This window comes from uncultured Brachyspira sp., from assembly GCF_944388875.1.
Lineage (GTDB): Bacteria > Spirochaetota > Brachyspiria > Brachyspirales > Brachyspiraceae > Brachyspira.
In genome coordinates, this window is the sequence record NZ_CALXKQ010000001.1 from 1 (window position 1) to 115,343 (window position 115,343).

General features: G+C 27.2%; 109 protein-coding genes and 3 pseudogenes (1 of these 112 running past the window's edge). 44 read left to right on the forward strand and 68 right to left on the reverse strand.

Translation table 11 applies throughout. The features are described from left to right. Positions 1-224: 224 nt before the first annotated feature. Positions 225-608, reverse strand: a complete 384-nt coding sequence (locus tag Q0J69_RS00005) for a PepSY-like domain-containing protein (RefSeq protein ID WP_297203067.1) — start codon at positions 606-608, stop codon at positions 225-227. Positions 609-970: 362 nt separating this feature from the next. On the opposite strand from Q0J69_RS00005, the gene Q0J69_RS00010 reads away from it, so the two are divergent. Next, positions 971-2,284 (forward strand): Mur ligase family protein, encoded by a 1,314-nt coding sequence (locus tag Q0J69_RS00010; RefSeq protein ID WP_297203904.1) that lies wholly within the window; start codon positions 971-973, stop codon positions 2,282-2,284. A gap of 59 nt (positions 2,285-2,343) precedes the next feature. Here the strand turns inward: Q0J69_RS00010 and Q0J69_RS00015 are convergent, their stop codons facing one another. From Q0J69_RS00015 to Q0J69_RS00040, 6 genes are all read right to left on the reverse strand, one after another. Further along, positions 2,344-3,039, reverse strand: a complete 696-nt coding sequence (locus Q0J69_RS00015; protein WP_297203069.1) for a hypothetical protein — start codon at positions 3,037-3,039, stop codon at positions 2,344-2,346. Positions 3,040-3,236: 197 nt separating this feature from the next. Further along, a complete protein-coding gene (locus Q0J69_RS00020; protein ID WP_297203071.1) occupies positions 3,237-4,511 on the reverse strand; it encodes a glycosyltransferase N-terminal domain-containing protein in 1,275 nt (424 codons plus the stop codon). Between the two features lie 19 nt (positions 4,512-4,530). Beyond that, entirely contained in the window at positions 4,531-4,818 is a 288-nt protein-coding gene (locus Q0J69_RS00025; RefSeq protein ID WP_297203073.1) for a hypothetical protein, read from the reverse strand. Positions 4,819-4,945: 127 nt separating this feature from the next. Next, positions 4,946-5,791: a PhnD/SsuA/transferrin family substrate-binding protein gene (locus Q0J69_RS00030; RefSeq protein ID WP_297203075.1), complete on the reverse strand. Its 846-nt coding sequence runs from the start codon at positions 5,789-5,791 to the stop codon at positions 4,946-4,948. Positions 5,792-5,820: 29 nt separating this feature from the next. Continuing rightward, the gene (locus Q0J69_RS00035; RefSeq protein WP_297203077.1) at positions 5,821-6,936 is read right to left on the reverse strand and encodes an acyl-CoA dehydrogenase family protein; all 1,116 of its coding nucleotides are present in this window, start codon (positions 6,934-6,936) and stop codon (positions 5,821-5,823) included. Between the two features lie 51 nt (positions 6,937-6,987). Beyond that, positions 6,988-8,178, reverse strand: a complete 1,191-nt coding sequence (locus Q0J69_RS00040; RefSeq protein WP_297203079.1) for a DUF455 domain-containing protein — start codon at positions 8,176-8,178, stop codon at positions 6,988-6,990. Between the two features lie 404 nt (positions 8,179-8,582). Between Q0J69_RS00040 and Q0J69_RS00045 the strand changes: the two genes are divergently transcribed. Next, positions 8,583-10,406: a methyl-accepting chemotaxis protein gene (locus Q0J69_RS00045; protein WP_297203082.1), complete on the forward strand. Its 1,824-nt coding sequence runs from the start codon at positions 8,583-8,585 to the stop codon at positions 10,404-10,406. A 39-nt stretch (positions 10,407-10,445) separates the two neighbouring features. Here Q0J69_RS00045 and Q0J69_RS00050 read toward each other — a convergent pair whose 3' ends face one another. Then, complete coding sequence (locus Q0J69_RS00050; protein ID WP_297203084.1) at positions 10,446-11,483, reverse strand: glycosyltransferase family 9 protein; 1,038 nt, start codon at positions 11,481-11,483, stop codon at positions 10,446-10,448. Between the two features lie 177 nt (positions 11,484-11,660). Here Q0J69_RS00050 and Q0J69_RS00055 point away from each other — a divergent pair, with 177 nt between their 5' ends. Beyond that, positions 11,661-12,632 carry an ABC transporter substrate-binding protein gene (locus tag Q0J69_RS00055; protein WP_297203086.1) on the forward strand — a complete coding sequence of 324 codons (972 nt, stop codon included), beginning with the start codon at positions 11,661-11,663 and terminating at the stop codon, positions 12,630-12,632. A gap of 85 nt (positions 12,633-12,717) precedes the next feature. On the opposite strand, the gene Q0J69_RS00060 is transcribed toward Q0J69_RS00055, so the two are convergent. The 5 genes from Q0J69_RS00060 to Q0J69_RS00080 form a co-directional block, all read right to left on the reverse strand. Continuing rightward, on the reverse strand, positions 12,718-13,344 hold the full coding sequence (locus tag Q0J69_RS00060; protein ID WP_297203088.1) for an SIS domain-containing protein: 627 nt from the start codon (positions 13,342-13,344) through the stop codon (positions 12,718-12,720). Between the two features lie 60 nt (positions 13,345-13,404). After that, complete coding sequence (locus Q0J69_RS00065) at positions 13,405-13,839, reverse strand: hypothetical protein (RefSeq protein ID WP_297203090.1); 435 nt, start codon at positions 13,837-13,839, stop codon at positions 13,405-13,407. Further along, positions 13,839-14,507, reverse strand: coding sequence for an ankyrin repeat domain-containing protein (locus Q0J69_RS00070; RefSeq protein ID WP_297203092.1), 669 nt, complete (start codon positions 14,505-14,507; stop codon positions 13,839-13,841). Before Q0J69_RS00070 ends, Q0J69_RS00065 begins: the two co-directional genes overlap by 1 nt. Positions 14,508-14,725: 218 nt before the next feature. Continuing rightward, positions 14,726-15,391 carry a DUF6198 family protein gene (locus Q0J69_RS00075; RefSeq protein WP_297203094.1) on the reverse strand — a complete coding sequence of 222 codons (666 nt, stop codon included), beginning with the start codon at positions 15,389-15,391 and terminating at the stop codon, positions 14,726-14,728. After that, positions 15,384-15,797 (reverse strand): MarR family transcriptional regulator, encoded by a 414-nt coding sequence (locus Q0J69_RS00080; protein ID WP_297203906.1) that lies wholly within the window; start codon positions 15,795-15,797, stop codon positions 15,384-15,386. Before Q0J69_RS00080 ends, Q0J69_RS00075 begins: the two co-directional genes overlap by 8 nt. Before the next feature lie 207 nt (positions 15,798-16,004). On the opposite strand from Q0J69_RS00080, the gene trxA reads away from it, so the two are divergent. The 4 genes from trxA (at position 16,005) to Q0J69_RS00100 (ending at position 20,364) form a co-directional block, all read left to right on the forward strand. Further along, positions 16,005-16,322, forward strand: coding sequence for a thioredoxin (gene trxA, locus Q0J69_RS00085; protein ID WP_297203096.1), 318 nt, complete (start codon positions 16,005-16,007; stop codon positions 16,320-16,322). 117 nt (positions 16,323-16,439) lie between these two features. Beyond that, complete coding sequence (locus Q0J69_RS00090) at positions 16,440-18,263, forward strand: hypothetical protein (protein ID WP_297203099.1); 1,824 nt, start codon at positions 16,440-16,442, stop codon at positions 18,261-18,263. Next, positions 18,260-19,801: an NAD(P)H-hydrate dehydratase gene (locus tag Q0J69_RS00095; RefSeq protein WP_297203101.1), complete on the forward strand. Its 1,542-nt coding sequence runs from the start codon at positions 18,260-18,262 to the stop codon at positions 19,799-19,801. Before Q0J69_RS00090 ends, Q0J69_RS00095 begins: the two co-directional genes overlap by 4 nt. Before the next feature lie 5 nt (positions 19,802-19,806). Beyond that, the gene (locus tag Q0J69_RS00100) at positions 19,807-20,364 is read left to right on the forward strand and encodes a hypothetical protein (protein ID WP_297203103.1); all 558 of its coding nucleotides are present in this window, start codon (positions 19,807-19,809) and stop codon (positions 20,362-20,364) included. A 658-nt stretch (positions 20,365-21,022) separates the two neighbouring features. Here Q0J69_RS00100 and Q0J69_RS00105 read toward each other — a convergent pair. Then, positions 21,023-21,865: a class I SAM-dependent methyltransferase gene (locus tag Q0J69_RS00105; RefSeq protein WP_297203106.1), complete on the reverse strand. Its 843-nt coding sequence runs from the start codon at positions 21,863-21,865 to the stop codon at positions 21,023-21,025. A gap of 589 nt (positions 21,866-22,454) precedes the next feature. Between Q0J69_RS00105 and Q0J69_RS14200 the strand changes: the two genes are divergently transcribed. Both Q0J69_RS14200 and Q0J69_RS00110 read left to right on the forward strand, forming a co-directional pair. Beyond that, complete coding sequence (locus tag Q0J69_RS14200; RefSeq protein ID WP_366029916.1) at positions 22,455-22,577, forward strand: hypothetical protein; 123 nt, start codon at positions 22,455-22,457, stop codon at positions 22,575-22,577. 477 nt (positions 22,578-23,054) lie between these two features. Next, on the forward strand, positions 23,055-23,495 hold the full coding sequence (locus Q0J69_RS00110; protein ID WP_297203108.1) for an Rrf2 family transcriptional regulator: 441 nt from the start codon (positions 23,055-23,057) through the stop codon (positions 23,493-23,495). 2 nt (positions 23,496-23,497) lie between these two features. Here Q0J69_RS00110 and Q0J69_RS00115 read toward each other — a convergent pair whose 3' ends face one another. Continuing rightward, entirely contained in the window at positions 23,498-24,145 is a 648-nt protein-coding gene (locus tag Q0J69_RS00115) for a Crp/Fnr family transcriptional regulator (RefSeq protein ID WP_297203110.1), read from the reverse strand. 175 nt (positions 24,146-24,320) lie between these two features. On the opposite strand from Q0J69_RS00115, the gene Q0J69_RS00120 reads away from it, so the two are divergent. Next, entirely contained in the window at positions 24,321-25,856 is a 1,536-nt protein-coding gene (locus Q0J69_RS00120; protein ID WP_297203112.1) for a sodium:solute symporter, read from the forward strand. Positions 25,857-25,879: 23 nt separating this feature from the next. Continuing rightward, positions 25,880-27,031 carry a cyclically-permuted mutarotase family protein gene (locus tag Q0J69_RS00125; protein ID WP_297203114.1) on the forward strand — a complete coding sequence of 384 codons (1,152 nt, stop codon included), beginning with the start codon at positions 25,880-25,882 and terminating at the stop codon, positions 27,029-27,031. An 87-nt stretch (positions 27,032-27,118) separates the two neighbouring features. Here the strand turns inward: Q0J69_RS00125 and Q0J69_RS00130 are convergent, their stop codons facing one another. The 12 genes and pseudogenes from Q0J69_RS00130 to Q0J69_RS00185 form a co-directional block, all read right to left on the reverse strand. After that, positions 27,119-27,340 (reverse strand): putative Se/S carrier-like protein, encoded by a 222-nt coding sequence (locus Q0J69_RS00130; protein ID WP_297203119.1) that lies wholly within the window; start codon positions 27,338-27,340, stop codon positions 27,119-27,121. After that, entirely contained in the window at positions 27,334-28,464 is a 1,131-nt protein-coding gene (locus Q0J69_RS00135; RefSeq protein WP_297203121.1) for an aminotransferase class V-fold PLP-dependent enzyme, read from the reverse strand. The genes Q0J69_RS00130 and Q0J69_RS00135 overlap by 7 nt, the downstream gene beginning before the upstream one ends. Before the next feature lie 43 nt (positions 28,465-28,507). Beyond that, the gene (gene yedF / locus Q0J69_RS00140; protein ID WP_297203124.1) at positions 28,508-29,077 is read right to left on the reverse strand and encodes a sulfurtransferase-like selenium metabolism protein YedF; all 570 of its coding nucleotides are present in this window, start codon (positions 29,075-29,077) and stop codon (positions 28,508-28,510) included. 60 nt (positions 29,078-29,137) lie between these two features. Beyond that, positions 29,138-29,599, reverse strand: a complete 462-nt coding sequence (locus Q0J69_RS00145) for a CvpA family protein (RefSeq protein ID WP_297203126.1) — start codon at positions 29,597-29,599, stop codon at positions 29,138-29,140. Next, a complete protein-coding gene (locus tag Q0J69_RS00150) occupies positions 29,599-31,551 on the reverse strand; it encodes a methyl-accepting chemotaxis protein (protein ID WP_297203128.1) in 1,953 nt (650 codons plus the stop codon). Before Q0J69_RS00150 ends, Q0J69_RS00145 begins: the two co-directional genes overlap by 1 nt. An 11-nt stretch (positions 31,552-31,562) precedes the next feature. Next, on the reverse strand, positions 31,563-33,497 hold the full coding sequence (locus Q0J69_RS00155) for a methyl-accepting chemotaxis protein (RefSeq protein ID WP_297203131.1): 1,935 nt from the start codon (positions 33,495-33,497) through the stop codon (positions 31,563-31,565). A gap of 161 nt (positions 33,498-33,658) precedes the next feature. Further along, positions 33,659-35,056: an MATE family efflux transporter gene (locus Q0J69_RS00160; protein WP_297203133.1), complete on the reverse strand. Its 1,398-nt coding sequence runs from the start codon at positions 35,054-35,056 to the stop codon at positions 33,659-33,661. A 414-nt stretch (positions 35,057-35,470) separates the two neighbouring features. Continuing rightward, on the reverse strand, positions 35,471-36,280 hold the full coding sequence (locus Q0J69_RS00165; RefSeq protein ID WP_297203135.1) for a hypothetical protein: 810 nt from the start codon (positions 36,278-36,280) through the stop codon (positions 35,471-35,473). 12 nt (positions 36,281-36,292) lie between these two features. Then, positions 36,293-37,137: pseudogene (locus tag Q0J69_RS00170) on the reverse strand (hypothetical protein). A 16-nt stretch (positions 37,138-37,153) separates the two neighbouring features. Beyond that, positions 37,154-37,828, reverse strand: a complete 675-nt coding sequence (locus Q0J69_RS00175; RefSeq protein WP_297203137.1) for a hypothetical protein — start codon at positions 37,826-37,828, stop codon at positions 37,154-37,156. Between the two features lie 125 nt (positions 37,829-37,953). Further along, entirely contained in the window at positions 37,954-38,205 is a 252-nt protein-coding gene (locus Q0J69_RS00180; protein ID WP_297203139.1) for a hypothetical protein, read from the reverse strand. 24 nt (positions 38,206-38,229) lie between these two features. Then, a complete protein-coding gene (locus Q0J69_RS00185; protein WP_297203141.1) occupies positions 38,230-38,733 on the reverse strand; it encodes a hypothetical protein in 504 nt (167 codons plus the stop codon). A 179-nt stretch (positions 38,734-38,912) separates the two neighbouring features. On the opposite strand from Q0J69_RS00185, the gene Q0J69_RS00190 reads away from it, so the two are divergent. Beyond that, a complete protein-coding gene (locus Q0J69_RS00190) occupies positions 38,913-40,661 on the forward strand; it encodes a sulfatase (RefSeq protein ID WP_297203143.1) in 1,749 nt (582 codons plus the stop codon). Positions 40,662-40,671: 10 nt separating this feature from the next. Here Q0J69_RS00190 and Q0J69_RS00195 read toward each other — a convergent pair whose 3' ends face one another. Genes Q0J69_RS00195 through Q0J69_RS00215 form a run of 5 tightly spaced genes read right to left on the reverse strand, consistent with a single transcriptional unit; the run spans position 40,672 to position 45,128 of the window. Further along, positions 40,672-41,190 carry a Gx transporter family protein gene (locus Q0J69_RS00195; protein ID WP_297203145.1) on the reverse strand — a complete coding sequence of 173 codons (519 nt, stop codon included), beginning with the start codon at positions 41,188-41,190 and terminating at the stop codon, positions 40,672-40,674. 9 nt (positions 41,191-41,199) lie between these two features. Next, positions 41,200-41,562 carry a NusG domain II-containing protein gene (locus Q0J69_RS00200; RefSeq protein WP_297203147.1) on the reverse strand — a complete coding sequence of 121 codons (363 nt, stop codon included), beginning with the start codon at positions 41,560-41,562 and terminating at the stop codon, positions 41,200-41,202. A gap of 3 nt (positions 41,563-41,565) precedes the next feature. Continuing rightward, a complete protein-coding gene (locus Q0J69_RS00205) occupies positions 41,566-42,573 on the reverse strand; it encodes a CdaR family protein (protein ID WP_297203149.1) in 1,008 nt (335 codons plus the stop codon). Further along, entirely contained in the window at positions 42,570-43,349 is a 780-nt protein-coding gene (cdaA, locus tag Q0J69_RS00210) for a diadenylate cyclase CdaA (protein ID WP_297203151.1), read from the reverse strand. The genes Q0J69_RS00205 and cdaA overlap by 4 nt, the downstream gene beginning before the upstream one ends. A 45-nt stretch (positions 43,350-43,394) precedes the next feature. Continuing rightward, entirely contained in the window at positions 43,395-45,128 is a 1,734-nt protein-coding gene (locus Q0J69_RS00215; RefSeq protein ID WP_297203153.1) for an amidohydrolase, read from the reverse strand. A gap of 316 nt (positions 45,129-45,444) precedes the next feature. Here Q0J69_RS00215 and Q0J69_RS00220 point away from each other — a divergent pair, with 316 nt between their 5' ends. Genes Q0J69_RS00220 through Q0J69_RS00235 form a run of 4 tightly spaced genes read left to right on the forward strand, consistent with a single transcriptional unit; the run spans position 45,445 to position 50,172 of the window. Beyond that, on the forward strand, positions 45,445-47,361 hold the full coding sequence (locus Q0J69_RS00220; protein WP_297203155.1) for a ribonuclease J: 1,917 nt from the start codon (positions 45,445-45,447) through the stop codon (positions 47,359-47,361). Beyond that, complete coding sequence (sppA, locus tag Q0J69_RS00225; RefSeq protein ID WP_297203157.1) at positions 47,256-48,347, forward strand: signal peptide peptidase SppA; 1,092 nt, start codon at positions 47,256-47,258, stop codon at positions 48,345-48,347. The genes Q0J69_RS00220 and sppA overlap by 106 nt, the downstream gene beginning before the upstream one ends. Continuing rightward, positions 48,347-48,913: a hypothetical protein gene (locus Q0J69_RS00230; protein WP_297203159.1), complete on the forward strand. Its 567-nt coding sequence runs from the start codon at positions 48,347-48,349 to the stop codon at positions 48,911-48,913. The genes sppA and Q0J69_RS00230 overlap by 1 nt, the downstream gene beginning before the upstream one ends. 2 nt (positions 48,914-48,915) lie before the next feature. Beyond that, positions 48,916-50,172 (forward strand): LptF/LptG family permease, encoded by a 1,257-nt coding sequence (locus Q0J69_RS00235; protein WP_297203161.1) that lies wholly within the window; start codon positions 48,916-48,918, stop codon positions 50,170-50,172. 1 nt (position 50,173) lies between these two features. Here Q0J69_RS00235 and Q0J69_RS00240 read toward each other — a convergent pair whose 3' ends face one another. Genes Q0J69_RS00240 through Q0J69_RS00250 form a run of 3 tightly spaced genes read right to left on the reverse strand, consistent with a single transcriptional unit; the run spans position 50,174 to position 53,020 of the window. After that, positions 50,174-50,605 carry a flavodoxin domain-containing protein gene (locus Q0J69_RS00240; protein WP_297203164.1) on the reverse strand — a complete coding sequence of 144 codons (432 nt, stop codon included), beginning with the start codon at positions 50,603-50,605 and terminating at the stop codon, positions 50,174-50,176. Positions 50,606-50,633: 28 nt separating this feature from the next. Next, positions 50,634-50,906 (reverse strand): hypothetical protein, encoded by a 273-nt coding sequence (locus Q0J69_RS00245; protein WP_297203166.1) that lies wholly within the window; start codon positions 50,904-50,906, stop codon positions 50,634-50,636. 50 nt (positions 50,907-50,956) lie between these two features. Continuing rightward, positions 50,957-53,020, reverse strand: a complete 2,064-nt coding sequence (locus Q0J69_RS00250) for a tetratricopeptide repeat protein (RefSeq protein ID WP_297203168.1) — start codon at positions 53,018-53,020, stop codon at positions 50,957-50,959. A 157-nt stretch (positions 53,021-53,177) separates the two neighbouring features. Here Q0J69_RS00250 and trpB point away from each other — a divergent pair, with 157 nt between their 5' ends. The 3 genes from trpB (at position 53,178) to hflX (ending at position 56,345) form a co-directional block, all read left to right on the forward strand. Beyond that, complete coding sequence (gene trpB / locus Q0J69_RS00255; protein ID WP_297203170.1) at positions 53,178-54,431, forward strand: tryptophan synthase subunit beta; 1,254 nt, start codon at positions 53,178-53,180, stop codon at positions 54,429-54,431. 222 nt (positions 54,432-54,653) lie between these two features. After that, positions 54,654-55,223, forward strand: coding sequence for a bis(5'-nucleosyl)-tetraphosphatase (symmetrical) YqeK (yqeK, locus tag Q0J69_RS00260; protein ID WP_297203172.1), 570 nt, complete (start codon positions 54,654-54,656; stop codon positions 55,221-55,223). A gap of 9 nt (positions 55,224-55,232) precedes the next feature. After that, positions 55,233-56,345, forward strand: a complete 1,113-nt coding sequence (gene hflX, locus Q0J69_RS00265) for a GTPase HflX (RefSeq protein ID WP_297203174.1) — start codon at positions 55,233-55,235, stop codon at positions 56,343-56,345. Between the two features lies 1 nt (position 56,346). On the opposite strand, the gene Q0J69_RS00270 is transcribed toward hflX, so the two are convergent. The 3 genes from Q0J69_RS00270 to Q0J69_RS00280 all read right to left on the reverse strand — a co-directional run bounded on the left by Q0J69_RS00270 (position 56,347) and on the right by Q0J69_RS00280 (position 59,046). After that, positions 56,347-56,820 carry a CAP domain-containing protein gene (locus Q0J69_RS00270; protein ID WP_297203177.1) on the reverse strand — a complete coding sequence of 158 codons (474 nt, stop codon included), beginning with the start codon at positions 56,818-56,820 and terminating at the stop codon, positions 56,347-56,349. Positions 56,821-56,843: 23 nt separating this feature from the next. Next, the gene (locus Q0J69_RS00275; protein WP_297203179.1) at positions 56,844-58,550 is read right to left on the reverse strand and encodes a DNA adenine methylase; all 1,707 of its coding nucleotides are present in this window, start codon (positions 58,548-58,550) and stop codon (positions 56,844-56,846) included. Between the two features lie 79 nt (positions 58,551-58,629). Further along, the gene (locus tag Q0J69_RS00280; protein WP_297203181.1) at positions 58,630-59,046 is read right to left on the reverse strand and encodes an Rrf2 family transcriptional regulator; all 417 of its coding nucleotides are present in this window, start codon (positions 59,044-59,046) and stop codon (positions 58,630-58,632) included. Between the two features lie 142 nt (positions 59,047-59,188). On the opposite strand from Q0J69_RS00280, the gene Q0J69_RS00285 reads away from it, so the two are divergent. The 3 genes from Q0J69_RS00285 (at position 59,189) to Q0J69_RS00295 (ending at position 61,562) form a co-directional block, all read left to right on the forward strand. Then, positions 59,189-59,962, forward strand: a complete 774-nt coding sequence (locus Q0J69_RS00285) for a protein-ADP-ribose hydrolase (RefSeq protein WP_297203183.1) — start codon at positions 59,189-59,191, stop codon at positions 59,960-59,962. 15 nt (positions 59,963-59,977) lie between these two features. Then, positions 59,978-60,820 (forward strand): Sir2 silent information regulator family NAD-dependent deacetylase, encoded by an 843-nt coding sequence (locus Q0J69_RS00290; protein ID WP_297203185.1) that lies wholly within the window; start codon positions 59,978-59,980, stop codon positions 60,818-60,820. Positions 60,821-60,932: 112 nt separating this feature from the next. Continuing rightward, a complete protein-coding gene (locus Q0J69_RS00295; protein ID WP_297203187.1) occupies positions 60,933-61,562 on the forward strand; it encodes an NAD(P)-dependent oxidoreductase in 630 nt (209 codons plus the stop codon). 77 nt (positions 61,563-61,639) lie between these two features. Here Q0J69_RS00295 and Q0J69_RS00300 read toward each other — a convergent pair whose 3' ends face one another. The 4 genes from Q0J69_RS00300 to Q0J69_RS00315 form a co-directional block, all read right to left on the reverse strand. Next, positions 61,640-63,004, reverse strand: a complete 1,365-nt coding sequence (locus tag Q0J69_RS00300) for an NAD(P)H-dependent oxidoreductase (protein WP_297203189.1) — start codon at positions 63,002-63,004, stop codon at positions 61,640-61,642. Positions 63,005-63,113: 109 nt separating this feature from the next. Further along, positions 63,114-63,491 carry a helix-turn-helix transcriptional regulator gene (locus Q0J69_RS00305; RefSeq protein WP_297203190.1) on the reverse strand — a complete coding sequence of 126 codons (378 nt, stop codon included), beginning with the start codon at positions 63,489-63,491 and terminating at the stop codon, positions 63,114-63,116. Positions 63,492-63,664: 173 nt separating this feature from the next. Continuing rightward, entirely contained in the window at positions 63,665-63,853 is a 189-nt protein-coding gene (locus Q0J69_RS00310) for a putative motility protein (RefSeq protein ID WP_297203191.1), read from the reverse strand. A gap of 203 nt (positions 63,854-64,056) precedes the next feature. Then, complete coding sequence (locus tag Q0J69_RS00315) at positions 64,057-64,254, reverse strand: hypothetical protein (RefSeq protein WP_297203193.1); 198 nt, start codon at positions 64,252-64,254, stop codon at positions 64,057-64,059. A 242-nt stretch (positions 64,255-64,496) separates the two neighbouring features. On the opposite strand from Q0J69_RS00315, the gene Q0J69_RS00320 reads away from it, so the two are divergent. Together Q0J69_RS00320 and Q0J69_RS00325 are read left to right on the forward strand one after the other, a co-directional pair. Continuing rightward, positions 64,497-66,185 (forward strand): FAD-dependent oxidoreductase, encoded by a 1,689-nt coding sequence (locus Q0J69_RS00320; RefSeq protein WP_297203194.1) that lies wholly within the window; start codon positions 64,497-64,499, stop codon positions 66,183-66,185. 82 nt (positions 66,186-66,267) lie between these two features. Next, positions 66,268-66,873, forward strand: a complete 606-nt coding sequence (locus Q0J69_RS00325) for a metal-sensing transcriptional repressor (RefSeq protein ID WP_297203197.1) — start codon at positions 66,268-66,270, stop codon at positions 66,871-66,873. Positions 66,874-66,972: 99 nt separating this feature from the next. Here Q0J69_RS00325 and pyrF read toward each other — a convergent pair whose 3' ends face one another. The 12 genes and pseudogenes from pyrF to Q0J69_RS00385 all read right to left on the reverse strand — a co-directional run bounded on the left by pyrF (position 66,973) and on the right by Q0J69_RS00385 (position 78,935). Next, positions 66,973-68,328, reverse strand: coding sequence for an orotidine-5'-phosphate decarboxylase (gene pyrF, locus Q0J69_RS00330; RefSeq protein ID WP_297203199.1), 1,356 nt, complete (start codon positions 68,326-68,328; stop codon positions 66,973-66,975). Between the two features lie 22 nt (positions 68,329-68,350). Further along, positions 68,351-69,256 (reverse strand): dihydroorotate dehydrogenase, encoded by a 906-nt coding sequence (locus tag Q0J69_RS00335; RefSeq protein ID WP_297203202.1) that lies wholly within the window; start codon positions 69,254-69,256, stop codon positions 68,351-68,353. Between the two features lie 17 nt (positions 69,257-69,273). Then, the gene (locus Q0J69_RS00340) at positions 69,274-70,050 is read right to left on the reverse strand and encodes a dihydroorotate dehydrogenase electron transfer subunit (protein ID WP_297203204.1); all 777 of its coding nucleotides are present in this window, start codon (positions 70,048-70,050) and stop codon (positions 69,274-69,276) included. Between the two features lie 184 nt (positions 70,051-70,234). Continuing rightward, complete coding sequence (locus Q0J69_RS00345) at positions 70,235-71,368, reverse strand: DUF362 domain-containing protein (RefSeq protein ID WP_297203206.1); 1,134 nt, start codon at positions 71,366-71,368, stop codon at positions 70,235-70,237. Between the two features lie 76 nt (positions 71,369-71,444). Further along, entirely contained in the window at positions 71,445-71,795 is a 351-nt protein-coding gene (gene secG / locus Q0J69_RS00350) for a preprotein translocase subunit SecG (protein ID WP_297203208.1), read from the reverse strand. Positions 71,796-71,875: 80 nt separating this feature from the next. Then, positions 71,876-73,006, reverse strand: a complete 1,131-nt coding sequence (gene hydE / locus Q0J69_RS00355; RefSeq protein WP_297203210.1) for a [FeFe] hydrogenase H-cluster radical SAM maturase HydE — start codon at positions 73,004-73,006, stop codon at positions 71,876-71,878. 33 nt (positions 73,007-73,039) lie between these two features. Further along, a pseudogene (locus Q0J69_RS00360) lies at positions 73,040-73,354 on the reverse strand (hypothetical protein); the annotation flags it as partial. 147 nt (positions 73,355-73,501) lie between these two features. Next, a pseudogene (locus Q0J69_RS00365) lies at positions 73,502-73,735 on the reverse strand (hypothetical protein); the annotation flags it as partial. Between the two features lie 123 nt (positions 73,736-73,858). Further along, on the reverse strand, positions 73,859-75,043 hold the full coding sequence (gene hydF / locus Q0J69_RS00370; protein WP_297203212.1) for a [FeFe] hydrogenase H-cluster maturation GTPase HydF: 1,185 nt from the start codon (positions 75,041-75,043) through the stop codon (positions 73,859-73,861). Between the two features lie 177 nt (positions 75,044-75,220). Beyond that, positions 75,221-76,645 carry a [FeFe] hydrogenase H-cluster radical SAM maturase HydG gene (gene hydG / locus Q0J69_RS00375; RefSeq protein ID WP_297203214.1) on the reverse strand — a complete coding sequence of 475 codons (1,425 nt, stop codon included), beginning with the start codon at positions 76,643-76,645 and terminating at the stop codon, positions 75,221-75,223. Between the two features lie 38 nt (positions 76,646-76,683). Next, positions 76,684-76,935, reverse strand: coding sequence for a TM1266 family iron-only hydrogenase system putative regulator (locus Q0J69_RS00380; protein WP_297203216.1), 252 nt, complete (start codon positions 76,933-76,935; stop codon positions 76,684-76,686). A 164-nt stretch (positions 76,936-77,099) separates the two neighbouring features. Further along, the gene (locus Q0J69_RS00385) at positions 77,100-78,935 is read right to left on the reverse strand and encodes a methyl-accepting chemotaxis protein (RefSeq protein ID WP_297203218.1); all 1,836 of its coding nucleotides are present in this window, start codon (positions 78,933-78,935) and stop codon (positions 77,100-77,102) included. A 519-nt stretch (positions 78,936-79,454) separates the two neighbouring features. Between Q0J69_RS00385 and pbpC the strand changes: the two genes are divergently transcribed. The 4 genes from pbpC to Q0J69_RS00405 all read left to right on the forward strand — a co-directional run bounded on the left by pbpC (position 79,455) and on the right by Q0J69_RS00405 (position 85,094). Further along, the gene (gene pbpC / locus Q0J69_RS00390; protein ID WP_297203220.1) at positions 79,455-81,995 is read left to right on the forward strand and encodes a penicillin-binding protein 1C; all 2,541 of its coding nucleotides are present in this window, start codon (positions 79,455-79,457) and stop codon (positions 81,993-81,995) included. A gap of 71 nt (positions 81,996-82,066) precedes the next feature. Continuing rightward, positions 82,067-82,840 carry a FecR domain-containing protein gene (locus tag Q0J69_RS00395; RefSeq protein ID WP_297203221.1) on the forward strand — a complete coding sequence of 258 codons (774 nt, stop codon included), beginning with the start codon at positions 82,067-82,069 and terminating at the stop codon, positions 82,838-82,840. 89 nt (positions 82,841-82,929) lie between these two features. Continuing rightward, complete coding sequence (locus tag Q0J69_RS00400; RefSeq protein WP_297203222.1) at positions 82,930-83,499, forward strand: TetR/AcrR family transcriptional regulator; 570 nt, start codon at positions 82,930-82,932, stop codon at positions 83,497-83,499. 11 nt (positions 83,500-83,510) lie between these two features. Further along, complete coding sequence (locus Q0J69_RS00405) at positions 83,511-85,094, forward strand: ComEC/Rec2 family competence protein (RefSeq protein ID WP_297203223.1); 1,584 nt, start codon at positions 83,511-83,513, stop codon at positions 85,092-85,094. Positions 85,095-85,145: 51 nt separating this feature from the next. Here the strand turns inward: Q0J69_RS00405 and Q0J69_RS00410 are convergent, their stop codons facing one another. Together Q0J69_RS00410 and Q0J69_RS00415 are read right to left on the reverse strand one after the other, a co-directional pair. Continuing rightward, positions 85,146-85,502: an FMN-binding protein gene (locus tag Q0J69_RS00410; RefSeq protein ID WP_297203226.1), complete on the reverse strand. Its 357-nt coding sequence runs from the start codon at positions 85,500-85,502 to the stop codon at positions 85,146-85,148. Positions 85,503-85,577: 75 nt separating this feature from the next. Beyond that, the gene (locus Q0J69_RS00415; RefSeq protein ID WP_297203228.1) at positions 85,578-85,997 is read right to left on the reverse strand and encodes a hypothetical protein; all 420 of its coding nucleotides are present in this window, start codon (positions 85,995-85,997) and stop codon (positions 85,578-85,580) included. Between the two features lie 157 nt (positions 85,998-86,154). Here Q0J69_RS00415 and Q0J69_RS00420 point away from each other — a divergent pair, with 157 nt between their 5' ends. Beyond that, a complete protein-coding gene (locus Q0J69_RS00420; protein ID WP_297203230.1) occupies positions 86,155-87,768 on the forward strand; it encodes a hypothetical protein in 1,614 nt (537 codons plus the stop codon). Positions 87,769-87,959: 191 nt separating this feature from the next. Here Q0J69_RS00420 and Q0J69_RS00425 read toward each other — a convergent pair whose 3' ends face one another. The 6 genes from Q0J69_RS00425 to Q0J69_RS00450 form a co-directional block, all read right to left on the reverse strand. After that, positions 87,960-88,391, reverse strand: coding sequence for a PepSY-like domain-containing protein (locus tag Q0J69_RS00425; protein ID WP_297203232.1), 432 nt, complete (start codon positions 88,389-88,391; stop codon positions 87,960-87,962). 139 nt (positions 88,392-88,530) lie between these two features. Further along, entirely contained in the window at positions 88,531-89,562 is a 1,032-nt protein-coding gene (locus Q0J69_RS00430; RefSeq protein WP_297203234.1) for an RluA family pseudouridine synthase, read from the reverse strand. 103 nt (positions 89,563-89,665) lie between these two features. Further along, complete coding sequence (locus Q0J69_RS00435; protein WP_297203236.1) at positions 89,666-90,952, reverse strand: glucose-1-phosphate adenylyltransferase; 1,287 nt, start codon at positions 90,950-90,952, stop codon at positions 89,666-89,668. Between the two features lie 101 nt (positions 90,953-91,053). Further along, positions 91,054-91,839: a Cof-type HAD-IIB family hydrolase gene (locus Q0J69_RS00440; protein WP_297203238.1), complete on the reverse strand. Its 786-nt coding sequence runs from the start codon at positions 91,837-91,839 to the stop codon at positions 91,054-91,056. A 17-nt stretch (positions 91,840-91,856) separates the two neighbouring features. Then, on the reverse strand, positions 91,857-92,660 hold the full coding sequence (locus tag Q0J69_RS00445; protein WP_297203240.1) for a Cof-type HAD-IIB family hydrolase: 804 nt from the start codon (positions 92,658-92,660) through the stop codon (positions 91,857-91,859). 141 nt (positions 92,661-92,801) lie between these two features. Continuing rightward, a complete protein-coding gene (locus tag Q0J69_RS00450) occupies positions 92,802-93,557 on the reverse strand; it encodes a hypothetical protein (RefSeq protein ID WP_297203242.1) in 756 nt (251 codons plus the stop codon). 451 nt (positions 93,558-94,008) lie between these two features. Between Q0J69_RS00450 and Q0J69_RS00455 the strand changes: the two genes are divergently transcribed. Further along, entirely contained in the window at positions 94,009-94,842 is an 834-nt protein-coding gene (locus Q0J69_RS00455; RefSeq protein WP_297203245.1) for a class I SAM-dependent methyltransferase, read from the forward strand. Between the two features lie 26 nt (positions 94,843-94,868). Here Q0J69_RS00455 and Q0J69_RS00460 read toward each other — a convergent pair whose 3' ends face one another. Genes Q0J69_RS00460 through Q0J69_RS00470 form a run of 3 tightly spaced genes read right to left on the reverse strand, consistent with a single transcriptional unit; the run spans position 94,869 to position 97,328 of the window. Continuing rightward, the gene (locus tag Q0J69_RS00460) at positions 94,869-95,678 is read right to left on the reverse strand and encodes a metal ABC transporter permease (protein ID WP_297203246.1); all 810 of its coding nucleotides are present in this window, start codon (positions 95,676-95,678) and stop codon (positions 94,869-94,871) included. Further along, the gene (locus tag Q0J69_RS00465) at positions 95,678-96,454 is read right to left on the reverse strand and encodes a metal ABC transporter ATP-binding protein (protein ID WP_297203248.1); all 777 of its coding nucleotides are present in this window, start codon (positions 96,452-96,454) and stop codon (positions 95,678-95,680) included. Before Q0J69_RS00465 ends, Q0J69_RS00460 begins: the two co-directional genes overlap by 1 nt. 4 nt (positions 96,455-96,458) lie before the next feature. After that, positions 96,459-97,328 carry a zinc ABC transporter substrate-binding protein gene (locus Q0J69_RS00470; protein ID WP_297203250.1) on the reverse strand — a complete coding sequence of 290 codons (870 nt, stop codon included), beginning with the start codon at positions 97,326-97,328 and terminating at the stop codon, positions 96,459-96,461. A 171-nt stretch (positions 97,329-97,499) separates the two neighbouring features. On the opposite strand from Q0J69_RS00470, the gene Q0J69_RS00475 reads away from it, so the two are divergent. The 4 genes from Q0J69_RS00475 to Q0J69_RS00490 are packed head-to-tail and all read left to right on the forward strand — an operon-like array spanning position 97,500 to position 99,713. Beyond that, a complete protein-coding gene (locus Q0J69_RS00475) occupies positions 97,500-97,904 on the forward strand; it encodes an META domain-containing protein (protein ID WP_297203252.1) in 405 nt (134 codons plus the stop codon). Between the two features lie 9 nt (positions 97,905-97,913). Then, positions 97,914-98,321: an META domain-containing protein gene (locus Q0J69_RS00480; protein WP_297203254.1), complete on the forward strand. Its 408-nt coding sequence runs from the start codon at positions 97,914-97,916 to the stop codon at positions 98,319-98,321. Continuing rightward, entirely contained in the window at positions 98,321-99,049 is a 729-nt protein-coding gene (locus tag Q0J69_RS00485) for an ABC transporter permease subunit (RefSeq protein ID WP_297203256.1), read from the forward strand. Before Q0J69_RS00480 ends, Q0J69_RS00485 begins: the two co-directional genes overlap by 1 nt. Continuing rightward, positions 99,039-99,713: an ATP-binding cassette domain-containing protein gene (locus tag Q0J69_RS00490; protein ID WP_297203258.1), complete on the forward strand. Its 675-nt coding sequence runs from the start codon at positions 99,039-99,041 to the stop codon at positions 99,711-99,713. The genes Q0J69_RS00485 and Q0J69_RS00490 overlap by 11 nt, the downstream gene beginning before the upstream one ends. Positions 99,714-100,059: 346 nt before the next feature. Here Q0J69_RS00490 and Q0J69_RS00495 read toward each other — a convergent pair whose 3' ends face one another. Then, complete coding sequence (locus tag Q0J69_RS00495) at positions 100,060-101,448, reverse strand: sodium-dependent transporter (RefSeq protein WP_297203260.1); 1,389 nt, start codon at positions 101,446-101,448, stop codon at positions 100,060-100,062. Between the two features lie 50 nt (positions 101,449-101,498). Next, positions 101,499-102,092, reverse strand: coding sequence for a hypothetical protein (locus Q0J69_RS00500; protein ID WP_297203262.1), 594 nt, complete (start codon positions 102,090-102,092; stop codon positions 101,499-101,501). 237 nt (positions 102,093-102,329) lie between these two features. Here Q0J69_RS00500 and ppdK point away from each other — a divergent pair, with 237 nt between their 5' ends. Next, positions 102,330-105,314 (forward strand): pyruvate, phosphate dikinase, encoded by a 2,985-nt coding sequence (ppdK, locus tag Q0J69_RS00505; RefSeq protein WP_297203264.1) that lies wholly within the window; start codon positions 102,330-102,332, stop codon positions 105,312-105,314. Positions 105,315-105,419: 105 nt separating this feature from the next. Further along, positions 105,420-106,250 carry a histidinol-phosphatase gene (locus Q0J69_RS00510; RefSeq protein WP_297203266.1) on the forward strand — a complete coding sequence of 277 codons (831 nt, stop codon included), beginning with the start codon at positions 105,420-105,422 and terminating at the stop codon, positions 106,248-106,250. Between the two features lie 59 nt (positions 106,251-106,309). Here the strand turns inward: Q0J69_RS00510 and Q0J69_RS00515 are convergent, their stop codons facing one another. After that, positions 106,310-107,059, reverse strand: coding sequence for a hypothetical protein (locus tag Q0J69_RS00515; RefSeq protein WP_297203268.1), 750 nt, complete (start codon positions 107,057-107,059; stop codon positions 106,310-106,312). Positions 107,060-107,239: 180 nt separating this feature from the next. On the opposite strand from Q0J69_RS00515, the gene Q0J69_RS00520 reads away from it, so the two are divergent. The 8 genes from Q0J69_RS00520 to Q0J69_RS00555 all read left to right on the forward strand — a co-directional run. Next, entirely contained in the window at positions 107,240-108,283 is a 1,044-nt protein-coding gene (locus Q0J69_RS00520; RefSeq protein ID WP_297203270.1) for a mechanosensitive ion channel family protein, read from the forward strand. A gap of 19 nt (positions 108,284-108,302) precedes the next feature. Beyond that, complete coding sequence (locus Q0J69_RS00525; RefSeq protein ID WP_297203272.1) at positions 108,303-109,163, forward strand: aldo/keto reductase; 861 nt, start codon at positions 108,303-108,305, stop codon at positions 109,161-109,163. 78 nt (positions 109,164-109,241) lie between these two features. Beyond that, positions 109,242-110,270 (forward strand): glyocosyltransferase, encoded by a 1,029-nt coding sequence (locus Q0J69_RS00530; RefSeq protein ID WP_297203273.1) that lies wholly within the window; start codon positions 109,242-109,244, stop codon positions 110,268-110,270. 141 nt (positions 110,271-110,411) lie between these two features. Further along, positions 110,412-111,386: a galactose-1-phosphate uridylyltransferase gene (gene galT, locus Q0J69_RS00535; protein WP_297203275.1), complete on the forward strand. Its 975-nt coding sequence runs from the start codon at positions 110,412-110,414 to the stop codon at positions 111,384-111,386. Further along, positions 111,387-112,382, forward strand: coding sequence for a glycosyltransferase (locus Q0J69_RS00540; RefSeq protein WP_297203277.1), 996 nt, complete (start codon positions 111,387-111,389; stop codon positions 112,380-112,382). It begins immediately after the preceding gene. A gap of 164 nt (positions 112,383-112,546) precedes the next feature. Continuing rightward, a complete protein-coding gene (locus Q0J69_RS00545; RefSeq protein WP_297203279.1) occupies positions 112,547-112,972 on the forward strand; it encodes a hypothetical protein in 426 nt (141 codons plus the stop codon). Between the two features lie 131 nt (positions 112,973-113,103). Then, positions 113,104-113,784, forward strand: a complete 681-nt coding sequence (gene cmk, locus Q0J69_RS00550) for a (d)CMP kinase (protein WP_297203282.1) — start codon at positions 113,104-113,106, stop codon at positions 113,782-113,784. A gap of 44 nt (positions 113,785-113,828) precedes the next feature. Then, a protein-coding gene (locus Q0J69_RS00555; RefSeq protein WP_297203284.1) for a S1 RNA-binding domain-containing protein crosses the window boundary here: on the forward strand, positions 113,829-115,343 show its 5' portion. 144 nt of this gene lie beyond the right edge of the window; 1,515 of the gene's 1,659 nt are visible here — the first part of the coding sequence; its start codon is at positions 113,829-113,831; the stop codon falls past the right edge of the window.

Genomic DNA, 115,343 nt, shown 5'->3' on the forward strand with positions numbered 1-115,343 from the left:
GCTGTGTGCTGTGTGCTGTGTGCTGTGTGCTGTGTGCTGTGTGCTGTGTGCTGTGTGCTGTGTGCTGTGTGCTGTGTGCTGTGTTAATATATTATTCATAATGTAAATATTATACAATATATCAATTTTTATGTCAATATTATGTATAATAAAATCGGTTTAAACCTATTTGCAGATCTAAACCGAAATACTATATTAATTAAAGAGATACAAATGAAAAAAACTTATGCTAATAATTCTCCGTTATAGCCTATACATAAATCTAATGAATTGCTTAATCTTACTCTATAGAAATTTATTCTTTTATTAACTTCAAATACAAATACTTTTTTATCTTTATATTTTTTCATTACAGATTTAACTCTGTCAGCTATATTTTTAGGCAAAGCATTTTCTGATATTGCATCATCGCTGCTTATATAATTCCAATCTCCTCTTTTATCAAAATTAATATAAGTTCCATTGCTTAGTTTTATTTCGTATTCATCTTTAATTTTATCAATATAAACTATTTTTGTTTTGCTGTAATTAGCAGCTATAAATCTTCTAGTATTTTCTGGTAATTGGCTAGGTGTTATTTTTATAAAAAGGTTTAAAGTGTTTGTCATAATGTATCTCCTTATGCGGTGTATTGTAAAATCTCTTTACAATTATTATTATAGCAGATTAGCGATTTTATGCAATATTTTTTTACAATTATTTTACATTATTTTTACAATTATTATAAAAAACTAGATATTTACAATACATATAATACAAAAATTACTTATATTGTAAATTTTATGTAAAGAAAATATTAAAATTCAATTATAACAATATGTAAATTCAAAAAATAAAATATAATTTCATAATAAAAATGGAAAAATTAACTCTATTGCAGTCTTTTACAAAATATGTTATCTTAATTAGAAATTTTTTTAAGAAAACTTTTGATAATAAATAATTAAAAACATGGATATAACGTATGGAAATATTAAATATAAGAGATTCTCTTAACTATATATATTCTTTTATGGGAAAAAAAAACTTGCATAAAGAAGGTTTTGACCATATAAATAACGTAAAAAACATATTAAATATATTAGGCTATAAACAGACATTTAAAGTAATACATATAACAGGAACTAAGGGAAAAGGATCAACTACTTTAGCATTATCTCACATGCTAAAATATTCTGGGTTTAAAACTGGGGCATTCATATCACCCCATATAATAGATGAAAGAGAGCGAATATCAATAAATGATGAATGGATAAGCGAAAAAGACTTCACTTATATAACAAAAAGAATAAAGGATATAGTAGATAATGATAATTATATATACGAAAATATAACCGTATTTGAAATATTTACTATAATAGGATTATATTATTTTTATATGCAGGAAGTAGATTATGCCTGTATAGAAGTAGGAATAGGAGGTAAATTAGACTGCACTAATGTTGTTGCCTCATCTATAAGTATATTAACTTCTATATCCTATGATCATACTCAAATACTTGGCAATACAATAGAAAAAATAACAGAGCAGAAGGCTGGAATAATTAAGCCTAACTCAGCAGTAATATCGGCATATCAGGAAGAGAGTTCTATAAATATAATAAAAAATATATCAGAAAAACAAAACTCTAAATTATATATTTTTAAAAAAGATTTTGATGCTGAAATAATAAAAAATACTAGTGAAAATTTAGAGTTTATATACAAAGAAAAAGGCAAAGAATACATTTTTAATACGTCATTGCTTGGAGAACATCAGGCAGAAAATATTTCATTATCATTCAAAGCATTTAGAATATTAATAGAAAATGTAAAAAATATTAAAAATACTGAAAAAATATATTCAAATGCCATAGAATCATTAAAAACATTTGATATAAAAGCACGCCTTACATTTATGCAGAGAAATCCAGACATAATAGTAGATGGTGCCCATAATGCAAAATCATTAGATAGGGTATTAAAAACTATATATAAATGGTATAAAGATATTATAATATTATTTGCACCTCTGAACGAAAAAGATATTTCAGGAATGTGCGATGTATTAAAACAATATAATTCTATAATAATATTAAGTTCTTCAAATAACATAACTTATAAAGAAACTGATAGTTATAAAGTTTATGAATATTTAAAAGACGGAAGCAATGTAATACATATACCAGACTTTAATGAAGCTGCAGAATGCATGAAAAAACTATCAAAAGAAAAAAATATTCCTGCATTAGTTATAGGTTCATTATATGCAGCAAGCGACTTTATTAATAATTATAAAAAATAGAGGGATACATTATTATATATCCCCCATTTTATAATAAAACTTTCTTCGATATAAGATAATTAAATTTCTATAACTTCTTTTCTTTCAGTATCTCCAAATTTAAACAAGTCTAAATGTATGCCTAATTGAGCTCCTATATCTACAGAGCCTAATTTTCCAGGATACATATATCCATAACCTAAAGAACCCACATTATTTTTTACGCCTATATAAGGTATATCAAAATTAACATATAATGATAAACTAACAAATACTATATTTATTCCTGTATAAAGTCTAACATAAGGTATTAAAACATCATTGAATCTTCCAGAAAGAGCTGATATTTTTCTATCACTATCTCCTTCAGTATATTTACCAGAGAAAGGAATTTTTACACCTCCTCCAATACCCAATTGAAATAATAAAGGACGCCATTCTAAATTAAGTCCTGTCATAACACTGTCAAATTCATGAGTATAATTTCTAGAATCAGCTGTTATAAATTTAAATGTATCCCTATACCATCCTACATCCAAACCTAAAGATATTGTATGAGTTCCATCTCCTATATTAAAATTAACTCTAGGCTGAAATATAACGCCAACTTCAAATGCCGTTTTAGGACTAAATGATACACTTGGATCAACGCTGCTTTCAGGATAAAAACTAGGAATACTTCCGCCTAATGGAATGTACATTCCAAGACCTAGGGAATGAGAATATGCTAATGACGATATCATTAGAAATAAACTAATTAATACAAACTTTTTCATATATTTCTCCTTAATTTTTTAGAAAAAAGATTTATAAAAGAAAATAAAATTATCAGAAAATACTAATCAATAATATTATTATAACATTCATAAACCTCATTAACTAGTATAAGATATTTTCACATAAAAGTCAATAAAAAATATATTTTATAATACTATACCATAGTATGATATTTATATTTTGTACTTAATTAGTTTTAAATGGACATTGATACTATACCTTGATATTTATCTATAATACCTATTGTTCTTTTTGAAGCTCCATTGTTTTGTATTAAAAGATTATATGCTTTTTCAGACAATTCATCTCTAAGTTCTTTATTTTTATATGCTATTTCCAATGTTTCATGCAATTTATTTTTATCTTCGCAAGTAAATACAGCATCTTTCATATACTCATAAATCTCTATAAAATTATACATGTATTTGCCGACTATAACAGGCTTCTTAAAATATATAGCTTCAAGTATATTATGCCCCCCTACATTGCCTATAAAAGTACCGCCCATAATAACCAAATCTGAAAGTTTATACCAATTAAGCAATTCCCCTATAGTATCGATTATTATTCCATCCTCAGAACTATTTTCATAATCAGTATAAAGAGGCAAATCATAACCTAATTTAGAAGCAGTATTTTTTATATCATCTCCTCTGTTAATATCCCTTGGAACTATTACAATATACACTTTATCTTTTATACCAAGCAAATCTATAGCCTTTAATATAATATCCTCTTCATTTGAATGAGTGCTTCCTGCAGTTATAACGAATTTGTTTACAGGTATTCTATTTTCCAAATCATCTATTTTTTTTTCATCGGCATAATAATTAATATCATATTTTAAATTACCCGTAACTGTTATAAGACCTTCAGGCATTCCTATACCAATCATGTTTTCTTTATCTATATTACTTTGAGCTAGGATTTTTGTGTACATGTTAAAATAGGGCTTAAAGAAAAACTTGAAATTTTTATATCCTTTTATTTCCTTCTTTCCAATTCTTCCATTTATAAGATAAAGAGGAATCAATTTCTTATGAAGCAAATATATAAATGTAGGCCATATTTCAATTTCAGCTATCATTACATATTCAGGTGATATTAAATTGATGAGTTTGTTTATCATGTGAGGATAATCTAATGTTAAATAAAATAATTCAACCTTTTCTCCATAATTTTTTTTAGCTATATCATATCCGCCTACTGTAGTAGTAGACAAATAAACACTATATCCCCTATCTATTAAAGTAAGTACTATTTCTTTTACAGCAACTATCTCACCTACACTCACTGCATGTATCCAAACAGCATTTTTACTATTTTCTTTAGGGTATATAAATCCTAATCTTGATAAAGCCCCCTTTCTTATGGGTTTATTAAATATCATCATTATAGAAAAGCATATAAATATTATAGGATAAATCAAATAACCAAATACAGTGTATATAAACATTAAAATTTTCTGCATTTATAAAACCAAACCTAATTTATATTATTATAGATATAATAGTTAATATAATCATAACAGCATATATAAAAAATGAAATAACAGCCTTTACAATGGCATGCTGTTTTCTGGTACCCCATTCACATTTTGAAGCTGCTGCTACAAAAGAAATAAATAAAGCTATTTCTATTATATTTATAATTATAAATACAATACCGTATACTCCGTTTCTAATATTATTATGTTCTATAATATAGTATGCCGCTATTGGAAAAAGCATAATAATTGAAGCGTTAATCAATTTATGTATTAAAAGATACTTATTCATAGAATTAATTATACTTAAATAAATGTATTATGTCAATTGATTAATATAAAATAATAGACTTTCTATTAATTAAAAAATTAATAGAAAGTCCAAGTCCCTACAATTTATATAAAAAATAAAAAGATAGTTACAGCAATTTTTGATCTTTCATAGCAGTATATAAAGAATCATATCCTCTAAGTTCTTTTTCACCTACTACAACCCATTCATTCAATCCTTCCATAGCCATCATTTTTTTAATTATAGGATCATATTTGCTTTGAGAAGTAAGCATTTTCACAAAAGAATCGCCTAGTTCTTTATCAAAATCAGGCATAACTGTGAAATTACAATGACAAAATTCAGGGCTAGTATAGAATGATACCAACTCTCCATCAGGATATAACCCTTCTTCAAGTATGCGTATCCAAGTAGTAGAACCTATACTTCCAGCATCTAATGCACCGCTTTTAATATCATCTAATACATGCCATTCACTTTTTCCAGTATCACCATGTTTTCCCAAATCTGTATTATAGCGAACTATATTAACACAATTAGGATCGCATTCTGCATTAAGTTCTATCTCTTTTATTGATAAACCAGATTCTTTAATGTAATGTATAGGAAGTATAGCAGCTTGTGATGAATCGAAGCTTCCAACTCCAAATTTTTTACCTTTTAAATCAGATAATTCTTTTATTTTACTGTCTTTTCTAACAATAAATTTACTTGTAAAATCTGTGTCAGTATCTCTCATAGCCAAAGCTCTAGCTTTATCATTAGTAGCATGCAAAACTTTAATCCAAGCTACATTTGTATTCCAAGCTATATCTATATGACCTTTTAATAAAGAATCAACTTGTCGCTCATAATTTGAAAATAAAACATAATCAAGTTTCAAACCATGTTCATTACTATAATCTCTTATTATATCCCATACACCAACAACTTTAGGATCATAAGCAACCGCACCAAGTAATAATGTTTTCATTTTATCTCCTTAAAATAACTTTATATATATTATAAAACAATAGCATCACCTAGCCAAGTTTTTAATACATCAATTCCAGGTGCCATAACAGGAGCAGCTAAAGAGTCTCTCATATATCTTTCTAAAGGAAGTCTCTTAGCATAAGCATTACCGCCGCCCAATTTCATAGCTTTTTCACAGCAGTATATAGCAGCTTCAATAGAGTTAATTCTGCATCCGAACACTTTTAAAGTAGCATCAGCTTGTTTGTTTTCAACAGCAGAAGCAGCAGCAAAAGTGAAATCAACAGCTGACTGCATTCTAGTATATATTTCAGCTAAATTTACTCTAACCATTTCTATATCAGACAAAGATCTTCCATCTGTATATTTTCTGTTTTTTGTATAATCCAATATGCAGTTATAAGCCTCTTTCGCAAGTCCGCTGTAAACAGCTCCTAAACCGAATACAAAATATGCAGTAATACTCATAGCCTGATTTCCGCCATCGCCTTCTTTTCCTATTCTATAAAGAGTATCAAGTTCAACATCATTATAGCAAACAGGCATAGAAGCATTACCTCTCATACCTAAACCGTCCCATTTATTTTCTTCATGAACCATGCCTTTTAATTTATGGCTTACTAACCAGTTATTTAGAGTTCCTTTATTTTCACATGAATTAGTAAGAGTTAAATAATAATCAGCGAATAAAGCACTTGTTACAAAACTTTTTCTTCCTTTGAGTATTACTTTATCTCCTGATTTAGTTTCTGTCATATCTGGGCTTCCAAAATGTGTACCGCTTCCGCTTTCACTATATGCTAAAGCTAAAGCTATTTCTCCTTTTGCAATTTTAGGCAAAAACTCTTTTTTCTGCTCATCAGTACCAAAAAATACAATACATAAAGTTGCTACATTATGCATCATATAGCATAAAGCTGTAGTAGCACAATAATTAGCCAAAGCATGAACAACTTCAGCATGTTCTTTAGCTCCGCCGCCCATACCGCCGTACTCTTTAGGAACCATTAGTCCCATATAACCTTGTTTTCTTAATTCTCCATAAGCTTCTTTTGGAAATCTTGCATTTTTGTCCACATCTTCTGTGTAAGGTGCAACATGTTTTTTAGCAAATTCAATTGCATCGTCAAAAACTTTACTCATTTTTTATTCTCCTTTTTTAAATATTTGTAATTGAAATAAAGTATATAAATATCACATAAAATTAGGCGTATGTCTTTTAGATATATCAACAGCCAGCTCTTCATCTATACCGATATCAACAAGCCTTTGAACCCTATTATTATGCATTTTTTCTTTAAGCTCTCCGATAAGCTCCATGCCTTTTCTATATTGATTATAAGATGTTCCTCCGCCTGCAAGAAAAGCCATTGATTCTATTAAAAGTGTGGATTCTCCGTTTAACTCGTCTAAATATTCTTTTCTTTTAAAAACAGCTTCTTTTAAAATATTTACTTTCTTTGGATTATACTTTAATACCTGTTTAACATGATTCATTCCATAAGCAACATGTCTTGATTCGTCTATCCTAACTAATCTTAAAAGTTTTTTAGTAGCTTCATCCTGAGTATATTTTTCTAAAAAACTTAATAAATCCAAAAAAGTTCCTTCACCCATTATATGAAGTAAAAAACTAGATTTTAAGTAATTATTTTCAACATATAAAGTATATAAAGAATTTTGGGTTATTATGGATGAATACTGAACCCCCATACCATTTATATTAGCTCTTCTAATAAAAGCATCTATATGTCTTGCTTCATCATTCATTAATGAAGATAAAAATAAAGGAATTTCATAAAAATAAGGACTTACCTTAGATACAAATTTACTAGGTACATATAAAGCCGAAAATTCATTTTCAGTTAAATAAGTCATAATTTGTGCTATTGCAAATTCCATGTCTTTATCATAATCAGGTATTTCATTCCAATCTATATCAACAGAACTATTCCACTGACTTCTTTTAGTATCTTCATAAAGTTTTGTTATATTATTATTCCATATATCTTCTTTATAATTTAAATCAAATCCATAATCAGGAGAACCATTTTCAGGAACACTGTTTCTTGGAGCAAGACCTATATTTGATGTAGGATAACTGGATAATTCAATCTTATTAGAATCAAATTTAGGAAAACTATTGCCAGACTTTTTCTTGATATAGTAACTGTAAAGTTCTTTATTTTTTTTCTTATCAAAAAAAGTTTCTCCTTTAAACTTACAATAAGATTTTAAATCATACTCTAAATTATCATAAAATGATACTATTTCTATGATATCATCCTTACTTGAAATTAAAAGAGAATTCTCTAATCTAAAGAAAAAAGATTTTCCTATAGGAATATCTCCTAGAAATAAACTTCTACTAACATTAAAATCCATAAAACATCCTTAAAAATTAAGTGTAATATAATAAATATTTTTATTTAAAAAAAGACTTTTGGAATAAACTCACGGTTTATTATAATGACAATATCTCGGGAAAATCAAAATTATTATAGAAATACAATGATATCAAAACATTTGCTGATAAATACATTTTAATCTACCCTAAATAAAATAATTGAAATTATATATTATAATAACATAAAAATATATTAAAGTCAATATGTAATTCATTTTTATAAGTAAATCTATTTATACTTAGATAAATATCAAGTAAAATACATATTTTATCCAAACGTAATTTTTATATATGCTATTTACTATTTTCCTATAATAATATATTATTTATCTACTTGTTATTTTAGTTTTTATTGGTTTTTAATCAAAAGGGGTTTATCTTTATGTTAAAAAATTTGACGAATAAGAAAAATAGTCTAGTATTAAAATTCTTAATACCATATATGACAGCACTATTTATAATATGCACTATCATATATATAATATACCTGCCTCAATACAAAACAAGATTCATAAACTCAAATATATACAATATAAGCGATATATCATCAGCATTAGAAAATAATATTGCCTCAATATACGGAAGAATTAATATATTTTGTTCTTATGTTGAAAAAGAAACAGATAGAAACAAATTATTAGAAGTATTTGCTAATGTATTAAAAAATGAAAAAGATTTGATGAATATATTTTATGCTGATACTATACCATATAAAGACGGAGGAACCGTACTAAATACGCTTGGAGAACTTCCAAGCAATTATGACCAAACTACTAAAGAATGGTATAATAAAGCTTTGAATTCAAGAGAAATAGTAATATCTGAACCTTATATAGATGCTGTAAATGGAAATATAGTAATAACATTTTCAAAAGCTATATATATTGACGGAAAATTATATGGAATAGTTGGAATTGACGTAGATTTTATAAAAACAATTGAAGGTATATTAGAACAAATAAAGAATTATAATTATGATGTAAGCATTATAAATGAATCAGGATTATATTTATTTAATAAGAATGAGAGTTATGTATTAAAACAAAATATATTTAATGATAATAATATATCCTCCCATAAAAATGATATATTAAATAATAATAATTACAGTTGGATAGAAAAAGATTATTCTTACATAACATATAAAATAAAAAATACGGCATGGAACTTAGTTGTAAATATAAACAATAAAGAGTTAAAATCATCATTATTAAAACTTCTTATACTTATTATATCCGTATTTATAGTGTTGTCTGCAATAGAAGCAACATTAGTTCTTTTAATAGCAATTCCTATATCAAGCACATTAGATAATACTATATCTATAATAAATAATATGACTATGGGAAATTTCAATACATCATTCAATGATAAAGAGTTACATAAAAGAGATCAAACAGGAGATGTTATAAGAGCATTAAACAGCATGCAGAAAAAACTTGGTGATATTATATATGAAATGAAAAATGAAATAAACGGCATTAATTCTGCAGTTAACATAATTACAAATGGAAATATAAATTTATCCGACAGAGCAACATCTCAGGCTAGTTCATTAGAAGAATTAACTAGGTCTATAGAATTTGTATTTTCATCCTTAAAAGACACAGCTGAAAATGCAGGAAATGCTAGAAAGATGAGTGAAAATGTTTCTAAATCTACACAAAATGGTGTTAATGCTATAAACTCAACATCATCAAGTATGGCAGAAATATCAGAATCTAGTAAGAAAATATCTGACATAACTAAAATAATAGAATCCATTGCTTTACAAACTAATATACTTGCATTAAATGCATCTGTTGAAGCGGCACGTGCGGGAGAACAGGGGAAAGGTTTTGCTGTTGTAGCTTCTGAGGTTAGAAACCTAGCATTAAATGTAGGAAATGCTGCAAAAGATATAACGAGTATAGCTAATGAAACTATAGAAAAAATACAAAATGGAAGTGCCGCTGTTCAGGCATCATCATATATATTAAATCAAATAGAATCATCTGTTAATGATGTTCTCACTTTATTAACAGAGATATCCGATGCAATTATAGAAGAAGAAAACAGCATATCACAGATAAATACTGCCGTTATAGAAATAAACAGAATAACTCAGGATACATCAAAAATAGCAAATGACGGAGCTAATGCAAGCAAGGATGTATTAGATAAATCTAATAATATAGTTTCTCAGGTTTCTTATTTCAATTTTTAATAAAGAAAATAAAAAGAGGCTTTATTTGTAGCCTCTTTTTTATATCTTTTTTATTAATCTTTCTGCTATTATATCAGAATCCAAATTTTCTATGCATATATGATTATTAGGACAATTTTTTCTCTTATAGCATACTGCACATTCCAAATTTTCAACTCTTATAGTTTCAGAATTTTTAGCTATAGGTCCTACTCTAATTTCACTAGTAGGTCCGAATATAGCTACAAGAGGTTTCTGAAATGCACATCCCGTATGCATTGGAAAAGAATCAACAGTAACCATTCCTTTTGACTTTTTTATTAAATATCCAAGTTCTGATAAATTAAAAAGCCCAGAACTATTTAATACATTATCAAATCCTTTAACTATTTCAGCACATTCTTTGTCATAATCAGATGCAGCAGAAACTATTATTTGTATGTCCATTAATTTATGCAGGCTTTCTATTATCTCTCTGCTTTTATTTACAGACAAATCTTTAGTGTTCCATCTTGAAAATGGAGATAAAACTATATATTCATCTTTTATATTAAAATTACTATCTATATTGTTTTTTATATACTCCAGTTTTTTATTAAAATCTTCTTCTATTGTATTAGGTAAAAAATAATCCAAATCCGTACCATCATCAGGACAGCCGATAAACTTTAAAAATGATATTAATCCCACAATTGCATTTATATCCTTATAATAATTACTTTTAATACCAAACCATTTTCCTTTAGCATATTTTTCTTTTGCATGACATAAATATAAAAAAATTATACTTCTTTCAAGTCCCTGCAAGTCCATGGCTATATCATAATTCTCTTTTCTAACTTCTTTTATATGAGATAAAAACTCTCCTATTGTAGAAAAAAATTTAAATGGTGACTTGAATATATCTCTCTCATATCTATATATATCTAAAACATATAATTTATTAATATAAGGATTATTCTCAAGTATTCCCAAAGCACGTTTATCTGTTACTATATCTATAGTACAATTAGGCTTCCATTTTTTTAATGCTCTTATAACTGGAGTTGCATGAAGTACATCACCTAGAGAAGTTTGTTTTATTAAAAGTATTTTCATTATAAATATAACCTATATCATTATTAATAATGAATAATAATATATATTTTTTAACAATATATCAACAATATATAAAAAATAAAAAATTACTACAAAGGTATTGACAACAATTACTTTATATAGTAATATTACTACATAAAGTAATTAAATATAAACTTTTATTAAAAGGACAAAACAATGAAAAGAAATATTATTATAATATTTGTTATAGTATTGATTACAACTTTCAGTATCATAGGAAAAGCAAGCAATAAAAAAAATAATGATATAATAAAGATAGGAATAAGCCAAATGATAGAACATGAGGCATTAGATCTAATATATAAAGGAATAGAAGATGAGCTTAATGAATATTATAAAAACAGCAATAAAAAAATAGATATAGACTATCAAAATGCACAGGGAGAACAGGCAAACTGCAATACAATAGCTCAAAAGTTTGTTAATGATAAAAAAAATATTATAATAGCTATAGGCACTCCTTCTGCACAATCTGCTGTAAATTTAACTAAAGATATACCAATAATAGTTTCAGGCATAGGAGATCCTATAGGAGCAAAATTGGTTACAAATTTAAATAAGCCTAATGTCAATGTAACAGGCACCATAAATCTTCCTCCTATAGAAAAACAAATTGAACTTATGCATACATTAATGCCTAATGCTAAAAAAATAGGACTATTATACTGTTCAAGCGAAATCAATTCTTCATACCAAATAAAATTAGCAAAAGAAAAATTAGATTCTTTAGGATTGGAATATACTGATTTAACCGTAGCTAATGCAAATGAAATACAGCAAATGATGATAAATGCTGCTAATAAAGTTGATGCGATATTTTCACCTACTGACAATATAATAGCAAACAGTATGGCTAATGTAGCTATGATAGAAGAAAGTGAAAAAATTCCTGTTGTATGTGCCGATGCTTCAATGACAAAAATAGGAGGTACTGTAACTTATTCTGTAGATTATTATGAAATGGGAAAACTCACTGCCAAAAAAACAATAGAAGTGCTAGAAGGTATTAAAGATATAAAAAATATACCGCTTGAAACAGTTGATAAATTCAATTTTATAGTTAATACCAATATGATAACTAAATTAGGATTAAGTATACCTAGCAGTATTTATGAATTAAACCAATAAATAATAATTCCATAATTTAATAATAAAGGGCTTGCAAGTATTATTGCAAACCCTTTTTAAAATTTGTAAATTGCATAAAAAATTATTATCTATTTTCTTTAAAGAAATGCTCCTCCACTCTTATACAAATTTCATGGTATATAGCTTCATGGTATTCCTGTGTTATATGAGTTTCTTTTGCTGGTGCTTTAATTGCAATATCCGCCATCTCTGCAAGTTTTCCTCCATTTTCATTTGTAAGCGATACAACTTTTATACCCATAGCCTTGGCAAGTTTAGCAGCATAAATAATATTCTTTGCATTTCCTGATGTGCTTATAGCAATAAAAATATCTCCCTTATCTCCAAAACCCAATAATTGCTGAGCAAAAACTAAATAAGGTTCTTTATCATTAAGATATGCACTTGAAAGTCCAAGATGAGATGTCAAAGCAACAGCTCTTAAAGGAGATTCTAAATTATCTGCTATATATTCTCCGTCTTCTATTTTCAAAAGCTCTTTTTTTATATCTTCTTTTATAGGACGCTTCTTCAAAAAACTTTTTAAAAGCTCTCCTGCTATATGCTCGCTGTCGCATGCACTTCCGCCGTTTCCAGCTATTAAAACTTTACCGCCATTTTCATAACTTTTTATTATCTCATTTATAGAATCTTCTATTGCTTTTTTCATAGGTTCCAATTTAGGAATTCTTTCAATTAATTGTTCTATCATTTTAATTTCCTTAAATAATATGCATATAAATTATATACAAGTTTTGCATTTTAACAAGTTCTATTTTTTAAAATTATATTTGATATCATCATATATATCATCTCTGCTTAAATTTTTTACATCTTCGTAAAACACAGCCTGCTTCTCTAATGGATTATTTATATATCCGTATCTAATGCTGTAAATAATATATAAAAATAAAAACTTTAAAAATCCTAAATATTCTATTTGATATATATGTACAAGCTCATGCCTGAATAAATTGCTGTTCTCATCAATATTTTCAAAAATATGCTTAGTTTTAACATGTATTCTTTTAGTAAAAGGATTTGTTACAGCTATAAAATTTATATTAGAAATCTTACCAGCAATGATTAGACAAAAACTAAGTAAAGAGCCAAAAACATAAACAACATTATTAACTTTTTTTATTTGTTTTATCCTAGTATAATATACAATAACAATTAAAATAAATACTATGATAATATAAATCACTATTCTAAAGCACCGTAACTATTTAAAAACTCCACCAAACTTTCAGGCTTTTTATAATGTTCTTTAACATAGGCAAGAGCAGTTCTTCCGCTCTTATCTTTAGCATTAACATCAATACCATTATCGCATAATATCTTAGCAACAGGAAGCATATTCTCACTTTTATCAGCAGACATGAAAACCATCATTAAAGCATTGTCCCCGTCATTATTTACAGCATTAACATTAATTTTATAATCTATCAAAGTCTGAACTATATCTCCATACAAATTATATGAGGCAACATGCAAAGATGTTTCTCCGTACATATTATATGAATTCACATCCGCACCATTTTTAAGAAGCATCTTTACAATATCATTGAAGCCGCCTGTAGCAGCCATTATCAAAGCATTATATCCAACCTTATCAGCAATATTAACATTTGCTTTTGAATTCAGTAAAAGTCTAGCCACAGCAGAATGCCCCCTATGAGAAGCAAGCATTAAGCCAGTAACTCCATCTTCTGTTACAGTATCAACATTAACTTTTTTATTGATGAGAGAAACTACTGTATCATACTTTCCTTCTTCACATGCTTTTAAGAATTGCGTTTCATTATCTGTTAAAGGATAAACTATACAAGAAATTAATATTGTAAAAATTAAAACAAAAATTATATTTTTCATAAACAACCCAAATATTATAATATATTATATAAATATGATTAAAAACACTTTTGTAAAAAAAATTCTAAAAATTAATACGATTATATTAATTTTTTTACAAATTATAACATATAAAATAATATAGTAAACATTTTTACATATAGTACTGCTGATTAGATAAAAATAATTTATATATGCTATATCTATAATATATAAAAAAATTTTTTTTTGGCAAATATTTAGGATAGATATTTTTCTTCTAATACTTGAAGATGTTTACTAAGATGTCTGGCTATAAATCCTACACAAACAGCTGCAACTAAAGTACCTTCTCTAACTCCTTCCAAATGTCCTAAACAAACTAAAACAGTAACTATAGATATTAATACTAAAGTAACATCAAAAGCTATTTTTATATTACCAAATTTTACTGGAAATACTTTGCATATAGCAAGTACTAGTCCTTCGCCTGGCGTAGTAACCAATTTAGCCATTACTTCTATACTGATTCCCACTCCAACCAGAATTATTCCTAAAAAACAAATTATCCATTGCTGAAAATAATTTGTATATGAAATATCTCTTATTAAATACTGAGAAAAATCTATCATTACTCCAAAAATAAAGAGTGCTGGAACTTGTAATAATTGAAACCAATCATAATTTTTTCTTAGTATTACAATTTGCATAATTATAAATAATATATTAATAATTATAGTAGTTTCTCCAACCGATAATCCAGAAATGCTGCTTGTAACATAAGGTACGCTGGATATAGGAGAAGTACCTAAAGATGCTTTAATAGATAAAGCTATTCCTAAAGCCATTATATAAAGCCCAACCAATAATAAAATAGATCTCTCTAATAAATGTTTGTTTTTTTTGTTTCTTAGTTCTTTACTCATTTTCTGCTCCGTTTTTATTATTTGACAAAGAATCATATACTTTTAATAATAAATTTTTTAATAAAATAATTTCATCATTTGATAATTTTTGCATAACCTTATTTTCTACATTATCAAAAATTATCTGCATATTATCTGCGGCCTCTATACCTTTATCAGTAAGAGAAACATAAAGAGAACGTCTGTTTCCTTCATGCTGCTTTCTAACTATCAATCCTGCATTTTCCATGCCAAGTAAAATACTTCCTACTGTAGCTTGTTCTATTTCACAGTAATTTGCTATTGTCTTTTGATCTGCCTCTTTAAATTTTGACAGACAGTATAAAATTTTAGGCTGTCCTGATGTAAGTCCTATTTTATTTGCATTAAACATTATATTTTTAGCAAGTATAGAATTGGACTTCATCAATAAATAATGCAAGCTTTCCAAATAATAAGCTCCCTAATAATAAGTATTATTATAATAAGATATCTTATTATAATATAACCTAAAAATATGTCAATAAGTATATACCCTATACCAGTATATAAAAAAAGATAAAAAAGATATTGACTTTTAATAAAGTTAGAGTATACTAATCAAAATATAAATAATAAATGAGGATGAACAAATATGTCAGTATTAGAATTAAAAACAGATAATTTTGATCAGGCTATATCTAATGATAAAGCCATACTAGTGGACTTTTTTGCAGAATGGTGCGGTCCTTGCAAAATGCAAACTCCAGTATTGCATAAAGTAGCAGAAGAATATTCTGATAAAATGGAGTTTGGTGCGGTTAATGTTGATGAATGTGAGGATATAGCAGCAAAATATGGGGTTCAATCTATACCTACTCTACTAATATTCAAAAGCGGAGAACTTCTTAAAAGAGCTGAGGGTATGAAAAATGAAGCTCAATTAAAAGAATGGTTAAAAGAATATTTATAATTTTTTTTAATTTAAAAATAATTTTTTAAGCCTAATTTTATATAAATTAGGCTTTTTTTTATTCTAAATTAATATATAATTGAAATATGTTTTTGAAAATAAATTACAGGTATAAATATGTTTATAACTAATAATAAATTAATAGAAAATATTTCAAATGAATTTAATATAGAAAAAGAAGAAGCTAATAATATAATAAATAATCTATTTGGAAATATAACATTATCCATACTTAATAAAAGAAAATTTTATATGGATAAATTAGGTACTATAAGTATAGATGATAATTTCAATGTAGTACTATCACATGATGATGAGAATTTCGATGACTCATTAGAATCTATAGAGTCAAAAAATAATGATATTAAAAACATATTTTTAGAAAAGTCCATTTACAAAAGCATATTTAAAAACATAAAAGATATTTCAAAAGATGAAGAAGTACATATAGAAAATTTTGGTTACTTTCATAATTCTAATATGGCATTTAAAACAGACCCAGTACTTCAAAATATAATATCAATAAAATTTAATAAAGATAATAATGATAATTCTAATATAAATAATGATGATTTAATAAAAAAATTAGATAATACCTTAGAAGGCATTTACAGCAAAGAAAAAGGTGAAAAAGCATATAATAATAGAATTGAAATAGTTGAAGATATATTAGATGAACTGGATAATAAATCAAATAATATTAAAGATGATAAAGATAATAATGAAGACAATATAATAGAAATAATTGATGATAATAACGATAACTCTAATGAAGAAAATGATGATTCAGATGATTCAATAGATAATAATGTTATAGGAGATATATGGAAAAATAAATCAGATATTAAAAGCGTAGTAAATAATTTAAATGATAGTAATGATGATAATAATGATTACACTATAGACGATATAGTAAACAATCAAAACAATAAGGATGAAAAAAATAATATGATAAACAATAGTAATGATAAAGAACAAAAAAATGATGATGATTATCCTCCTATGAAAGAATATACAAAAGAAGAATTATTAGATATTAATCATTTTGATAGAGCCGATTTAGAAAATAATGATAATGAAGAAAAAAGGACTGAAGAAAATATGAAAGAAAATGATGAAATAAAAATAAATGATAAAACATATTCAAAAGAAGAACTATTAGATATTAATGAAAATGATGATTCATTAGAAAATTCTAAAAAAGAACATTTAGATGTATTAAATAAATACGAAAGTAAAATAAAAAATGTTCAGCAGTCCAATGTCAAAAAAAATGATATTCAAAAAAATTCTTCAAGCCTGTTTGGGGGAATACTAAAAGTTATTTGTATAATAATATTCATATTGGTAATCGGAGTAATTATATCCAGATATTATAATGATATGAGCAGCACTCCAATAAATAACAGCATAGAAAATCAAAAATTATATGATATAGTTAATGCTTATTTTAATGCATCAGATTCTGCAAGTTTATCATATATAACTTCTAAAGATATGTATTACTGGGATGTAGCTAAATCTTTATATGGAGATGCAACTTATTGGCCTCTAATATATCCTTATAATAGCGATAAATACAGAATAAGCAATATTATAAGAAAAGGAAGCAGTATTTCATATAGGAGCATGGCTAATTACTCTTCTCAAAAGGATACAAAACTTTTAAATAACACATTATCAAAATCTTATATATCAATTTATCCAATATTAGTAAATGATAAAAAACTCAATCATGCATTATGGGCTTTAAAATTATCTGCTTATTATGATTTAAATGTATTTAAAAATAATGCTTCTATTATGCCTGAGCAGACATACAATGATATTTTAAAAGAAAACAGCGGTGTAAAAAACATATATAATAATATGTCAAATAATGAAAATATATTTATATCATTTATTGAAAACATCAAACAAAAAATAGGAATAAAAAAATGAAAGTAGTAACAACAGATGATTTAATAAATATAGATAAAAAAACTATTGAAAAGATACCTTCTATACTTCTTATGGAGCATGTTGCAAGCGAAATATTTTATCTTTTATTAAGAAGACATAGACAATTATTGTATTATAAAACTGTATATATATTTTCATCTGTAGGCGGAAACGGAGGGGATGGGCTTGCTATAGCTAGGTATTTAATAAAAAATGGATATAATGTAAGTATTTATATTACTGGAAATCTCGACAGAGTAAATAAAGACACTTATGCTAATTTTAATATATTAAAATCAATTGATACTGACATTACATATTTAGACAGTGAAGAAGCCGTAAGGGAAGCAGTTGAATCTATAGAAAAAAAGTCTATAGTTATTGATTCTTTATTTGGAACAGGAGGAAACAGACCTCTTGAAGGTATACAGAAATTATTAATAGATAAGCTCAATGATCTTGATGTTGTTAGAATAGCTATAGACATGCCTTCAGGTTTAGCATCAAAAATAAATGATAGAGAAAATATCCATACATGTTTTAAAGCAGATGAAACTTATACTGTATGCTTTGCTAAAGATATATTTTTCTTATATATAACTAGAGAATATATAGGAAAATTATTTGTAATAAAATCTGTATTTCCAAATTCTATATTGGACAGTTGGGGTTATAAGGCTAAATTAATAGATTATAATGAAAAAATAAATATAAATAGAAATGCTTTTTTTAGCAAAAGAGAACAGGGAATGCTTGCTATTATAGCAGGAAGCAGTAATTATATAGGGGCTGCAATTTTATCAGCACATGCTGCCTACAGAATGGGGGCTGGATATATAAGATTGTATGTACCTAATGGAATAGTAAAAAGTATAAGAAATGCTGTAATGTCCAAAATGCCTGAAATAGTTATTATAGGCGTAGGAAAAGAAGATCAATTATATTTTACAGAAAATGATATTAATATAGTTAGTGATATAAATAAAAGCGATGCATGTATAATAGGCTCTGGAATAGGAAGAGAAATGCCTACAGAAGTTTTTGTAAATAGTGTTATTAAACAAATAAATATACCTACAGTTATAGATGCTGATGCTCTGTATTTGATGTTTGAAAGCACACTTAATGAACTTAACCATAATTTTATACTTACTCCTCATATATATGAATTTGAAAAATTAACTCATATTAATCATATAGAGGCATTGGAAAATCCTTATGAAGCATTATCAAAATACAGACAAAAAACAAAAGCTGCTGTAATATTAAAAGATGCTGTAAGTTTTTTAATGCATTATGATGATATATATATAAATTATAATCCGAATGTTTCTATGGGAAAAGCAGGTATGGGGGATGTACTTTCAGGATTTATAGGTGCTTTGCTTGCTAGAAGATTAAATGAATTAGATGCATCAAAATTAGCCTTAATTATACAGGCAAAATCTTTTAAAATATTATCTAAAAAAGTTGGAAGCGACTATATTCAGCCTAGTGATTTAGCTGATATATCATATAAAATACTTAAAAGGATATAATAAAATTGCCTAGAGAAGTTTATGACCCTAAAAAGCCAGAATTAGAATTTCATGCTAATAGAAGGACAAAGCCTCCTGCACCTAAAAGAGAGGTAAGTCTATTTGCAAGAAAATGGTTTATGTTTTTATACGGTACTTTTTTAACTGTTGCTGTAGTTGGTATTTTATTATATAAAAGAGGTTTTTTTAATGATTTGCCTATATTTGCTTCATTAAGAGCCAATTCAATAATAGAAGTAAAAATAAACAAAGTAGAATTTTATGATGACGGAGCTATAATAACAACAATAGAAGTAAAAAACAATAATTACACAAACAGCAATAGAATAGGAAATCTGAAAGCGGCTCTTTCACTATATAAAAATAAAAGATTAATATTTTCAGGTAATGATTCATTTTATAATGTTAACTTTCCATTAGGTCAGAGAATAGGGTTTAAAATGCCTTTTGATAAAAGATATTGGCTTGAAGCAAATAATTTAGAAATTGTATTATATATAGATACCAATTTAACGACTACAAACTATATTAATATAAGCAAAATGAAAAAACCTACTTCATAATAATTATGGTTATAATATATCAATGGTAAATATAGAGGCTAACTGAGATAAGTAAAAAAGCTTCTTCTTTGCAAAATTATAGACTCGTTTCAAAACTAATTTTATTTATAAATGCCGCAAAGTTTATTTTGAAACCTACTATATGTACGCTATCTAAGTAATTACCGATTTATAACGAAGTACAGATGCATATTAATAAGTTATACAACATATAAGATATTAGGTTTTAAAATTAAATAATTATACTTATTAAAAATACTTGACAAACAATTTTACGAGTTTGTTATTTTCTTATAAATTAAATAATATTAACTATTATATATGTTGTATAAATTATATATTCAAGCTGCAAAATGCAGTTCTTTCATCAAATGTGTACTGCGTATGGTTCTTTTATAACACACATAGCAAAGGCGAGGACAGCATCTAAAAGAACTTGGGGTTGCAGCAAAACCCTATATGTAAAATTATAAATATTATTTTAAATTATTATATAATAATACAAATATACAAAATTATAATAGGTATATTTTATATGCTGTATAATTTATTTTTTTCTATATAAATATCTAGAGTTGCACTTCAAAAAATACTAAATTAAGACTTATAAGTATCAATGAATTTATTTTTTAAACAAGTGAAACATTTATATATTATTCTAGTTTTCAAATTTAGATCTAAAATTATCACGCCATTTTTTTATAGGTATCCACCAGGCTAATGTGTTAATGATAATATTAGTTTTTCTGTTTAATTTTGCTATTTCATTATTATTTATAATCATTGGTTTAATTTTTGTATACTCTAATATTTTAACATATATGCTTACTAGTTGTTTGTCATAATATTTATTCAAATGATCTAAAATTAAGTTCTGATCATCTTGACTTGGTATATATGACCATGGTAATGTTAAAAGAAAAAATATATCTTCAATATATTCTAAAAAGTTAGAATCTAATTTTACAGCTCCTATATTTGGAAACCCAAATATATAATTATATTCACCATCATTTAAAGGATAGAATTTTTTACCTTTTAGGCATGAAAATAAAGTACCACAAGTTGGACCATATTTAGAACTAATATTATGAAGTTCTATATCATGTATTATAACTACAGCATTTTTTGCTAAAAATGGGGCTATCATAATAAAATCTAAAAACTCACCAGGATTTGAATGGGCTGTATCTAATATACATAATTCTATATCATTTCCTATTTCTTCAATAAATTTGGCAATAACATTTCCTCTATATATTTTCCATTTATTTTTTAAATTATGACATTTTTCATCAACAATAAATCCTGTCAACTTGTCATTATCTCTATCGCAATATTCTGCAAGATCCACAGAATATAGCATAGAATTATCAATATCTTTTATAGCGTTCAATATAATAGCACTATTTACACCGGCAAATACACCTACTTCTAATATCTTTTTCGGCTTTAATTTTCTTACAATGCCATTAATAAATTGTCTTTGATTTTGTGACATTAAGCTAAATTGTAAATGACTTGACAAATTATCCAATATATCTTCTAAATAATTTGATTCAAAATTATCAAAATTTTTAAATTTTCATCCATTTTATAATCCTCATAAATTATTTAAAACACAAAAAAACCAATGCATCAATTTAATTCTAAATTGAAACATTGGTTATAATTTTTAATATATGATGTTTTATTAGATAATGTGTCTTGTCTTGTCTTGTCTTGTCTTGTCTTGTCAGCATTTTATTATCCATTAGTAATATTGTGTTAATATAACATATATTTTAATTAATGCAAGCACAAATATTATTCATTGAACAAAATATATAATTTTTCTACTATTTGCATTAATTACAGTTTCGCATGCCATTGATTATGATATTTTGTAGATAATAGACCTGTTTCAAAATTACTTGACAAACACTTTTATCCTTTCGCTAAAATAATAATTATGTTAATATATTGTTAAAAAAGGATTTTGTAAAATTATTGATTGTCAAAGTATTATTGGCTTAAAAAACATATTTCTTTCTTTTAGAAGAATTAAAAAGTATATAAAGATTGTAATAATTGCATACTAAAAAATATCTTTGGAAACTATGGTTTTTATTACTTTTATACACTTAAAACAATATATCACATTTATACAATTGCCTTTCTATTTTAACGTATCTGCTTCACTATTTCTCTATGTTACGGAAATAAGGATATAAATACATAAACATGTATGAAATATATATTATTCATATAAAAATAAGTGTTATACTATAAAAATTCATATAGCTATTAATTATGACATCAAAAAATTATTAATTTTGTTTTAGGTAAAGGAAATGAACATGACTTTAGCATATATAAAAATACATCTGAAGTTTTGATGAGAAAAGTAAAATATTAGTTGATAAAGGCTATTATAGTATCCATAAAGTTTTAATATCAAAGAAAAATAAAATGCCGTTGAATAGTGATTAATTAAAACAAAATCAGTAAATTAATAAAATTATAATAGAAAATGTTTTCTAGATATTAAAGAGATATAAAATACTTTATACTCGCTACAAAAATCATTTACAAAAATTGGATACTAAATTTTTAATATTAGCTTCAATATATAATTATCAGTTAAAAATGATTTTTAAAACAAGTTTAAAATTATTGACATAATTATTTTTTATTTTATTATATAGGGTATGAAAATTAACACAAAATTATCAGTTGCTACTCATATAGTATTATGTATAGCATTCTTTGAAAATGAAGGTACTACATCCCATTTGCTTGCTAAAAGTGTAAAGACAAACCCCTCTGTAATAAGAAGAATTTTACTCAAATTACAGGATGCTGGAATTGTAGAAACGGATAAAAAGGGAAGCAGATTAATTAAGGATGAAAAGGATATAACTCTTCTTTCTATATATGAGGCAGTATTTACAGAAGAAGAAAGAGGGCTTTTTAATTTCCATGAGCCTAATCATATTTGCCCTGTAGGCTGTGCTATGTTTGATGTTTTGGGAGAAGAGTTCAATAATGTAAGACTTGATTTTGAAAAGTCTATGTCTAAAATAACATTAAAAAAAATAGCTGATGAAGTTAGAAAAAGAAAAAAGCATTTAAATTTTATGAACAAATGATTTTATAATTTCATAATACTTATTCTATTTCCGTCTAATTTTATTATATTTTCCTTAGATAATCTGTTTAATTCCCTTGATAATGCACTTCTGTCTGCCGCTATAAACTCTGCTAATTTATCTCTGTTATATGGTATAACTACATTTGATGATTTTTGTATATTTGATATATATTTTAGATATATAATTATCTTACTTCTTAAACTCTTTTGGCTTAATATATCATTTTTAAATGCTAAAAATTTATTCTTATCTGAAATAACTCTTAATAAATTTTCTATAAATTTATTTTTTGTATCATCATTTTTTGCATTAAATATATTTGATGATTCTATTTCTATTATATCTGATGAATCTAATGAAATAGCCTGTATAGATGATATTTGATTACTTGAAAATGCAAACGCTTCAGCAAATATATCTCCATCCGTTAAAATATTCACTATATTTTTTCTAGCATCTTCGTATTCTTTTGAAATTTCTATTTTTCCTTTAGCTATGATATATATACTATTAACTTTATCTCCAATATCTATTATAGTATTCCCCTTAGAAAAATGTATATTTTTTGCTTTAAAGTCATTTAATATATTTATTATTTCTTTCTTATCTATATTTTTGAATATATTTGATTTTATTACAGCATCCATATATTCTATATTCTAACTATTTTCATTAAAAAATCAATGTATTTTTATAAAATATAAAAATTTTAAATAAAGTTACTTTATTATTATAATATTTTCTATTTTTTGTTGACAATGCAATGTTATTTTACTATACTATAATTGTTCACGTGAACAATATTATTTATAGGAGAACTATATGGCTTGGCATTGGTTTGACTGGGTAGTCATTGGACTATACTTCGTTGTAATGTTTTTAATCGGTATGTTCTTTGCTAGAAGAACAAAATCTACAGATGATTATTTCAAAGCTGGAGGAAGGGTTCCTGCTTTGGTAACAGCTATGAGTATTTACGCTACAGCTTTATCATCTATTTCTTTTATTGCTATACCTGCTTCTGTTTATAATAACAGCTGGCTTCTTGGTATGGCTCCTCTAGGAATTATTTTAATGGTATTATGGGCTGCTTATACTTTTGTACCATTCTTTAGAAGAGTTAATGTTACTACTGCTTATGAATATTTAGGAAGAAGATTTGATAATTCTTTCAGACTTGTTGGTAGTTTAACTTTCATACTTTTCCACATTGTAAGAATGGCTATAGTTATTTTTCTTCCTACATTGGCTATACAGCAGGTTTTGCCTTCACTTAATCCCGTATTAATAACAATTATTGTATCAATATTCTGTGTTGCTTATACATCTATGGGTGGTATAGAGGCAGTATTATGGTCTGATGCTGTACAAACAGTTGTACTTCTTTTAGGTGCTTTCTTAGTAATCATAGTAGGTTTCTCATCTGCTCCTGAAGGAATAGGTCAAGGATTCAAGCTTTTAGCTGATGATGGAAAAATCATAAGCCCTGATTTCTTCTCATTAGATTTAGCTAAATCAAGTATTTGGGTTATGATAATTGGAGGATTTGTTAACTCTATTTATTCTTATGTTGGTAGCCAAGATATAGTTCAAAGATATGCTACAAATAAAGATGAAAACGAATCCAAAAAAAGTTTGTTTATGAACGTTCCTTTACTTTGTACAAGTGTAATAATATTTATAGGTATGGGTTCTGCTTTATATATTTATTTCCATTTCAAAGCTACATTACCAGAAAATGTTAATGGTAATGCTATACTTCCTTATTTCGTTGTAAACGCTTTACCAGTTGGTATATCTGGACTTGTAATTGCTGCTATATTCGCTGCTGCTCAATCTACAGTATCATCTAGTTTGAACTCTGTTTCTACTTGTATGACTGCTGATATATTGGAATATCTTAAACCTGGAATGGAAGATGCTTCTAAATTAAAATTTGCTAGATTATCAAGCTGGATAGTAGGTATATTCAGTACATCATTAGCCATTTATTTTGTATGTAAAGGTGAGCAGGGAGATATGTTTTTATACTTCCAAGCTGTAACAGGTCTTTTAGGAGGTCCTATAGCTGCTGTATTCTTGGTAGGTATATTCTTTGATAAAGTTGAAAGTAAAGCTGTATGGGTTGGATTTATAGTATCTGTAATAGTAGCATTCTATATAAGCGATCCTGCTGGTATGCTTACTAAATTTATACCTGGTTATGCTAAACCAAAAATCTTTGAGTTTATGATTTCATTTATAATTATAGGTGTAGGTGTTTTAGGTTCTTTCTTAGCTTCTTTTGCTTTTGGAAAACCTAGCGAAGAAAAAATAAAAGGTTTGACTTATTCTACTACTATAAAGAATAAAAAATAATAATTAATTTATAGGAAACATATATGAATAAAGTTTTTATAATATTATTATCTGCTATATTTATTATTAGTTGTTCAGATGATACATTATCAAATAGTCCTAATGTGCTTGATTCTAAAGTTGATAAAAAGATACTTTGGGAGGTAGGAGGACGTTTGCCTGCACAAACTGGAATGGATAAAAATATAGGTACGGCTGGACTTCTATACGGTTCTTTGGCAAATAAATATATAGTTGTAGGCGGAGGAGCTAATTTCCCTGAAGAATCTGTACTTAATGGCGGTGCTAAAAAAACATATTCAGATGTTTATATGTTAGAAGACAAAAATGGTGTATTAGAAGTTATAGAGCATATTAACTTAGAAAATGAAATAGGCTATGGAGCTTCTGTTACTACCGAAGATGGTATATATTATATAGGAGGCTCTTCAAACCCTGAAGCTGATGATGATATATTATTTATTACATTAAAAGACAATAAATTAAATGTTGAAAAAATAGGTGATTTGTCTTTTACACTACAAAATGGTGTTGCTGTTTATAAAGATAATAAGCTATACATAATTACTGGTAAACAAGGCGGTAAAGGCAGCAATAAAGTTTATGAATATGATTTAGCTTCTAAAGAATCTAAAGAATTAGCACCTGTACCTAATGAGGAAAGTAGAACACAGGCAGTTGCCCAGCTTTTAAATGGAAATATATATGTATTCAGCGGCGGTGATTCAATAGCATATACTGACGGATATAAATATAATTTTGATAATAATACTTGGGAGCAGGTTTCTGATGTTGAGCTTAATAATGAAGGTATATCTTTGCTTGGAGCTGTATCGGTTAAGCTTAATGAAACTGAAATGCTTGTTATAGGCGGTTTTAATAAAGCCATTTATGATAATGCTGTTTATAATTTGGGTACTCTTCAAGGAACTGCTTTAGCTGGTTTTAGACAAGGATACTTTGGAGCTGATCCTTATGAATTTAATTGGAACAGCAATATATTAATTTATAACTCAGAATCAGATACTTGGAAAACAATAGGTGAAGTTCCTTTTGATGCTCCTTGCGGTGAAGGTTTAATATTAATAGGAAATAAAATATATTCTATTAACGGCGAGATTAAACCTGGCATTAGAACTGATAAGATGTATATTGGTACTATTATTGCTAAATAATAAAGACATATCCAACTAAAAAGTTTTCCATAAATAAGGGCCTATCTTTTTTGAAGATAAGCCTTTATTATTTTTTATTAATGTTTTTTAATTATTCATATCTTTTATAACAACAATTAAACCAGCAGCTTCCAACAATGAAACTATATTTTCTCTATTGTTATCCTCTATATCTATAGCCATATTACATACTCCAAATACAGGTTCAGGAGCAGGACGCACAACAACTTCTATTCCTGCATCTAATAATATTTTTTCTGCTTTAATTAAATCTCTAGGTGTTTGCAAATAACAAAAAGTCTTTACCATAATTTATTTCCTAATGTATTTTTTAAATATTCTAAATCTTTTTTTGTAGTATACGGCGAGAATGAAAACCTTATAGCACCATTTTCATTTTTATAAAAGTTATGAGCTAAAAAAGCACAATGAAAACCATATCTGCATTCTATATTGTAATCCTCATATAGTTTATGAGCTAAATCTGACATACTTATAGAATTTCCTTCTGTCGTTATAGAAAATACAAATCCTTGAGTATCCTTATTTTTAGACCATATAACTTTATATTTATTCATATTTTCTATATATTTTATGGTATCAATTATATCATTTATAGCTATATTCCAAACAGGTCTATTTTTTAATGCTGCCAAAAGCCCTATAATACCAACAGTATTTGGTGTTCCAGCTTCATATATTTCGGGTACACTGAAAGGGGTTTCATATCCATCTCCAAATCCTCCTCCGAAATATCCTGGATTTAGATTTTCTGGTTTCTTCACATAAAAACCTCCTGTACCAGTTGGTCCAAGAAGTCCTTTATGACCAGTAAAAGCTATAAAATCTACATTCCACTCATCAGCTTTTATTCCATGTACTCCTACTGCCTGTGTTGCATCTATCAGCAAAGGTATATCTCCTATAGTTTCTTTTATCTTTTTTATAGGCTGTATAACACCGCTTATATTACTTTCCATATTTATAATAATCAATGATATTTTATCTTTTTTTATAATATTAGAAAGTGCATCGGTATCTACTATTCCTCCATCTAAAGAAGGTATAATCTCATATTCTACATTTCTATTTTTACTTAGTTTATAAACAGGTCTTAATACAGCATTATGCTCTAATGTTGATATAAGAATTTTGCAGTCATGTAAATTAAGCCCATTAAGTATATCATTTACAGATCTAGTCGCACCGGGTGTGAATATAACATTAGCATCGTTTTTTGTACCAATAAATTTATTAGCCAATATTTCTCTGCATTCTTCTATTTTTTGTGTTGTTTCTTTTCCTCTTTTAGTATTAACTCTGCCGTATGTTCCTCCAATATTAATTAGAAAATCATGCATGGCATCTGCTACCTCTTTAGGTTTAGGAAAGCTAGTTGTAGAATTGTCAAAATAATAATCTTTATGTTCCATAATTATAATAATAAAGCATTACCATAATAAAATAAACTAAGTATTATGCTCTTATAACAGCAGAAGCATTTGACATAGCCTCTATAATACCAAGCATATTTGTTTGCTCTTCTACTTTTATTCCTTGTAATTCATAGAATTTAACACAAGTTCCGCAGAAAAATATTTTTATTCCAGCATCTCTTAATTCTTGTAATAATTTTTTATAAGGCTCTTCTATTCCTAAATAAACACCGCCGTTATAACAATATAATGCCTCAGGTTTTGGAGTAGAATCTTTCAATGCTCCCAAAAATGATTTTAACAATAATTCTCCAAGTTCATCATTGCCTTGTCCCATTACTTTTTTGTCAACAACTGCTATTACAGGTCCTGATGATTTGCTTTTTTCTTCATGCAAAGATAATTCTTTATTTTTTGTAATCTTAAAGTTTTTACCTTCGTTAGTATAAGTTATACCATTATTTTTTAAGAAATCAGTTATATTATGGAATGCTACATCATCATCCAATAATACTTCTATTTCTTCATTTAATGCTGCATTTGTTATTGCAGTTTTAGTTAGAATTAATGGTTTTGGGCAAGGTATACCTCTTGCATCTACTGTTTTCATAGTTACTTCCTTAAATTAAATTTGCTATAATATAATATAATAAAATTACTTTATTGTCAATTAAAAATATGCTATTAAACTATAATTACTTTTGCTAAAAATATTATATATATACGTTGCTATTTTGGATTGATTTATTATATCATTATACTGAGTATCTAATGACTTCATTAAAGAAACTATTATTGCTATAATGAGGCATGATATAAATAATACTACTAAAGCACCTAATAGTCTGTCTACCCAATCTAAGAATATTGCTTTTAGTACTTTTTTAAAATTTATTTCTATTTTAGATAGAATTATCCTTATAATGGAATAGCTGGCTATAAGTGATATTATTTTTAGTATAAAAGAATGATCAAAATATTTAGACATATAATTATATATTAATGGTGCTGCTATAAGAGTTATAATTATTGCTATTATTGGTATAGTCATAGATATAAACCCTTTAAAGAAACCATATATAAAGAGTACGGATAATATTATAATCAATACAGTATCTACTGTTGTAAACATCATGACTTCTTTAATAGAGCAATTATAGGGGCAAAAGTAAAACTGCTTTTCTTTCTATGCGTATTAATAATATTTGATAATGCCTCTATATCAGTATGAGAGAATGATGAATAATTTCCTATTCTCTTAGTTATTTCATTTAACTCATTTTTAGCTTTTATCATATTATTAAAGTTGTTAAATATCTTAGATATATCCTGATTTTGGTATTCTATTTTAGAGTTCAAATTATTCTGTACTTCAAGCATACCAGCTATATTCTCTTTTATTGATAATACTATCAAATTTTGATTTACCAATATATTTGACATAGTTTCATTGTATTGATCCAATGATTTAAAATGACTTATTTTTTTGGAGTCAGTATTTATATTGTTATCTATTTCATTTATATATTTATCAATATCTTTTATCATTTTATTGACTTCTCTTTCTATTATTTTGCATCTGTCTTTTATATAGAAAGAAGAGTTTTCTATAACTACTAATCCAGCAAATATATCTGTAAGCATTTTTTCTATTGATTCCGTACCTTTAGAAATTTCAAATGATAAAGTACCTATTTCTTTAGCTACAACTGAAAAACTTTTACCGTAAAATCCAGCCTTAGATGCCTGAATTCCTGCATTTATTGATAAAAGATTTGTTTTATTAGTTATTGCTTTAATATATTCTATAGTATCATATATAGAATCTGTTATATTATTTACATCTTTAAATTGATTAGCCGATTCTATTATATTACTTAAAAACTTATCAGAAGTTTCTTTTAATCCCATTTTAATATTTTTTAGATCATTATTTAGTGATATAATCTGTTCATTAGAGAAATCAGATTCTTTCATATTTGAAATAGTTTGATTCAATATTCTAAAATGATCCTGCATTTGGTTTTTATATTTATCAAAAAACGTGAATATTGTATTTGTATATTTTAATCCGTCTTTTATTATATTTTTTTTAGTATTTTTAGCTTCTATTAAATTATCATTTGCTTCTAAAATAGCATCTATTTTCTGATTAATTATATTATAAGCATCTTTACTTTCTTTATCTATTTCAAATACAAACATAGAAGTATCCATAAGATTTTTATCTATATTATTTAATGCTTCAGATATTCTGTCTATATTATTTAATGTTTTTAAATTTAAATGCAATCTGTTATTTAATAGACTTTCTTTCTTTATAGAATCAAGTGCATTTTTAGTAAATGAAGCAAATATGGCTATAGATCTGAAAGAAGAAGATATTATTATTGCAAGACCAATTCTATCAAAATCTAATCCATCCAATGTTTGATCTACATATAGATATCTTATTATTAATACCAATGCTAATACATTTGAAATAACCATAAGAATATTATTTTTATAGTTATAATTTACAATCATATCTGATATTATAGATATAAATGTTAGAAAAAATACAAATAATATTATGTATGTTTTATACAGATAAAAATTACCAGTTGGTCTTAAAAAATACGAAATACTAGTTGAATCATAGTAATTTACTGTACTTGCAAAAAAACGGTTAGAATATACTATACTTAAAACAATTAATACAACTGATGAAATTACGCTTATTATAAAGATCGCTGTATTAATATTTTTTAATGCTTTTATATTACCTATAAAACTTATAGAATTAATAGGCATTAATATTACAGCAATGAGTATTATAATATTATTGGCTATAAACAATATAGAACAAAGCTCTTTATTCATACCATATAATTCTAAAAATATTATAATGAGCGATATAATATTATATATTAAAATTAATATGAGTGTAATAGAAATCGTTATATATATTGCTTTTCTAGTTTTTATTGCTAATAATAAATATAACATGATAAATATTGCCATCACAGAAATACCAATTACAGGAACCAGCAATTTTGATATTGTTATATTATATCCAGATATTAAATTTGATAATATACTCATATTATTCCTCTTTATATAACTTTAGAATATTCATCAACTTTAGATTCTAAATCATCAGTATATTCTAAGAATTTCATAATCTCTTCATTAAGTTTATTTGTTACAGATTCTAAATCATCAGAAGTTGCTAATAATTTATTCATATCTCTCATTAAATTTTTTACTTCTGAATTTTGCATATAAGCCTTTTCTGATATGTTTTGTATATAATTATTAATTTCTTCTATCTTGTTCTTTATATTAACAAAATCATTTTCTTCATTAATGATTATATTAGTCATATTGGATATGGAGCTGTACATTTTATCTGTACTTTTTATAATGTTCATATTATAATCATTTTGTTTTTCCATACCTTTGTTAAATTTATTCAATTTATCATAATATCCTGATATTTCTTCTATTAAACCATACACATTATTATTTATACTGTTTCTTGAATAGTTAAATTTTTTGAATATATCTTCTATCTTAAATAATAAATTCTGCATTCTGTTTGTAGCCTGAGCTGTTTCTGTTACCAATTCAGATACCTCTTTTGATACAACAGAAAAGTTATTGTACCATTCCCCAGATTTTGATGCTTGTATACTTGAATTTATAGCTAGAGTTTTTGTTTTATCGGACATATTAGTCATAAATGATATAATTCTATTAATTTGGAAACTTAGCTGATTAAAAGATTCTGATTTTCCAAGCTCTTTGGAGAAATTTAATTTTTCGGCATCTAATTTACTTTGAAAATCTTCAAATAAGTCAATTATTATCTTACTTTGCGACTGCAGAGAATATATTTTTTCTATGGATTCCTGAAGTTTTGCATTTGATTCTTCTAATGTCTTTTTTTGCAATTCTACTGACATTTGCAAATTAGGATATGTATTTATAAGCTCATCTATTTTTTCCAAATTTGTATTGCCATCATTTATTTGGAAACTTTCTATAGTTATAAACTCATTTGTATAATCTATAATTTTATTTATATCATTTTTAAAGTTATTTATAGTTGAATATGTATTTTCTACTTTAGATACTAAACTATTTACAGATTCTCTAAAACTTGATTTTAATTCTGATAATTTTTCAGAAGTATTTATGGCAGTATTTATTATAATAGAATCCTGTGCTTTTATACTTTCTAAATCATAGTATTGTGTGCTTTTTTTATGTATTGCTGATATAAATCTGCTTACAGATGAATATATCATAACTATATTAAATACAGCATAAACTAATGTTATTCTTGAAAAAGTCCAATTAGGAAAAGTCAAAAAATTGCTTGAATATTGAGAATATACTGATATTCCATTAAAATCATCAACAAATGCTATAAATATTAATGATATAAGTACTAAACCAGATATATTTCCTTTGATTAATTTATTCACGCTCATCTCATATATGAAAGAACATATTATAATAAAGCAGTATACTGTAAATACAAAATCCCTAAATATATATGCTGCTCCCAATTCTCCTCGGCTTTTTATACTTTGACGCATTGTTTCATTTAGAGTGGTCATTGGATCTTTTGTAGATATGAATAATTGAGGATATAATAAGGCAACTGCTGATATTAAAATCAATAAAAATACAGCTGCTATGTATAATTTTTCAAGTACAGAATGATAATATTCTGTTAGTTTTAATTTATTTTTTATATATATTAACCATGGTATTATTGTAATTGACAGAGCTATTTGTTCAAATTTGTATAAATTAAGAGAAATTTCCGAATTGGGATTAGACAATGATATAATTATATTTGCTGCTTCCAATGCAGAAAATATAAAAGATAGAAAACCTATAGATAATATTATAGCCTGAGTTTCTTCATATAGCTGAAAATATATATATGCATATAATATTATACCAACTAATGCTATAATAGTTGCTATAACAGGAATTCCTAATTCTAATGTTATTATAGTAAAGTTATAATTCATAAGTCCTCTAAAATATAAATATATTTAGGATATTATAAGCTAATTTTAATAATTATAAAGTATAAAAAAAATAAAATTAACCAAAAAATAAAATATCGTTTATATATTCGGAATTACTTTATTAACTATTTACTTATAACATAATTTTTTATATAGTATTTTTATTCAGTGAGTTTTTTTACCCATCTTTCTTTTCTAAGCATTATAATACCAATAGTAATTTTCACAAAATCTGTTAATTTTGCTATACCAAACATAGCAACAGGACCTACAGATGTAAATTTAGCCAGTATTAATGCTATAGGAGCAAATAATAATAAAGATACTGGAACATCAACAGCTACACCGAATATAGTATCTCCTCCTGCTCTGGAAACAGCAAATTGCGAATTAATATAAGTCCATACAGGCATATAGCATGATACCAATATAACTAAATTTCTAGTAATAGCCTGAGCATCTAATGTTAATTTTGAAAATATAATAGGTATTAAAAATATTGATGACATTTCTATTAAGCCTATTATAATACCAGCCGCTATAGCACCGCTTCGTATCCATTTTGCTTTTTTTCTGGCATCATCAAGCTCTCCTCGTCCTAATGTTCCGCCTACTACAACCATGGTAGAAACGAATATTCCTTGAAATACCAAAAAGAAAATATTTGCTATTGTGAAGCCTGATGCCATTCCTGCAACAGTTTCAGCACCTCCTCTGCTGTTATAAAGTGCCGTCATAAACATTTCACTAATACCCCAGCTTATTTCACTTAAAAATATTAAACTTGATTTGCTCAGCATAGAATAAAATATATTTAATTTTACTTTTAATATTTCTCTTGTTCTAACATAAAACTTTTCTTTATGAAGTTTTATATATACTATAAATAAAATCATTTCTATTATTCTAGCTATTAATGTTGCAATTGCAGCTCCTTTTTCTTCAAGTCTTGGAGCACCAAAATTGCCGTATATTAATATATAGTTTCCGAATGTATTGCAGAAAATTGCTATAACAGATATTACAAGAGGTATATGAGGTTTTCCTATTTCTCTGTATGAAGTTCCTATAGCACCAGAAATTGATATTGGTATAAAAGTAAATGCTATTATACTCATATATTTTGTACTGGATGCAAGTATTGCCTCCTGAGAAGCATTACCTTTTATCATCAACCTCATAAATATTTCTGGATTTACAAGCATTAGTATCATGTAGGCAGATGAAATAACGAGAGGCAGTATAACTTTGAATCTGAATGCCTGCTGCATGCCTTCTTTATTATCAGCCCCATTATTCTGAGCCATATATATTCCGCCTGCACCATAACATGTATTTAGTATAACAAGATATATAAAGTTTAATTGATTAGACACATTTACAGCAGCCATTTTTATATCACCAAGTTCAGCAACCATAAAATTATCTATTAATGACACCATTCCCATAATAAGCTGCTGAAGCATTACAGGCACAGCAATAGAAATGCATAGTTTATAAAAATCAAAATTACCAAACATAGTTATTTTATTATTGGTTTTTATAGAATTGCTATTCATGATATATCTCTTAAAAGTATATTTTCAGTCTAATAAATAAAAACGAGATGTAATATATAGCTATTTTTATATTTGTCAATATATATTTTGTGATTTTTTGTTTATAAGTGTAGTTTTTTGGAGTTTTTTTTAAATAAAAAATCAGTACCCTTTTTATAATATTTTTTTACTAGAAAACAAATAAAATGATATTACTATATATAAAAATTATACTTCCAAATTTATTTATAGTTCAAAAATTATTCTATATATGATATTACATAAAATAAAGCAGAACATCTATAGTTACATGACATTACAATTATATTAATTGATATAACTAAAATAACACCTAACATAATAAAATATAATATCATATATATTTCATAATATTTATAAATTTATAGAGATATTATGAAATATGAAATAATTATTTTATTTTAAACTAGGATCAAAAACGCTGTCTTCTGTTAATAAATATTTGTATTGAGTTAGATAATATGCCGTAAGCTCATCTAATTCTCTTGCATATTTATCTTTCAAATCTCCGTATAATATTCTTTCTATAAGTTTTTGAACAACATCCTGAAGCCCATAAGGTACATTATTATTTTTATTAATATCTGTATGAGTAAATCCAATATTATGCATGTGTTCATGGAACATCAAACCAGAAAAACTAGCATATCCGTATAAACTATTTCCAGACCATTTTATCCAGTTATCATTTTCAAAACCAACCCAATCTGCTGTAGGTATTTTATCAGGATTTTGTCCTCCGCAGTATCTTGCATATCTTGAAGCACCAACAGTACCTAAACCTGCTCCGCCTGTTTTTAGCTTTTCATAGGTAAAATTATGTTTTACTGTTCGTACTACATCTGTTAATTTATCAGGGTCATAATTTTCACCAGCTTTAATACTAAAATTTCCATAAGAATAATCCTGAGCAGCCGCCAAATTTCCTTTAGCTTTTACTTGAGAAGGAAATTCACTTGAGTTTAAAGCTGTTCTAATAAGTGCCATACATCTTAATATAAAACGCTTTTCTTCTACTGTTATTATGGAGTATGATGTTAAAGTATTAGCTATCTGAAAATTTGAAACTCCTACCTGCCAATAAGGGTATTTTTTATCAATAGTTTCTTTGCTGTAATCATCAGGCTTTAATACATTATTATTACAGCTTATAATAGTCAAAAAATATAATATAAATAAAGCAAATATAAAACTCTTTTTAATCATAAAAATCTCCGATTATTTCATATCAGGATCAAATATTGTATCTTCAGTTAATAAATCTTTATATTCTGTAAGATAATAAGCTATAAGTTCATCAAGCTGTTTTGAATATTTATTTTTTAAACTTGGCTTAGTCCCGTATATTTCATCTTTCCATAGCATTTTATTTAAAATATCAGTTACTACACCTTGAAGAGTATAAGGAACTTGATATTGTCCTACATGATGAAAGCCTATATTATGCATATGCTCATGAAACATTAAACCTGCTGTATTAGCATATGCCTGACTTTGCATATAAGTATAATAGTCACCAAACATAACATCTTCCATACTGCCCCATTTACCGCTGCTGAATCCTACCCATTTTCCTGTAGGTATTTGACTTTCTGCCTGAAGTCCATGACGCAAATATCTTGATTTTCCCATCTCGCCTGTACCAACACCCGCTGCAGTATTCATTTTTCTATATACAAAATCATATTTAAGAGAACGAACGCAGTCTATAACTTTTTGAGCATCGTATTTATCGCCTACTTTAAGCACCTGACCATTATAGCTGTCATTTACAGAAGAACCTAATTGAGAATCTGCTGCTTTTATACGTTCTGCAAACTCATCAGTATTAACTGCAAGCCTAATAAGTGCCATACATACTAACATATATTTTTTTCATCTACTGTAATAGTAGTGTACTTTGTCAATCTGCTGTCTATTTCAAAACGTTCTATACCTACCTGCCAGTAAGGATATTTTTTATTTATTTCCTCTTCACTAAAATCATTTGGTTTTAGTACACTGTTGCTGCAGCTTAAAACAGATAAGATGACTAAAGTTAATATTAATAGTTTTTTTATCATATTAAATCCTCTAAAATCAATTATTAGGCAATATTTTCATACCTACTTGAAACCCTATATCAAAACTAGAGATAGTTTGCTTTGACATTTTTGCAATTGTTTGATTGTTAATTAATGGATTTTTTAATGACATTCCAAAATCATAACCTATATAGCCTCCTAATACTAATGCAAATTTTTTATCAGTATAAATAGAATAGTCTACTGAAAATTTAAGATAAGGTATTATAATTGGATCATTAAACACATTTTTTAATTGAGATACATTATAATGTTCTATATTCCTATTTATAGTTTCTTTAGAATAGTCTGTATATGATGACATTATTCTGGCATATAAAGGCACTTTTATACCGACATTAATACCAAATGAAAATTTTTTCCAATTAAGTTTCGGATAAATACCGAACCCCATACTTTCAAACATATATTTAAAATCATTTTTATAGTTTTTATCGCTGCTTTTTCTATAAAATGCAAACTCATCATGGTAATAGCTTATTTCACCAAGAAGGCTGAAGCTAAAGTCTTTATTTATATCGAATTTATATCCTATATGAAATAAAACTCCTGAATCAAATCCTGCTCCTGAACGTCTGTCAGACTGCTTAACTTCCGCATCAAAATTATTCTGCTGCTGTATAGTAGGGCTTTTATTGGTTAATATGTATTTATTTATTCCAACGCCCATTCCTAATGGAACGAATATTCCTATTTCAAGTCCGCTTTTAGCAAATAACTTGAGGATGATAATAATACTATTATAAATATATTCAATAATTTTTTCATAATTTTCTCTGTCTTTATTTAATATTTTTAATTCATTGGTATTATTTTAGTGCCTATCTGCAAGCCTATATCAACACTAGAAATATTTTCAATGGGGTTATTAACAAGGTTATTACCTTTACTTTTATCATTGTATTTTAAAGCAAAATCATAAGAAAGATAAGCACCTACAACAAAATCAAATTTTCTTGATGTATATACCGAATAGTCAAGTGTAATTTTTAAATATGGTATTATGTTGTTTGAAAAATAGTCTTTATAATTTTTTGTGTTAATCATTTTTAAGGTTTCGGTAGAATATCCTCATAATTCATTATATGCTGAATTATTTATTGTACCTGCTAATATTATTTTTATTCCTGCACCTATACCTATAGAAAATCTTTTATAATTAAATTTAGGAAGTACTCCTATAACAAGGCTGTCAAATGAATAATATCTATAATTTTTCATTTTCAAAGCTAAAGAGTTTGTATTGCTGTCCTTAAGTCTGTAATTAAATATATCTCTTTTATATCCTAATTCTCCCATAAAACTGAAACTTATATCTCTGTTAAGCTCAAGTCTATATCCTGCCTGAAATAATACTCCTCCTTCAAAACCGACATCCGAAGTTCTAGTATTATTGCTTATATAAGTATTATAATTATTACTCTGCTGTTTATTAAAGCCTGATGGAGTTTTATCATAATAATGAATTCCTACTCCTATTCCAAGAGGAACAAAAAGTCCTAATTCTAATCCGCTTTTTGCAAATGATACTGAACTGAAAACTAATAATATAAACAGTATTTTTATTATTTTCATTTTAATCCTTGTATTAATTTTTTAATATAATAGCATAAGTTAACATATTAAACAATAATAAAAAAAATCATACTTTTATAAATATAATAATTTTTATAAAAAATATAATTAAAATTATATTGTGAAAAATCAATTATACTATATAATCTTCAAAATATATTATTTATATGGACAAATATATGAAAAATATTACATTTAAATTTAAAAATAATAGTTTTTATATAATATCTTTCTTTTTAATATTATTTTTATATTATTCGGTAACTCAGATAATATTCCCACTATTTTCTGTAAATAAAATGAATTTTAGCATAATAGATATACTTTATGCTTATATATTTTCAGCAATATCATATATACTTTCTAATAAAAATAAAATAACATCATATATTTTTATAATAGTTGTTGTGTTTTCATTTTTTACAATAGAGCCTTTATGTATAACTATAGATGCTAAGCCTTTATTCTTTACAGATATGCCTGATTTATATCCTTCTTTAATAGAAGTACTGCCTTTATATATGCAGATAATTACAATATCAGCTACAGCACTTTATTTCGGACTTTTATTAGCCTATGCCTTATATTTTTTATATGGGCTTTATAAAATATATAAGATAAATGTAAATAAGGGTTTTATAATGACTTTAATAGTTGCATCTGTAACATATATATCATTTTTCAGACCAGTAGCTATAAAATCAATATATGCTGATTATACGGATATAGCAAATAAATACGGAATTATAAATACTATAAGCTATAGAATATCTTATGATAAATCAATAAAAATAACTGCAGATAAAGAAAATGTAGAGAAGGCATTTAATCTGCTTAAAGAAGCTGAAGCTCAAAGAGATATATCAAATTTGATAGTACCTTATAATGATAATATAAAAAGAGATGTATTCGTTATATTTATGGAATCTTTTTATGATTATGAACATTTTTTGCCTCTTATGGATAAAGACCCTTTTCCTAGCGAATATAGAGAATGGGCTAGCAATTCTACAAAAGTAGGACCTAATGACAGCTATGGAAGTTTGTTTGCTAGAACATCAGGTTTAATAGCATCATCTCCTTTGTTTCCTAAAAAGCAGAAAACTCCTATATATTCAACTTTGCCTTATTTGATGAAGGAAAACGGATATCATACTATAGCATTGGAAGAATCTGGGGTAACATATTATCTTGATTCATTGCTTCCTAATATTGGAATGGAAGAAGTTGTGTTTAATTTGGGGCTTACAAACATTAAAAATTATATAAAAACTAATTACAGCGATAAGCCTATATTTTTGGCAGGATTTACATTCATGGGGCATGCAGGAAGTCATGTTGAAAATGATTTAAATGTATATGAAAACAATAAAAGATTTATGAACAGCATAAATAAAAGAGATATACCTGTTCTTGTAGAAACTATGGAAAACTCTGCATTATCTGCTAAAGATATTATAGATACAAGAAATGTAATATTAGATAAATATCCTGATGCTCTTATAATATTTAAACATGATCATTTATATCCGTATTTAAAAAATATAATTTATAATTCCAATATAGATGAAAATATAAAAAGCAATTTCTTTAATGCATACACTGTTTCTCCTATATTAATATGGAATGGAACAAATGGTGCTTATAAATTTAGCGAAGATGGCTTTCCTCCTGAAAATATTCCTATGTTTGTTGCAGCAAATACAAAAATAAATTATACAAATTCTATAATATCATTGCTATATAAGGATAAAACGGATAATATTATAAGATTTTATAATTCATTTTATTCTAATGATAATGGAAAAATAATAAAGATTGAAGCTGACAAAAACAGTTTATCATATAGACAAAATGAAGCCCAAAGAATATTATCTGAAGATATATTAAGAGGAAAAAAATATTTTCATGCTTTAATAAATAAATAGTTAATATTTTTTATTTATTATTATCAGCATATAATATCATAGTAATAATACCTACTACGCTTCCAGTTATTAGCGATAGTATAAATACAGGCACTATTAAAAATCTAATATCAGGCAGATTAAATAAATATTTTGATAAAAATGCCTGAGATAAATTACTTATTAAAGAGCCTGCTAAACTTATGCCGAAAATTGAGAATGTATTTTTTAAATAACTCATAAACTTCATAATTATTACGGACATTATACCTCCGCATAGACCTAAATAGAATGGCGGGGTGAGTATATAGGCAAAAACTATCGCAACTGATACATTTTTTATTAATATAAGAAGCAGAAGTTCTCTAAATTTGAATACATCTATAACCATTAATACTACTATAAATGAAAAACCTATTCTAAAGTAAGGTATAGGTCTTGGAAACATATTTTCAACTGCCGCAATAAATGATGATATAAAAGCAAAAAATATTATATCATAAATCCTGCGTTTTCCTGTATGTAATTTAATACTTTCTAAAAATACCATATTATATTCCTATTGAACTATAGAATCTATCTCTAAATTATTCTCAGAATTTTTTTCAAAATGAATAATTACGCCATTGGGCATGCATATTAATGGAGCATTTTTTAATACTCCAGCTTTAACACATAATTTATCCCTGCATGGAGAATCAGCAAACATAATCTGATTATTGCTTATAATAATTGTTGTTTCTCCCAATAAGCCATTAACTTTTATTTCTCTGTCAGTATTTAAATCATATCTGAAAGATTTTTCATAAGTATCTATAATTATTTTATTGCTTTTATTAGTTATTAATTTCTTGGCATAAAAAAAAGAAAATACTATTATAAATATAAATATTATTATATCTCCGTATCTTAATTTTTTCATTAATTATTGATTTACCTGCTTATTATTATTTACAATATTACTGTTGTCTTTAGCTGATATTTCTACATCAAAATATGAAGGCTCTATCTGAACTAATTTTGTATGCATAGGTATATTAGCTTCAACTGATATATTAGAATGCACTCCAATATTTGTTACATCTTTTAAATCTAAAGATAATAATATGTCATTAGCAGATATATTAGTAAGCAGACTTTTATTTGCTTCTAATACAACTCTCTTTACTATAAAGCCTTCATCAGAGTTTACATTAAATCTGCTGTCTAAATTATCCAAACTTACAACAATATCATTAAATTCAACCCTTTCTACATTTTTATTAAATATAATGCTTACATTAACTCTTGATACATCCGATTTTATATTCTTAGGTAAATTTATTCTTGATATTGCAGAATAATCCAAATATTTATCTGTTAGGTCTATATTATATGTTTTTATTTCATCTATAGCGGATATTAAAGTTTTAGGTCCTGATATAATAGTATTTGAAGGATTAACTATAATATCATCAACACTTAATCCTAATGAAGCTACTCCTATTGTAGATGCTTCTATGGGAACGGTTTTATATGCCAATTCATCCAAAACTATTGGTATTTTATTCGGATTTACTGTAATATTCATTTTTGTATAATCTATATCTCCTGCTAAATAAACCTCATACATATTGCTTCCTATAGATGCATTTGTAAGATCTATGTAGGTACTGAATTCAGTAGGAAGTTCGTATACATTATCTTTAAATCCTTTTAATGTAATAGTAACATTTTCCTGAACATTATTAGCTATTAATAATCTTGAAGGTATATTTCTAATTTCAATTTTAGTAACATAATCTTTGGCGTATTCTTTTTGATATCTTACAAACAAAAATAATAAAAATGACATTGCAAGACATAATAATTTAACCCAAAATCTATTCGTTATATAGTTTAACGCTTTTTTATAATTAAATTTTTTAATAGTTAGTTTTTTTTTATTACTCATTTTATTTCTAAAAGCTCTCCAAGTCTTCTATCTAATTCTTCTCTGCTTAAATTATATTCTAATATTCCATTATGTACTATAGATACGCATTGAGTTTCTTCAGAAACAACAACTACAACAGCATCAGTTTGCTCAGAAACACCAAGTGCTGCCCTATGTCTAGTACCAAGCCTTCTATTTTTTATTTTAGGTTCTATTTCTGTAAGAGGCAGATATGCACTTGCAGCAGCTATTCTATTTTCCATAATAATAGCTGCTCCGTCATGTATTGGGTTATTCTTAAAAAATATTGACTCTATAAGTTCTATAGATATATCAGCATTAAGTTTAACCGCTCTATCAACCAAAGAATGTAATGATATATTTCTTTGAAAAACTATTAAAGCACCATATCCTTTATATGATAAATTAAATGTTGCACTAAGTATTTTTTGTATCTGATCTTCATCATATCTGAAAGATTTTTTTAAGAAAGCTCTTCCGCCTAATATTCTAAGTCCATGTTTTATTTCTGCTTGGAAAAGTACTACTATAGCAATAAGTCCAACTTGAAAGAATTTATCGAATATCCATGATAATGTAGTAAGTCCGAATACTTTAGCTATTAAAGTTATGAAAAATAATATTATAAAACCTACAGCTATGCTATATGCTCTAGTATTGTACATTAGCATATATATTATATAAAATAATATAGCAACTAATATTATGTCAAGACCATAAGAGAGATATCGCCAATTTGAAGTTGATATAAAATTATTAATATTGTAAAGCATATACTTGGATATTATACCATATTTGCTTGTATTTGTAAATATATTTTATTTATTAAAACTTAAACTAACATTATTGAACCTAGTATTCATTTTACCTTTTGAATAAAGTGTTTTTCCTTCTTTAATTGTTTCCATAACTTCAATATTTTTTATATCCATAGGATCGCATTTTATTGGATTATCGCTAAGTATTACTAAATCTGCCAATTTGCCCTCTTCTATAGTACCTTTTAAATTTTCTTCCTTATTTTGATATGCTGCATTTACTGTAATAGCTTTCAAAGCATTATATGGAGTAACCTTCTGATTTTCACCTAGTAATATGCCATCTCTTGTAATTCTATTAACTGCACACCATACTGTTTCAATCATATTAGGTTTTATAACAGGCGTATCCTGATGATAAGTGAATGCTAAATTATTATTTAATGCCGTTTTTGATGCACTTATTTGAGAAGCTCTATCCATACCTAGATTTGCTATATGAGTATCACCCCAATAGTATACATGTGCTACGAATATTGAAGGTATGATATTGAGATTTGACATAGATGTATATTGCTCTTCGCGTATTATTTGACTATGTACCAATACAGCTCTATAATTATTTGTAGTGTTTCTTCTGTTCATAACATTGCTGAATGCATTAATATATTGATCTGCCGCTGCATCACCATTGCAATGTGCCTGAAGCTGCATTTTTTCATCCAATGATTTTTCAACATATTTTTCTACAGCGGCATCATCATATATCCCGTATCCTCTGTATCTTGCAGGTCCGCTTATATACGGCTGCTCCAGCCATGCTGTTTTTGCCTGAGGAGAACCGTCTAGGAATATTTTGTATCCACCTATTTTAAATCTATTGCTGTATTTTCCTATCATTTCAGCATTAGTTTCTGTTAATGAAGCTGAGTTCTTCAAATCTATAAAGCCAATTATATCTATATTAAATCTGTTATTTGTTATCATATTATTTATAAGAGGAAATTCTGCTGTTGAAATCAAAGCATCCTGTGCTGTTGTAATACCATATCCTAAATATACATTTTCTGCCTGATTAATAAAATTCATCAAATCTTCATCTGTAAACGAAAATTTAATACTTTGTGCATAATGCATAAATGCTGTTTCTTCCATATATCCAGTAGGCTTTCTGCTGTTAGGATATCTTTCTATAACTCCGCCTTCTATATCAGGAGTGTTTTCATTTACTCCGAATTCCTCCAATGCTTTTGAGTTCATAGCACCAACATGCCCTGATGCATGCGTTATAAATATTGGATGAGTAGTTGAAATTTTATCTAAATCATCCCTATTAGGATTTTTTTTACCAGGAAGCAAATTATTATCATACCCAAATCCCACAACCCAAGCATCATCTTTCAATTTATTTACTTGTATATAATTTGTAATCTTTTCAGCAATTTCTAATAAATTAGTTGATCCCGTTAAATCTACAGTTGTAAGCGACTGAGCAAATCTTATTATATGGCTGTGTGCATCTATAAAAGAAGGCATTAAAGTTTTTCCTTTTAAATCTATAACTTCAGCATAGGCATTATTTATTAAACTTTTTTCATCTTCATCAGTATATACTACTTTCATTATGGTATTATCTCTTACTTCAATGGCTTTTGCATATATTGGTTCATCGCCTTTCATTGTTAGTATATCGCCGTTATGATAAACTCTTATTTTATGTGTTATCTTATCATGGCATGAATTTAATGATATGCCGATTATTAAACAAATAAGCATGAAATATATTTTTTTCATTTTAAGTCCCTCTTTTATATTGTTATTTTATTATTTTTATTATTCAGTTAATTCTTATATAGATATTATTATAACATTAATAATAAAAATATATATCAATTTTTTTATATTAGTAAGATTACTTTTTCAGATATTTCTGCTAATATATTATATATATGTTCTAATTAAGGAATATATAATTATTTTTTATTTTAAAAATGTACAAAAACTCATACTAATAAACTTTATAATTAAAACTTGACTTAATACTTTTTTATAGTTAAAATATGATAAATATAGTGTAATTTTTGTTTTAAAATAATTAAAGTAGTAATTAATGAATAATATAAATAAAGATAAAATAAGAATCATACCTCTTGGCGGAGTTCAGGAAATTGGTATGAATATGACTGTAATAGAATATGGAAACGAAGTATTAATTGTTGATTGCGGTTTTATGTTCCCAAGATATCACATGCTTGGTATAGATTATGTTATACCTGATACTTCGTATTTAGAAGATAAAAATGTTATAGGTTTAATTCTGACACATGGGCATGAAGATCATATAGGTGCGATACCGCATTTTTCAAAAAAATTTCCGAATATTCCAATATACGGTACAAGATTAACTGTAGCATTTCTAAAAGCCAAATTTAATGATTATAAAAATGAATATAAAGATATAAAGATATACGAGATTGAACCTAGAAATAAAATACAATTAGGAATGAACTTTGATATAGAGTTTATAAGGGTTAATCACAGTATACCTGACGGTGTAGGTATTGCTATAACTACACCGCTTGGAGTTATAATACATACGGGAGATTTTAAAATAGATTTAAACCCTACTACTGACAGATTTATAGATTTATATAAATTTGCTGAATATGGAGAAAACGGAGTACTTCTAATGCTTGCTGATTCTACTAACTGTCAGAAAGATGGTTTTTCTATGAGCGAAAGTGTAGTTCAAAATAATATGACTCCATTATTTGCATATAAAGACGGCATGATTATAGTTGCAGTATTTGCAAGCAGCATAGAAAGAATACAGGATTTAGTAACTGCTGCTAAAGTTAATAATAAATATGTAGCTTTTTCTGGAAGAAGTTTAATCAAATATACAAAAATAGCTGAAGATATGGGATATTTAAATCTATATGATATAGTAATACCAATAGATAAAATAAACAGATACCCTAGAGAAAAAATAGTATGCATTACCACAGGAACTCAGGGTGAACCTTACTCATCATTATCTCTTATAGCAGCAGAAGCTCATAAACATATAAAAGTTGAAGACGGTGATATGATAATATTTTCATCAAGCGTTATACCGGGAAATGAGATGGCTGTTACAAGAATGATAAATAATCTATTCGATCTTGGTGCTAAAATGGTTGGAGAAGATAAAAAACTTCTTCATGTATCGGGACATGCATCAAGTGAAGATTTAAAATTAATGTACAGATTGGTAAAACCTAAATATTTCGTACCTATTCATGGAGAAAAAAGACATTTAATAACGCATATAAAATTAGTTGAAAACTTAAATGGATTAGATTCTAAAGGTTTTTTATTATATAACGGTGATGTATTAGAAATAGATGAAACCCTTGAAGCACAATTAGCAGAGCCTATAGAGATAAGAAATATATATGTTGATGGCAAAGGTGTAGGAGATTTAGAAGAGAGCATATTCTATGACAGAGAGCAATTATCTCTAAATGGTGTTGTAGTTGCAAATGTAGTTGCTAAGAAAAATAAAACTGGAAATTATGATATAAAAATAGACTTGGAAAGTAAAGGCTTTACATATAATGGAGGAGAAAAAGAAGGCTTAATAACAAAAAATGAACAGCTTATAGAAGAAGGCACAAAGTATGCTATAGAGGCTGTTAGGAAACTTCTTGACAGAAACAAAAGAACTCCTTCTACAATTAAATATGAAGTGAGAGAGGCTTTAAGAAAAAAGTTTATACAGATTATAGGAAGAGAGCCTGTAATATTTGTATGCCTATATATAGATAATGTTTATGTAGAAACAATAGATAATAATAAGCAGGAAAACAAAAAAATAGAAGTATTAGATAATATAGATAATTCAAATATATCAAGCATAATAACGGAGGAAAAAAATCAATGTCATACGAAGAAGAAAAAGAAAATAATCAAGAAGAAAGCAATGAAGAAAATATCATCAGCAAAGAGAGTAAAACAAAAAAAGAAAAAAGTAAAAGAGAGTTAATATTTTTTACGCTTATTATTATATCAATAATAACTGGAATACTAAGTATATTCTTAAAACCTGAAAATAAAACAGTATCAATATCTTACGGATCATTACCAAGTAAAACATCTATAAAAGATGGTATAGCTGTAATTGATTTAACAGGCGTAATAACCCATGTAAGAAGAAAGACAAATTTAGGTATAGAATTTCCATCTGTAACAGAAGAGTTAATGGATGATTTTGATTATTATATGAAAAATGACAAAGTAAAAGCTATAGTTCTTCAAGTGGATAGTCCAGGAGGATCATTAACTTCATGCGAAGAGGCATTGAAATACTTACAGAATCTAAAAGAAAAATATCCTAAACCAATAGTAGCATCATTCAGAAGCATGGCAGCAAGCGGCGGATATTATATATCTATGATAGCAGATAAAATATATGCAAATGAATCTACTTTAACTGGAAGTATCGGTGTTATATCTCAGTTTTTTAATGTTTCAGGGTTAATGGATAAATACGGAATAAAAATGTATACAATAAAAAGCGGAAGAAATAAGGATTCACTATCACCTTTTAGAGAGCCTAGAGAGGATGAATTAGAATATTGGCAGTCAATGACAGAAGAGTTTGTTGCCCAGTTTACTAATGTTATAGAACAATCAAGAGGCGATAGAATAAAAGGGGATAGAAATAATATATTTGACGGAAGAGTATTCAGCGGTAAAAAAGCATTAGAAATTGGATTAATAGATTCAATAGGTACATTGCAGGATGCAGTTAAAGATGCTGCAGAAATGGGCGGTATAAAAGATGAAGAGCCTTATATCATAAAAAAACCTGAAACAAAAAACAATGTATTAAATTTACTGCTTGCCAATGTTTCTGATATGATAAAACCTAAATCTTCAATTCCTATACCTTATGAAGAAATAATGAATACTAAATATATAGGAGTGCCTATGTATATTTATATTCCGAACTATATTGGAGAAAATTAATGAAAATATATGAAGCTATGTATTATTATTTATTAAAGCCCAAAGAAGCTATAAAAAAATCTATTAATTTTGAATATTCAATATTAATATATTTATTGGCATCTTTAAGCATATCTATATCAGCAATATATTCAATTAATAATAGATCGAATATACTAAATCTATTTATACTCACTTTTGGAATAGCTGCTTATATAGCAATATCAAATATAATAAAAATATCTATTATTAATCTTACAGTATCAATATTTTTAAAAAATAAAAATAACATTAATATAAAAACATTTATAAATAACTGTTTCGGAATATACGGCATATTCATATTTGTACTGCCTATAACTTTATTATTCGGCAGATTTTCTTCTCTTTACTTTATACAATTTATAATGTTTTTTATATTAGGATTATATTATATTGTGCTTATGTTTAATAATATAAAATATTCATTTAATATAGACAGTTCATTTAAAGCATTTTTAGTTTTAATTACTCCTATAATATGTGATTATTTAACTTATATATCATTAGCAATATTAATATTTGGTACTATCATTAGTTATATATAAACATGAAAAAAATTAATAAATACGTAATTAAAGAAACTATAGGACCTTTCTTAGCTGGTATATTATTTTTTACATTTATATTTGTAATACAGCTTCTGCCTGAATTAATAAGACTTATTATGAATAATGGGGCTCCTTTATTTATGTCATTGGAAGTATTTGTATATATGCTTCCGTTTAATATAGCTATAACTATACCTATGTCAATATTAATGGCGAGTATTATAAGCTATGGAAGATTATCATCAGACAATGAAATAATAGTAATGCGTGCTTTAGGTTTTCCTCATATGAGAATATATGTTCCTATTATGATACTTGGAGTTATTACATTTATTTTTTCACTATTTTTTAACAATGTTATTATGAGTGAAGCTAATTATAGATACAGAGCATTAATCTCATACATGGTTAATATAAGTCCTTCTATTGCTGTAGGTAAATTGGAGTTTTCAGAAATAAGCGACATGAATTTATCAATAGGTGCTAAGTATGCTGATGATAAAAGTATATCAAATGTAGTTATATATGACGGTTCTTCTGATGATAAAAGAGTTATAACAGCTAAATATGGATTATGGAAAAATAATGAAGCCAATTCAAGAGTTGTTACTTTAACATTGTATGACGGCATAGTACAGGAAATGCCTAATTACGGATATGTTACCAATGATTATACAGTATTTGACTCTATGGACATTAATATTATTAGAGATGTAAGCAAATTAACTTCTCATGAAAGAGGATTAAGAGAAATGCCTTCATGGGAAATAAGTAAAAAAATAAAAAATGCTAAAATTGAAGCTAATAAATCGGTGGATGAGCAGATAAAAGGAACAATTAACAATGCGTATAGAAATACAGACACGAATAATATTTCTCTTGCATCTTTTTCCAATGAATATGTAAAAACCAATAACATGGAAATAAAATCTATAAGAGAAAAAGCAATTGAAGAGGCTGTACCTTATTTTTACTATATAGAATTTCATAAATTTTTATCAATACCTGCGGCATGCCTTTTTATGGTTATTATAGGTGCACCTTTGGGAATTGTAGGTAAAAGAAGCGGAAAGGGATTTGGATTCGGATTATCAGTTATAGTAGTAGTTATATACTATTTACTTATAACAGCTGCAGAAATAATAGCTGGAGGAAAAACTATACCGCCGTTAATAGCAATGTGGTTTCCAAATATTATATTGGCGGCAATGGGGGCTTTCCTTATGATAAGATCATTTTTCAGCAGAGGAAAATAAATTAAGAATTAGCTAAATCCTCCCCTATTTTTTTAAGCTGACTTAATATATCATCATTTGGCTTATCCTTAGCTATAACAGGTTCTCTAAATAGTTTAATACCATTATTTAAAGCATCAACTTCCCAATCTCTCATCCATTTTCCATCACCCCATCCGTAAGAGCCGAATATAAATACTTTTTTATCTTTCAAATATGGCTTAACCATTTCATACATAGGCAGGAATTCTGTATCTTCTAAAATTTCTGCCCCCATAGCAGGGCATCCTAAAGCTATACAATCATAATTTTTGGCAGCATCAATATCAAAGTTATAAGCCTTAAAAGTTTCAACCTCAGCACCATTAGCCTCAGCACCATCTTTTATAGCCTTACCCATTAATCTGGTATTTCCTGTTTTACTCCATACAACTAAAGCAATTTTTTTTGACATAATTTTATATTAATAATCTCCAAAATTATTATTCTTTTACCGCATCAGATATTTCTTCTTTAGCCTTATCAATAGCATTTCCAGCATCTTTCATGCCGTCTTCTATTGATTTGGCAGCATTATCTAAAATATCTTCCGTACTTTCGCCTGCTTTTTTAACACCATCCTTTGCTGCTTTTGAAGCGTCATCTATTTTTTCATTAATTTTGTCAGTTAATTTATCTATAGCCTTTTTATCCTTTTCACATGAAACTGCAAATATTGATAAAATTAAACAAAAAGTAAAAATAATTTTTTTCATGGTACAATCCTAATGTATTTTTTTTAATTATAATTATTAATAATCATTTGTCAAGATATTGGAGAATTTGAAATATATACATTTATCTTATATTTGTTTTTAATATTTTTAGAATTATATATACTTGTAGCCTTAGCAAGCCTGTCATTAAATTTTTCTACCAAAAAGTCAGCATCCTCAACTTTAGGAGCTAAAATAACTTCTTTTAATGATTTATTATCAAATATGTAAAGATAATTTTTATATGAACGCTTCATTTCATTATCAATATGAAGAGGATTGCTTCCATATTCAATTAACTGTATAATACGCATTTCCTGCTCCTCTACAAAAGAAGAATCCTTTATTAAATATTGTATATTCATAAGTAATTGATAGGATAATGATATCTCTTCTGCATTAAAAGTTTTTATTGTATTGAATATAGAATCAAATACATAGCCTATATTGTTTTTTAATTTATCATAAAATCTATCACCGTAATTCCATAAATCATAATCTTTATTTAAATCTATAATCAAATTATCATAATCCGATTCGCATGGATTAAATACTATTTCATTTCTTTTTATATTATAATATAAAACAAAATATAAAGGCAATGTTTGTTCTTCATAAAACTCTATATTAGAATAATTGTTTTTATCATAAGAGAATGAAAATAGTATGCTTGATCCTCTATTATTAAAAGAAGTATCAAAAAAAGATTTATCAAATACTAAACAGCATCCTGTTCCCTCTTTATTGTCAGATTTACCATATAGTCTGTACATTGTCAAAGAATCCTTGCATCTGCTGAAGGAAGTTTGCAATGCTATAAAATTATTAATGCTTGCATATTTAGAGTTTACATTATTATTTCTAAGCAGCTGCATTAATATCTTACCCTCTTTAGGATCATTGGCATTTTTAACGCTGGTCATTCTAAGTTTATTTTTTTTAAGCATTATATTATTATCGCGTTTGCACATATTCTGTACTTTATCGTATCTTCTATCGAATGCCATTTCATTAAATACTTCTATACTTGTATAATGAGATATTTCATTAACTTTATCATAATCTTTTACAGATATTAAATATAAAAATACATACTGCAGTATCCATAATTTTTTTAATTTTGCCCTATTATTTTCTTCAATATCTCTGACTATAAAATTAAAATACTCCTCTTTTTCTTCAACCCAAAAACTATCCTCTTTCAATATTATGTTAATAAGTTTTTCTATGCTTATATACTCTATAAATCTTGATATAATATAAAATATATTAACAGAATTTGATTCTTTTATATTCAAAAGCAAAGTTAGAGCATAATCATACTGAGATAAATTTATCAATGCAGCAGATTTTAAAAAATATATTCTATCATATATGGTGTCATTTTCCATTATACCAATTCCCATATATTCTATAGGCTCTTTATTTTTAATTATTGTATCACCTCTGGAGTTATTATCATCCAATATAGCAAGTGCTTTATCAAGATATTTTATAGCCTCCTGATATTTTCCAATATTAACGAGCAAACCAGCCTTATTCAAATAAATTACCTCTAATGATTTATTGGTATCTATAGCCTTATTATAAACTTCAAAGGCTTCATCTATTTTACCAAGTTTCTCCAAAATAATGGCAACATTTAAATAAGCATAATCATATCCTAATTCAGCAGCTTTATTAAAAAAATATAAAGCATCCTCATACCTCTCAAGTTTTGAATATATTATGCCTATATTAAAATATGATATCTCAGATTTTTCATTAATTTCTATTGCTATATTAAATGCCTCTAATGCCTCATCAAATACCATTAATTTTGCTAATATAATGCCTTTATTAATAAAAGCCTTTTCATATACTGGATTAATACCTATAGCTTTATTATAATACTCTATAGATTCTTCATATCTATTCAAATAATATAATGTCAAAGCTTTTTTATAATATACTCGGGCAAAATACCTATCTCTGTAGCTGCTGTCTAACACCTTCTCATAATTTTTAAAATAATTGATTATTTTAGAATAAATCCTCAAAGCAGATGAATATTTCTCTAAATTAAAATAAAATCTCGCCTGAACAAACATACTGTCTATTCTATCTTTTATCATTAATCATAACTCCATATATATTAACTTTATTATAAACTATTTCTTAATAATATAAAATAAAAATATGAAAAATATCATTGACAATTTTAAAGTGCATGGTAAAATTACTTTTTACAGTAATTTAAAAATATAATATTTTTTATAAGGATTTATGAATATGAAAAACAGCGACAAGGGATTCTTCGGTAAATTTGGAGGAAGGTTTGTACCAGAAGAATTAGAAAAATTATTAATCGAATTAGAAAATGCATTCTCTCACTATATCAACGATAAAGAGTTTTTAGAAGAACTTGCTGAATTAAGAGAAGACTTTTTAGGCAGACCTACACCTCTAATGTATGCCAAAAACCTATCTGAAAAAATAGGCGGTGCTAAAATATATGTAAAATTGGAAGGACTTGCACATACAGGAGCACATAAGATTAACAATTCTATAGGACAGGCATTGTTAGCAAAAAAAATGGGAAAGAAAAAAATTATTGCAGAAACAGGGGCAGGTCAGCATGGACTTGCAACAGCAGCAGCATGTGCCAAATTAGGACTTGAATGTTCTATTTATATGGGAGAGATAGATGTTAAAAGACAGCAGCCTAATGTTGCTTCTATGGAATTATATGGGGCTAATGTTATATCTGTAAAAAAAGGAGGAAGAGGACTTAAAGATGCAGTTGATGCTGCTTTAGAAGATTGGGTAAAAGATTTGAAAGAAACTCATTATCTTCTTGGAAGTGCTGTAGGACCTAGTCCTTATCCTGATATCGTAAGAACTTTTCAATCTGTAATAGGAAAAGAATTAGAAAAACAGATAGAAGAAAAAAAATTAAATGTAAAAGCATTAATAGCATGTGTGGGAGGCGGTTCCAATGCTATAGGTTTTTTTGAGCCATTCATAGAAAAAGAAAGTCCTAAATTAATCGCTGTTGAGGCTGGAGGAATAAGCATGAATCTTGGAGAGAATGCCGTAAGAATGAATAATCCTTATGCTAAAGATGTTGCTGCTCAAGGGTATATGAGTAAATTTATTTTAAAAGAAAATGGAGAAATATCTGAAACTATGTCCATATCTGCAGGATTGGACTATCCTGGTGTTGGTCCTCAGCTTGCATATTTGGGAGAATCTGGAAGAATAGAGTTTACCTATGCAACTGACAAAGAAGCAATTAATGCTGTTAAAGAGTTTGCTAGAAATGAAGGAGTCATATTTGCATTAGAAAGTGCTCATGCTGGAGCTAAAGCAATTGAATATGCTAAAAATTATACCAAAGATGATGTAATTATTGTTAATATGTCAGGAAGAGGGGACAAAGATATATTTATAACCTCTCCTATATTCAGACCAGAAAAATGGAAAGAGTTTTTAAAAGATGAATTAGAGAGATTAGAGAAAAATGTAGACATACATAAATTTTAGCCTCCGATATATATAATTAAGAAAAGATTTCTAATTATTAATAAATAATGATTAGAAATCTTTTTTTTAATTATTATTTATAAGTATTTTTATATGAATTAAGAAATTAATTATTAAATAAAATATATATGCTAAACTTGTTTCAAAAGTACTATTGAATAATTGACAAAATATTTTTGCTATAATAAAATAATATAAATATATAAAAAAGCAGTAATAATTATGAAAGAGTTTAATAATAAAGAATTAGAAATAGTAAAATATATAAAAGAATATTTACCGTTTAGAGAAAAACATATACTTTCAACTAGAGAACTTTCTGTAGAATTAGCTTATAAATACAATACAGACCCAGAAAAAACTTCAATAGCTGCATTATGTCATGATTTAGGAAAAAGATATAAAGATGATGAAATGCGTAAAATAATATTTGAAAACGATAATATAGAATATCCAAGCTATATAACAGGAGCATTGCTTCATGCTAGAGTAAGTTCTATAATATCAGAAAAAGAGTTCAATATAAAAGATAAAGAAATTTTAAATGCTATAGAAAGCCACACAGTAGGACATGGTAATATGACTATGATTGAAAAAATAATATATGCCGCCGATTATCTTGAACCTACACGTAAACTTGAAACAGCAGATAGAATAAGAGAAAAAATTTTTATAGATTTTGATGCCGCCTTTTTAGAAGTGGTTATGCAGTCCATAAGTTTTGTACTTAGTAAAAAGCAATATTTATCAGACAAAACAATAGAACTTTACAACTCATTAGTTATTAGGTAATAAATATTTATGGATATAAAAAATAATAATACTAAAAGAGCATATATAATATTCGTATCAGACAGCAAACAGTATAGAAACAGCAAAATAAATATAGATAATATACTAAGTGAACTTTCAATGCTTTGCGATACTGCTGGATATGAAGTGATTGAAAAATATTCTTTCATTCAGCAGAAAATAACAGCAGGCACATATATAGGAACTGGTAAATTAGAAAGTTTAAAAGAAAGTGCTTTAATTGACAATGTAGAATATTTTATATTTGATAATGAATTAAGCGGTTCTCAGGTTAATGCTATAGAAGAAAATTCTAATATAACAGCTCTCACAAGAACAGAGATAATATTAGAAATATTTGCTATGCGTGCTAAAACAATGACTGCCAAAATGCAAGTTGAATTAGCTTTTTTAGAATTTGAATATCCAAGACTTAAAGGTAAAAGAACTAATTTGAGCCAAATAAAAGGAGGCATTGGTTTAAGAGGAGGTGCTGGAGAGAAACAGCTAGAATATGATAGAAGACGTGCAAGAGAGAGAATACATAAATTAAAATCTCAATTAAGCAAAGTAGAAAAATCAGCAGGCACAGGAAGAAAAGGAAGGGGAAATGCATTTAGAATAGCAATAGTAGGATACACAAATGCAGGGAAAAGCACATTATTTAACTTATTATGCAAAGAAAGTGTTTATGTTGAGGATAAATTGTTTGCCACTTTAGATACGCATACAAGAAAGTTATATATAAGCGATGATACACCTGTTGAAGTTATAATAAGTGATACAGTTGGTTTTATAGACAGACTTCCTCATACTTTGGTAGCTTCATTTAAATCTACTCTTTCTGAAGTTATAGAGGCTGATTTGCTGCTTCATTTATCTGATGCATGTGATGAAAATATAGATGAAAAATTAATTCATGTTGAAAGCATAATAAAAGAAATAGATGCCTCTCATATAAAAAGAATAGTTGTTTTCAATAAATCTGACAGTATAGACGAAATACAAAAAAACAAAATATCTATTTCTTATAATGACGCTATATTTATAAGTGCTAAAAATAATATTAATATAGATGTTTTAAAAAAGAAAATACTTGATATTATAATGGAATTAAATTAATTTAATTCTGCCTTCTTAATTGCACAAATATAACAACCCAGAAATCTTCTCCGTTAACTGCATAATGGGATATTCCAATATGAGTAAATTTTTCACTTAATATATTTAATTTATACTGATCAGAATTCATCCAATAACTTACAACAGTTTCTGCATTTTTAAATCTATATGCAATATTTTCATCAGAAGAAAATACCCTTATTCTATTTTGATAAAGCAATTCATCATATTTTGTATTATTAGGTCTAATATGAGAGAAATTAATAGAAAGCTCCTTTGCCCTAATATCTGCTATATTATTTAGACTCTCATCATTTTCAAATAAGAATAAACTTTCCTTTTCTCTTATATTATTTATAACTTTCAATGTTTCCTGTACATCATTAGTAATTATACCATTATTCATTTGAGAATATAATAATGATGTGAAACTCAAAATAAATATAAATAATGCATTAATTATTATTCTAAACATAGATAAAATATAATATTTTTTTGCTATTTTTCAAGCCTAATCAATAATTTATTTTTGTTAAAATCGGAAATATTAGAATGCGTAATATTATAAATTATTCTATTTCTTATCTTATTAATAACGCAAATATCTTTATAGTCATAATAGGATATAATATCTAAAATCTCATTAGTAATATCTATTATATATTCGCTTGATTTTTTGGAACATAATCTGCTGTAAACTTTTAATATATAATCTCCGAAATATTTTATAAGTTTTACATTATTAGATATAACAGCACTTTTAAAATGAGATGAATATATTTTTAACGCTTCTATATTATCCTCTCTTATATATTTATCCAAAAACAATGAAAACATATTTATATACTCCAAACTCTTATTTTGAAGTTTATTACATATTTCATCTTTATTTATAACATGAGTCGAATATTCTAATTGGAATATTATATTTCCTTCTTTGTTTGGAAAAACAATATTATCAATATTGCAGTCAAATGGATTTTCTAATTTTAATCTAATATTTTCTATATATTTTAAATTTTTATTTAATTTACTACCGCGTATTTTATGTTTTTGCGTATCAACAAGAAATAAATATTCAACATTTTTTGTTTTATTAACTATAGACCTTTTAGCTCCTCTGTATTTAGTATATTCTGAAGTTACAATATTTAATTCGCCCTTGTTCTCAAGTATTGATATTAAATCATCGTATTCTATTATTCCATCGGTAGAATAGCTCATCACTATATGTCCTGCATCTATATTATCAAGTAAATTTATTAAAGCATCTTTTGCCGTTTTCTTATAACAGTATAAGGATTTTGTTTTTACCCAATCCTTTCTTATTCCGCTCTTATCTGTCTTTTTGCCGTTTATGTATATATCCTTATTAATAGGAGGCTTATCCCATAAAGCTATAGTATTTAATAAATGATAATTGCTTCCATACTGATGCTGATTATAAGGAGGATCCAAATATACCAAATCGAAATGCTTATTTTTATTTTTTAATACAAACTCATTAGCATCAAGCATACTGACATGACATTCTTTTCCTGAATATAATGGTATTTTATTTAAAGATATTTCAGCCATTATTCTATTCAAAGCATCTTTATTTCTTCCGCCAAACCCTGCATGAAAAGCCTTGAATACACCAGAAGTATTTGTATGCGTTGCCGCCTCATATATTATAGATGCTATGAGATAATAATATTCCTTTTTATTTATAGCATTATTTTTATAAAGCTCTTCTATATTATGCCTTATTATATCTATTCTCAATGCATTATACTGCGTGTAAAAAAGTCTTTCATTTAATAAATCAGGATTATTATCATCAGAAGGAGCATAATATTTTGATATATATCTGCTATCATCATTAATATTAGTAATACTGTTAATCATGCGTATTGTATTATCTAATCCTCCTGTATGAATGAACATATTATCTGCTTCTTTAATATCAATTTCTAAATGAGCATAGTTTAGTATGTATGAATAATATTCCCAATCATTTGAATATACTTCTAAGTTTAAAGTTTTTAAAAGTCTTGATACGCTTCCGCTTCCTGCAAATAAATCTAAAGCGGTTTTTATATTTTTATCCTCGTATAAAATATTTAAAATGGTATTTTCTATAAAAGGCAGAAGTCGCCTTTTATTTCCAATATATGCTATTAAATTTTCCTTTAGATATTTTTCTTTAATATTAGTTATCATAATCTTATTATCATAATATAGTTTACATAATAATATTAACATAATATCAAGAAAATATCAATAATTATAAAAATTATTATTAATTTAAATTTTTGAATATATCTTTCAAACTTGTTTTTTGAAGCTCTTTTTCCATAGCATTCTGAACATTATCTAATTTCGGCTGAAGTATTTCATTAATTTTACTTCCAACTGGACATTTTTTATTAGGATTTTCATGGAAGCTGAAAAGTGTATTATCATCTAAACTCTCTACAGCATTAAATATATCTAACAATGTAATATTATCAGGTTTTCTATTTAAAGATATTCCTCCTGTACCCCTTTTTACTGTTATGATATCTGCCTTTTGTAATTGGAGAAGTATATTTCTTATTATAACTGGATTAACATTAACGCTTCCTGATATAAAATTTGATGTTACTTTTTCACTTTTGAACTCTAATATGCAAAGCAATGTATGAACAGCTATTGTAAATCTCGAACTAATTTTCATTTAATTATCCTAAATAAATATTTTTAAATTATAATGTATTTGCTCTCTTAATGCAAATATAAAACACTATGGTTGTAATACTTGACATTACAATTATAGTATAGTATCATTGTAATAATTATAGTTACAATAAGGATAAAATATGAATAAATTATTATTTTTAATAGATTACCTTATTAAAGAAGGCAATTATGAATATAATAAAGAATTAGAAAATGCATTAAAAGAAAATAATGAAGAAGTATTGTATAACTATTTCAGATATTTAATGAATATAAGACTTCCTAACAATATAAGCGAAGAATATCTTAAAATAGAAGATGAATATTTGCAGGATAGATTAAAAAGTAAAACAATAACGGATATAGAAAATATAAAATCTATAAGAGATAATTTATATTTATGGCAGGGTGATATAACAGCATTAAATATAGACGCTGTAGTTAATGCCGCTAATTCTGCTATGCTTGGATGTTTTATACCGCTTCATAAATGCATAGATAATGCAATACACAGTGCTTCAGGAACTAGATTAAGACTTTACTGCAATGATATTATGAAAGGAAAATTTGAAGATACAGGAAAATGCATAATAACTCCAGCATTCAATTTACCAAGCAAATATATACTTCACACAGTAGGACCTATAATACAGAACAATGTTTACAAAAAAGATGAAGAGCTTTTATATAGCTGCTATAAATCATGCTTACAAACAGCAAAAGAAAATAATATAAAAAGCATAGCATTTTGCTGTATATCTACAGGGGAGTTTAAGTTTCCAAATGAGGAGGCTTCCAAAATAGCAGTGAATGCTGTAAAAGATTTTTTAAATGATAGCAAATATGATATAAAGATAGTATTTAACGTATTTAAAGATTTTGATTATCAGCTTTATTATGATATTTTAAAATAATTAGGAGAATTATAAATGAATGATAAATTAGAATTAATAAAAAAATTAAAATCAAGCATAGAAAAATCAGATTATATATTGATAGGGGCAGGAGCAGGACTTTCTATCTCTGCAGGATTTTCTTATGACGGGGAGAGATTTGATAAATATTTTAGTGAATATAAAGATAAATACGGTTTAACTGATATGTATAATGCTGGATTTTATAATTATCCTACTTTGGAAGATTTTTGGGGATATTTTTCGCTTCTTGTATACGTTAATAGATATGATATACCAGCAGATGAAACTCATTTAAACCTATTAGAAATAGTAAAAAATAAAAACTATTTTATCATAACAACAAATGTAGATGGAAGATTTGATGAAGCAAATTTTGATAAGGATAAACTTTTTAAAGTTCAGGGGGACTATTCCCTTTTTCAATGTTCTGTTCCATGCCGACAAGAAACTTTTTATAATGAAAAACAAATAAGAGAAATGGTCAAGTCAAGAAAAGATTTAAAAATACCAAAAGAACTTATACCAAAATGTCCTAATTGCGGTAAAAATATGACAATGAACTTAAGATGCGATAATACTTTTGTTCAAGATGATAATTGGTATCATTCTATGGATAGATATAAAAAGTTCTTAAATAAAGCAAAAAATAACAATATATTATTTTTAGAATTAGGGGTTGGGTTTAATACACCTGCTATAATAAAATATTCTTTTTGGGATATGGCTTTAAAAAATGAAAACTCTATTTATGCATCTGTAAATTTGAATGATTCATATGCACCTGATAATTTGAAAGAACGCTCTATATGTATAAATGATGATATACACAAACTATTAGAATATATAAAAAGTTAAAAATTTTAGTTGTAATACTTGACATTACAACTAAAATATATTATTATTGTAATAATAGCTGTTACAACTCTTTAATTAAAGAAAAATATTTTACATAAAAAGGAGAATTAAAATGAAAATTGCAATAATAGCAGCAAATGGAAAAGCTGGAAAATTGATTATGAATGAGGCATTAGAAAGAGGATTAGATGTTACAGCAATAGTAAGGGATAAAACAAAAATAAATAATTCAAAAGTAAAAGTTATAGAAAAAGATTTATTTAATTTGACAAAAGATGATTTGAAAGAATTTGATACCATTGTAAATGCCTTTGGCGTATGGGAAGAAAAAGAACTCGATAAGCATTTATCTGCAATGGAGCATTTATGTAATATACTTGCAAATACAAACATAAGACTTATGGCAGTTGGAGGAGCTGGAAGTTTATATATAGATAGCGGCAAAAAATTAATGGATAGTGAAACTTTTCCTGATATATTCAAACCTCTTGCAAAAAGTATGTCAAAATCATTTGATATATTAAAAAATAAAAAAGATGTTTTATGGACTTATGTATCTCCTTCTGCTGATTTTCAATCTGATGGAGTAACAACAGGAGAATATAATATAGGTAATAATGAATTACTTTTCAATTCTAAAGGTGAAAGTTCTATCAGTTATGCTGATTATGCTATAGCTTTTGTTGATGAAATACAAAATAAAAAATATTTAAATCAGCAAATAACATTCTGTTCAAAATAATAATTATTAAAAAATATAGAAGTTAATAGAATATTATTTTTATCTATTAACTTCTATTAATTATAGATATTTTTATATTATTTAATATTTTTCATATTAGCATTATCTATCACTTTTTTATACGGCATTAAAATATATTCATTCATTTTATTTTTAATCTTTTTTTGCATTGAAGGAATCGATATCAAAGCACCTACTAATTTCATCTGAAGCATTTTCATTCTCTGTTTCTGAGGAAAATCATATATATTATGTTTTTTATAATATTTATGATCTTCCTTCATAAGACCCTGCATTATATATATCAAATCCCTGAATATTTTCATGCCACCAACACCATAAAAGTTTTTAGGACGAGTGCATTTATTATCAATAGCATATTTCATTATAGAAGATAATTTTGAAAGTTCATTATATATATCATTATAATCATAAGCAATATGAGTGAGAAAATTTCCGCCTACTTCAGAACGTGCTTCTATAAGCGTATGTAAATTATATTCTCTCTCATAATCTCCGCTTATTATATATCCTATAGGCATGCCCTCTGTAACAGTTCTATGCCCATTGCAAAATTGCCTGTCATCATATATCTTAAAACTTGAATGCGTATAATGATTTTCTATAGTAAATGCATATATAATTGAATCGGCTGTTTGTATTTCATTACGTAAAAAATCATCAAATCCATCCTTATAAACACATTTTCCAGTAATTGCACATCCAAAGCATCCTAAACATCCTCCATGGAAATTATATTCTCTTATATTTATTTCTCTAGTTTTATAAGGAAATACTGATTTAAAATCTTCAATCATGTTCCTCAAACTTTCATCATCATTAGAACAGTTAGTAAGTATTAAAACATCTTTTGAAGTATCTTTTTCTTTTGAATTGTTAGCATATTTTCTTTTGTATATAGTATTTTCTTTTATATTTGAATTATATCTGTATTTAATATTCAAATTATTCTCTACACAAAAAATTAAATAATTAAAAAAGTTTACTGCATCTTCCTGCCCTTTTTTTTTCATCAAATCTTCCATATCAGCAGAAAGCCCTCTTATATATTTTAATCCTAAGTCTAAACAATTTTCTTCTATAAACTTATGTGCTGTAATATCATAAAAATGCTTTGAAGTAGAAAACTGCGTTGCAAATTTACTTTTTATATTAATATCATTTTCTTTTAATAATTCTATAAATCTATGCAGCTGATATGGTACTAAAAAAGTGTATACTGGATAAGAAAAAATAATTACATCTGTTTTTTCAAGTTCTTCTTTTATCTCGTTAAAGTTCTTTTCATAATATTTTATTTTTTGTCCAACGTTTAAAAATGAAAATTTATGCTCTATAAATAATTTTTCTAAAAATAATAAAGTTTGCAATGTTATGCTGTTATTACCTTTAGGACTTCCATTTATTACTAAAATATTCATTGTAAATCCTTAGTATTATTAATTGACTAGAATATATTATATTTTATAGCGGTAAAATGACAATATGAATTTAAAATAGAACCTATTTGAATTTTATTTAAAATATTTTTTATTTGTCTTTTTTATTATTTTCAGATTTTTCTCTTAAAATATCGTTTATTTGATCCAGCATATCACCTATGAAATCCAATTTATTATCCTCTAATTTTTTAAGTTTCTGAGATATAGCAAATATTTTATCATCGCTGCTTTTTAATTCATAAGTTTTCACATTTAAAAGTATTTCAGGAGAAGTATCCAATGCTTTAGATATTCTATTTAAATTTTTTATTGATATGTTTCTGTTTCCAACTTCAACACCTTGCAGATATTTACCAGAGATAAAAGACTTTTCTGCAAGCTGATCTATAGTTAGCTTTTTATTTTTTCTCAAGGCTCTAATGTTTTTACCTAAATTTCTTAGCATATCATCATCTGTTTTAATCATTATCATAAACTCCATGCATTGAACTCTCAAATAACATGATATACGATAATTTTATTAAAAAAACAATTTATAATATGACTATATCAGAAAAAAGTATACTTTATATAACCTATAGTTCTTATATAAAAGACTACCCATAGAGGGTAGCCTTATAAGTTTTTAAAAATTCTTAATTATGCATAAACATTTAAGTTTTGACCAACACCAGGTCTTACAGGTGCTGATACTGCCTGAGGCTGAACACTAGACATGATTTTATCAACTGCCTGAGCCTGCATATCAGATGTTTTTCTTATCATGCTTATAGAAATATCTTGTTCAAGCATGTTTGATGAATAACTGTTATAAGCTGAAATATCCATAATATTACTCCTTCGTTTTTTAATATAATATATAAAACAATTATAACTCTTAATTGTAAATTATACAATTAATTCAACGATATAATTTTATTATAAAATATAAAAATAAAGTATTTTATGGATATAGGTTTACATAATATTATTATTTGATAATAAAAAAGACCAATTACATATAATTTTACATAATTGGTCATAGAAAATAATTAAGCATATACATCCAACGTATTTCCCATATTGATATTTATAGGTGCAGATGAACCCTGAGGAGTTACAACACTTGCAGCTTTACCAGCAGATTGAGCTGAACCATAAACTGAAGAATTATAAACATTTAACCCAGCAGAAGTCATATGCCTAGTCAATGGAAACATATCAGATGAATAAATAGAATAAACTCCCATTTTTTAACCTCCACAGACTTATTTATTTTATAATATCGGAATATATATGAAAATTATTAGGAAATTTAATATTTTTTACATTTATTTATAATAAATTTACTTTTTGATATATTTGTTTTAAATTATGTATATAACTTGTAAAAATTATAAATTATGTACAATTATTTTATATAATAGTATTGACTTATATTGCAATATACATATACTAGGTATATATAGATTATATTTCGGAGTTTTAAATTATGAAAAAAATATTAATAGTAGGAGGTGTAGCAGGAGGAGCTTCCGCTGCTGCCAGACTTAGAAGACTAAATGAAGAAGATAAAATTATATTATTTGAAAAAGGACCTCATGTATCTTTTTCAAACTGTTCATTGCCTTATTATATTGGAGGACTAATACCTTCTGAAGATACTTTACTTTTAATGAATCCAGAAAAGTTTATGAAACAGTTTAATGTTGATGCTAGAGTTAACAGCGAAGTTACAGCAATAGATAGAAATAAAAAAGAGATAACTGTTGTATGTGAAGGCAAAGAGTATAAAGAAAGTTATGATAAACTTATACTTTCTATGGGAGCAAAACCTATAGTACCTCCTATTAAGGGAATAGAAAAAGTTAATGTATTTACTGTAAGAAATGTTGTTGATATTAGTAAAATACATAATTTTCTTAAAGGAAAAAAAGATGCTAAAGTGGCTGTTATAGGCGGAGGATTTATCGGTATTGAGATGGCAGAAAATTTAAAGCATGCAGGATACAATGTAACAATAGTAGAAGCATTGCCTCAGATAATGAAACCTTTTGATTATGATATGGTTCAAATATTACATAGAGAATTAATAGATAATGGGGTTAACTTAATAGTTAATGATAAGGTTGATAGTTTTGACACCAATACAGTTATTTTAGGTTCTGGTAAAAAAGTAGAAGCTGATGCTGTTGTACTTGCTATAGGGGTTGCTCCTGAAACTGATATAGCAGTAAAAGCAGGAATAGAACTTGGAAAAACTAAGGCTATTAAAGTTGATGCTAATTACCGCACTAATGATAAAGATATTTATGCTGTGGGAGATGCTATAGAAGTGTACGGTGCTTTATTTAATGATTATTTTAAATTGGCATTGGCAGGACCTGCTCAGAAACAGGCAAGAGCTGCTGCAGATCATATAAACGGAAGAACTGTAGATAACAGAGGATTTATAGGTTCATCTGTTATAAAAGTATTCGGATATAATGGGGCTTCTACAGGACTTTCTGAAGGCTTTATAAAAGCTATGAACTTAAATATAGATTATGATACAGTAGAAATTATTCCTTTTGACGGTGTATCAATAATGCCTTCTGCAAGACTAATGCATTTCAAACTTATATATGAAGTTCCTACAGGAAAAGTATTAGGTGCTCAGGCAATAGGAAAAGGAAATGTTGATAAAAGAATAGATGTTATAGCTACTTTAATAAAATTCGGAGGAACTATAGATGATTTGAAAGATTTAGAATTATGCTATGCTCCTTCATTTGGTACAGCTAAAGATGTTGTAAATTTTGCTGGTTATGTTGCTTCTAATTTAAAAAACGGAGATTTCAAACAGGTTCATTATAGTCAGGTAAGAGAATTGGTGGAAAAAGATGCTTATTTCTTGGATGTAAGAATGCCTGAAGATTTTGCTGTAGGACATTTAGAGAAAGCTGTTAATATACCTCTTGGAGCATTAAGAGCTAGAGCAAATGAAGTTCCTAAAGACAGACCAGTATATATTACATGCAAAACAGGATTAACAAGCTATACTGCATGCAAAATATTGCAGAACATGGGATTTGATAATGTTATAAATGTATCAGGCGGTTTTATAGGTTTATCACAATACGAATACTACAATGATAAAGCTACAGGAAGAAAACCTATATTAAGCGGATATTTTGGTTAAAATTAATTAAAAAAGTATTTTATTAAAATCTATTTTTATTATATAATATATAATAAGGATAGATTTTAATAAGGATTTAATTATGGTAATAGAAAATGAATTAAAAATAGTATCTCCTTCGGAGGCGAATGAAATCATTAATAAAACTAATAATATAGTTATTCTTGATGTAAGAACCGAGATGGAGCATAATTATGAAGGTATGATTGAAAATTCTATTTCTATGGATTTCCTTAAGCCAAGAGTCTTTAAAAGAGAAATATCAAAACTAGATAAAAATACCCCGTATCTTTTATATTGCTCAATAGGTAAATTAAGCGTCAAGGCGGGCGAATATATGAAAGAAGAAGGATTCAAAGAGATTTATGTATTAGACGGAGGGTTAAAAGCTTGGAATAAAAATTTCGGAGACAGCAATAAAGTATCTAAGTTTGACAGAGAAGAGGCTTTAGAAAGGCGTAAAAGGCTTATTATTAGATTAAATAGGATAGAAGGACAAATTAAGGGTATGAAGAAAATGCTTGCTAAAGGGGAATATTGCGGAGATATATTGAATCAATCTCTTGCTGTTAAAGCTGCTATGGGAAGCGTAAATCAGGAAATTATGGAAGTATTTTTGAATACTTGTATGATATCTCCTAAAGAAAAAGAAGATTTCTTTAGGTATATGAGAAAACTTATAAAGTAATTTTTTATTTTGTTTATTGTTATTGTATTTTTATATTTTCTTTAATTATAAGAAATGGCTTTTAATATATTATATCAAAAGCCATTTACTATTATATAATTACTTTCCCCATTCATCTGGATTTTTATTCCATTCTAATGCCTTTTTCAATTCATCATCTGTTATATAATTTTCATCTTTTGCAATTTCCATAAGAGATGAAAAATTAGAAAGAGATGAAAATTCAATACCTGCATCTGCAAAATTTTTATATGCTTTTTCAAATTCATAAGAAAATATAGCTATAATTTCAAGCCCAATAGCCCCCTCACTCTTAGCAGCCTCAAATGCTTTAATAGAACTTCCCCCAGTTGATATTAAATCTTCTATTAATATTAATCTTTTTCCATTACATTCAGCACCCTCTATCTGCTTGCCTCTTCCATGTTCTTTTTTCTCCGCTCTAATGTAGCAAAGAGGCTTATTAAGTTCATAAGCTATGAAAGATGCCCAAGGAATACCCGCAGTAGCAGTACCAGCTATAACATCAAAATCCTTATCTTTTAAAACATTTATAAAAGCATCAACTATAACCTTCCTTGATTTAGGAAAACCTATAACATATCTGTTGTCGCAGTATATGGGACTCTTTATTCCAGACACAAAAGTAAATGGCTCTTTAACATTCAGCTTAACAGCCTGAGTTTCTAATAATGCCCCTGCTATTAATCTAGCCTTTAATTTTTTATTGCTTTCTATTCCTTCAGCAATTTCCTCTACAACCATTTTGCATGCTTTTACTCTGTCCTCACTCCTAGTAATAGGTCTTCCAACAACTAAATAATCGCATCCATTTTCTATAGCTTCTTTAGGAGTCATTATTCTCTCCTGATCATCTACACTAGCCCATTTAGGTCTAACTCCAGGACATACTGTTCTAAAATTTTCACCGCATTCTTTTTTTATAATGCTAGCCTCTCTAGGAGAACATACAACCCCATCAAGTCCAGATTCTTTACCCAATTTAGCCCAATTAACAGCCAAATCAGTAAGTGCCAAATTAGAACTGAACATATTTTTTACATCATTTTCTGAAAGACTTGTAAGTATAGTTACACCTATTATAAGATTGTCTTTATTTAATTTTTTTATCTCCTGAACAGTTTTTTCCATCATCTTTTTTCCGCCGCTGGTATGAACATTAAACATAAATATATTCTGCTTAGCTGCGAAGAGAGAAGCCATAGCCGTAGTATTTGGTATATCATGGAATTTCAAATCAAGAAATACCTTCTTATTTTTTCCTGCTAAATACTCTATTATCTCACCCTTAGTGTATAAAAAAAGCTCTAACCCAACCTTATAAAATACAGCCTCATCGCCTAATTCATCTATAAGTTTTGTAGCTTCTCCCATAGAATTAAAATCTAATGCTATAATTAATCTCTCTTTTGGATTATCAGTTAATTTTATCATAATCTGTCCTTATAGTTTTATTTTACAAATGTGCTATGCCTATTAAATCTTTTATAGTTTTTATATTATTATTTTTAATATAATCCTCAATGCCGTTAATAACCTCTATAGGCAGTATAGGATTAGAAAATATTCCAGAACCTATAGAAACCAATGAAGCACCAGCCATTATAAACTCCAAAGCATCCTCATAACTGCATATACCCCCCATTCCAATAATAGGTATTTTTACAGCTTTATATACTTGATAAACCATTCTAACAGCAATAGGTCTTATACAAGCTCCTGATAAACCTCCGAATATATTTCCAAGCAAAGGCTTTTTTGTTTTTATATCTATCTTCATAGCCAAAAATGTATTAACAAGAGATACGCTGTCGGCACCTGCATTTTCAACAGCCTTAGCTATACTTGAAATATCAGTAACATTCGGAGAAAGCTTCACTATTAAAGGTTTTTTACTTAAAACTTTTTTTACTGCCTTAGTTGTAGCCTCTGCACTTTCACAGCTTGCCCCAAAAGCCATGCCACCATTTTTTACATTAGGACATGATATATTAAGTTCTACAAAATCTACCCTTTCTATCTCATTTGCTATTTCTGCTACCTTTACATATTCATCTAATGTAGCTCCGTTTATATTCAAAATTATCGGAGTCGTATATTTTATATTTTTAACTATATTATCTCTAAAATATTCTATACCAGGATTTTCAAGTCCTATACAGTTTATCATTCCAGATGAAGTTTCAGCTAATCTAGTACCTTTATTTCCGTCTTTTTTATTTAATGTTATACCTTTCAAATTCACAGCACCAAGTTCATTAATATCAAAATAACTGCTGTATTCTTCTCCAAAGCATCCTGAAGAAGTTATAACATTATTCTTTAATTGCTTGCCAAGAAAGTTTATATTTAATACACTCATAATATTATCCGTAAAAATTATATATTTAATAATTTAGCATCAAAAACAGGACCGTCATGGCATACTTTCTTTAATATATAGCCATTAGTATTATCTTTTATCTCTATATTACATCCTAAACATGCATTAACACCGCATGCCATTCTCTCCTCAAGAGATGCATAACATATAATATCTTTTTCATTAGCTATTTTTATTAAAGCACTCATCATAACAGCAGGTCCGCATGTATATATAATATCAAATTTTTTTTCTTTTAATAATTCTTTCGTTTTATCTACAGCATTGCATTTATCCCCTACTGAACCGTCATCTGTTGTAATATATAAATCAATATTGCTGGTATCAAATCTCTTTATTATTTTTAAAGCACTTTCATTAGCACCGCCCATTATCATAGCTATAGAATTATTTGAATCATTATTAAATAATTTTTCTATTAATAATTTCATAGGTGCTATACCCATTCCGCCTGCTGTTATTAATATTTTTTTATTCTTTACATCATCTATAGGAAATCCATTGCCTAGAGGACCTTGTATATTAAGAATATCATCTTTTTTTAATTTTGATAAATATTCCGTGCCTTTGCCTTTTACCTGATAATAAAATTCAAGAATATCATTATCTATATAGTGCAGACTTATAGGGCGTCTTAAAAATGTATTGCTTTTAAGCATAAAAAACTGACCTGCTTTTGAATGCTTATAACTCTCTTTAGATTTTAATCTTAAAAGATATTTATCATCGCATATTCGTATATTATCTGATATAATACAATCTTCTAAAAACATTTTATAAACCTTTTATTTAATCAAAAACTGCATATTTATATATAAAAAAAAGAATGCCTAATCCCAGTAAAGAGATGGCATTCTTTGAATATTCTTAAAGCTAATTATAAATAATATGTTCTTCATGAAATCATAATATACCATATTCCTATAAAAATTCAAGTATTAAAAAAAAATTATTATTTTAAAATTTTCTCTTCAAGATTATAGCCTTATGAGGACATAATTCCTGACAGCAGTAACAGGATATACAATGCTTATAATAATATTCAGGAGGATAATCTTTTCCTTTTTTTTCAAAATTAAGTGCTAATGGAGTTACAGGACAAACTTTAACACATACACCGCATTTTACGCATTTATTCTTTTCTATAACAGGCTTAGGTATAATAGTGGCAAATAATCTTTTTATTATAGGAAATTTGCTTAATTTCATCAAACTTCTTCCAATACCTACACCTTTATGAGGTTTCTTAAAATCAGTAACTTTTACGCTATCTATTCCATCGCCTAAAACTTCTATATCATCCTTATCGCAAAAACCATGCTTAAAACCCATTTTTAAAGTTGGTATTGTGTTATAATCAAATGATATTATTTGAGAAGCAACATAATCCAAAGCTACAGCATTATCAGATACTATAATTGCATTGATTTTTCTAGGACTTCCGTTTCTAGGTCCGTTTCCCTCCATAGCTAGTATGCCGTCCATTATATAAAGTTTAGGGCTTACTAACTTATTCAAATCAAGAAGCATAGTTGAAAAATCTTCAAAATCAGGAAGTTTTAAATGATATTCAGCCTTTCTAAATCCAGGAATACATCCGAATTGATTTTTTACAGCTCCTGTCATTGTAGTTAAAGCATGGGATTTTAATTTAGGCAAACTTATTATAGTATCAGCTTCCTGAATAGGCTTAGCTATAGTAAAACTTTTCTCCTGTACGCCGTCTTCATAAGAAACTCCCACAGGCTCTTCAAAATCAGCATATTGAACATTTAATCTATTGGCAGCTTCATCAATTCCAGCCTTTAATGCTACACTATTTCCTTTTCCAATACCTGGTGAATCTCCGTAAGAAATACTATTAACATTTTTTTCTCTGAGTATAGAAACTACTGCTTCAAATACTATAGGATGAGTTGTTACAGAGCTATCTGCAGTTTCAGCAGCTAATAAATTGGGTTTTAAAAGTACTTTATCATTTTCCTTTACAAATAAATCTATTGTGCCTATTAAATCTATGGCTCTCTTAATAGATTTTTTTACTTCTTCTAAATCATAATTTTCACATTTTATTACAGCAACTTTACTCATAATATTAACCTTATATATTAATACTGTTTAATTAATTATATAGGAATTAAACTAATTGTAAAGCTAAAAATTATAATTAATTAGAAGTGCCTATATTATTAGTAGGCATATTATTAGATTCTAATGTCTGAGTATTAGCAGCTGGTGCTTGCTGAGTAGCGGCAGGAGTATCATCAGCTGTAACATTTTCAAAAGCCGTTTTCTGACTGCTTATAGCAACAGATATCAATAAAGCTCCTACTATAAATATAGTAGAGAGAAAAGTAGTAGCCTTTGTTAAAGCATTTCCTCTTTGGCTTCCTAAAACATTAGCCTGAGCACTTGAGAATAAACCTTCTGCTTTACCGCCTTGTATAATGATAATCAATATTAATAATACACAGATTATAGAATAAACTACTATTCCAAGAGTTAGTAAAGCATTCATAAAAATATATTCCTCAATTTTAATTAATTTTCTTTATTTTAATTGTATAATTATATCATTTATAAAATTTTTTTCAAGTATTAACTGATATTAATTCTTCTATTTAGGTCGAAATCACCACGCATGCCTGTAAGAATATACCCTATATCTGCCATATTCTTTCTAAGACTCTCTACTCCCTCTGCCGATTCAGTACCTGTAGCTATTTTATCATTGTATAATAAATATTTTTTTCTTACGTCCATAGGTGATAAATTAGGCATAACAACATTAGAACCATGAAGTATTCCCATTTCTCTTCCGCCTTCTCTTATAGTACCTAGTGCTGTTGTAGCAGGAATCAATGCTAAAGGAAAAATTAAACGAAGTATGCTTATAAGTATTAAAGTAAGTTCCAACTCACCTTTTTTTTCATTAGCAAAAGGAGTATCTTTATGAGGTAAAAATGGTCCTATTCCTATCATCTCTGGCTTTATTTCCTGCATAAATACAAAATCATTAGCTATATTTTCTAAAGTTTGATAAGGACTTCCAACCATAATTCCGGTACCTGTTTGATATCCTAACTTTTTTAAATTTCTTAAGCATTCCTTTCTATTATCCAAACTCATATCTTTTGGGTGAAGTTTTGAATAGTGAATATTATCAGCCGTTTCATGCCTTAATAAAAATCTATTAGCTTCCTTTTCTTTTAATACTTTATAATAATCTTCTTCCTTCTCCCCTATTGATAATGTTAAGGCACAATCTGGAAATTTAGTTTTGATAGCTTCTACTATATCAGACATTATATTTATATTGTAATAAGGGTCTTCTCCTCCTTGCAAAACAAAAGTCCTAAATCCTATCTCATAACCAAGCTCGCAGCATGATAAAATATCTTCTTTATTTAATCTGTAGCGTTCGGCATTTTTATTGCTCTTTCTTATTCCGCAGTATATACAGTCATTCTTGCAGTAATTAGTAAACTCTATAAGCCCCCGCATAAAAACGTATTTACCAAATATTTTATCAGCTTTTTCCCTAGCCTTTACTCTAAGATATTCTTTTAAATCTTTTATGCTCTCTTCTTCCTCTTGAGTTAATTGTTTTTTATTAATATTATTATCATATTCAAAAGATGATAATAAAACTAAAGCATCATCATAAGATATACTCTCTTCTTTATCTATTTTGTTAATAATTTCTTTTGACTTGTTTATATCAATCAATTTTGTATTCCTTTAAATATACATATTAATATATTATAATTCTTCTATTTCATTTACACTAAGTCCTGTAATATCACTTATCAATGATATATCTATATTTTTATTTTTCATATTTTTTGCAGTTAATATTTGGTTTTCTTTTATACCTTTTTCTATACCTTTTTTAAAACCTTCTTCAATGCCTAATCTTCGTTCTTCTTCCAACATTATCTGATTACCGTATAGATAAGCTTCTCTTTTATCATATTCATTCATCATGAGTCTGTCTTTTATAAAATTATTATATCTTCTCTGTACATCTTCCATTATAGGTTTTTCTTTAACTAATTCAGACATAATTACCTCCCTACGAGCTGTAGCACCAACCCGCACCGTATTTCAAAATATTATACAAAATCTTCTATAGGTGCGGCCGAATACCTTTTATTATACCATAAATTATATTTTATCATTAATAAAAAATTAAATTTCTATTATAACAACTGTTCCATTTTATGTAATGCATTTTACATCTACAATTGTTTCCTTATAATTAAGGCGACTGCGATATCTGTCCACCTTGCGTGCTGCCTTCGGCGACAGAGTAAGTATTTCCACACTTCTAAAAGTTTTCATATTGGCATCAAGCATTGTTGAATTGATAAAATCAAGTAATATCAAATTGCTGTCTTTAGATGAGAATAAATATCTCACAAAATAATCATTTAAAACATTAATATCTCTTCTCATAATATAATTATACTAAAAATAAATATAAATGTAAAGTTATAAATAAAAAGTTAATCAAAATTTAAAAATACATTATTATATAGTAAATATTTCTTTTACTCATTTTATATTATTCGATTTAAATTAAATATATTTCACACCATTAATTTTTGCTATAGTCATGCCGTAATTAGTTATAGGCACATTCTGCTCTTCGCATATTCTTATTCTATTTAAAATATGCTTTCTAGTACCCATACACCCACCACAATGTATTACCAAATCATATTTAGACAAATCATCTGGAAAATCATTACCTGCTACATAATCAATGGCAAAATCACAACCAAATTTCTTTTTTAAAAGATTAGGTATTTTAACCCTTCCAATATCACCCTCCAAAGGAACATGGGTACAGCTTTCTGCTATTAATAATTTACTTTCCTTTGTAAGTTTATCTATGAAGTCAGCACCTCTTTTATATACTTCTTCATTTCCTTTGTATCTTGCAAAAAGCACAGAAAATGAAGTTAAAAGACTTTCTTTAGGTTTTAATTTTTCTACTTCTTTGAATACTTGAGAATCTGTTATTATAACTTTAGGAGGCTTGCTTAATGCTTTAATGGCATTTTCAAACTTATCAAAAGTAGAAGCCATAATCACAGCCTTATTGTCTAAAATATCTCTTATAGTCTGTACTTGAGGAAGTATAAGACGCCCTTTTGGTGCTTGAATATCCTGAGGCATAACAAGCATTACAACATCATCTTCTTTAATTATATGTCCTGTTATACTAATCTCTTCTATCTTAGGTATAGATGATTTTATAGCTTCTATTAGATTATCAATATTAACTCTATTTTTTGAACTGATTGAAACAACTTCTAAATCAAACATTTCTTTTATATTTTGCTCTATATTTTTATAATTATCATTTAAATCTATTTTATTTAATACAGCTATAACAGGTATCTCTAAAGCAGCAAGCTCATTTTTCCATTTTAACTCAAGTAAATAATCATTATTAATAAAAGAAGCATCAAATACAAGCAATGCAATGTCAGCAGATTCCATTATTTTTCTAGTTCTATGTATTCTTAAAGCACCAAGCTCTCCTTCATCATCAAAACCAGCAGTATCAACTATGGCACATGCTCCTATGCCGTTTATCTCTATAGCCTTTTTAACAGGGTCTGTAGTAGTTCCTGCAGTATCAGAAACTATCGCTACGTCCTGATTGGCAATTGCATTGATAATGCTGGATTTACCTGCATTTCTTCTTCCGAATATTGCAATATGTGTTCTATTTGAATTTGGTGTAGTATTCATATTTTATTCCATTTATTTATATTAAAATTAATAATATTCAAAAAAATTTATTTGATTCTTATTTCTAAATATAACAAATAAAATACACCGAGCAAATAAAAATCATATTTTTCTGCTCGGTGAAATAAATAACCCATAAAATAAAATCAATAATTTATACCCAATATATAAAATTAATTAAAATTTAAAATCTCTTTTTCCTTCATCTATGCCTTTTAAAGCATCAACTAATCTTGTTTTTACTTTTTCATTAGGTACTCTTTCTATCTCATTTATCATAACTTTATCTATAGATTTTCTCGTTTCTTCTTTAGCATAATCATTTTCATATTCTTTTAAAGTTATTATAGCATTAGCCTGACAGAAATTCTTTATTTGTCCGCTCTTAGCAAAAGCCATAAACCTGTCGCCTGTTCTTCCTTCCCTATAACAAGCAGTACAGAAACTAGGTAAATAATCTATATCAGCAAGCCATTTAATTATATCATCAAGAGAACGGTTATCAGATATTTCAAACTGTTTTGAGTTCTCCTCTTCCTCTTCAACATATCCTCCAACACTTGTTCTTGAGCCTCCGCTTATTTGAGAAACGCCTACTTCTAATGCTTCCTCTCTTGATTTTTGACTCTCTCTTGTAGAAACTATTATCCCAGTATAAGGAACAGCAATTCTTAAAACAGCTACTATTTTTTTGAATAAACTATCAACAATAGCATTAGGAAAACTTTTAACATCAACATCATCAGCAGGTCTTATTCTAGGAACGCTTATAGTATGAGGTCCGCATCCGAAAGTATCTTCTAAATGCTTAGCATGATAAAGCATGGCAGTGAAATCATATTTATAATCATAAAGCCCAAACAATACGCCTATACCAACATCATCAATACCGCCTTCCATAGCTCTGTCCATTGCCTCAGTATGATATTCATAATTACTTTTAGGGCCGCTTGGATGAACCTTCTCATAAGTAGGTTTATGATAAGTTTCTTGAAATAATACATAAGTACCTATTCCTGCATCTTTTAACTTTCTATAATTTTCAACTGTAGTAGCAGCAATATTTACATTAACTCTTCTAATAGCACCATTTTTATGCTTAATGCTGTATATTGTTTTTATGGATTCAAGCAAATATTCCATACTAGCATAGTCTGGATCTTCTCCTGTTTCTAAAGCAAGCCTTTTATGTCCCATATCCTGCAATGCTATAACTTCAGCTCTAATTTCATCTTGAGTTAATTGCTTTCTTGCTATATGAGTATTTTTAGCATGATAAGGACAATAAACACATCCATTTATACAATAATTAGATAAATAAAGAGGAGCAAATAAAACTATTCTTTTACCATATATTTCTAATTTTATTTTCTTTGCTATTTCAAACATTTCATTTTCTACATCTTTATCATTGCAAAGAAGTAATGCCAATGCTTCTTTAGGCTCAAGTCCTTTCATCTGATTTGCTTTGTCTAATATCTCTCTTATATTGTAATCGCCGTTTTCTACTTGAGATATAGTTTTTAGAATTTCCTCATCATTAATAAACTCATTAGCGTTTTTAGATTTTGAATCATACTTAAATAAAGTTGCTTGGGACATAAAACATACTCCTATAAAATAATTAAACTGTTTAGGTATTACTTTTTGTTTGCATAAAGTGCTTTAGCAGAAACATTTTCAAGCATACCAAGTTTACCAGTTAAACTATTAATTTTATCATTAGGAGCATTTAAGACTATACTGATTATATTTATATTCTCTTCTCTATATGGAATACCCATTCTTCCTATAATAAAATCGCTGTAATCATGCAAAATATCATTCACCTCTGCAGCAGCATTGGTGTCTTCTATAATAATACCTATAACAGCAATCCTATTATTACCCATAAATCATACAAATACGAATTATAAAAAATATTCCTTTATGATAAACATCAATAGTTATTCACTTAGGCTAATAATATTATAGTAATTATAATATATTTTGTAAATAGTTTTTATCAATTTTTTATTTATCTATACTAAAAATACATCACTTTATTAATAAAATATTATTTTTCTATCTTAAAAAAGCTCATAGCTGCCTGAAGTTCTCTAGCCTCATTATACAATGATATAGAAGAAGCCGTAGACTCTTCAACCAAAGCAGCATTTTCCTGAGTTATAGTATCCATTTCCATAACTGCTTTATTAACTTGAGATACTCCAGACTGCTGCTCTACAGCTGCAGAACTTATATCCATTATTATATTAGCAGTTTCCTCTATTTGTTCTTTTATACCTACAAACAACTGCTCTTGGCTTTCTACTATATTATTGGCTTTATTAATTTTTTCATATACCTGATTTATTAATTCTGTTATATCTTTAGCCGAATCCTGACTATTTTGTGCCAAACTTCTAACCTCGCTTGCTACAACAGCAAAACCTTTACCCTGATCGCCAGCACGTGCCGCCTCTACTGCAGCATTAAGTGCCAATATATTAGTTTGAAAAGCAATACCTTCTATAACCTTTATAATATCCTTAATCTTTTCACTATCAGAATTAACTTCATGCATACTTCTAACAGTTTCAGATACAACAGAAGATGCATTTTCTATTGCTGTTCTGCAGTCTTTCATCATATTATTGCCTTTAACAGAATTATTAGTTGCCAATGTAATAGCAGAAGCAATTTCTTCCATAGAAGAAGCTGTTTCTTCAAGATTAGCTGCAGTATTTTCTGCTTTATGAGCTAAATCCTTATTACCAGCAGCAAGATTATTAGCGGCTTCAGCCATCCTGTTTGATCCTTCAATAGTCTTTTCTATTACCTCTATAAGTTTGTATTTCATATTATGAAAAGAATGAGATAATTCTCCAAGTTCATCCTTTCTATTCATCTTTCTTTTATGCATAATAAGTTTTCCGCTTTCTATTTCTTTAGCTTCTTCAACTATAATATTAAGCGGTTTAATAATACTTCTAGTAAATAAGAATACAACCAATGTCATAATAACCATAGATATTATTCCTATAACTACACTTGTAAAAATTATAGATTTGTTAATCTCATAAATTTCTTCTTCATCCATAGCATAAGCAACTATCCAAGGCTGAACTGCCATCTTTTTATAAAATCCCTCTCTAATATTATTATTAAGACCATATTTTAGTTTTCCTGAAACAGATTTATTTTGTATAATATTATTATATTCACTTGGGGCTTCTTTATTTATCTCAGCTGGATCTGTATCCATTAAAACTATAGATTTATCATTAACTATTACTATTCTTCCAGTTCTTCCCAATTGCACATTACTAAAATACGCATCATATATAGACATTATTTGTATAATAGAAACTAAATAACCTATTAATTTATTCTCATAATCAAGGATTCTCACACCTAAAGATATTGTAAGCTCTCCTGTAGCAGCTGATTTAGAAATATCTCCAAAAGCCACTTCTTCTCCAGCTAATAATTTATTCATCATAGTAGGTCTTAAATCCATAAAATTTCTTCCTATTAGCTGAGAATTTCTATCCAAAACTATTTTACCGCTGGTATCCATTATAGAAATATTTTCTATAAAATTATTATTTTCTATAAATGAACCTATATCTAAAAAAACATTATTACTGTAAGCTGTCATATTTGAAAAGAAATTCTTAATATTAGCACCGCTCGTATATGATTTATTAACCATAATCTGAGCATCCAATATAGAATCAAATAGGTTAGCATACCCCTCAACAGTATTTATAAACCCCGTATTCGTACTCTGGGTTATACCCTTATTAGAAAAATATACTGATGTAACAATTAAAAAAGCAAACATCAATATAGACATTAAGCTAATTATTACTGGTAATCTAAAGGATAGACTATTAAGTTTTTTCATAAAAGACTCCTAATTATTTATGATAAATAATCAAATTGGTAAAAACCGACAAAACCCTAATTATGTATATAAGTATAGTCAAAAAAATATAATTGTCAATAGTATTTTACAATAGAATAAATTTTATTATAAAATATTTATTTTATTAAAGTATTTACATAACAGTTTTTCATTTAGAATTACATAATAAAATTACCTTAATCTGTAGAAAAAAGTATATTAAAGTATATTATATATAAATTATAATACTTATTAAGAATAGATTTGTTCAAAAACTCAATTATAAAATATTATTTTATATCTTGCATAAACAATTATTTTAATATATAAACATGCTTTAACTGTGCCTGCCAACAGCAAATATGTAGCACGAATTGTGGTACCAACTATAATTAATATAAAATTAAAAAGCTATAAATATTAATAAATTGTGTTTTTAAACAAGTCTAACAATAAATATTATATTTTACAAGTTTATCATATATTTGACTATTTATAATTTTACTATAAAATTGTCTAATGGAAAAGATTATTAGAAGAACTGCATTAGCTATAATATATACTATAATATCTTCTTTAGTAGTACTCTCAATTATATTTATACCAAAAGGCTATAACTTATATAAACATTGTAAGGAATATATAAACAAGCCATTCTCAAAAGATGAATTAAATATTAATGAAGAGCGTGCTTTAAAAATATATGACAGAAACTCAATACTAATATCAACCATATTTCCAAAGCATGGCGGTTTTTTTGAAGAGGTAAAATACGAAGACTTATCAACAAATTTGATTAATGCAGTAGTAAGTGCAGAGGATAAAAATTTTTTTAATCATAATGGAATAGATTATAAGGCTATAATAAGAGCATTTTTATCAAACTTAATAAGCGGAAAAGTGGTTTCAGGAGGAAGTACAATTACTCAGCAGCTGGCTAAAAGTATAATACCGCGTGAGAGAACATATATTAATAAATTCTATGAAGCACTTGATGCCTTAAGATTAGAAAAAAATCTCACAAAAAAAGAAATACTCACTGAATATTTAAATAGAGTATTTTTTGGAAACAACTGCTATGGTGTGGGGGCAGCAAGTGATTTATATTTTCATAAAAAAGTTAATGATTTAAATAATAATGAATCTGCAATGCTTGCTTCTATAATAAAATCTGGTACAAAGTTCAATCCTTATAAATATGAAGAGAGATTAAAATCAAGAAGAATATATGTATTGGGTGAAATGAAAAATAATAATTTCATCACAGAAGAAGATTATAATAAAAGTATTAATGAAAAATTAAATATATATAATGATAAAGATAAATATACTTTTAAAGCTCCTCATTTTACAATGTACGCAAAAGAATCACTTGAACAGCTAAAATATACAGGCGTAACAGAATTAAGAACTACATTAGATTATAATATGCAGAAAGAGGCAGTTTTGGTTATAAGCAATTCAAGTCAGTCGCTTCATACATTTAATGTTCGTAATATTTCATGCGTGATACTTAATGCCAAAACAGGAGAAGTGCTTTCAATGATAGGCTCTATGGACTATTTTGATGCTGAAACTCACGGAGCAGTAAACGGAGCAACAGCATTAAGACAGGCTGGAAGTACATTAAAGCCTTTTATGTATGCATATATATTCGATAAAGGAGAATCACCTGCTTCCGTTATAGCCGATATTAAAACTTATATTAATTCCCCTGGCGGAGATTATATACCAGAAAACTTTGATCATAAATACAGAGGTCCAGTTACTATAAGAGATGCATTAGCCAATTCTCTTAATATACCAGCTGTTAAATGGCTTGCAAGATACAGTATAAGAGATTTTCAGAATATACTTTTAAAAGCAGGATTAAGCTCTATAGATAAAAATCCAGACTATTATGGATATTCTTTAGTTCTTGGAAGTGCTGAAGTGCGTTTAATAGATTTAGCTTCAGCATATACGATATTTCCAAACTCTGGAACATTTATAAATCATTACTCAATCACTTCATTAAAAAAAGCAAATGGAGAAATTATAACACTTCCCAAAAAAGCAACTAGAAAAGTAATATCAGAAGAAAGTGCATATTTGATAACAAGCATACTTTCTGACAGAAATGCAAGAATGGGTTCTTTCAGAAGTTATAAAGGAATAGTGTATCCATTTTCCATAGCAATAAAAACAGGCACATCAAAAGGCTCAAGGGATGCATGGGCTATAGGTTACACTAGAGATTATATAGTAGGTATTTGGCTTGGAGATTTTGCAGGAAGCGAGATGATTAATATAACTGGAGGTAATGGTGCTGTACCTATACTTTATGATATATTTACTATGCTTAATAAAAGTCAGAAAGAAACTAAATGGGACAGACCAGATACTATAATAAAAAGGGAAATATGTCTTATAAGCGGAAAACTTAGAGGAGATTTTTGTAAAGAAACAAGAGTTGAAGAGTTCTCTCATATAAATGTACCTAAAGAAGAATGCGATGTTCATAACTTATATATAAAAACAAACTCTGATGGCTCTGTTACAGAAAAAGTTTTTGTAAATCTTCCCAATGAATATAATGGCTGGATAAAAGAGCAGCAGATAGAACGCCCTACTTCAGAATGGATAAAAGTTAATAATATTTATGCATATAATAACAGAATTAAAAATAATATTTATAATCAAAACAGATATTTGGAAAGTATAAATCAAGAAAATAGTTTTGATTTAAATTCTGTAAATACACCTTCAGAAGCATTTAATAGAAATATTAATATAAAAGAAAGGCTTTCAATAAAAGAACCTACTGATAATTCAGTATATAAAATAGACTCAACACTTCCAATAGAATATCAAAATATATTCATATCATCATATATACCAAAAAATATTATAACTGCTGAGTTATACTGCAACAAGGAAGTAATAGCAAATATTGATGATTTAAAAAAAGATTATATAAAATGGAATTTAAAACAAGGCGATTATACTTTTTATATAGAAGCAAAAACTGATGATGGAAATACTATAAAAAGCTCAGCTGTAAAAATATACGTACAATAATAAAAAATAGTATTGCTAAAATTATTTATTCCGATATTATTAATAATATGTATTTTTGATGGAGTTTATTTATGAATAAAAAGATTCTTTCTATATTATTAATACTTTCTATAGCTTTGACTTTACAGTCAGCTTATAAAACAAATCAATATATGAAAGTCGTTGAAGTTAAAGGCAGAGTAAAAATATCTTCTCAAAAAGCGATAGTAAAACCTGCTCAAAATGGAGATTTATTATTCTCTAAAGACAATATCTCCACTGAACAGAATTCTTCTCTAACTTCATATTTAGAAAGCAATAATATATTTAAAGTAAAAGAAAGCTCATCATTAAATATAGATGAATCTTATGATAAAACAGGAAATACTAAATTAAGCCTAGATAACGGAAATTTTATAATAGCATCATCATCAAATGCTAAACCTAACAGCATAACAGTATCTACTTCTAATGCTAATATTACTGTTAATGGAGCTGCTGTAATATCTTATTCCAATGGAAATACTAAAGCACAGTTCTTATATGGAAGCGGAAATGTTAATGGAACTAATATTAATCAATTTACTGAAGTAAATATAGATAATTCAAATAAACTGACTTTAAAAAATATAGAAATGAATACTGAATTAACTAATACTATAAGTGAAATAGTATCTATGCCTTATATAGAAACAATAGTGCCTGATATTTCAAATATAAGCAGCTATTATAATAATTATAATACCGTATCAGAAGAAACTAACCAATCTGGAGAAATTGATATAGATTATGTTGGAAATACCAATGAAACTATAAATACTAATGAGAATAGAACTACTTTAATTATAACTAATCAAACTAAATAAAAATTATTTTTCTAAGTCATTTATATAACTTTGACAAATAAAAAATAGAATATATAATTATATTTAAATACATATTTAAAGGTTAATAAATGACTGCTCGCGAACAAATAGTAAAGGCTGGTAAGGAACTGTTTAAAAGGTACGGATTTAAAAAAGCATCAATGAGTGATATAGCTTTAATGGTTCATAAATCTAAAAGCAGCATATATCATTATTTTAAAAGCAAAGAAGAAATATTTTTTGCCATAGCTGAAAATGAAGCTAATGATCTAAAAAGAGATTTATATGAGGCTATAAAAAAAGAAGATACAGCAGAAGCAAAATTAAGGGCATATATAGTAACAAGACAAAAAGGATATATAAAGCTTGCAAATCTATATGAGGCACTGCATAGCGAAATATTTGAAGATTTTACCCTTATAGAGCATATGAGATCCCAGTATCATAAAGAAGAATATAATACTATTAAAATGATATTAAGAAGCGGAATGAAAAAAGGATTATTCAATATAGATTTAAGGCTAGCAACCGAATCAATTTTAGCTATAATAAAAGGCTTTGAAGTTGAATGGGCTAAAAATAAAAATATAGAAAACTATGAAAAAGATTTGGACACTATAATAAATATTATTTTCTATGGTATAGTTAAAAGGGATTAATAAATTGTATAATGAAAAAACTTTTTATACACCCAATTACATATACATTTTATATCACTATATTTTTTGCTGCAGGAATATCATTAGCATTTCTAATAAAGAATTTTATATTTATATATATTTCATCAATAACAGCATTTATATTTATAGTACTTTCTATCGTATTAACATTGAATAACAAAAATAACATATCAATTATAATATTAATATTATCAAGCATGTTCATCGGATACAGCTATACTATGATTAGATATTATGATATATTTAAAAACACTCTTGATAATTTCAATAAAGAAATAAAAGCATACAATGCTAAAATACTGCAGTATGAAGGTGTTATAGGATTTAGAGATAGATATATTGCTTATATAGATAAGGTTTATGACGGAACTAATTGGTATAATTATTCAGGCAATATAAGGCTTTATAACAGCTCATTAAAACCAATATATATAAATGATATAATAACAGTATCTTCAAAACTAAATCTATATAAAAATATATTAACTAATAATAATTCAGAACTCATAATAGAAATACTTGCTGACAGAATGCTTTACGGAGCAGCCAGTATATATCAGTATAATAATTTTGTTATTCAAAAAGAAGGTTTTTCTATAATTAATTATATAAATAACTATGCTCTAAAAATTAGAAGAGAAGCAAAAGAATCATTAGGTGCAAATATGGAGGCAATACCATATACAATAGCTCAGGCAATATTAATAGGCGATAAAAATTTAATACCATATCATATAAGAGAGTATTTTATAGATTCTGGAATATCTCATATACTTTCAATATCAGGACTTCATATTTCTATGATACTTTCTATTTTATTTTTAATATTATCATTTTTTCCAATGAATTTTTATAAAAGAATATTAATATCAACTATAACAACTGTTATAATATATCCTCCTATTACGCTGTTTTCTATTTCTATAGTTAGAGCCAGTATAATGGCAGTTTGTTTAGCCATATCATATTATTTTGATAGAAACAGAAACCCAATTAATGCATTATTTTTATCAGGATTAATAATTTTAATAATGAATCCTAATTCAATAAAAGATATCAGCTTCCAATTTTCATTTTTAGCTACACTTGGTATAATACTTTACTATCCAATATTCAATTTATACATCATAAAAAATATAAAAGAATTGAAAACTAATAATAAAATTATCTATATAATAAAAAATTTAATCATAAAATTGCTTGCATTCTTTTCTATAAATATATTCGCTCTAATAATAGTACTTCCTCTAAGCATGCATCATTTTTCTATATTAAATATTAGTTCAATAATAACAAATATATTTGCAGTGCCTTTATCATTTATAATATTATCATCATCATTAATAACTATAATAACATATAAAATATATATTCCATTATCAATTTATCCGTCATTATCAGCGGAATTTTTTACTAATATTTTAATATACTTGGCAAAAAGATTCAGCAGCATAAACTTTCTCAAATATGAAATATCATGCAGTTTATATACAGCAATATTAATTACATCTATTTTAATATTTATAGGAATCATTATAAGAATAAAAATTAATAATAAAAAAAATAATTTGTAAATAAAAAAAGCGTATCTGAAATCAGATACGCTCATAATACCCTAAATTCAATTATTTAGCAGGAGTCAATTTAGTTAAAGCATCTTCAACTAATGCAACCCAAGTAGCACCGCTAACGCCATCAACATAAATATTGTTAGCTTTGATCATTTTGTCATAAGCAGCTTTTCCTCTAGCAGGTCCTGAACTATGTGCACATTTTGTTAATACAACTTTTGTTAACTTACCGCCTGCAACAGTAACTTTAGCTTGATAGTCACCTTGTCTTGTTTTGTAAGTAGCTTTGTAATTTCCTAAATATGTGCCGTCTGGTACTTTAGTTAAATCAACTTTACCTTGAGCAAATAGGAACATGCTTGCTGAAAATACAACAGCAAGAACCAATATCATTATTTTTTTAAGGCTCATACGATTTTCTCCCTTTTTAATATATTTGTATATAAAAACATAAATACTATAAAAAGTAAAATAATTGTAAAAAATTTAATTTAATATTTTTTTGATATTGCCTTCTCTTAGCAGTGAAAGTAAATTATTATATTCTACCGTTGTTTTCATTTGATAATATCTGTCATCTATAAAATATGAATATTCAATTTTTATATATTTATCCACTATATTTTTTAATTCTTTCATATCTTCATTTTTATTAGGCATCTCTTTGGCAAAAGCATTTTCTATTTTTACTTTAGATAAAGCCAATGCCGCCTTAAAAGCACTGTCTTTTGCATCATCTTTATTAGCACTATAGCCATTAGGATATCCTATAGAAACAGCTGCAAATTTATTTTCATTAACCCACCCTTCATTAAAATTAATATCAGATGATGTTTGTACATTATTTTCAGCAGATTTACATGATATAAATAAAAACAGCATCATAACAATATAAAAATATCTCATATTTACTCCTATATTATAAATCTAAGGATAATGTTAAAATATTCGTCAAATTTTAATTTTTTTTAACTATATAATTTTACATAATTATTAATTTTAGAGTATAATTGTTCCGAATATATTAAAAAAATATATAAATATAAATTTATTGGGAATTATTATGAAAAGATTATACATTATATCTATTATCTTTCTTTCATTATACGTAAGAGCATTCAGCCAAATATACACATTGCAAAATGGTGAAAAATTAACTAATTCATATATTTTATCAGAAACAAACTATGCTATAGTTTTGGAAAAGAATACTGCTAATGAAGGTAAAACTTATGATATACTATATGGAAATGTTAGATTAAGCGGCTATAAAGATGCAGGTATAATAAGAATTCTGCCTAACGGTACACTGGTTGCTACAATGCTTAAAAACTCTCTTGCTAAAGATATGTGGGTTATAATATACGGCAATGTTGAGCAGGAATTCGATTCTATAGAAAGAGAAATATTTTCAGGAAATAACTCAATAATATTTGCAAGATTAATGGATTACGGCGTTGCTGTTATAAACGGACAGGCACAAATACAATATTCCGAATTATTCGACAGTGTTATAAATGATAATAACTATGCATTTTCATATTCAAGGGACGGTCAATACTTTGTAAATATTAACGGCGAAGAAAAGCAGGTAATTGCCAAAGTAGATAAATTGAAATTTTCAAATGACGGAAAAAATATAGTATATGTCATAGATGCAGAAGAAAATGCTGTTATATTCACTGGAAATGAGGACAGCGAAAGTTTTAAATTAGTTGATGATTTAGCTTCATACAATAATAACAGTATAGCTTATGCTGTAAAAATGCTTCCTCAGGCTGATACAAATATGATAGATACTAATAATATTACCAATAATGTTACTAATACAGTAAATACTAATGAAATGCAAAACGATGTTGTAACAAATGTTTCTACAATAACAAATTACAACTTATCAAATGTAAGCATATATACAAATGAAAAAGGCATTACTGTTAAAGGACAATCAAATACTATAGCTCTTATGATGGTAACTAATGTTATAACAAATATAATATCCAATGAGTTGGCATCTTTACCTCCTGCTGCTGATAATACAAATTTAATAATAACCAATGAATTTATAATGACAAGTGTTATTGCTAACGGCAGAAACTACGGTGAGTTTAATATGGTAACTAATATGTCTTTCTCTCCAGACGGAAAAACTTTAGTATTTATAAATGTTAATACAAATAATACGATGCAGTTATATGTAGGCGGAAATATGACTACTAATTATGATGTAATTCATAATTATAAATATTCAGATGACAGTAAATTCTTAGTATACGGAGCTCAAACAAACGGAGTATCATTTGTTATGCTTAATGGAAGAAGACTTCCTAGAAATTATGAAAAAATAAATGATTTCTATTTCTCAACAAATAATAGTTTAGTTTATAATGCTTCCAAAAACGGCAGAGAATATATAATAGGAAATGATTTTGAAAGTCCTTCATATAATAGAATCATATCATTTAAATTTTTAGGAGAATCATTCGCATTTACTGCTGAAAGACTTGGAAAATATTATTATTTTATATTAAATAAAAATGCATCATTAAGAAGAGAATTAGGAGGATATGATTATATTTCAGCAATGGATAATAATCAGAATTCGGCTATATCAATAGTGTCTGACAGTAAAAATATATATATTATCAAAGACGGCGTAATTATGACTAATCAATAAAACTCCATTCTATATAATGCGTAAATCTTTTTGATTTACGCATTTTTTATATTTAAATAATAGACTTGTTTCAAAACTAAATTTATTTATTAACTGCGGGGACTAGCACTACTTTTGAAACAAGCTAATGATAATTAAAAAGGCAGTACAAATTAATGCACTGCCTCTTTTCATATAAAAAATTCTACAAATTAATCATCAAATTTTTGTCCCATTAGCTGTCCGTTTCCTGATACAATAACTTCCATCATATTATTTAATTTTAATTTATAATTACCCCACTCTTTTTCAGCATCTATAACAGCAGCCTGAGGATGAGCATTTCTTACAGCTTGAATTACAGCAGCAGGAAAAGCACTGTCAGGTATAGGAGTATATTCGCTGTCTATATTAACCCACTCTCCATTAGTTAAAAAGTCTATTGATACCCCATTTGATAACTGAACATCAAACTTTCTTCCATCTCTTTCAACTTTCCATATCTGAGCACTAGGAAATGTTCTCTGTATAAAAGCCCTTGCATTTTGAGGCAAAGCTGATACTGGAACAACAAAGTCATCAGCAAATAAACTGGCAGCTGATAAAACCATTAATGATATGAATAAAACAAATAATTTTCTCATGATTACTCTCCTTAATTTTTTATTATCCATATTTATAATTATAGCAATTTCTATATATTTATCAAGTTATTTTACAAATATTTTACATATTTTTTACAAAATTATACTATAGTTTATTACATGTATGTAAAAAATAATATTAATTATCAAGTTTTAACCTCATTATTTTCAAAATAAGTTTTCTAATATCTTTAGGCAATGGTGCTTTTACTTTTATATTTTCATTTGTAATAGGATGAGGAAATTCCATCTCATAAGCATGCAAAGCCTGTCTTTGAAAGAAACCATCTGGTATAATATTTTTTTCTATAAAATCATCAAAAACTTTAGGACCATACTTTCCGTAAATCTTATCACCTACCATAAAAAGTCCCTTAGAATAAAGATGAACTCTAATCTGATGCATTCTTCCTGTATACAGCCTAGCCATAACTACAGCATAATCTCCAATTCTTTTTATAGTTTTAAATGATGTTTTTGAATATTTAGAGCCTTCTAATCTTTCTTTATGTAATGTTTGAAAACGCCTATAATATTTATGTCCGCTTTCAAGCATATATCCTTCAACAGTAAATTTATCTTCAATATTCATGGCATTTTCAACTACAGCAATATAAGTTTTTTTTATATGTTTTATTTTATTATCATTTCCTACTTTTCTTCCCGCAATCATAGCACAGAATTTTGAAGCTGCCTCAGAACTTCTAGAAAGAACAACACATCCGCTGGTTTCTCTGTCTATTCTATTAAGCATATTTATATTACATCCAAGCATTTCTTTTACAATGGTGTGAAGTGTATTATGATAGTATTTGCCAGAAGGTATAACAGGCAAATTAGCAGGCTTATTAGCAATTATTAAATCTCCGTCATCATATATTATAGCAACATCTCTATCAACATCAGGCTCTTTCATTCCTATAATATGATATGCTATTTCATCACCTTTTTTAACGGCTCTAGTATATTTTATTCTCTCTCCATTAAGTAAAACTAAACCCTGACCTATCAAATTCTGCCACTTATTTCTTGAATAGTAGGAAAATCTATCTCCCATATATTTATCAAGCCTAATATTATTAATATCTTCTTCTATACGGCACTTTCTTATAACAGATTTCAGGTACATCTCTTCAATATTTGAATGCAGTTTATTTTTAGATTTCTTCATAATAAGACTATTATACTGATATAATAAAAATTGTCAAAATAATTATGGGCAGAAGAAATTAATCCCGCTGCCCACAAAACAAACAAACTTACCAACAAATTAATTAGATTATAGTCCCACTTTTAACTATTGTATTTTTAGGAAGTATTACTATACCGTCCCTAATACAATAAAATTCGGTATCCTGATGCTGTATTTTTTTCTTATTTGTGATAACAACATCATTTCCTATCCTAACATTTTTATCTATTATAACATTTTTTAGCGTACATTTCTTACCAATACCAATTTTAGGTAAATGTTTAACATTAAGTCTTTCAATATCATTACTGTCTTCATAATAATCACTTCCCATCATAATAACTCTTTCTAAAGTAGATCCGCTTTGAACAACAGAACGTACTCCTATAACACATTCTTTTATGGTAGCATTTTCAATCCTGCATCCGTCAGCTATTATACTTGAAGTTACTGAAGCCTTTTCAACTTTGGAAGGCGACAAGTAGCGTACATGCGTATATATAGGAGCATTTTCATCATAAAAATCAAAAGGAGGATTTTTACTTCCAAAAGATATATTAGCCTCAAAATATGCTTTAATAGTTCCTACATCCTCCCAATATCCCTGAAAAGCATAACTGAATACTTTATATTTCTTTATAGCCTCTGGTATGATATCTTTACCAAAATCTATCATAGAACCGTCAGCCAAAATATCTTTAAGTACATTGCGTCTGAATACATAAATACCCATAGAAGCCAAATATTCTTTTTTAGGGTCTTCTATATTAAACATTTTCTTTTGATCTTCTGTCAATTTCAAAGAGTTTAGAACTTCATCTTCTTTAGGCTTCTCATGGAAATTAGTAATTTGACCTCTTTTATTTACAAGCATTACACCAAATCCTTTAGCATCCTCCCTTACAACTGGAACTGTTCCTACAATTATATCAGCACCTGTTTCAAGCATGTGCTGAAGCATAACATTATAATTCATACGATAAACTTGGTCGCCTGAAAGTATTACTACATTATTAACAAATTCATTATCAAAATGAGGAAGATTCTTTCTAACCGCATCAGCAGTGCCTTGATACCAATCTATATTAGTATCAGTCTGCTCTGCTGCAAGTATGCTGACATGTCCGCCTGAGAAGTTATCAAATCTATAAGCATTATATATATGATTATTTAAAGAAGCACTGTTAAATTGTGTAATAACATATATATTCCTGAATCCGCTGTTAATACAATTAGATACAGGTATGTCTATCATTCTATATTGACCGCCCAAAGATACAGCAGGCTTGGAACGTGCTTTTACTAAAGGATAAAGTCTTGTACCCCTGCCACCGCCTAGTATCAAAGCAACAGTATTAAATGATCTCATAAAAAACTCCAATATTTTTTTTCTATAACTAAATAAACTTAAATGATTATAGTATTAAGTATAGTAAAAAAATATGTCTTTTTCAAGAATTAAATAACTGATTATATTATACTAAAATGTTTTAAAGCATTATATATACCATTATTATCAACATCATCTGTTATATAATCTGCAACTTCCTTAACTCCTTCATTAGCATTACCCATAGCCACACCTATTGCGGCATGCTCTATCATAGTTATATCATTTCCTCCATCTCCAAAAGCCATAGTTTCTGATATATTTATACCATAATATTCTATAATTTTATCCATACCTATATGTTTGCCGCCGCCTTTAGTATTAACATCTGTAAATAAAGGATGCCATCTGCTGGATTCGCAGTTTTTGAATATTTTTTTCATCAATTCTTTTTCTTTTGCTTCATCAACAAATAAATTAATTTGCAAAATATTATCAATATTTTTTTCTAAAAACTCATAATAATTATCTACTGCTGGTATCGGAAGATTAATTGATTTTGAAACTGCTTCAACCTCTTTTGTAACATAATTTATAAATATACCGCTGTTCATCATAACGGAACATGGAAATTTCTCTTTATTTTTAAGATAATCAATGAGTGAATATATCTCTTCTCTTTCAATGCCTTTTTTATATATCTCTTTATCCCCTATAAAACAATTAAAGCCATTAGCTGTTATATACCCATCAAACTCTAAATTATCTAAATTATTTATATGATTTTTTATTCTTCCTGTTGCTATAAAAACTTTAATTCCTTTTTCTTTTAAAATTCTTATAGCCTCTTTTGAAGAATCAGAAACTTTATGAGTATTAAAACTAACTAAAGTTCCGTCTATATCAAAAAATGCTGCTTTTATCATAATCAAAAAACCTTAAATCAATTCACTAAATCAAAATGTTTTAATGCCTTATAAATTCCATCATCATCAACGCTATCCGTTATATAATCTGATATCTCTTTTACATCATCATTAGCATTTCCCATAGCTACCCCAATACCAGCATGCTTAATCATACCTATATCATTTCCTCCATCTCCAAAGGCAATGGTTTCTGATATATCTATTGAATAATATTCTATAACCTTATCTATACCTACATTTTTACCGCTGCATTTTGGATTAACATCAGCAAATGAAAAATGCCATCTGCTTGATATTGAATTTTTAAGTACATTATTCATTATGTATTTTTCTCTATTATCATCTACAAAAATATTAAGCTGCAATATATCTTTATAATTATTAGTTATATAATCATTGAAATCTATTACTGCAGGGAGTTTAACATTTGCCATACCGTAAAGTATATTGATAATCTCATCTATATAGTTTATAAATACAGAATCACTTGTTATTAATGAACATGGAAATTTATTATTTTTATCATCAAGATAATTCATCAAAGAAAATAAATCTTCTTTATCCAAAGATACCCTAAAAATCTCTTTAAAATTTTCATTATCCTTAACGAAACAGCATCCTCCATTAACTGTTACATATCCATCTAATTCAATATCTTTCAAATTGTCTATTTGAAATAATGCTCTTCCGCTTGCTGCAAATACTTTTATACCTTTTTCTCTAAGCTGTTTTATGGATTCTTTAGCAGATTCAGAAATTTTATGCGTATTAAAACTAACTAAAGTTCCGTCTATATCAAAAAATGCTGCTTTTATCATTGTTACCGCTCTCATTATATTTTATTTTTTAATGTATAGATTATATATCTAAAAATATTATTTTCAATTATTATAATCATAAAAAAAGATACCCTAAATCAATTAGGATATCTTTTCATATTATTTATATAATTTCACACTTTATTTCGTGCTAGGTCCGAATTTAAATCCTAACTGCAAACCAATATCAAAACTTGAATATGAAACCTCATCAACAAGTAATCTATTATTATTTATTGCATTATTTAAACGGTATAAATCAGGCTCTACACCGAAATCATATCCAAGATATAAACCTATATTAAATGCCATTTTCTCTGTGAAAAATATTGAATAATCAAAAGTCAGTTTTAAATATGGTATTACTGCTGATTTTAAATTTCTTTTCATATAATCAGAATCTATCTTAGTATCTGTTGTAATTGATGCTGCTTTGTAACGGTAATTTCCAGACATAGGAATTTTAGCACCAAATCCAATACCTACAGCAAAATTATAAAAATTAAACTTTGGGAGCAAACCCAACTGTATACTGTCAAATGAATATGTTTCAGATATATTTTCACTGAGTTTACTAATGTATGAATAAGTATCATGGCTGTATCCTATTTCTCCAAGAACACTTAATCCAAGATTACCTGTAAATTTAAACATGTAGCCTATCTGTGCTGTTACTCCTATATCAAAACCTACACCGCCATCTCTTCCAACCGTATTGCGTACAGAACCATCCGTCATTGCATCTAAGTCTTCAGCATATTTAGTTAAACTATAATCGTAAACACCTACACTCAAACCAATAGGAACATTTAGTATAAACTCAAATCCGCCGTCAATAGCAAATGATGTGGCTGCGGCAGAAACAAACATAAAAACAAAAATGATTAACTTTTTCATATTTATTAAACTCCAATATCATATTTTTATATTGTAATATAACTTTAACATGTAAAATATAATTTACAACATCAAATTTATGATAAATAATTTTAATATGACAAGTAATTGAGTGCTGCAAATATAAAAAATAATACTTACAGCACAAAGAAATACTGATTTTTATTAAAAGACTATAGTTAAAATTCTATATTTAGCTGATGCATATATAAAAAAATTATATACCTTATGCATAACTCCTATACTATTATAACTATAACAGTAATTATTATATAATAAATATTTATAAATGTCAATAAAATATATTATAAAAAACAAATTTAGTTAATTATATTTTGTACTTAATTATAAGAAGAAAATTTTATAAAAAATTTATAACAAACATAATTATTGACAATTTATTATTTTATAGTATAAAGATTGACATGATAAAACTAAAGGAAAACTATAAATGAAAAAAGGAAAAAAGTCCGAGATAAAAAAGCTGAGGGTAAAAACACATAAAAATCTTTTATTGGTAAAAGGCAGCAGCGAAGAAGATAATAAAAAATTAGAGATAATAAGGGATATATTAATAAATGATGAAAACAAAGATAAAGCAGACTTGCATAATTATTTTTTAGAAAATAAAGGCGAAGCTATTTTTAAACATCTTCCTTTTTTCGATATATATGAAAGGCATTTCTCAAAATATAGAGGTAAAGATATAAATTTTCTTGAAGTAGGCGTAGGAAGCGGAGGGGCTGTAAAAATGTGGAAATACTATTTTTCTAAAAATAATCCTGATGCAAAAGTAAATATATACGCTATAGATAAAAATATTAAATGCAAACAGTTTGAACAGGATAATATAAAAATATTCATAGGCTCTCAGGATGACAGAGAATTTTTAAAAGAATTAAAAAAACAAATTCCTAAATTGGATATATTGATAGATGACGGCGGACACAGAATGAATCAGCAGATAATAACATTTGAAGAGATGTATGAACATATAAAAGATGATGGGCTTTATTTATGCGAAGATGTTTATACTTCATACTGGCCTAATTTCGGAGGAGGATATAAAAACCCTAATTCATATATAGAATACACAAAAAATTTAATAGACTGCTTAAATGCATATTGGGCTACCGAAGAAGATAATTTAACGGCAAATAGTTTTACAGACAGCACTTACGCCATTCACTATTATGATGCGGTAGTAGTAATAGAAAAGAAAAAAAGGGATAAAAGATATAATGATATATGTCAGCAGGCTATTATAGGAAAAACAAAAGAGTAAAATTTGTATATGCTAAAATAATATATCTATTTTTTTAAATGCATCAATACAGATTTTAATAATATTATAATTATAAAAGTTATTACACTTATTAAAACTATAGCAGCACCAGGTTTAAGTCCATTGTAATAAGAAATAAATATTCCAAGTACTGTAAAAAATAAATTAAACAGCACAGCATATATGATAGTCTTTTTATAACTCCCTGCAACCTGCATAGAACATGCAGCAGGAACTACCATCATTGAAGATACTATCAAAGCACCTACTGCCCTTGCAGATATTGATACTGTAACAGCTGTAAGTATAGTAAAAATGAAGTTTATTCTATTTACAGGAACTCCTGAAAGTTTAGCAAGTCTTTCATTAAATGTTATATAAAAAATCTCTTTATATAAAAATATAAAAATAAGTATCGATATTAAACTTATAAATACAACAAGTCTAAGTTCAAAATCACTTACAGCAACTATGCTTCCGAATAAAAAACTATTAAAATTGGAATTATTAGAAACAAAACCAGAAAGAAGCCCTGCAAGTCCTATAGATAAAGACATTATAATAGATATAGACATTTCTCCATATTTTGAAATTTTTTTTCTTATAAACTCTATAGAAAGTGCAGCTAATATACAGAAGACAACTGAAGCTGCTATAGGATTTATATTAAATACAAGTCCGAAAGTAACCCCCGCAAGTGAAGTATGAGATATAGCATCCCCTATCATAGAAAGTCTTTTTAATACAACAACAACGCCTATACAAGGTATGATTACAGCAAGCATAATACCTACTATAAAAGCCTTACGCATAAAATCATACTGAAATATTTCCATTATATATTATTCACCCCATTCCCATTATTATAAATACAGCAAGAGCATACATTGTTATCATGCGGATGTTTATGCTTATGAGAAAGTTCTATATATATTTGTTTTTTATCAAGTTCTACTAAAGTACCGTCTTCAAAACAGAATATTCTATTTGATATTTTAGATACTCTTTCAACATCATGCGTAACCATTACTATAGATACTTTTTCATCTCTATTTAAATCCTGCAGAATATTATATATTAAATCTACAGTTTCTTCATCCACTCCGTTTGTAGGTTCATCAAGCACAATCAAATTAGGATCAGATATTAAAGTTCTAGCTAGAAAAACTCTCTGTATCTGACCGCCTGAAAGTTTGGATATCATTCTATCTTTATATTTATGCATACCCAGTAACTCCAGTACTTTCATAACTTTATCTTTATGCTTTTTATTAGGAAATTTAAATAATCCTATATCAGCAAAATTATTAGACATTACTATTTCATAAACTGTTGCAGGAAAGTTTACAATTTTAGAATATGCATTCTGCTCTAAATAACCTATTCTGTTCCAATTCTTAAATTTGCTTATATCTTCTTCATATAATTTTATGCTTCCCATATATTGATGAAGCTCTCCTAAAATGAGTTTTAATATAGTGCTTTTTCCTGCCCCATTTGAACCTATTATTGATACGAAATCTCCGCTGTTAATATCAAAACTTACGCATTTAAGTATATCATCAGATGTATATCTAAAATGTACATTTTTAAATTCTATAACTTTACTCATACACTTATTTAAGCCCATTAGTCAAAGCTTCAAAATTTTTTTCCATTACAGAAAAATAATCCTCTCCAGAATTAATATATTCTTCGCTTAAAGACTCTATCGGATTTAATGTATATATTTTAACTCCTGTTTCCTTAGCAATAGAATCTACCAATTTAGAACTTGAAAAATCCTCATAAAATATAGCCTCAATATTATTATTTTTTATAAAAGTGATTGTTTCTGACATAGCTTTAGGATCAGCTTCATCTCTTGCAATAGCAACCTGATTTAAAGAATATTCTTTGCAGAAATGTCCGAATGCAGGATGAGTTACAACCAAATTAGTATTTTTAATATTTGATAAATAATTTCTAAAAATATTATCCAAATCATCCAAATGTGCGGCATATACATTATAATTAGAATTATAATAATTGGCATTATTAGAATCTATTTCTATAAAAGCATTTTTAATATTTTCCATCTCTTTTTTAGCCTTAATTGGAGAAAGCCAAAAATGAGGATCTAATTCATCATTAGGTATCCCTAAAGAAGCCTCTATATATTTAATATCTTTTATGCTGTCTTTAACAGTATCAACCCAATGCTCCATTCCTCCGCCATTATATATAAAAAGATTAGCCTTAGTTAAATTTGCCATATCTTTTGATGTTATTTCAAAATCATGAGGCTCTGAACCAGCAGAAGTCATATTATAAATATCAGCTTTATCCCCAGCTATCTTTTTAGCAAAATCATAAATAGGATATATACTGGCATATACTTGAAGTTTAGTATTAGAAGTATCAGATGCATTTTCATTTGAAGATTTATTACTGCATCCAATAATAAATAATAATATTGTAAAAATGATTGTTGCAATTTTTTTCATATTATATAGAATCCTTTAATAAAGTAATATAATTATACTATTATAATACTTTAATCATCAAATTTCAATATGTTTTACTGTACTAACATTTTGGTAATATATAAAAATACATTATTAAATATAAAAACTTTTTACCGAAAATATTAATAGTATTATATTATTAGGATAATTATGAAATATATTGTAGGATTTTTAACTATAGCATTGTTTATAATTTCTTGCTCAACAACTAAAATATCCCATAATGAAAAAGTGTCTGACAATAATCTTGAAGGCAGGAAGTTTAAACTTATAAGCATGTACCCAGACATGAATATTACTATAGAATTCTCTTCAGACAGCATTTCAGGATTTTCTGCTGTAAATAATTATTCATCATCATATATGATTGACGGAGATATTTTTAGTGTATTGTCCATAACAGCAACAAAAAAATTTGGCTCCAAAGAAGAAAACACTGCTGAAAATGAATATCTAAATATGCTAAAGTCTGCAACTTCATATAAGATTACAGGTAAAAATTTAATAATATATACATTACTATCAGATAAAAATTTAATTTTTGAAGAGATTTAGGGTATTTTAATGATAAAAAAAGTTACAGCTTTAGCACTTATTATTGTATTTATTTTAATTTCATGTGCTTCATCAGGCAAGTCTATAGCCATATCAACAAGCACGCTTAATGGAAAAACATTTCAGCTTGTTAATATGTTTGAAGGAAGAGGAATAACTATATCATTTTACAATGACGAATTTTACGGATACAGCGGATTCAATACATACTTAGGCAAATATGAAATGAGAAGGGGAAATATAATAGTGTTTAAGGATATGGCTGTAACAAAAATGGGAGGAGAATTAGAAGCCGTTGAAATAGAAAAGCAGTATATAGAATTATTAGGCAAAGCCTCTTCAATAGAAATGACAAGTACTACCCTTACGATAATAACTTTAGATAATGAAAGGCTAGAGTTTAAAAGAATAAAATAATGAAATACAAAAGAGTCATATATTTTATAATAGGCATAATAATATTTATAGCCTTATGGTCTTTTATTTCTAAAAAAATTAATTCTGAAATAATATTCCCTAATATAAAAAGCATAATAAATAAATTATTAGAAATAGTGTCAGAAAAATCATTTTATAAAGATTTGCTTTCAAGTATGATAAGAGTATTAATCACATTTGCATTATCATTTTTGGCGGCATTGATTTTTGGAATAATATCAGGAATATTTAATGGTTTTAGATATATATTAATGCCTATGATAAATTTCATACGTACTATACCAACTATACCATTAATACTAGTTGCTGTAATATGGTTCGATAATAATACAGTGCCTATATTTGTATCAATGCTTGTAATATTTCCTATATTGTATGACTCTGTATGCAATGGAATAATAAATGTTGATAAAAATTTAATAGATATATCATTATCCTACAATGTATCTTTAAAAACACAGATAATAAATCTTTATATACCATCTATAAAGCCGTACATATTAACAGGAGTATCACAATCTATGGGTATAACTTGGAAAAGTATATTGGCAGCGGAAATATTGGCTATGCCTAGTTTGGGAATAGGTACAAAATTATATGAATCTCATTTATATTTAGACACTATAGGATTATTTGCTTATTGTCTGATTGCTGTTATATTTAATGGAATATTTGAAATTATTATAAGGCTTAATAATGAAAGATAAAAATATATTCAAGCTAGAAAATATAAATCTCTCATATAATGATTTAACAATATTTAAAAACTTCAATATAGAATTTCATTTAAACAAAATAAATATAATATTAGGCTCTTCAGGATGCGGAAAAACTACACTTTTAAATATTATATCATCAAAAATAAATAAAGAAGACAAGGCATTTGTATATCAGGAACCTAGATTATTAAATTTTTTTAATGCATATAAAAATATAGAATATATTTTAAAAGACAAAATAAAAGATAAAAAAGAAAGAGAGAATAAAATAATATCATCATTAGAAATGACAGGACTTGAAAGAAATATATATTCAAAACCTAATGAATTAAGCGGAGGAATGAAGCAAAGACTGTCATTAGCAAGAGCTTTAGCTTATGATTCAAATTTTATACTTATGGATGAACCTCTTCAAGGTCAGGATATAAAAAGAAAAAAGGAGCTGCTTGATATAATAAAAGAAATACAATTAAATACAAATAAAACATTTTTCTATGTTACTCATGATGTATCGGAAGCTGTTATGCTTGGAGGTTACATATACATATTATCAAATAAAGATAATTATACAAAATTAATATTTCATACCAATATAAAAGATAATGAACTAAATAATGAGTCAGAACTTATAAAAATATTAATAGAAAATTAAATTATTTTATTGTTTAGCTTACATACCCCGCCCTATAAATTTAATACTTAAGCTGAATTTATAATATTTATTAAGTTAATAGCAGACAAATAAAAAGCACTGCCCACCCAAGCTTTATTAAATTATAAAAATTCCGCTGCCGCACGTTAAATAAAATTAGAAATATAGTTTAATTTATATTCAAATTTCATTATATATAAAAATTCATTAAACGTGCGTTAAATAGAATTTTAAATATAATGCACGCTTGGGCGGGTACTATATTTTTGAATCAGATAGAAAATATTAATTTAGCAGCAAATTAATACAAATCAACAAAATAAAAGGGCGGGCTTTTATAAAAACATTATATAAAAAATCTATTAATATAGTCTATAATGAAAATAGCTAATACTATAAAAGGCAAAATACAAGTTACATAAAACCTAGCCCATTTAGGAAATTTAATTCCTTTTCCAGTATCAGCTTCTTTTATAAAATTATCCCAACCCCATCCGAATTCTCTGGTACAAAATATTAATATTATTATTCCGCCTATAGGAAGGAAATTATTACTTACTAAGAAATCAAGCCCGTCAGCTATGGTACTTCCTTCTCCAAGAGGTTTAATAAATGATAAAATATTGAAACCCAAAGCAGTAGGAAGACTTAATATGAATATACTTACAGCTACAATTATAGTAGTTTTCTTACGAGGCATCTTAGTTTCAGACATAGTAAATGCTATTATATTTTCAAATACAGCTATTATAGTTGTTAAAGCAGCCATTGATAAGAATAAGAAAAATAAAGCCCCCCAAAGCCTTCCTAAAACCATAGAATGAAAAATATTAGGCAATGTTACAAATGCTAAACCAGCCCCTTCTCCAGGGTTAATTCCGAAAGCAAATGTAGTAGGAAATATAACAAGCCCTGAAAGAAAAGCTATTAAAGTATCAAGCCCTACAACCATAATGGATTCTCCAGTAAGAGAATAGTCTTTTTCTATATAACTTCCGAATATAGTCATAGCTCCAATACCCAAACTAAGAGTAAAAAATGACTGACCTATAGCCGCATAAGCAACCGAGAAAAATCCTTTAATTCCTCCGCTGAACATTTTATCCAAATCAGGAAGCAGATAAAATTTTAAGCCTTCTTTGGCATTAGGCAATGTTACAGCCCTAATTATAAGGACAAAAAGAACCAAAAGAAGCAATGTCATCATAACTTTAGTTACCTTTTCAACACCATTTTCAAGCCCCATCATACAAACAGCTGTAGCTATTATTACGGATATAGTCATCCAGAATATTAATGTAGAAGGAGAAGCAAGAACAGTATTAAAGAACTCGCCAACCTGCTGAGGATTAAGTCCTTCCAACTTCCCCATAGCCATAAAATAACAGTATGATAAACACCATCCAGCTATAGTAGTATAAAACATCATAAGAAGCACGCATCCGAATAATTGTATATAGCCTATTATATGCCATTTATAGCCTTTTTTCTGAAGAACCCTATAAGAGCCAGCTAAATCTCTTTTACCAGCCCTACCCACAGAAAACTCCATTATAAGTATCGGAAGTCCTAAAATTACCAATGATATTAGATAAAGTACAACAAAAGCAGCCCCGCCATACTTACCTGTAATATAAGGGAATCTCCATACATTCCCTAACCCTATAGCACATCCTGCTGAAACTAATAAAAATCCTAATCTGCTTGAAAGTTTTTCTCTGTCATTATTATGCATATCATTATACCTATAACTTATTTTGAGTGATAATTTAATATATAAAAAGTTTAATTATTAGACATTCTTAAATTATTTATATAATTAGTATATATATTCATATCATTGCTATTTTCTATTAAAATAAAATCTACTCTTCTGTTTTCTTCGTCATTTGTATATATATTTAATAAATCCTGAAGAGCATAATTTGTGAACTTATATAAATCAGTAGTTTTCATATTCAAATATACACTTTCGCATCTCTTATATGATAAGTCTTCTGCTTCTTTTCTATTATAGAGAATTAATATATCATCTTTTCCGTACTCTAAAGAAGCATTTTCATTAGAAGATATATGTCCTTCTATAATAATATTCATAATATTAGTATTATGAGATAAACTGCTTACATAACTTATAGTATTATTATATTTATTTAAATCCAAATAACTGCTGTTTGATCCAAATAAAATAGTACTTGGAACTGTCAATAATTTACCTCTGTCAGTTAAGGTATACTGATATTCAGCTTTATTAGTAGGAAGTTCTTTTGGAGCTTTTGGTTTTTTTGCTGTTGATATAACTATTGCCCCATAAGAATTAAAAACTATTATTAATAATACAGCCAATATGGTCATATATAATTTATATTTATTAGACATAGAAAAAACCTCTTATCTAAGATTATACAATATATTAAAAAAATTTAAATATAGTTTCAATATCGCATTAATGAGTGAAATTAATTAGCTGGAAAAGTAAATAAAAAATTATTATATAAAAAAAAATTTATGTATTTTACTGCTATAAAATTGACAATAAGAAAAATAGTATTATACTATATAGAGTAGTACGTTTTTATTTTATGTAAATATTTTATTATAACAGGAGAGTTTATTATGGCATCAAAAAAGATGGTTTACTTCTTTGGTAATGGTAAATCTGAAGGTGCAAAAGAAACTAAAGCACTTTTAGGCGGTAAAGGCTTGGGACTTGCCCAAATGACAGAAAGTAAAGTTCCTGTACCTGCAGGCTTTACAATTACTACAGAAGTATGTGATTATTACTCAAAAAACAAATCATATCCTAAAGGATTAGACAAGCTAGTTGATGAAAATATTAAGAAACTAGAAAAAGCAATGGGTATGCAGTTTGGAAATCCAGAAAAACCATTACTTGTATCTGTTCGTTCTGGAGCTGCTATATCTATGCCGGGAATGATGGATACGATACTGAACTTGGGTATAAATGAAAAAGTGGTAGAAGGACTTATCGCTAAAACTAAGAATCCTAGATTTGCTTGGGATGCTTATAGAAGATTTATACAAATGTTCGGCGATGTTGCTATGGGCGTTGATCATGACAAATTTGAAGAAATACTTGATGATAGAAAAAAAGCTATAGCACCTAGAGTTGGAAAAGCAGAAAAAGATGTTAAAGACACTGATTTAGATGTTGAAGATTTAAAAATAGTAGTAAAAGAATATAAGGCTATGTATAAAGAAGAAATGGGAGAAGAATTCCCAGAAGAGCCTAAAGTACAATTATGGCATGCTATTAATGCAGTATTTAGAAGTTGGAATAACCCTAGAGCTGAAGCATACAGAAAATTAAATGACATAAGAGGTCTTTTAGGTACAGCTGTTAACGTACAGGCTATGGTATTCGGAAATATGGGAGATACTTCTGCTACTGGAGTATGTTTCTCACGCAACCCTGCTACTGGTGAAAATAAATTCTACGGAGAGTTCTTAATCAATGCACAAGGTGAAGACGTTGTTGCAGGTATCAGAACTCCTCAGGAAATTACATTAGAAGGCAGTAAAGAATGGGCTGAAAATAACGGTATAAGCGAAGAAGAAAGAAAATCTAAATATCCTTCTCTTGAAGAGGTTATGCCTGATGTATATAAACAGTTAGTAAGCTATAAAAATCAATTAGAAAAATACTACAGCGATATGCAGGATATGGAATTTACTATTCAGGAAAGCAAACTTTATATGCTTCAAACACGTAATGGTAAAAGAACTGCCGCTGCTGCTGTAAGAATAGCTGTTGAACTTGCTGAAGCTAAAATAATTTCTAAAGATGAAGCTTTAATGAGAGTTAATCCTTCTGATTTGGATCAATTACTTCACCCAACATTTGATCCTTCTGCTAAAAAATCAGCTAAAGTACTTGCTAAGGGATTAAATGCTTCTCCAGGAGCTGCAGTTGGTAAAGTTGTATTTGCTGCTGACAGAGCTGAGGCTATGAAAGAAGCAGGAGAACAGGTTGTACTTGTACGTATAGAAACTAGTCCTGAAGACATTAAGGGAATGAATGCTGCTGAAGGTATATTGACTGCAAGAGGCGGTTCTACTTCTCATGCTGCCGTTGTTGCACGCGGTATGGGTAAATGCTGTGTAGCAGGCTGCAGTGCTTTGGAAATTGATTATTCAAATAAATGCATGAAAGTTGGCGATGAAACTGTAAAAGAAGGCGAATATATATCTATAGACGGTTCTACTGGCGAAGTTATGCTTGGAAAAGTAGATACTAAAGAAGCTGAAATGTCAGAAGATTTCAAAAAACTTATGCAATGGGCTGATGAAATAAGAATAAAAAATAAATTTGAAGTTCATACTAATGCTGATACTCCTCATGATGCCGAAATTGCTAGAAAATTTGGTGCTGAAGGTATAGGTTTATGCCGTACTGAACACATGTTCTTCAATGCTGACAGAATTAAAAGCGTAAGACAGCTTATACTTGTTGCTGAAGAGGTAAAACAATTAAAAGAAAAATTGGAAGCAGCTGAAAAAATAGGCGATAAAAAAGCTATAGAAGAGCTTGAACCTTTATATAAAGAACCTAGAAAACTCTATGATGATGCTTTAGCAAATATTCTTCCTATGCAAAGAGAAGACTTTATCGGAATATTTACAGCTATGAATGGATATCCTGTAACTGTAAGACTTTTAGATCCGCCTTTGCATGAGTTCATCCCTCATGAAGATTCTCAATTACAAGAGCTTTCAAGAGAAATGAATGTTTCTTTTGATAAACTTAAAGCTATAAGAGATTCTTTGCATGAGTTTAACCCTATGCTTGGACATAGAGGCTGCCGTCTTGGTATTACTTACCCTGAAATATACGATATGCAGGCTAGAGCTATAATTGAAGCTGCTGTTAAAGTTAAGAAAAATGGAGTAGATGTTCATCCTGAAATAATGATTCCTCTTGTAGGTACTTTAAAAGAGCTAAAAATGATAAAAGACAGAATTATCAAAATAGCTGATGAAGTATTTGAAAAAGAAGGTTCCAAAGTTTCTTATAAAGTAGGTACTATGATAGAAGTTCCTAGAGCTGCTTTAGTTGCTGATAAGATTGCTACTGAAGCTGAGTTCTTCTCATTCGGTACTAATGACTTAACTCAAATGGGAGGCGGTTTCTCTAGAGATGATGCTGGTAAATTCTTAAAAGATTATGTTGATAAAGAAATATATGAAAAAGACCCTTTCCAATCATTAGATCAGGAAGGTATAGGAGAGCTTTTAAGAATAGGTGTTACAAAAGGAAGAGCTGCTAATAAAAAACTTATTGTAGGTATATGCGGTGAGCATGGAGGTGATCCTGCTACTGTTATGTTCTGCTATAATATAGGACTTAATTATGTAAGCTGTTCTCCTTACAGAGTACCTATAGCAAGATTAGCTGCTGCTCAAGGAATAATCAGCTCTAAACTAGCTAATAAAAAAGCTCCTGCTAAAAAAACTCCTGCTAAATCAGCAAAACCAGCTAGTGCTAAGAAAACTGCTGCTAAAGTAGAAGCTAAATCTTCTTCTAAAAAAGCAACCGTTAAAAAAGCTCCTGCTAAAAAAACTACAAGTAAGAAAAAATAATAAAATATTTATATAAAAATGATATTAGGGCTTGTATAAATATGCAAGCCCTATTTTTTTATTTAAAACTATAATATAATATTTACAAAAAATTAAGAGGCTTAAATGAAATATATATCTAATCTGCATACTCACACTGTATACTGTGATGGAAAAAATACTATAGAAGAAAATATAATATGTGCTATAGATAAAAAATTAATAAGTTTAGGATTTTCAGGACATTCTCATTTTTATGAGGACTGCTGTTCTATGTCTGAAGAAAATACAATTAAATACTTAGAAGATTTAAAAAAATACAAGGATATATATAAAGATAAAATTCAAGTTTATATTGGAATTGAGGGCGATTATTATTCCAATTTAAATAAATACACTGATGAAGAAATGGGACTTGATTATAGAATAGGCTCTGTACACTATATTAATGATAATGATAATAATTATTTTCCGATAGATATGTCCAGAGATACATTTAATGAAGCAGTAAAACATTTTGGAAGTTTGAAAGAAGTTATTTGCAGATATTATGATAATGTAATAAAAATGATAGAAAATCAAAAACCCGATATTATAGGTCATTTAGATTTGATTAGAAAATACAATTTAAATAAAGAATATTTTACAGAAGAAGAAGATTGGTATATTAAAAAGGTGGATGAGGTAATAGATGTAATTTCAAGAAATGGAAACATTGTTGAAGTAAATACAAAACTTATGAATAAAAATAATTTGGATGCTCATTACCCTAATAAAAATACTATAAAAAAACTATTAGAAAAAAATATACCTCTTACTATAAACTCAGATGCTCATAATGCAGATAACATAGATCATTTTTATATTGAAGCTGCTGATGAATTAAAAAAATTGGGAGCAAAGTCTATAAAAATGCTTATAGATAATAAATTTCAAGATGTTGATATAAATAGTTAAAATAAAAAGCATAGGATATATTTTTTATACCCTATGCTTATTTACTTTAAATAAATAAATTATTTAGTTTCAGTCAAAGTACCAGTAATTTTAATTATATTATTTTCATAAGTAGTTTGTAAATCACCTTTCCAATAAGGTACTCCTTCTTTAGCTTTATCTACTATTAAAGCAGATCCGTCTGTATTAAAATCAAAATCATTTGTAACAACAGCTTCGCTTCTTTTGAAGTTTTCTGTACCAGCACCTACTTGAAGAATTCCATTAGCATCAGTTTTCATTTCAAAAATATAAGGTTCAACTGTTTTACCGCCTGCATGAACGAATCTGATAGTAATAACTCCGTCATCACCTTTTGTTATTCCAGTTCCTGTTACTTTAGGACCTGTAGTGCCTTCTACTGTTCTTTGAGCAATACCTGAACCTGACATACCGTCATCTATATATCTTGAAGAATTAGCTGTAGCAAATAACAAAAACTGACCTAAACCAACTTCCATTTTATTATTGAAAACATTATTATCTGTAGATCTGTATTTGTTTAATAAATCTGGTGTTCTTGTAGGCATAGAAGCACCTGTAGCAGCATCTATTTTACCGTCTATATCACCATAAGAACCAGTAATCTTTAAATAAGAATTACTGCTGATTACAGCATTATTAGTGTCGCCAACTATAGCTTGGAAATCAATTGTTAATGTTCCAGCTGCTGTATCATTAGTGTTAGCAGTAGTTGTTGTTTCTGTTTTTTGACCGCCGCATGCAATTGCTAAAACAGAAATAGTCAAAATAATAAATATTTTTTTCATGTTTTTCCCCTTTTTTTATTAACGTATATAAATATTAATATATTATTAACTTTATGTCAAAAACAATTTTACATTTATTTTAATATATTTACTATATATTTATACTAGAATATAATTATATAATTAAAAAAAATATTAATTAATATATAATAAATTTATCCAATATCATTAGGAGAATATATGCAGTATCTAAAAGACACAGTATTTTGGAATAATAGTTTGCTTCAATACATAATATTTGCAATTGTATTAACTGTAAGCTTTACTGTAATGAATGTAATTTTACTAATTTTATTAAAAATATTACTTAAAGTAAATACTAAATTTCAGAATCTTTTTGTTACAAACCTTATAAAAAGCATAAAGAAAAGAACAAGGCCTATTATATTTATAATATCATTAGCAATATCAAGGTTTAGTTTGCATTTGCCTAAGGAACTAAGCGGATATTGGGGAAAAATAGTTATAGTTTTCATTATTATATTTTTGATAATGTTTGTATGCGACTTTATCAGCAATTTTACAGAGAACTATTTATCAAAAAAAAGAGAGGTTGTTATATCTGACGGTATTATTACCATATTAAAAGCATTGGTATGGATAATAGGATTTTTAACTATACTTTCAAATTTGGGTGTTAATGTAAATACTTTTATTACTGGGCTTGGTATAGGAGGTGTTGCTGTAGCATTTGCAGCTCAAAGTATAATAGCTGATTTATTCAATTATTTTGTTATAGTATTTGATAAGCCTTTCTTAAAAGGAGATTATATTCAGATAGATCAGGACTTGGGAACTGTAGAATATATTGGAGTAAAATCTACAAGAATTAGAAGAAATACAGGAGAACAGCTTTTAATATCAAATACAAATTTACTTGCCTCAAGAATACAGAATTATAGAGTTTTGGAAAGAAGAAGGAAATATATGCTAATTGGTGTTGAATACTCTACTCCATTAGAAAAATTAAAGGTAATACCTGATATTATAAAACAAATTATAGAAAGCACTGACTATGCTGATTTTTACAGTGCAAGATTTATAGAATTTGCAGACTCATCACTTAATTTTGAAGTTATATATTATGTAAACATATCAGATTATGTTCAGTACGTAACTATAGTTGAAGATGTAAATTATAGAATAATAGATGAATTCAATAAATTAGGTGTAGGATTTGCTTTCCCATCAAGAACTTTATATATAAATAATAATGAAAACTAAACTTATAAAGGAATATATTATGAGTAGCTATTATAAACTAAAATCATCAAATTTAATGCCTAAATTTGGCATTGGTACTTGGGGCATGGGAGAAAAGGAAAAAATAAGAGAAAAAGAAATAGAATCAATAATTTTATCATTACAAAATGGAGTAAGATTAATCGATACTGCTGAAATGTATGGAAATGGAGAAACTGAAAAACTTATTGGAGAGGCATTAACTAGATTTGAATATAAAAGAGAAGAATTATACGTAATATCAAAAGTTTATCCTCATAATGCAGGTAAAGATAAAATATTTAATAGTTTAGAATCATCATTAAAACGATTAGGATTAAATTACTTAGATATGTATTTGCTTCATTGGAGAGGAAGAGTACCTTTAAGTGAAACTGTAGAATGCATGGAAAAAGCAAAAAAAGAAGGACTCATAAAAGACTGGGGAGTTTCTAATTTTGATATAGATGATATGAAGGAGCTTGAAGCTGTAAAAGATGGAGATAAATGCTGTGCAAATCAGGTATTATATCATTTGGGATCAAGAGGTGCAGATTTTGATTTAGAACCATATATGAAAGAAAAAAATATTGCATTGATTGCATATTGTCCCTTAGCTAAAGCTGGCGAATTAGGTAAAAATATTCTAAAAAATAAGGTGTTAACGGATATAGCAGGAAAATATAATGCATCACCTGCCCAGATAGCACTTGCATTTATTATGAGTTTTGAAAACAAAATACCTATACCTAAAAGCTCAAATAACAAACATGCAATAGAAAATATAAAATCTCAGAATATTATACTAAAAAAAGAAGATATAGAACTTATAAATAAAGAGTTTCCTGCTCCAAATAAAAAAATGCCTTTGGATATAGTTTAATTTATTTGTTTTTTACTGAAATAGTATAATATATATTATATAATTTAATAATATTCAAAATATTTTTAGGAAAAATTAATGAATAAAGCCGTACTTATAATAGTTTTTAATAGACCTGATAAATTTAGAAAAGTTTTAGAACCTCTTAAAATTGTCAAACCTCCAAGATTATATATTGCTGCTGACGGTCCAAGAAAGAATAATAAGAATGATAAAATAAAATGTAAAGAAACTAGAGATATTGTAAAAGAAATAGATTGGGAATGTGATATAAAAACATTATTTAGAGATAATAATATAGGCTGTGAGAAGTCCATTTCGTCTTCTGTAAGCTGGTTCTTTGAAAATGAAGAAGATGGTATTATACTTGAAGATGATATTGTAGGAGATATAACATTTTTTTCTTATTGCGAAAAACTTTTAGACTATTATAAAAATGATGAAAGAGTAATGCATATTGGCAATAATAATGTCCATGATAATAATTCTTTAGATAGTTATTATTTTTGTTCAATAGGAAATCCTTGGGGATGGGCTAGTTGGAAGCGTGCTTGGAAATATTTTGATTTGGGATTATCTAAATATAGTTATGATGAAATTAAAAATTCCATAAATAATATATTTGATGATGAAATATTTAGAAGATTTTGGATAGATTGCGGATTTTATATGAAAACTAATACTGAAAAAGCTGTTTGGGATATGTCTTGGATTATTTGTATGATGATTAATAATGGTTTATCTGTATATCCAAATCAAAATTTAATAACAAATATAGGTTTTGATGATAGTGCGACTCATTGTATTAGTTCTGATAATAGATATTCAAATCTGCAAACTCAGCAGTTAAAAGAATTAAAATATTTAAATGAAGTTGGCAGAAATAAATATATGGATAGCAAGATAATGGTAGAGTTTTACGGACAAAAACCGCTGAATATAAAAGAGATTTTAAATGATTTAGACAGATTAAACTTTATAATAAATGAAACTATAAATAAAATAGTTTGGCTCATACCTATAAAAAGCATAAGAAATAATGTTAGAAACCATATAAAAAACAAATTAAAATCTATAAAACCTAATAATTATCCAGTTGATTTATAATTAACATTTTTATTAAAAAATGCTGATACTTTACATAATCATTTTATATTTTTAAATTATAAATGTTTTATGTATTGTTTATTATTAAAAAAAGTATATAATTAAACCAAGAAAATATAGATGACTTAAGGAGAATTTAATATGGCAGAATTACGCTACAATCCATTATTAGGGGATTATGTTATGATAGCAAGTCATAGGCAGGCACGTCCTCAAATGCCTAAAAACTACTGTCCATTTTGTCCTGGCAGCGGTAAAGTTCCTGATAATTATGATGTTCATAAATATGATAATGATTTCCCTGCTTTATCTTTCGAGCCTCCTTACCCAGATGCAGTTGATAATGGAAAATTATTTAAAACAGCACCTGCAATTGGAAAATGCGAGGTTATATTATATTCTCCAGATCACACTACAACATTACCTGAGCTTCCTGTTGAACATATTGCTAAACTTGTAGCTTTATGGCAGGAAAGAATGAAAGCTATAGCTGAAAATAAAAAAATAAAATATATTATGCCTTTTGAAAATAAGGGAGAGGTTGTAGGTGTTACAATGCCTCATCCTCATGGTCAAATATACGGCTACAGCTGGATACCATTAAGAGTAAAAAGAAAAATAGAAATGGCTGCTAGTTATTATAATGTTAATTGCAGAAATTTATTTATGGATATGATTGAGCAGGAGATTGAAGCTAAAGTAAGAGTTGTTTTTGAAAATGAACATTTTATATGCTTCCTTCCTTTTGCATCAGAATATCCTTATGGTATAATGATAATGCCTAAAAAACAAACGATTTCTATAACAGATTTTAGTAAAGAAGAAAGTACTTCGCTTGCTGATGCCTTAAAAAAGGCTACTTCAACATTAGATTTATTATTTGATATGAAATTCCCTTACATGATGTGTATGTATAGTGCCCCAGTAAATGACGGCTTTAATTATAATGATATATGGAATTATCATATAGAATTCTTCCCTCCTATGAGAACTAAAGAGAAGCAAAAATTTAATGCCTCCTCAGAAACAGGTGCTTGGGCTCCATGCAATCCTACAAGCCCTGAAGAAATGGCAGCTCAGTTAAGAACTGCTTATATTAGACTTATGGGAATGTAAGTGTCATTAAAATTTACAATTATCATCCCGCATAGAATTGGTGAGAATATAGAACATACATTAGAAGGGGTATACCTGTCTAATTACCCCATAGAAAATATAGAAATTTTCCAAGCAGAAGGTACTCATCCTACAGTTCAAAGAAATGAATGCATCAAGCAGTCTTCTGGGGATATAATTTATTTTATAGATAATGATTCTATTATAAGCCATGATAATATAAAAAAGGCATCAGAAATATTTGAAAGCGATGAAAATATTGCCATAGTAGGAGGTCCTGCTATACATAAAGTTAGCTCTGTTACAGAAATGTATATTGATAAATGTATGCGATCATATTATGCAGTAGGACCTATAGCTAATAGATACAGCATTGATAAATCAGACTCTAAAGAAGGAACTGATATGGATGTTATACTTTGCAATCTCTTCATAAGACGTAAGGTATTAATTGAAGCTGGACTTTTTAATGAAAGTTTGTATCCGAATGAAGAAAATGCCCTTATAGATAAAATACTTTCTCTAGGGTATAAACTAATATATGATCCTAGTATAATAGTTCAAAGGCCTCCAAGAGAAAATTTGAAATCATATATAAAAATGCTTCTCAATTACGGCAGAGGAAGATTTGAACAATTATTCAGAGATTTTAATAAAAAAAATTTAATATTCACATTACCTGCATTTTTTTCTACATACATATTATTAACCCCATTTGTATTTCTTTTATATCTGCATACAAATAATATTATTACAGCATCATATTTTATACCATTAATTATTTATTTTCTTATTACTTTGTTAGCGGGAATAATAACATCATTAAAGGATAATGGGCTAAAAAATAAAATAATTGGTTTATTTATATACCCATTTATGTTTTTTATCACTCATTTCTTCTATGGATTAGGCTTTTTTTACTGCTTAATTAGAATTATTACAGGATTTCAGAGAGTTGCTAAATTTTCCATAAAAAAACATAAATCTTTCGAATAATTTTATCATATTTAAAATATCATAATTACATATTGAAATTAAAAGAAAATTATATACCATTTTAATACTGATTTTTATTTTAAGGACTATATTTATAAATAATGAAGTACTATATTAAATATATTCTATGCATTTTAGGAATTTTTACATGTAATTTATATTCTATGTATAATTTCAATGTTAATGAATCTTTTTATTTAAAAAATAATTCTAATGGTTCTGAAGTAGATATAAACGATATCAAATTTGAGGATTATTCTAGTAATTTAAATATTTTAGATTTTCCTATGATGAGTACTTTTTTAATTGCACAAAGCAAACTTCCGATTTTATCTATATTTTATGAGCTGTACAATTTTATGGGATATAGTAAAGATGTAAGGACATACATAAGTTATTGGAATTTTTTTAGAACCTTAAAAACTGTAGAATGGCTTTTTATAGGAGATAATAAAAACATATCTGCATCTTTTACTTATTCAAGCAGCATGAATGTTGATTATAATTCTATGATAAGAGATTTATCAGCTTCCTGCAGCAGATTTAGAATGGATACAAATATTTTATTATCAATACATTTTTATTTATAGAATAGATTATTTATTAGTAAAAATATCTAATTTTTTTAATAAAGTTTGTATTTATTAAAATAAAAATTTGCAAATTATAATTATTTATGATATATTGTATAGAAAATTATATTAACTAAAAAAGGTTATAGGTGTCTAATTCTAGTAAATACGAAATAATAACGCTTGACGGTCCTTCTGGAGCTGGTAAAAGCACAATAGCTAAATTAGTAGCAAAAAGATTATCTTTCAAATATTTAGACACTGGTGCCATGTATAGGGCTGTAACCTTATATATGATTAAACATGATATAAATATAGATGACAAAGTTGAAATCATATCTGCTCTTAATAATTTAAATATAAATTTTGACAATGATGGTAGAATATACTTAGATACAGAAGATGTATCTGAAGCTATAAGAAGCATTGAAGTTGTAAATTTAGTATCAAAGGTATCATCTATTACTGAAGTAAGACAAAATATGGTGTCATTACAAAGAAAAATAGCTGAAGATGGAAATTATGTTATAGACGGAAGAGATATAGGAAGTGTTGTATTTCCAAATGCTAAATACAAATTTTATATGGATGCTTCTTTGGATGAAAGAGCTAAACGAAGACATAATGAGGAGTTGTCTAAGGGTAAAAACCTTACCTATGAAGAAGTTAAAGAAAGTATTAGAAAAAGAGATGAATTTGATTCTAATAGAAAAGATAGTCCTCTTGTAGTACCTGAAAATGCATATATTATAGATACTACTAGTATGACTATTGATGATGTTGTTAAAAAAATCACAGATGTGGTTTTAAATATAAAGTCTAATTCATAAATTAGATATTTTAACCTGTGAAAGTACAGGAGGGAGAAGGAAAAATGGAAGATAATAAGTTATCAAATGAACGCGAACAATTTCTTAAGGCTTTGGAGGAGGATAACAGCACATCTTTTAAAGCTGGAGATATAATAAAAGGTAAAATTATACAATTCGATGATACGGATGTATTTGTTGACTTTGATTACAAATCAGAAGGCAAATTAAAAAGAAGTGAATTTGATAAAGAACCTGTAAAAGGTGAAGAAATAGAAGCTCTTATTAAAGGCATAGATAAGGGATATATAATTTTATCAAAAGCAGAAGTAGATAAGAGAAAAGCTCAGGAAATAATAGACAATGCCGTTAACAATGATACAACAGTTAAGGGAGTGGTTAAAGAAGTTACTAAAGGCGGATTCAGAGTTTCTATAAGCGGTTTTTTGGCTTTTTGTCCTTTTTCATTAATAGATATATCTAAAGAAACTAAAGATACAGATCATATTGGAAAAGAATATGAATTTAAAATAATAAAGAAAGATAAAAAAGATGTTGTAGTATCAAGGAAAGCTTTGCTTGAAGAAAGTCAAAATAAAAATATAGAATCTTTCCTAAATAATTTAAAAGAAAATGACATTATAAGCGGTAAAGTAAAAAATATAAAAAATTTTGGTACTTTTGTTGAAATTGCACCTGGATTTGACGGATTTCTTGCAATACCTAATATGTCTTGGGATAAAATGATAAATCCTAAATCTATAATATCAAAAGGTGAAGAGAGAATGTTCAAAGTTCTTCATATTGATAAAGAAAACCGTAAAGTTGATTTAGGAATCAAACAGTTAGATGAAGATCCTTGGAGCAAATTTGTTGAACAGTATCATGTAAATGATATTATTCAAGGTGAGGTTACAAATGTTAAAAAATTCGGTGCTTTCGTTAAAGTGGCTGAAGGTATAGAAGGGCTTGTACATATATATGATTTAAGCTGGAATTCACATGTTAATAGTCCTAATGATTTTGTTAAAAAAGGTGATTTCCTTGAATGCAAAATACTAGACATGAATGTTCCTGAAAGAAAATTAACACTTGGATTGAAGCAAGTTAAAGAAAATCCTTGGGATACAGTTGAAAAAGATTTCCCAGCAAAATCAAGCGTAAAATGTAAAGTTAAAAGAATTATTAAAGGCTTTACAGTATTTGAACTTCCTAATGGTTTGGAAGGCACATGTGATATGAGTGATTTTGATTGGAAAAATAATGTTGTAAATATGAAAGACTATGTTAAAGAAGGCGAAGAAGTTAATATGGTTATCATGTCTATAGACAGAGATAAGCAAAAAATAAAATTAAGCTATAAACATACTAAGGAAAGTCCTTGGAGGCTATTTGAAAAAGCTCATCCTCAGGGTTCTATAGTTGATGGAGTAGTAAAAGCCATTGTTGATTCAGGTGCTGTAATTTCTTTGGAAAATGATTTGGAAGGCTATATGCATGTTTCTCAGGTTGAAATACCTAAAGGAAGTACTTTAGAAGAAGTTGTTAAAGTAGGAGAAACTTATCCTTTCGTTGTAAGA

Excerpts from the sequence above, each read along its gene's own strand:
- Q0J69_RS00145 (WP_297203126.1), bottom strand. The coding sequence starts at position 29,599 with ATGTTTACAACAGTAGATACTGTATTGATTATAATATTATCCGTACTC.
- hydG (WP_297203214.1), bottom strand. The coding sequence starts at position 76,645 with ATGTCCCAAGCAACTTTATTTAAGTATGATTCAAAATCTAAAAACGCT.
- Q0J69_RS00485 (WP_297203256.1), top strand. The coding sequence starts at position 98,321 with ATGAAATACAAAAGAGTCATATATTTTATAATAGGCATAATAATATTT.
- Q0J69_RS00410 (WP_297203226.1), bottom strand. The coding sequence starts at position 85,502 with ATGAGCCTTAAAAAAATAATGATATTGGTTCTTGCTGTTGTATTTTCA.
- Q0J69_RS00290 (WP_297203185.1), top strand. The coding sequence starts at position 59,978 with ATGAATGATAAATTAGAATTAATAAAAAAATTAAAATCAAGCATAGAA.
- Q0J69_RS00495 (WP_297203260.1), bottom strand. The coding sequence starts at position 101,448 with ATGCATAATAATGACAGAGAAAAACTTTCAAGCAGATTAGGATTTTTA.
- Q0J69_RS00040 (WP_297203079.1), bottom strand. The coding sequence starts at position 8,178 with ATGGATTTTAATGTTAGTAGAAGTTTATTTCTAGGAGATATTCCTATA.
- Q0J69_RS00510 (WP_297203266.1), top strand. The coding sequence starts at position 105,420 with ATGAAATATATATCTAATCTGCATACTCACACTGTATACTGTGATGGA.
- Q0J69_RS00215 (WP_297203153.1), bottom strand. The coding sequence starts at position 45,128 with ATGAAAAAAATATATTTCATGCTTATTTGTTTAATAATCGGCATATCA.
- Q0J69_RS00025 (WP_297203073.1), bottom strand. The coding sequence starts at position 4,818 with ATGAATAAGTATCTTTTAATACATAAATTGATTAACGCTTCAATTATT.
- Q0J69_RS00230 (WP_297203159.1), top strand. The coding sequence starts at position 48,347 with ATGAAAATATATGAAGCTATGTATTATTATTTATTAAAGCCCAAAGAA.
- Q0J69_RS00200 (WP_297203147.1), bottom strand. The coding sequence starts at position 41,562 with ATGAAAAAATTAAGATACGGAGATATAATAATATTTATATTTATAATA.
- Q0J69_RS00445 (WP_297203240.1), bottom strand. The coding sequence starts at position 92,660 with ATGATAAAAGCAGCATTTTTTGATATAGACGGAACTTTAGTTAGTTTT.
- Q0J69_RS00185 (WP_297203141.1), bottom strand. The coding sequence starts at position 38,733 with ATGAAAATAATAAAAATACTGTTTATATTATTAGTTTTCAGTTCAGTA.
- Q0J69_RS00405 (WP_297203223.1), top strand. The coding sequence starts at position 83,511 with ATGAAAAAACTTTTTATACACCCAATTACATATACATTTTATATCACT.
- Q0J69_RS00220 (WP_297203155.1), top strand. The coding sequence starts at position 45,445 with ATGAATAATATAAATAAAGATAAAATAAGAATCATACCTCTTGGCGGA.
- Q0J69_RS00095 (WP_297203101.1), top strand. The coding sequence starts at position 18,260 with ATGAAAGTAGTAACAACAGATGATTTAATAAATATAGATAAAAAAACT.
- Q0J69_RS00395 (WP_297203221.1), top strand. The coding sequence starts at position 82,067 with ATGAATAAAAAGATTCTTTCTATATTATTAATACTTTCTATAGCTTTG.
- yqeK (WP_297203172.1), top strand. The coding sequence starts at position 54,654 with ATGAAAGAGTTTAATAATAAAGAATTAGAAATAGTAAAATATATAAAA.
- Q0J69_RS00205 (WP_297203149.1), bottom strand. The coding sequence starts at position 42,573 with ATGAGTAATAAAAAAAAACTAACTATTAAAAAATTTAATTATAAAAAA.
- Q0J69_RS00440 (WP_297203238.1), bottom strand. The coding sequence starts at position 91,839 with ATGATAAAAGCAGCATTTTTTGATATAGACGGAACTTTAGTTAGTTTT.
- Q0J69_RS00480 (WP_297203254.1), top strand. The coding sequence starts at position 97,914 with ATGATAAAAAAAGTTACAGCTTTAGCACTTATTATTGTATTTATTTTA.
- Q0J69_RS00380 (WP_297203216.1), bottom strand. The coding sequence starts at position 76,935 with ATGGGTAATAATAGGATTGCTGTTATAGGTATTATTATAGAAGACACC.
- Q0J69_RS00285 (WP_297203183.1), top strand. The coding sequence starts at position 59,189 with ATGAATAAATTATTATTTTTAATAGATTACCTTATTAAAGAAGGCAAT.
- Q0J69_RS00105 (WP_297203106.1), bottom strand. The coding sequence starts at position 21,865 with ATGTCACAAAATCAAAGACAATTTATTAATGGCATTGTAAGAAAATTA.
- Q0J69_RS00280 (WP_297203181.1), bottom strand. The coding sequence starts at position 59,046 with ATGAAAATTAGTTCGAGATTTACAATAGCTGTTCATACATTGCTTTGC.
- pbpC (WP_297203220.1), top strand. The coding sequence starts at position 79,455 with ATGGAAAAGATTATTAGAAGAACTGCATTAGCTATAATATATACTATA.
- Q0J69_RS00460 (WP_297203246.1), bottom strand. The coding sequence starts at position 95,678 with ATGGAAATATTTCAGTATGATTTTATGCGTAAGGCTTTTATAGTAGGT.
- Q0J69_RS00305 (WP_297203190.1), bottom strand. The coding sequence starts at position 63,491 with ATGATTAAAACAGATGATGATATGCTAAGAAATTTAGGTAAAAACATT.
- Q0J69_RS00500 (WP_297203262.1), bottom strand. The coding sequence starts at position 102,092 with ATGTCTAATAAATATAAATTATATATGACCATATTGGCTGTATTATTA.
- Q0J69_RS00090 (WP_297203099.1), top strand. The coding sequence starts at position 16,440 with ATGTTTATAACTAATAATAAATTAATAGAAAATATTTCAAATGAATTT.
- Q0J69_RS00160 (WP_297203133.1), bottom strand. The coding sequence starts at position 35,056 with ATGAATAGCAATTCTATAAAAACCAATAATAAAATAACTATGTTTGGT.
- Q0J69_RS00245 (WP_297203166.1), bottom strand. The coding sequence starts at position 50,906 with ATGAAAAAAATTATTTTTACTTTTTGTTTAATTTTATCAATATTTGCA.
- Q0J69_RS00465 (WP_297203248.1), bottom strand. The coding sequence starts at position 96,454 with ATGAGTAAAGTTATAGAATTTAAAAATGTACATTTTAGATATACATCT.
- Q0J69_RS00115 (WP_297203110.1), bottom strand. The coding sequence starts at position 24,145 with ATGGATGCTGTAATAAAATCAAATATATTCAAAAATATAGATAAGAAA.
- yedF (WP_297203124.1), bottom strand. The coding sequence starts at position 29,077 with ATGAAAACAGTAGATGCAAGAGGTATACCTTGCCCAAAACCATTAATT.
- Q0J69_RS00020 (WP_297203071.1), bottom strand. The coding sequence starts at position 4,511 with ATGCAGAAAATTTTAATGTTTATATACACTGTATTTGGTTATTTGATT.
- Q0J69_RS00425 (WP_297203232.1), bottom strand. The coding sequence starts at position 88,391 with ATGAGAAAATTATTTGTTTTATTCATATCATTAATGGTTTTATCAGCT.
- Q0J69_RS00450 (WP_297203242.1), bottom strand. The coding sequence starts at position 93,557 with ATGAAAAAGTTAATCATTTTTGTTTTTATGTTTGTTTCTGCCGCAGCC.
- Q0J69_RS00515 (WP_297203268.1), bottom strand. The coding sequence starts at position 107,059 with ATGAAAAAAATATTTATTATTTTGACTATTTCTGTTTTAGCAATTGCA.
- trxA (WP_297203096.1), top strand. The coding sequence starts at position 16,005 with ATGTCAGTATTAGAATTAAAAACAGATAATTTTGATCAGGCTATATCT.
- Q0J69_RS00030 (WP_297203075.1), bottom strand. The coding sequence starts at position 5,791 with ATGAAAACATTATTACTTGGTGCGGTTGCTTATGATCCTAAAGTTGTT.
- trpB (WP_297203170.1), top strand. The coding sequence starts at position 53,178 with ATGAAAAACAGCGACAAGGGATTCTTCGGTAAATTTGGAGGAAGGTTT.
- Q0J69_RS00190 (WP_297203143.1), top strand. The coding sequence starts at position 38,913 with ATGAAAAATATTACATTTAAATTTAAAAATAATAGTTTTTATATAATA.
- Q0J69_RS00530 (WP_297203273.1), top strand. The coding sequence starts at position 109,242 with ATGAATAAAGCCGTACTTATAATAGTTTTTAATAGACCTGATAAATTT.
- cdaA (WP_297203151.1), bottom strand. The coding sequence starts at position 43,349 with ATGCTTTACAATATTAATAATTTTATATCAACTTCAAATTGGCGATAT.
- Q0J69_RS00315 (WP_297203193.1), bottom strand. The coding sequence starts at position 64,254 with ATGGGAGTTTATTCTATTTATTCATCTGATATGTTTCCATTGACTAGG.
- Q0J69_RS00080 (WP_297203906.1), bottom strand. The coding sequence starts at position 15,797 with ATGAAGTCCAATTCTATACTTGCTAAAAATATAATGTTTAATGCAAAT.
- sppA (WP_297203157.1), top strand. The coding sequence starts at position 47,256 with ATGTCATACGAAGAAGAAAAAGAAAATAATCAAGAAGAAAGCAATGAA.
- Q0J69_RS00475 (WP_297203252.1), top strand. The coding sequence starts at position 97,500 with ATGAAATATATTGTAGGATTTTTAACTATAGCATTGTTTATAATTTCT.
- hydF (WP_297203212.1), bottom strand. The coding sequence starts at position 75,043 with ATGAATACTACACCAAATTCAAATAGAACACATATTGCAATATTCGGA.
- galT (WP_297203275.1), top strand. The coding sequence starts at position 110,412 with ATGGCAGAATTACGCTACAATCCATTATTAGGGGATTATGTTATGATA.
- hflX (WP_297203174.1), top strand. The coding sequence starts at position 55,233 with ATGGATATAAAAAATAATAATACTAAAAGAGCATATATAATATTCGTA.
- Q0J69_RS00110 (WP_297203108.1), top strand. The coding sequence starts at position 23,055 with ATGAAAATTAACACAAAATTATCAGTTGCTACTCATATAGTATTATGT.
- Q0J69_RS00435 (WP_297203236.1), bottom strand. The coding sequence starts at position 90,952 with ATGAGATCATTTAATACTGTTGCTTTGATACTAGGCGGTGGCAGGGGT.
- Q0J69_RS00050 (WP_297203084.1), bottom strand. The coding sequence starts at position 11,483 with ATGAAAATACTTTTAATAAAACAAACTTCTCTAGGTGATGTACTTCAT.
- Q0J69_RS00270 (WP_297203177.1), bottom strand. The coding sequence starts at position 56,820 with ATGTTTAGAATAATAATTAATGCATTATTTATATTTATTTTGAGTTTC.
- Q0J69_RS00015 (WP_297203069.1), bottom strand. The coding sequence starts at position 3,039 with ATGAAAAAGTTTGTATTAATTAGTTTATTTCTAATGATATCGTCATTA.
- Q0J69_RS00455 (WP_297203245.1), top strand. The coding sequence starts at position 94,009 with ATGAAAAAAGGAAAAAAGTCCGAGATAAAAAAGCTGAGGGTAAAAACA.
- Q0J69_RS00340 (WP_297203204.1), bottom strand. The coding sequence starts at position 70,050 with ATGTTTTTAGAAGATTGTATTATATCAGATAATATACGAATATGCGAT.
- Q0J69_RS00130 (WP_297203119.1), bottom strand. The coding sequence starts at position 27,340 with ATGGTAAAGACTTTTTGTTATTTGCAAACACCTAGAGATTTAATTAAA.
- Q0J69_RS00250 (WP_297203168.1), bottom strand. The coding sequence starts at position 53,020 with ATGATAAAAGATAGAATAGACAGTATGTTTGTTCAGGCGAGATTTTAT.
- Q0J69_RS00155 (WP_297203131.1), bottom strand. The coding sequence starts at position 33,497 with ATGAATTATAACTTTACTATAATAACATTAGAATTAGGAATTCCTGTT.
- ppdK (WP_297203264.1), top strand. The coding sequence starts at position 102,330 with ATGGCATCAAAAAAGATGGTTTACTTCTTTGGTAATGGTAAATCTGAA.
- Q0J69_RS00180 (WP_297203139.1), bottom strand. The coding sequence starts at position 38,205 with ATGATTAACACAAAAAATTATAAAGACTATTTTTCAAACAACATAATA.
- Q0J69_RS00420 (WP_297203230.1), top strand. The coding sequence starts at position 86,155 with ATGAAAAGATTATACATTATATCTATTATCTTTCTTTCATTATACGTA.
- Q0J69_RS00240 (WP_297203164.1), bottom strand. The coding sequence starts at position 50,605 with ATGTCAAAAAAAATTGCTTTAGTTGTATGGAGTAAAACAGGAAATACC.
- Q0J69_RS00045 (WP_297203082.1), top strand. The coding sequence starts at position 8,583 with ATGTTAAAAAATTTGACGAATAAGAAAAATAGTCTAGTATTAAAATTC.
- Q0J69_RS00430 (WP_297203234.1), bottom strand. The coding sequence starts at position 89,562 with ATGAAGAAATCTAAAAATAAACTGCATTCAAATATTGAAGAGATGTAC.
- Q0J69_RS00125 (WP_297203114.1), top strand. The coding sequence starts at position 25,880 with ATGAATAAAGTTTTTATAATATTATTATCTGCTATATTTATTATTAGT.
- Q0J69_RS00035 (WP_297203077.1), bottom strand. The coding sequence starts at position 6,936 with ATGAGTAAAGTTTTTGACGATGCAATTGAATTTGCTAAAAAACATGTT.
- Q0J69_RS00415 (WP_297203228.1), bottom strand. The coding sequence starts at position 85,997 with ATGAGATATTTTTATATTGTTATGATGCTGTTTTTATTTATATCATGT.
- Q0J69_RS00345 (WP_297203206.1), bottom strand. The coding sequence starts at position 71,368 with ATGAGTAAAGTTGCTGTAATAAAATGTGAAAATTATGATTTAGAAGAA.
- Q0J69_RS00195 (WP_297203145.1), bottom strand. The coding sequence starts at position 41,190 with ATGGTATTTTTAGAAAGTATTAAATTACATACAGGAAAACGCAGGATT.
- Q0J69_RS00325 (WP_297203197.1), top strand. The coding sequence starts at position 66,268 with ATGGTAATAGAAAATGAATTAAAAATAGTATCTCCTTCGGAGGCGAAT.
- pyrF (WP_297203199.1), bottom strand. The coding sequence starts at position 68,328 with ATGATAAAATTAACTGATAATCCAAAAGAGAGATTAATTATAGCATTA.
- Q0J69_RS00055 (WP_297203086.1), top strand. The coding sequence starts at position 11,661 with ATGAAAAGAAATATTATTATAATATTTGTTATAGTATTGATTACAACT.
- Q0J69_RS00275 (WP_297203179.1), bottom strand. The coding sequence starts at position 58,550 with ATGATAACTAATATTAAAGAAAAATATCTAAAGGAAAATTTAATAGCA.
- Q0J69_RS00165 (WP_297203135.1), bottom strand. The coding sequence starts at position 36,280 with ATGATTAAAAAGAGTTTTATATTTGCTTTATTTATATTATATTTTTTG.
- Q0J69_RS00005 (WP_297203067.1), bottom strand. The coding sequence starts at position 608 with ATGACAAACACTTTAAACCTTTTTATAAAAATAACACCTAGCCAATTA.
- Q0J69_RS00400 (WP_297203222.1), top strand. The coding sequence starts at position 82,930 with ATGACTGCTCGCGAACAAATAGTAAAGGCTGGTAAGGAACTGTTTAAA.
- Q0J69_RS00075 (WP_297203094.1), bottom strand. The coding sequence starts at position 15,391 with ATGAGTAAAGAACTAAGAAACAAAAAAAACAAACATTTATTAGAGAGA.
- Q0J69_RS00490 (WP_297203258.1), top strand. The coding sequence starts at position 99,039 with ATGAAAGATAAAAATATATTCAAGCTAGAAAATATAAATCTCTCATAT.
- Q0J69_RS00135 (WP_297203121.1), bottom strand. The coding sequence starts at position 28,464 with ATGGAACATAAAGATTATTATTTTGACAATTCTACAACTAGCTTTCCT.
- Q0J69_RS00385 (WP_297203218.1), bottom strand. The coding sequence starts at position 78,935 with ATGAAAAAACTTAATAGTCTATCCTTTAGATTACCAGTAATAATTAGC.
- Q0J69_RS00150 (WP_297203128.1), bottom strand. The coding sequence starts at position 31,551 with ATGAGTATATTATCAAATTTAATATCTGGATATAATATAACAATATCA.
- Q0J69_RS00295 (WP_297203187.1), top strand. The coding sequence starts at position 60,933 with ATGAAAATTGCAATAATAGCAGCAAATGGAAAAGCTGGAAAATTGATT.
- Q0J69_RS00335 (WP_297203202.1), bottom strand. The coding sequence starts at position 69,256 with ATGAGTGTATTAAATATAAACTTTCTTGGCAAGCAATTAAAGAATAAT.
- Q0J69_RS00520 (WP_297203270.1), top strand. The coding sequence starts at position 107,240 with ATGCAGTATCTAAAAGACACAGTATTTTGGAATAATAGTTTGCTTCAA.
- Q0J69_RS00545 (WP_297203279.1), top strand. The coding sequence starts at position 112,547 with ATGTATAATTTCAATGTTAATGAATCTTTTTATTTAAAAAATAATTCT.
- Q0J69_RS00525 (WP_297203272.1), top strand. The coding sequence starts at position 108,303 with ATGAGTAGCTATTATAAACTAAAATCATCAAATTTAATGCCTAAATTT.
- secG (WP_297203208.1), bottom strand. The coding sequence starts at position 71,795 with ATGAATGCTTTACTAACTCTTGGAATAGTAGTTTATTCTATAATCTGT.
- Q0J69_RS00470 (WP_297203250.1), bottom strand. The coding sequence starts at position 97,328 with ATGAAAAAAATTGCAACAATCATTTTTACAATATTATTATTTATTATT.
- Q0J69_RS00320 (WP_297203194.1), top strand. The coding sequence starts at position 64,497 with ATGAAAAAAATATTAATAGTAGGAGGTGTAGCAGGAGGAGCTTCCGCT.
- Q0J69_RS00175 (WP_297203137.1), bottom strand. The coding sequence starts at position 37,828 with ATGGGCGTTGGAATAAATAAATACATATTAACCAATAAAAGCCCTACT.
- Q0J69_RS00060 (WP_297203088.1), bottom strand. The coding sequence starts at position 13,344 with ATGATAGAACAATTAATTGAAAGAATTCCTAAATTGGAACCTATGAAA.
- Q0J69_RS00310 (WP_297203191.1), bottom strand. The coding sequence starts at position 63,853 with ATGGATATTTCAGCTTATAACAGTTATTCATCAAACATGCTTGAACAA.
- Q0J69_RS00300 (WP_297203189.1), bottom strand. The coding sequence starts at position 63,004 with ATGAATATTTTAGTAATAAATGGAAGTCCTAAAGGTAATAACAGCATA.
- Q0J69_RS00235 (WP_297203161.1), top strand. The coding sequence starts at position 48,916 with ATGAAAAAAATTAATAAATACGTAATTAAAGAAACTATAGGACCTTTC.
- Q0J69_RS00120 (WP_297203112.1), top strand. The coding sequence starts at position 24,321 with ATGGCTTGGCATTGGTTTGACTGGGTAGTCATTGGACTATACTTCGTT.
- Q0J69_RS00070 (WP_297203092.1), bottom strand. The coding sequence starts at position 14,507 with ATGAAAAATATAATTTTTGTTTTAATTTTTACAATATTAATTTCTTGT.